This is a genomic window from Streptomyces rectiverticillatus (genome assembly GCF_013394065.1).
Classification (GTDB): Bacteria; Actinomycetota; Actinomycetes; order Streptomycetales; family Streptomycetaceae; genus Streptomyces; species Streptomyces rectiverticillatus.
The window spans coordinates 4,511,887-4,625,441 of the sequence record NZ_CP040752.1 but is presented as its reverse complement, the minus strand read 5'-3'; the positions used below and the strand labels follow the sequence as shown (position 1 = coordinate 4,625,441).

Sequence of the window (113,555 nt, the reverse complement as noted above, 5' to 3'; positions counted from 1 at the left end):
GTGGCCGTCGCCCGCGTGCTGCTGGAGGAGCTGCGCAAGGCGCCCTCGAACCAGGAGGCCGAGGCGGGGATGTCCACGGCCGTGCCGCAGCGGCTGACCGTCGCCGGGCAGCGCCCGGGCGACCCGGCCGGGACGCTGCGGCTGAGCCGGGAGCCGGCCGAGCTGCCGCAGGTCGGACTCGCCCAGCTCGTGTGCACGTACGCCGGGACGGCCGCGGCCGACGGCAAGCGGTCGGTGATCCTGGGTGGGCCCGCCAAGGAGCCCCCCAAGGGTTACGCCTGCACCGACGAGCTCAGGGTGCACCCGGACAGCGCGGACATCACGGGCACGCCCGTCTCGTAGGACCTGTCGCTGCGGCGGTGGTCATGGCACCGCCGGGCCGCCGCACCACCACGCCGGGACCGCCACGCGCCCCGGAAACCGCCGGAGGCTGCCGTCGGCCGGAACCGTGCGACGGCGCACCGCGTCATGTGGGGCGTGCAGGGTCATGGTTACGGCGGCACGCCCGCCCTCCGATACCGCTACCGCGTCGCGGGCTGCGTGTTGCTCGTCGCCCATCTGCTGGCGGTCGTCTGGCTCGCCCTGCGCCCGCTGACGGTGCCATGGGTGTCCGCCTCTCACCTGGAACCGCTGGCCACGATCCGCGCCGACCTCGCCCTCGGGCCGTGGGAGGCCACGCGGGCGATAGGGGCGGGGGTGCTGCCGCTGGCCCCGCTGGGCGTGCTGCTGCCCTGGGCCAGGGGCCGGGTGGCGGCGTCGCCGCTGGGCTCGCTGACCCGCACCGTCTTCACCGGCGCGATGGTGTCGCTGGCGCTGCAGGTGGTGCAGAGCGGCGTCGTGGGCCAGGTGCTGGACGTGGACGCGCTCCTGCTGAACGTGACGGGGGTGGCGGCCCTGCACCTGGCCGTCGTCCCTGCGGTCAGGGCCCGTCTCCGTCGCAGGGGTGAGGGACCGCGCCCGGAACCCATACGCCGGGAGGAGACCCCTCAGGGTGTCACCCCTACGATCCCCAGGGTCGGGATCGCCCCTTAGGCCGACGTTCCGGCCGGGCCCGCGGACATACCGTGGAGTCATCGGGAAGCCGACGGGAGAGACGGGAAAAACGTTCCCGCGCCGTATCGGTCCCCCGTGAGACGAGGAGTCGCCGCCATGTCCGCCAAGCTGGTCCGTCCCCGCAACCACAGGATGATCGCCGGGGTGTGCGCCGGTCTGGCCGAGCGCTTCGGAATGTCCCGCACGACGATGCGGGTGATCTTCCTGCTCTCGTGCCTGCTGCCCGGCCCGCAGTTCCTGCTCTACATCGCCCTGTGGATCCTGCTGCCCTCGGAGAACTCGCACCGGAGCCAGGGCGGGGCGGCGCATTCCTGGTAAAGGCTCCCGGCAAGGGTTCCTACTAAAAGGATTCCTGCTAAAAGCCTTCTGTACGCAAAACGGAAAACGGCGGGCCGTCCCCCGGACATCGAATCCGGGGGACGGCCCGCCGTCGTACACGTCGTGACGAACGGGACCGGCTCGCGAGGATCAGCCGCCGATGCCCGACACCGGCAGGCTGCCGAGCGGCAGCCCGGACAGGGGCGCCAGCAGGCCGCCGTTGCCCTTGTTGTCGGCCGGGACGGCCTTGGTCGCGCCCTTCGGGGCGAGCTCCTGCGTCGGGAGCTGCGGCGCCACGGCCTTGTCCACGGCCTGGGCCGGGGCCTGCAGCATGCCGCTCTGAATCGCGCGGTCCGCCGCGGAGACGACCGGGCCGCCCGCGGGGGCGACCTGGGCGACCTGCTGGATGGGCAGTCCCGCCGTCGTGGTGCGGGCGGTGGTCGTGAGCGATTCGACGGCACCGGCGCTGCCGGCCGCCTGCGCGCTCCCCGCCGCGGCGGCGGCGAAGGCGACTCCGAGGGCGGCGGCACCGAGAGTCCTGAAGGTTCCGAGCTTCATCTGAATTCTGTCCTCGCGACGGGGGATTCTTGAGCGGCACTGAAACCTAGCCACGACTTCCCGGCCGCCGCAATCAGTGACACGGCCGGGACTCGAAAGTCCCGGCCGTCGCACGGTATTCCCCGCAAATTCACCGTCCGTTGCGGCCGGTGAAGACTTCGCTGGTCAGAAAGGGCCCGCCCGGGCCTACTGGAAGAGCCATTCCGACTTGAGCTCGGCGTAACCCGGCTTGATCACGTCGTTGATCATCGCCAGACGTTCGTCGAATGGGATGAATGCGGACTTCATCGCGTTGACGGTGAACCACTGGATGTCGTCCAGCGTGTAGCCGAAGGCCTTCACCAGGTGCTCGAATTCACGGCTCATGCTGGTGCCGCTCATCAGGCGATTATCGGTGTTGATGGTCGCCCGGAAATGCAGTTTACGGAGCAGTCCGACCGGGTGCTCTTCGTACGAACTGGCCGCACCGGTCTGCAGATTCGAGGTGGGGCACATCTCCAGCGGAATGCGCTTGTCCCGGACGTACGAGGCGAGGCGGCCCAGCCTGGCCTTCCCGTCCTCGCCGATCTCGATGTCGTCGATGATGCGCACGCCGTGCCCGAGCCGGTCCGCGCCGCACCACTGGAGCGCCTGCCAGATCGACGGCAGGCCGAACGCCTCACCCGCGTGGATGGTGAAGTGGTTGTTCTCGCGCTTGAGGTACTCGAACGCATCCAGGTGACGGGTGGGAGGGAAGCCCGCCTCGGCGCCCGCGATGTCGAAGCCCACGACGCCGGAGTCGCGGTAGCGGTTGGCGAGTTCGGCGATCTCCAGGGCGCGGGCGGCGTGCCGCATGGCGGTCAGCAGCGCCCCCACGCGGATGCGGCGGCCGCCCGCCTTAGCGCGGCGCTCGCCCTCGCGGAAGCCCTCGTTGACGGCCTCCACGACCTCTTCGAGGGTGAGGCCGGCCTCCAGGTGCTGCTCCGGTGCGTAGCGCACCTCGGCGTAGACGACGCCGTCCTCGGCCAGGTCCTCGGCGCACTCCGCGGCGACCCGGACGAGGGCGTCGCGGGTCTGCATCACGGCACAGGTGTGCGCGAAGGTCTCCAGGTAGCGCTCCAGCGAGCCGGAGTCGGCCGCCTCGCGGAACCAGACGCCCAGCTTGTCCGCGTCGGTCTCCGGAAGACCGGTGTAGCCCGTCTCGCGGGCCAGGTCCACGATCGTGCCCGGGCGCAGGCCGCCGTCCAGGTGGTCGTGGAGCAGGACCTTGGGGGCGCGACGGATCTGTTCGGGGTTCGGTTGGGAGATGGTCTCGGTCGTCATTTCGGCACTCTAGCCCCTACGCGCGTAGATCTCGGCGAACGATACGGAACGGTGACCCGGCGGCGGGGTGGACACCACCGGTCGTTCTGCCATCGTTTCTGCCATGGCTCAGCAAGCGTTGCCTCAGCAGGACCCGGAAGGAACGCACGGACAGCCGAACGCACCGCGCCGGAGCGGTGATACGGCACGGCTGGGAAAGCCGCTCGGCGCCGGGCGCACGGTGCACGGCGTGGCGCTGCTGCTGCCCGGCGGCCGCGCCGAGGGCACCGGCAAGCCCTCCGCACTGTCCCTCGCGGCGCAGCGGCCCCTGGCCCGCCGGCTGGCCCGGGCGTGCACCGAGGACGGTCTGGCCACGCACGTCGTCCACTACCGGCGGCGCGGGTGGAACGGTTCGGCGGCCGACCCGGTGCGGGACGCCGGCTGGGCGGCGGACGAGGTGGTGCGGCGCTACGGCGACGTGCCCGTCTGCCTCATCGGCACCGACATGGGCGGCCGGGCCGCACTGCGGGCCGGAGGGCACCCGGCGGTGGCCGCGGTGCTGGCGGTCGCGCCGTGGCTGCCGGAGCCTCAGGAGCTGCTCGAGCCGGATCCGGTGCGGCAGCTCGTGGGGCGGCGGGTCCTGATCGTCCACGGCACCAACGACGAGCACACGGACCCCGACCTGTCGTTCCGCCTCGCCCAGCGGGCGAAGAAGGCCAATCGCGACGTGTGCCGGTTCGAGGTCCACTCGGACGGGCACGGGCTGCGGCAGCACCGGGCGGAAGTCCAGGCGCTCGTGGTCGACTTCGTCCGGGGCGCGCTCTTCGGCCACCACTTCGCCCGCCCGGTGGCGGACGCCCTGGCGGCCCCGCCGCCCCTGGGTCTGCGGATGCCGCTGGCCTCCGGCTTCGGGGCGAGCCTGGGGTACTGAGCCGCTGCGCCGGGTTCGCTCCACGGGGTTCGAGGCGAGGCCTCTCGACGATCCTGCGGGCGCATCGCAACTCTTCGCCGCAGGCAAAAAATCCCGCCGCGACGGCGAGCAAGCCCCACCGGGGTGACCGGTGGTGCCGAACCGGCAGAACCGCGCGTTACCGCGGGAGCAACTGGCCCCTTCTCGACAGCAGGAAGCGTTTGAATGCCGCTACCGGCGGCGTGTCGGGGTGGCCGTCCAGCCAGGCCACGCCGATCTCGCGGAAGGCGCGTGGCGCGGTGACCGTGAGTTCGGTGACGCCGGGCCGCGGGACGGCGGGCGGGGGCAGCAGGGCCACGCCCAGGCCCGCCGCGACGAGGCCGCGCAGCGTCTCCGCCTCCTCGCCCTCGAAGGCGATCTTGGGGGTGAACCCGGCCTCCGCGCACACCGCGTCGGTGATGCGCCGCAGCCCGTACCCCGGTTCGAGGGTGACGAAGAGCTCGGAGGCGGCCTCGGCGAGGCGGATGCGCTTGCGGGCGGCGAGGGGGTGGTCGTCGGGGACGACGAGGCGCAGCTTCTGCTCGTCCAGACGGCGGGAGACGAGGTCCGGCGCGTCGGGCACGGGCGAGGTCAGGCACAGGTCGAGCTCGCCGTCGCGCAGGCGTTCCAGCATGGACTCGCCGTAGTTCTGCACGAGCTGGAACCGGACGCGCGGATGGTCGGCGCGGAAGGCTCGGATGAGCTCGGGTACGGTCTCGGAGCCGAGGGTGTGCAGGAAGCCGAAGGCGACCTTGCCGGCGGCGGGGTCGGCGTCCGCCCGTACGGACTCCGCGGCGCGGTCGACCTCGGACAGGGCGCGCTCGACGGTGGCGAGGAACGTGCGGCCGGCCGCGGTCAGGGAGACCGTGCGCCCGTGGCGGGCGAACAGGGCGACGCCCAGGTCGTCTTCGAGGCGGGCGACCGAGCGGCTGAGCGTGGACTGCGGCATGCCGAGCTGCTGCGCGGCGCGCGTGACGTGCTCGTGGCGGGCGACGGCCACGAACTGCGCGAGCCGCGGCGTGAGGGTGACCGCCCAGGAGTCGGCCTCGACATCGACTGTTACGGGGATGTCTTTTTCGTTGCCGCCCGGTGACAAGGACCGCCGCGACCTGTACTCATGCAACACAGGATCGATTATCGCCATTCTGTGCATTGGACGCATCAGCCCAGGGTGCCTACGGTTTTGGCATGCCTCCTGCCGATACCGGGGCATCCAGCGTCATCGTGCGCTCGGGTGCCTCTGTTCTGTCGTCCCTTCACTCCTCTCACTCCGATGACACCCGGCTGGATCCGGGCGGCCCCGGCTACCGCCGGATGAGCTTCGCCCTCTTCGCCGCGGGTGTCGCCACGTTCGCCCTCCTCTACTCCACGCAGGCGCTGCTGCCGGCCATCTCCGCCGGCCTCGGGGTGACGGCCGATCAGGCCAGCTGGACGGTCTCCGCCGCGACGGGCGGCCTCGCCCTCGCGGTCGTCCCGCTCAGCGCGCTCTCCGAGCGCTTCGGCCGCCGCACGATGATGACCGTCTCGCTGTGCGTGGCCGCGTGCGTGGCCCTGCTGGTGCCGCTCGCGCCGAGCCTGGGCTGGCTGGTCGCGCTGCGTGCGGTGCAGGGCGCGGCGCTGGCCGGGGTGCCGGCGTCGGCGATGGCCTACCTCGCGGAGGAGGTCCGGCCGAAGGCGCTGGTCGGCGCGATCGGCCTGTTCGTGGCGGGAAACAGCATCGGCGGCATGACCGGCCGCATCCTCGCGGGCTGGGTGGCCCAGGCGTGGGGCTGGCGGGCGGGCCTGGCCGCGGTGGGCGCCCTCGCGGTGGTCTGCGCGCTGACCTTCCGGGTGATGATCCCGCGGGCGCGGCACTTCCGGCCGGCGGCGGTGTCGCCGGGCAGCCTGGCCCGGACGGTGGGCGGCCACCTCTCCGACCCGCTGCTGCGCCGCCTGTACGCGATCGGCGCGCTGTTCATGACGGTCTTCGGCGCGGTCTACACGGTGATCGGCTACCGGCTGGCGGAGGCGCCGTTCTCCCTCCCCCAGGGCGTCGTGGGCTCGATCTTCCTGATCTACCTGGTGGGTACGGCGTCGTCGGCCGCGGCCGGGAAGCTGGTCGGCCGGCTGGGCCGCCGCGGGGCGCTCTACCTGGCGGTGGGCACGACCACGCTGGGCCTGCTGCTGTCGCTGACGTCGTCGCTGCTCGCCGTCCTGGCGGGCCTGGTCCTCATCACGGCGGGCTTCTTCGCGGGCCACGCGGTGGCGTCGTCCTCGGTGAGCCGGGCCGCGAAGACGGGCCGCGCCCAGGCGTCGGCGCTCTATCAGACGGCCTATTACCTGGGCTCGTCGGTCGGCGGCACGCTCGGTGCGATGGCCTTCGGCGCGGCGGGCTGGGACGGGACGGTGGTGCTGGGCCTGCTGGCGATGGTGGGCGCGGCGTCGATCACGCTGTACGCGACGCGCAGGGCGCTCGTGGAGCGCCGCCGGACGGCCGTCCGGGCGTAGCCCGGACCCGGACCCGGGCCCGAAGGGGCCGCCCCCCGTCACCTGTCCTGGTGGGGAGCGGCCCCTTCGCCATCACGAGGCAGGAAACACACCGGTGTCGATCGTCAGATCGAACGGCCCAGGAAGATGGATCTCGTCGCCGAACTTTCCTGCCTGCAGAACTCGGTAGACCTCGTCCTTGGGCTCGCCGTAGAGGGTGATCGTCGGCCCTCCCTGCGCCCACCTGTCGACCAGGAGATAGAGCGGCGCTCCGGCATGTGCGTACGCTGCAGGCTTGGCTACCCGGTCATGACGCAGGCTGGACTTCGAAGTGATCTCTACAATCAAGGCCGAGGTCGCCGCAGAAATGTACTGCTCGGACTCGGACAGCTCCATCAGCTCGGACTCCGGCGCCACGATCAGGTCGGGAATGAAGAGGCCGCTGTGGGACGGCACAGAGACCGAAAGCGTCTGGTAGACCCCCCAGTCTTCTGGAATCACTGTGTAAAGGGATCGGTTCAGCTTTCCTGCAATGACGTTGTGCTTGTTGGCGGGCGCTGGCGACACGGTGATGATCCCCTCGATGATCTCCACCTTGCAGCCCTCGGGCGCGTCCGTCTCCTCCCGGATACGGACGAGCTCCTCCCACTCGGGGCTGGAACCCTGCGAGTAGTCGAGAGGGAGTGCACTCATGGCGGTCTCCTTTTGTCGGAACATCACCGACCCCAGCATGCCGAACGGGACCGGCGAAGGTCCACCGATCCCGTTCACCCGTACGAGGCAGGTCAGCTGGCGATCATGCCGCCCTGCGGCGGCGCCGGAGGGCGAAGGCGCCTCCCGCGAGGGCGAGCGCCGCGCCGGACCCGCCGATGATCAGCGAGGCCGGGGACGGGGATCGGTGGGCCGGGGAGGTGGGCCGGAAGCCGCTGGAGAAGCCCTTCGTGTCGTACTCCAATCGCTCTCGCGCACGCCGGCCAGGTGCCAACCGCCGCCCTGGGTGGCGGCCAGCAGGACGGTGGCGCTGCGACCGCTGCCGCTGTCGGGGCTGACCGGGGAGACCACGTAGGCGATCCGGAGCGCGTCGGCGAGGACCGGTCCGGCCGTGCAACCCCAGGCGCCCGCCATGTCGCCGAGCGTGGCCGGCTGGTTGGCACAGCTGACGCCGGTCGCGGCGTGGGCGAGGTTGCAGAACTCGGTCTGGGTGTAGTTGTAGCCCCAGTAGGCGGCGATGGTGTTGCCCGAGGCGTTCCAGCACCACTGGGTCTTTTCCTGCTTTTGCATGTTGATGTCGTCGTAGGCGGCTGCCTGAGCAAAAAGAAAAGCCCCCGCCGAAGCGGGGGCTTTTCTCACGCACTCACGCGATGGCACTCACGCCATGGCACTTACGCGATGCGGTCCAGCACGATCGGGTTCGCCTTGAAGTCCGTGCCCGCGGGGGCGATCTCCACGCCGCCCTCGAGGGCCTTCAGCGCGTAGTCGAACTTCTCCGGCGTGTCCGTGTGCAGGGTCATCAGGGGCTGGCCCTCGGTGACCTGCTCGCCCGGCTTGGAGTGCATCTCGATGCCCGCGCCGAACTGGACCGGGTCCTCCTTGCGGGCCCGGCCCGCGCCCAGGCGCCAGGCGGAGACGCCGACGGCGTAGGCGTCCAGCTTGGTGAGGACGCCCGAGGCGGCCGCCTTCACGACGTGCTGCTCGCGGGCCACCGGAAGCGTCGCGTCCGGGTCGCCGCCCTGGGCCTGGATCATGCGGCGCCAGTGGTCCATGGCGCTGCCGTCGCGCAGGGCCTTCTCCGGGTCCGCGTCGGGCAGGCCGGCCGCCGTGAGCATCTCGCGGGCCAGGGCCAGCGTGAGCTCGACGACGTCCGCCGGGCCGCCGCCGGCGAGGACCTCGACCGACTCGCGGACCTCGAGGGCGTTGCCCGCGGTGAGGCCGAGCGGGGTGGACATGTCGGTGAGCAGCGCGACCGTCTTGACGCCGTGGTCGGTGCCGAGGCCCACCATCGTGGAGGCCAGCTCGCGGGCGTCCTCGATGTTCTTCATGAAGGCGCCGGAGCCGACCTTCACATCCAGGACGAGCGAGCCCGTACCCTCGGCGATCTTCTTGGACATGATGGAGGACGCGATCAGCGGGATCGCCTCGACCGTGCCGGTGACGTCGCGCAGGGCGTAGAGCTTCTTGTCGGCCGGGGCCAGGCCGTCGCCGGCGGCGCAGATGACGGAGCCGACGTTGCGCAGGACGTCCATCATCTCGTCGTTCGAGAGCAGGGCGCGCCAGCCGGGGATGGACTCCAGCTTGTCGAGCGTGCCGCCGGTGTGGCCGAGGCCGCGTCCGGACAGCTGCGGGACGGCCGCGCCGCAGGCCGCGACGAGGGGGGCCAGCGGCAGGGTGATCTTGTCACCGACGCCACCCGTGGAGTGCTTGTCCGAGGTCGGCACGGACAGCGACGAGAAGTCCATGCGCTCGCCGGACTTGATCATCGCGGCAGTCCAGCGGGCGATCTCGGCACGGTCCATGCCGTTGAGCAGGATGGCCATCGCGAGCGCGGACATCTGCTCGTCGGCGACCTCGCCGCGCGTGTACGCGTCGATGATCCAGTCGATCTGCTCGTCGGTCAGTCGACCGCGGTCGCGCTTGGCGCGGATCACGGAAATGGCGTCCATCAGCACATTTTCCTTAAGTTCGTAGTCCTCAGGTCTTTCCGGGGCCGGAAAGTGACCCGGAGGGGCTGCATCAGCAAACCCCTCCGGCGCTTAGGGACATCTTTAACGATTCAGGTCAGCGGGCCCAAACGCATCCGGCAGCAACTCCGCCAGCGGGCGGATGCCGGTCGTCGTGTCCACGGCCAGCTCGGGGCCGCCGTGCTCCCACAGGAGCTGGCGGCAGCGCCCGCAGGGCATGAGGATGTTGCCGTGCCGGTCGCAGCAGGTGAAGGCCAGCAGCCGGGGCCGCGGGCCCTCGGTGTCACGGCCCGCGATCAGCTCCGACACCAGCCCGCACTCGGCGCACAGGGCGACGCCGTAGGCCGCGTTCTCCACGTTGCAGCCGGTCACGGTGCGGCCGTCGTCCACGAGGGCCGCCGCGCCGACGGGAAAGCCGGAGTACGGGGCGTAGGCCCGGGACATCGCGTCCCGGGCCTGCCCGCGCAGCTCCTCCCAGTTGGGGGAAGAGGTCACTTTCCTTGGCCCTTCCGGTAGGGCTTGCCGTTCGCCTTGGGCATGCGCAGGCGTTGCGAGGACACCGACAGGACGAGCAGCGTGACCACGTAGGGAGTCGCGACGACGAGCTCCAGCGGCACGGTGTCGGTCGTGGTGTACCAGACGACCAGCAGGGCGCCGACCACACCGGCGATGATCGCGGCCCGCGCCTTGCCGGCCTTCAGGCGCCACGCGGCGAAGCCGACCAGCAGCACGGCCAGGAGCAGCAGCAGCGCGTGGACGGTCGGGCCGCCGGAGCGCAGCTGGAGGCTGTCCATGAAGCCGAACAGGCCGGCGCTCATGGCCACGCCGCCCGGCCGCCAGTTGCCGGAGATCATGGTCGCGAGACCGATGTAGCCGCGGCCGGCGGTCTGGCCGTCGGAGTACATGTGCGTGCCGATGGCGAGGAACGCGCCGCCGAGGCCCGCGAGGGCGCCGGAGACGACCACGGCCGCGTACTTGTACGTGTAGACGTTGACGCCGAGGGACTCGGCGGCCACCGGGCTCTCACCGCACGAACGCAGGCGCAGGCCGAAGGCGGAGCGCCACAGCACGAAGAAGGTGAGGACGAAGAGCAGCCCGGCGACGATCGTCAGCCACGAGACGTGGGTGACCAGGCCGCGGACGACGCCGGCGAGGTCGGAGACGAAGAACCAGTGGTGCTTCTCGATGTCGCCGAGCCAGCCGGAGAGGCCGGGGATGGAGAAGTCCGGCATGTTCTCCATGACGGGCGACTGCTTGTCGTTGCCGCCCGCCTCCTGGGCCTTGCTGCCCTCCGCGCCGAACCACAGCTTGGCGAGGTACTGCGTGATGCCGAGGGCCAGGATGTTCATGGCCACACCGGAGATGATCTGGTCGACGCCGAAGGTGACGGTGGCGACGGCGTGGATGAGGCCGCCGAGCGCACCGCCGACGATGCCGGCGAGGGCTGCGGCCCACGGGCCGTGCTGCCAGCCGATCCAGCCGGCGCAGAAGGTGCCGAGCATCATCATGCCTTCGAGGCCGATGTTGACGACGCCCGCGCGCTCGGCCCACAGCCCGCCGAGGCCGGCGAGGCCGATCGGCACGGCGGCGGCGAGGGCGGAGCTGTACTGGCCCGAGGAGGTCAGGTCATTGGCGTCCGTGATCATCCGCAGAACGGAGAGCAGGAGCAGGGCACCCGCGATGATCAGCAGGACGACCGGGTAGGAGAGCTTGCGCCGCTCCTTGCTGTCCTTGTTCTTGCCGCTCAGTCGCCCGGCGAGGGCGGCGGTGAAGGTCGTACTCACGCGGAAACCTCCGCCTTGTCGCTCTTACGGGCCTGGGCGGCGAGCTCCTCGCCGACCTTGCGCTGCTGCATCTTGAGGCCGTACCGGCGCACGAGCTCATAGGCGATGACGACGCACAGGACGATGACGCCCTGGATCACTCCGACGATCTCCTGCGCGTAGCCCTCGAACTCCAGCTGGGTGCTGGTGCGGTCCAGGAAGCCCCAGAGCAGGGCGCCGGCCACCATGCCGATGGGGTGGTTGCGGCCCAGGAGGGCGATGGCGATACCGGTGAAGCCGATGCCGGTGGGGAAGTCGGTGCCGTAGTTGTACGAGACGCCGAGCAGCGTCGGCATGCCGACGAGGCCGGCCATGGCGCCGGAGAGCAGCATGGCGGTGATCACCATGCGCTTGACGCTGACGCCGGAGGCCTGGGCGGCGGACTCGGACTGGCCGACGGTGCGCAGGTCGAAGCCGAAGCGGGTGCGGCCGAGCACGAACCAGTAGGCGAGGCCGGCCAGCGCCGCGACGACCACGAAGCCGTAGATCGGCTTGGGCGTGGTCGGGATCTCGAAGAAGTGCGCCGCGTCGGGCAGGTAGGGCGTGTGGACCAGGTTGCCCTCCTTCTCCGCGAGACGGCCGTCCTGCAGGAAGTAGGCGATGACCGAGGCGCCGATGGCGTTCAGCATGATCGTGCTGATCACCTCGCTGACGCCCCGGGTGGTCTTCAGCAGACCGGCGATGCCCGCCCAGAGGGCGCCCACCAGCATCGCGACGATGATGATGACCGGGATCTGGATGATGCCGGGCAGCGTGAGCGCACCACCGACGACGGCGGCGAAGAAGGCCGCGATGCGGTACTGGCCGTCGACGCCGATGTTGAAGAGGTTCATCCGGAAGCCGATGGCGACGGCCAGCGCGGACAGGTAGTACGGGGTGGCCTTGTTGATGATCCAGACCTGGCTGTCGCTCTTCGAGCCGTAGTCGGCCATCACCTGGAAGGCGTGGAAGGGGTCCTTGCCGGTGGCGGCGATGATGATCGAGGTGAGCACCAGCGCGGCCACGATGGCCAGGACCGGGGCGGCGAAGCCCAGAATTACCTTGTTCTTGTCGAACTTCTTCACTTCTCGTCACCCTCCCCCGCGGCCTCGTCGGTAGCGTTCTCTTCGTCGCCGGCGGCGTCGGCGCCGCCTTCGGCAGCGGTCTCCTCGCCGCCGGTGGCGGTCTCCTCGCCGTCCTCGGTGTGCTCGAGGTGGCCGGTTGCGGCGCCGGTCATGGCCGAGCCCAACTCCTCCGGGGTGATCGTGGCGGGGTCGGCGTCGGCGACCAGGCGGCCGCGGAACATCACCCGCAGGGTGTCGGAGAGCCCGATCAGCTCGTCCAGGTCGGCGGAGATCAGCAGCACCGCCAGGCCCTCGTGGCGCGCCTCGCGGATCTGGTCCCAGATCTGCGCCTGCGCACCGACGTCCACGCCCCGGGTGGGGTGCGCGGCGATGAGCAGCTTGGGCGCGTGGCTCATCTCGCGGCCGACGATCAGCTTCTGCTGGTTGCCGCCGGACAGGGAGGCCGCGGTGACCTCGATGCCGGGCGTGCGCACGTCGTACTCGCGCACGATGCGCTCGGTGTCGGTGCGGGCGGCCTTGTTGTCGAGCACGCCGCGCTTGCTGTTGGGCTTCTCGGTGACGTGGCCGAGGATGCGGTTCTCCCAGAGGGGAGCCTCCAGCAGCAGGCCATGGCGGTGCCGGTCCTCGGGGACGTAGCCGATGCCGCCCTCGCGCCGCTTGCGCGTCGGCACGTGGCTGATGTCGGCGCCGTCGAGGGTGATGGTGCCCCCGTCCGGGTCCCGCATGCCCATGATGGCCTCGACGAGCTCGGCCTGGCCGTTGCCCTCCACACCGGCGATGCCCAGGACCTCGCCCTTGTGGATGGTCAGGGAGATACCGTCGAGGACCGCGCGGACCACGCCGTCGGGGTCGGTCGCCGACAGGTGCAGGCCGTCCACCTTCAGCATCTCGACGTCGGTGACCGTCGACTCGCGGGTCTCCGGCGAGGGCAGCTCGCTGCCGACCATCAGCTCGGCGAGCTGCTTGGGGGTGGTCTCGCTGGGGATCGCGGTGCCGACGGTGGTGCCACGGCGGATGACGGTGATGTCGTCCGCGACGGAGAGCACCTCGCCGAGCTTGTGCGAGATGAAGATGACCGTGAGGCCCTCGGACTTGAGCTCGCGCAGGTTGTCGAAGAGCGCGTCGACCTCCTGCGGGACCAGCACCGCGGTCGGCTCGTCGAGGATCAGCGTGCGGGCGCCGCGGTAGAGGACCTTGAGGATCTCCACGCGCTGGCGGTCGGCGACGCCGAGGTCCTCCACGAGGACGTCGGGGCGCACGCCCAGGCCGTACGCGTCGGAGATCTCCTTGATCTTCGCGCGGGCCTTGCCGCCGATGCCGTGCAGCTTCTCGGCGCCCAGGACGACGTTCTCCAGGACGGTGAGGTTGTCGGCGAGCATGAAGTGCTGGTGCACCATGCCGATGCCGCGCGCGATGGCGTCGCTCGGGCTGTGCAGGGTGACCTGCTCGCCGCCCAGCTTGATGGTGCCCTCGTCCGGCTTCTGCATGCCGTAGAGGATCTTCATCAGGGTCGACTTGCCGGCGCCGTTCTCGCCGCAGAGGGCGTGGACGGTGCCGCGGCGGACCGTGAGGTGGATGTCGTGGTTGGCCACGACACCGGGGAACCGCTTGGTGATGCCCTCGAGTTCTACTGCGGGGGCCTGCGTACCTTCGGCTTCGGTACTGGTGGACGCTTTGATGGCGCACTCTCCTCGGGGAAGGGAGCGGGAGGAAGAAGAGGAACCGCCCGGGCGGGGACCGGGTCGAGCTCCGTGGGGCGGGGGCGACGCTACACGCGTCAACGGGACGCTACGCGCGTAGCGTTGGCCGCAGTGCCCCCAGCCGGGGGCCGGGGGCGTGTGTACGGGCCCGGTGGAGAGGTCCTCTCTCCGCCGGGCCCGAGGCCTTGCGGTCCGGCCGGTCGCGAGGACCGGCCGGGCTGGTGCCGGTCAGGGACCGGCACCGGGTCACGGGGTGGACTTGACCTTGACCTTGCCGTCCACGATGTTCTTCTTCGCTTCCTCGATCTTGGCCTTGATGTCGTCGATGAAGCCGCCCGAGGTGGACAGCGAGACGCCGCCGTCCTTGAGCAGGTACTGGTGCTGGCCGGTGAGCGGCTTGCCGTCCTTGACGCTCTTGATCATGTCGAAGACCGCGACGTCCACGTTCTTCACGACCGAGGTGAGGATGTGGTCCTTGTACTTCGCGAGACCCGGCTGCTGGTACTGGTCGGAGTCGACACCGATGGCCCAGGCGTCCTTCTTGCCGGCGACGGCCTCGGCGGAACCGTTGCCGGAGAGGCCGGCCGCCGTGTAGATCACGTCGATGTCGCGGTCGAGCATGCCCTTGGCCTTGTCCTTGGCGGCCGCCGGGTCGTTGAAGCCCTTGTCCGTGTTGGACAGGTACTCGGGGCTGACCTCGATCTTCGGGTTGGTGTCCTTCGCGCCCTGCACGAAGCCCGCCTCGAACTTCTTGATCAGCTCGTTGTTCACACCACCGATGAAGCCGACCTTGCCGGTCTTGGACTTCAGGGCGGCGGCGACGCCCGCGAGGTAGGAGCCCTCGTGCTCACCGAAGGTGATGCTGTCGACGTTGGAACCCGGGACGACCGAGTCGACGATCGCGAAGCTGGTCTTCGGGAACTCCTTGGCGACCTTCTCAATCGACTTCGCGTAGTTGAAGCCGACGCCGATGACCGGGTTGTAGCCCGCGTCCGCCAGGGAACTGAGGCGCTGCTCGCGCTCGGCCTCGGTCTCGCCGTTCTTGGCGGTCATCATCTTGCCCTTGATGCCCAGCTCCTTCTCGGCCTTGTCCAGGCCACGAGCAGCGGACTCGTTGAAGGAGTGGTCGTCACGGCCGCCGACGTCGAAGGCAAGACCGACACCCTTGCCGCTGCCACCACCCGATTCGGTGGAGGACTCACCACAGGCGGTGAGGGTGAACGCGAGAGCTGCGGTGGTGATACCCGCGGCAGTGATTGTGGATACCCGGCGCACGAGGGGCCCCTTCACTCGAAGCGCCTCCATTGGCGCTGGACGCCGGAATCGTAACGCGCGTAGATGGACTGAAAAGGGGTACATCAAAGCCGTTATCGGATCGTCGCGAACCACTATTGACCCGATTACGTCAGGGATACATGCATCCAGCCCAGTCAGGCCTGGGATCGGCCGTCGACGGCCCCGAGGGGTTTTACGTACAACGTGATCTGACACCGAACCACCCAGGTTTTACGTACAACGTGACCTGGAACTCTTGATCCGATCCCGGGCCCGGCATCAACGCCCCCAATGTGCACGCCTATGTGCAATCAATACGCGCCCAAAATCCGGTGCCCTTTACAGCTAAACCCGCTGTCCATCCAGCAATGCCGCGGCCGTGAAGAGTTCCACGCCGGCGGTGATAGAACCCTCATCCACGTCGAAATCGCCGCAATGCAGGTCACGTCGGGTCGTGTCGCCCACCGGGCGGACACCCAGACGGGCCATCGCGCCGGGCACGTGCTCCAGATACCAGGAGAAGTCCTCGCCGCCGAGGCTCTGCTCGGTGTCCTCGACGGAGGCGGGCCCGCGGCGGGCGGCCATGGCGCGCCGCAGCAGGCCCGCGACCTCGGCGTCGTTGACGACCGGGGGCACCCCGCGGACGTAATTGATCTCCGACTTGGCCCGGTGGAGCGTCGCGACCTCGTCGATCGCCGCGTGCACCAGGTCCGGGGCGTCCCGCCAGGCGTGCAGGTCCAGGCAGCGGACGGTGCCGGAGAGCTCGGCGTGCTGCGGGATCACATTGGGGGCGTGACCCGTCTCCATCCGGCCCCAGGTGAGGGAGAGGCCCGAGCGGGCGTCCACCCGGCGGGCCAGCACTGCGGGCACGTCGATCGCGATCCGGGCGGCGGCGGTCACCAGGTCGGTGGTGAAGTGCGGGCGGGCGGTGTGGCCGCCGGGGCCGCCCAGCGTGACCTCCAGGCGGTCGCACGCGGAGGTGATGGGGCCGACCCGCAGGCCGATGCGGCCGACCTCGACCTTGGGGTCGCAGTGCACCGCGATGATCTTGCCGACGCCGTCCAGGGCCCCGCACTCGATGGCGTCGAGGGCGCCGCCGGGCAGCACCTCCTCGGCGGGCTGGAAGATCAGCCGGACGGGACCCGGCAGCCGGCCCTGCTCGGCGAGGTCGGCGAGGACCAGGCCGGCGCCGAGGACCGCGGTGGTGTGCACGTCATGGCCGCAGGCGTGCGCCATCCTGGGGACCGTCGAGCGGTACGGCACCGTCTTGGTGTCCGGGATGGGCAGTGCGTCCAGATCGGCGCGGAGCGCCAGCATGGGCCGGGCGGGCACGCCCGGCTCCCGCCCGATGTCGCAGAACAGCCCCGTGCCCGTGGACAGCGTCCGCGGGGAGAGGCCCGCCCGCTGCAGTCTCGCCTTGACGGCCGCGGTGGTCCGGAACTCGCGGTTGCCCAGCTCGGGGTGCATGTGCAAATCCCGCCGGAACGCGATCAGTTCGTCGCGCAGCCCCGGGGGGAGCGTACCGGCGAGCACCCCCTCGCCCGTCCCCTGAGAAGTGGCAGTCCCGGCGTCGCAAGGCATCAGATGGTTCACGCAGGGAAGAGTAGAGCCCCTACCCGGGCAACTGCCCCCCGATCAAGAAAAGTTCAGCCGCATGGATGGCTCACCTGAGGGGTATGACCAGTCTTTACGGCTCAGGGAGCGGTCAGCGGGCTGGCCGGAAGTCGCCGCACATCCCGGGCCGTGTCCGTCACCTCGGCCAGGAATCCCTCCGCCCGCGGGGAAGCGTGCTCGGTGAGCCAAACGGGGTCGATGTCGCAGACCGCGACCGTGATCCCGGTGCCCGCGAGCGCCAGCGGCAGCGTGTGCACGACGGTCGAGGGGAAGCTCAGGACCGTGCGGCCGACCGGGCCGCGGCGGGCGACGATCTCCAGTGGGAGCTCGGGGCGCACGACTTCCAGCCCCACCGCGTCCGCTATCCGGCGCAGCTTCTCCGTGCTCTCGCGGCGGTGGGCGAAGTAGCGGGTGGCGCCGTGGGCGCGGGCGAGGGCGGCGACGGCTCCGAGGTAGCGTTCCGGGTCCACGACCCCGGTCTCCACCAGGGAAGTGCCCACGAGGTCCGTGCCGCCGGTGAGCCGGGGCGGGCCGAAGGCGGCGCGCGTCCAGGCGAAGTCGTTGGCCCGGACGTCTACGCCGGGTGGCGGTTCGACCGGCATCGAGGTGAACACCTCTACGCTCCGGCGATCGTTGGGCGTCAGCATCCGGCGTGCTGAAGCAGAGACCGGCGCGAAGATGAGATCGCGCGCCCCTCTACTGCCGCGCCGGTGCCACCGTACAAGGCTTTCGCCCCGGCCGAGTTGAGCGACGAACTCCATGGTGGCCGTGCCGTCGTCGACCACCACCAGCTCCCGGGCGCGGGTGATCGTCAGCAGCAGCTGGACGTAGCGCGAGAACGGGTCGCCGATCACGATCCGGTGGGCCCGGCGCAGCGCGCCCGCGAGGCCGCCGACCGTGGCCACCGGCGCCGTCGGCCCGCCCCGCGCCTCCTCCCAGCGCACCTCGTGCCCCTGATCACGGGCCAGCTCGGCCATCCGGCGCAGCTGGCCGCGCGACATCGGGTCGTGGGGCGCGAGGACGACGACCTGGAGCCCGCTGGGTTCGGGCCGGACGGGTGACGACCCCGGCCCGGCGGCGTCGGCGTCCTGGTCGCGCGGCCCGGGCTGGCGGGGGACGCCACAGGCCAGGGGCGTGGGGACGCCGCAGGCCAGGGGCGGGCGGGGCGGGCCGGTCGGCCGGGGCTGTTCGCCCACCCCTGTCGCGTACGCCCATTCGAGGACGTTGAGGAGCTGGACGGGACTCTCGACGAAGGCGAGGGTGCGGGCCGGGGCGGGGGTTGGGCCGGGGGCCGGGTCACGGGCGGGCTCGCGGGCCGGTTCGTGGACCGGCTTGTGCACCGGTTGGTGGACCGGCCGGGGCGGGTGGCCGGTCTGAGGGGCCGGGGGCGGGCCCGAGGGCGCCGGGGGCGGGGGCGGTGTGACGGCCGGTCCGGTCGGTTCGGTCGGCCCGGTCGGTTCGGTCGGCTGCGAGGGCCGTGGGCCCGGTGCGGAGTCACCCTCGGCGGCGTTCGGGGGCGTCTGCGAGCCCGGCGGGCGGGGCCGTGGGCCCGGTGCGAGGCCGCCCTCGGGGGCGGGGCTCGAGGTCACCTGGGGCCCGTCAGACCGCGGCCGGCTCGCGGTCGCCGCCCTCGGCGACGACGCCCGCGACCCGGCGCAGCTTGCGCATCGGGCCGAGCTCGCTGTCGTAGACGCGCTTCACGCCGTCGCCGAGGGACTCCTCGACGACGCGGATGTCGCGCACGAGCCGCGCCAGGCCGCCGGGCTCGACGGAGGCGGCCTGGTCCGAGCCCCACATGGCGCGGTCGAGGGTGATGTGGCGCTCGACGAAGGCGGCGCCGAGGGCGACGGCGGCGAGGGTGGTCTGCAGGCCCGTCTCGTGGCCGGAGTAGCCGATCGGCACGTTGGGGTACTCGGCGCGGAGGGTGTGGATCACCCGGAGGTTGAGCTCGGCGGCCTTGGCGGGGTAGGTGGAGGTGGCGTGGCAGAGCAGGATGTTCTCGCTGCCGAGCACCTCGACGGCGTGCCGGATCTGCTTCGGGGTGGACATGCCGGTGGAGAGGATCACCGTGCGGCCGGTGGCGCGCAGGGCACGCAGGAGCTCGTCGTCGGTGAGGGAGGCGGAGGCCACCTTGTGGGCGGGGACGTCGAACTTCTCCAGGAAGGCGACGGCCTCGGTGTCCCAGGGCGAGGCGAACCAGTCGATGCCGCGCTCGCGGCAGTGGGCGTCGATGGCGCGGTACTCGTCCTCGCCGAACTCCACCCGGTGGCGGTAGTCGATGTAGCGCATCCGGCCCCAGGGCGTGTCGCGCTCGATGTCCCACTGGTCGCGCGGGGTGCAGATCTCGGGGGTGCGCTTCTGGAACTTGACGGCGTCGCAGCCCGCGTCGGCGGCGGCGTCGATGAGGGCGAAGGCGTTGGCCAGGTCGCCGTTGTGGTTGATGCCGATCTCGCCGGTGACGTAGACGGGGTGGCCGGGTCCGGCCGTCTTGGCGCCGAGGGTCCGGACGGGGGCGTACGGGGCGGTGAGCACGGAGTTCATGCGGGCGGTTCCTTCGCGGTACGGGGGGGACGGAGGGAAGGTCGTGGGCCCTGACGGGCCGAGGGGTGAGCGGCTGAGCGGGTGTCGGGTGAGCGGGTGGGCTCTGCCGGGCTCAGGGCATGGCGAGGCCGGGGCCCAGCAGCCAGGTGGCGATCTCGCGCAGGGCGCCGCTGCCGCCGCGCGCGGCGGTGACGGCCCGGGCCGCGCCGCGCACGGTGTCGTGGGCGTCCGCGACAGCGACCGGCCAGCCGACGAGGCCGAGGCAGGAGAGGTCGTTGACGTCGTTGCCGACGTAGAGCACGCGGTCGGGGGCGATGCCCTGCTCCTCGCACCACTGCTTGAGTGCGCGGTCCTTGCGGTCGACGCCGTGCAGTACGGGCACGCGCAGCTTGCGGCCGCGGGCGGCGACGACGGCGTTGGCCTCGGTGGAGAGGATGAGCAGGGCGAGCCCGGCGCGGCGCAGGGCGGCGACGCCGAGGCCGTCGCCGCGGTGGACGGCGACGAGTTCGCGGCCGTCGGCGTCGATGAGGACGCGGTCGTCGGTCTGGGTGCCGTCGAAGTCCATGACGACGGCGTCGACGTCGGCGCGCGTGGGGCGGGCGGCGGGGTCGGGGCCGTCGAGGAGGGGCGCGAGGGCGCGGGCACGGGCGAGGTCGTGCGGATCGTCGACTTCCAGGACGCGGGCGGCCTCGGAGCGGACGAGCTCGGTGCGCCCGAAGAACCGGTGCCGGGCGACCCGGAAGCCGTCGGCGCGCATGGCGTAGGCGGCACCGGTCTCCAGGAGGTCCTGGGGACGGTCCTGGCGGCGGGGGCGGTGAGCCTTGTCGTGGTTGACACCACGGCCGCCGGAGGGGGTGGGGGTTAGGGCGGAGGCGGAGGCACCGGAGGAGGCCCCGTCGTCGCCCGCGAGCAGGCCGGGCATGCTGGGCATGCCGTCCGCCGCCCCGGCACCGGCGCCGCCGCCGTCCTCGCGCCACACGAAGCCGTGGAACGGTGCCACCGTCAGAGCGCTGTCCGCGCCCCCTTCGATGACCGCCGCGGCCACGCCGTCGACGTCCCCGCTGGTCAGGAAGGGGCTCGTGCACTGCACGAGCAGGACCGTGCCGACCCCGGTGCCGTGCATCGCCTCGTACGCGTCCATCGCGTGCAGCACGGCCGCCTCGCTGGTGGCGGTGTCCCCGGCGAGGGCGGCGGGGCGCTGGACGACGACGGCTCCGGCGCCGCGCGCGGTGGCCGCGATGCCGGGGTCGTCGGTGGAGACGACGACGTCGGTGACGAGGCGGGCGGCGAGGCACGCGCGGACCGCGCGGGCCACGAGGGGCACGCCGCCGATCGCGGCGAGGTTCTTCGCGGGCACGCCCTTCGACCCGCCGCGGGCGGGGATGACGGCCAGGACGGCCGTGGCGGCCGGGTCAGCCGAGGCAGAGGCAGCCGGGGCGGCTTGCATGACGGGCTCCTTGCGTATCCGGGGGTTCGGGGTGTTCGCGGCGGCGGCGGGATGGTGCCGATCCGGCGGCGCCGGGTGGTGCTTCTCCTCGCCGCAACGGCGAGCGGCCGGCCCGGCGGTGCCCGCCGGAGGGCGGTCCCGCGAGGACCCGCCAGGCGCGCCGCCACCGCGGTGGACTCCGGCGGTCACAGCTCCCCCGCCCGGCGGATCAGCGGAGCCACCCGCTGGACGCCGTGGCGGTAGGCGCCGCGGGCCGCGTCGCGCAGGGCGGCGCGGCCCGCGCGCCGCAGGGCGCTCTCCTCGCGGGGTGCTCCCGCCCGGCCGGGAAGGGGCCGGCCCCGGTGGTCGAGGCCGTGGCGGGCGAGGACGGCGGGGAGGTACCCGGGTGCGGTGGCTGCGGTGTAGTAGGGGGCGAGGGGCGGCAGGCCCGGCCGGGCGGCGAGGTCCGCGACGCGCCTCCGGGCGGCGGCGAAGACGGCCTCCCCGGAGCCGTCGGAAGGCACGCCCTGGCGGGCGGCCCACTCCGGGTCGGCCTCGGGCAGGTGGCCTGCGTCGAGCCGGTCCCAGGAGGCGAGGCAGCCCGACCCGAGGAAGTGGTGGTTGCCGAGGGACTCGCGGATGCCGAGGTCGGTGAGGACGGCGGTGGGGATCCCGCGGTGGAGGGACTCCAGGGCCGCGGTGGAACTCACGGTGACCAGGAGGTCGGTGCGGTCGAGGACCCCGCCCATGTGCCCGTAGACGAGGCGGCAGTTGGGCGGGAGCCCGCCGGGCAGACGCAGGGCGAGCTTCTGGTACGGGAGTTCCTCGATGTGTGTGGTGTGCTCTCCGGGCTTGCTGCGAAGTTTGATGAACACCTCGCGCTCCGGGTGCGCCCGGGCGTGCGCGACGGCGCGCCGGAGCAGATAGGCGCGGTCGGCGCGGCTCTCCGGTACGGAGGGCTGGGCGGCGAACACGACGGTGAACGGGCGCACTTGATCGCGGGCAGGGCCGTTCCGGTCGCCGAGGAACGGCAGCGCCCATTCGGTCACGCACGACGCGTCCGCACCCACCCCCTCGTAGACCTCGCGGAAACGGGCGGCGTCGTGCGGGGAGTTGGCGAGCACGAGGTCGGCGCCGTGGCGCAGCAGCAGGCCGTCGGCGAGCTTCTCGTAGACGACTCCCACGTAGCCGGTCACCACGACGGGCCTGCGGGGCTCGCCCTCCCAGGCCGCGGCGAGGCCGTGCACCATGGCCTGGACGGCGCCGCCGACGCAGGCGAGCACCACGACGTCGTAGCGGTCGCGGCCGGCCGAGCGGACGAACTCCGTCCCGGTGACCTCGGCGATCTCCGCCGCGGCCACGCCCACCTCGGTGAGCTGGCGGGCCGTGGGGGTCGCGCGGCCCCTCAGGAGGCGCCCGTCGAGCCGTGCGCCCGGGGCGAGGCGGTGCGCGGTGAGCGCCCCCCATTTCCACCGGGTGTCGGAGTCGGCGAGCACGGCGATCCGCAGCGGAGGTTCGGTACGTGATGGCACGTCGCCGACGATAGAAATCCATTCCGTTTCGTTGCCCAACGCGAGGGCAACAGCCGGTAAACAGCACACCGACGATAGGCGAATCAGCCCGGGGACGGGGCGGGTTCATCATTCCGCCGCGCTTCGTTCACCTCCGCGCCCGCCCGTGGACAGGACGAATGCCGGGGGGCCGCCTAATGTCGCCGGGGTGGTCAAGCTCTCCGTCATCGTCCCGTTCTTCAATGTTCAGACCTTTGCGCCCGATGTGCTGAGAAGTCTGCGTGCGAATGCCCGTAAGGATTTCGAATTCATTCTCGTGGACGACCGTTCGACCGACGGCACGCCGGCGCTCCTGGAGCGCGCCGGGCGCGAGCTGCCGGGCGCCGTGGTCGTGCGCCACGAGCGCAACGGCGGCCTCGCCACCGCCCGCAACACCGGGCTGGACGCGGCCCGCGGCGAGTACCTGACCTTCCTGGACGGCGACGACTGGCTGGCCCCCGGCTACTACGCGCAGCTCGTCCCGTTCATCGAGGAGCTGGACGTCGACTTCGTCCGCACCGACCACGTGCAGTGCACGGGCCGCACCCGCACCGTGCAGCGCGTGCCGCACGGGCGCCGCGGGGTGGTGCTCGACCCCCGCAGCGCGATCCTGCCGGCGGACCGCTCGACGTCCGTCGACTATCCGTACGCCTGGGCCGGCATCTACCACCGGCGGCTGCTGGACGCCGGGCTGCTGCACTTCACCGACGGCCTGCGGACCGCCGAGGACCGTCCCTGGATCTGGCGCCTGCACCGCGAGGCGCGCACGTTCGCCGTGGCCGGACTGCTGGGCGTCTTCTACCGGCGCGGGGTCGCGACTTCGCTCACCCAGATCGGCGACGTACGCCAGCTCGATTTCCTGCGCGCATTCGATCAGGTCATCGAGGAGACGGCCCGGGACCGGGATGCGGAGGAATTCCTCCCGAAGGCCGTTCGAACATATTGCGCAATCATTGCCCATCATTTGACGAATATCGAACGTTTTGAGCCGCAGGTAGCCCGCGCATTGCGTACGAAGAGCGCAGCCGCACTGCGCCGACTGCCCCCGGAACTCGTCAAGGACGCCGTGAATTCCATGGACTACGACCGCGCGATCCGCTTGCGGAGACTGAGGCGAAGGCCGGGCGGGGGTGGGGGCGGCGCCGGGGCCGGTGGCAGAACCGGGGCTGGGACCGGGACCGGGACCGGAACCCCGGGTTCTGCCGGAGCGGCCGCCTGATGCCGGCCCTCCCGCCCCCCGCGCGCCACCGCACACAGATCTTCCTCGCGTCCACGCTCTACGGAGCCGCGACGCTCGCCGCCGCCCTGGACGCCGGGTGCTTCACCCCCGCCGACCGCCGGCTGCTGCTCGTCGCCAACACCGCGGCCGTCCCGGAGACCACCCCGGCCCTCGACGAAGCCCCCGGCTTCGAGCGGCTGCGCAGCCGCTTCGACGCCGTCCTGTCCTGGAACGACGCGATCCGCCCCTTCCACCCGTCCGGCTGGTCGCCCCGCCCGGACGACGCGCCCCTGTGGGAACGGCACTTGCGGCTGCTGTGGGGCCTGGGCGACGACGACGTCTCCCTCGCCGTCGAGTCCCTCCAGGTCAGCCCCGCGCTCGCGATCGTGCAGTGCTTCCCCGACGCCCCCCTCGACGTCTACGCCGACGGGCTCATGAGCTACGGCCCCACCCGCAACAAGCTCGACCCGCTGATCGGCACCCGCGTCGGGCGGCTGCTCCACCTCGACCTCGTGCCCGGGCTGCGGCCGCTGCTGCTCTCGGAGTTCGGCGTCGCGCCGGAGATCGTCCCCACGGAGGTCTTCACCAAGGTGCTGGCCGAACTCGCCGACGCCGCACCCGCCCTCGACGCCCCCGAAGGCGCTGCGCTGCTCCTCGGGCAGTACCTGTCGGCGCTCGACATCCTCACCCCCGAGGAAGAGGAACAGCTGCACGTGCGGATGCTGCGCGGCGCAGCCGGGCGCGGCCACCGCGAGCTCGTCTTCAAGCCCCACCCGGCGGCACCGGCCCGCTGGTCGCAGATGCTGGAGGAGGAGGCCGGCCGGCTCGGCGTCACCCTGACGGTCCTCGACACGCCCGTCCCCGTCCTGGCCGAGGTCGCCTACCAGCGTCTGCGCCCGGCCCTGGTTGCCGGCTGCTTCTCGACGGCCCTGCTGACGGCGACGGCCTTCTACGGCCTCCCGGCGGCACACACGGGCACGGACCTGCTCCTGGAACGCCTGAGCCCGTACCAGAACAGCAACAGGGTGCCGGTGACCTTGGTGGACGCCACGCTGCCTGCGCTTGAGACCGCGTCGCTTGAGACCGCGTCGCGGGCCGAGAGCAGGGCGGAGGGCGGGCACAACACCACCCACCGGGCCGCAGCCGACAACGATCAGCAGGCCGATCTCAACGACCTCCTGGCCGCGGTCGGCTTCGCCATGCAGCCCCGGATCTACCCCGGCCTCCGCCCCGCCGCGGAGCGCTACCTCACCGCGCACCTCACTCCCCGCACCCGCCGCTACTTCAAGCGCCGCCGCCTCACCTCCCTGGCCCTCCCCGGCGCGATCCCGTCGCAACTGTCGTTCCTGCCGCGCAACCCGACCGTACGAAGGGTGGCCCGCAGGGCGCGGGCTCTGCAGCGGCGCCTGACCAAGGCGAAGACACCGGCCAAAACGAGGGTGACGACATGACGGCCCCGGCACTCCCCCGGCAGCGCCGACAGACCCCCGAGGGGCAGTCTGCGCCCTTAAAGGCCGCCCCCGCCGGCAGCCGCCTCCGCGCTCTGGACGCCCTGCGCCTCATCGCCGCCCTGATGGTGGCCCTGTATCACTACGGCGGACGCGACGGCGACGTCAGCCGCGCGTGGGGCGCCTCGCCGCGGCACGAATTCCCCACCCTGTCGGGCGCGTTCGCCTACGGCTGCCTCGGCGTCGAGATCTTCTTCATCATCAGCGGCTTCGTGATCTGCATGAGCGGCTGGGGGCGCCCCCTGCGCTCGTTCTTCGCCTCCCGCGCGGCCCGCCTCTACCCCGCCTACTGGGCGGCGATCCTGCTGGTGACCGTCGCGTTCGCGCTGCCGTGGGTCGCGTACAAGACGGTGTCGTTCAGCGACACGCTCGTGAATCTGACGATGCTGCAGCAGCCGGTGGGCGCGCAGCGCGTGCTGGGCGTGTGCTGGACGCTCTGGGCGGAGCTGCGGTTCTACGCGCTGTTCGCGCTGTTCGTGGTACTGCCGGGGGCGACGCGGCACCGGGTGGTGCTGTTCTGCGCGGTGTGGACGCTGGCGACCGTGGTGACGACGGCCTCGCACGTGGAGTTCCTGCGGGTCGTGGTGATGCCGGAGTACTCGTCGTACTTCATCGGCGGCATCGGCCTGTATCTGATCCACCGCTTCGGGCACGACCTCTTGCACTGGGGGATCGTCGCCGTGAGCTTCCTGGTCGGGCAGCACTACGCGGTGGCGGGGCTGTGGCACCCGCCGAACCCGCACTACTTCTCGTACCGCTCCCCGTACGTGATCGTCGCCGTCCTGGCGCTGGGATACGCGGCCGTGGCGGCCATCGCCCTGGGCAGGTTCCGCTGGGCGAGCTGGCGCTGGCTGACGGTCGCGGGCGCGCTGACGTACCCCTTCTACCTCGTGCACGAGCACCTGGGCTGGGTGGTGATCGGCGCGCTGCACCGGAGCCTCGGCATCCCCTCGTACGCGACACTCGGCCTGACCGTCGCCCTGATGCTGGGCCTGGCCTGGCTGCTGCACCGCTGCGTGGAGCAGCGGCTCACGCCCGTACTGCGCAGGTCACTCGACCCTGACGGACGGTCCGGCGGACGGCCCGGCGGACGGCCCGGCGGTCTTCCCGGCTGACGGCGGCAGCAGCGTCGCCTCGATGCCGGCGACGACGGCGTGCAGGCCGTCCTCGAAGCCGGCGTCGAGGTCTTCGAAGAACACCGTTCCGGCTTCTATGGCCAGGGGATATCCCTCCAGCCTCCGGGCGCGCTCCGACAGTTCGTACGCAGGGTCGCGCTCGCCACCGGGGACGGGATAGACGGACTGCTCCTCGATCACGTACCCCATGGTGTAGGTGTTGATGGTGAACCAGGCGCGGGCGGCGGCCCTCGGGGTGAAGCCCGCGTCCACGATCACCCGCATCATCCCCTCGACCGGACTCGCGTAGCCGAGGTCGGTGAAGCGCGTGCCGCTGAAGACCTTGGCGCCGTCGCGGTAGCCGAGCAGGAAGTCGCGGATCACGCGGGCCGAGCCGGTCAGGAACTCCTGCCACGTGCCGGCGTCGACGGCGGTGAGGGATCCGGACATGCGCCGGAACATCTCGGTGGCCACCTCGTCGAGCAGCTCCTGCTTGTTCTTGAAGTGCCAGTAGAGCGCCGGGGCCTGGACGCCCAGCTCCTGGGCGATCCTGCGCAGGGTCAGGCCTTCGAGGCCCACCTCGTTGAGCAAGCGGAGGGCGGTTTCGGCCACTTGGGCGCGGTCGATGCGAGTTGCCACCTTGACAGCTTAACAACGTTCAGTTCACCCTGGGAGGGCAACAAACTTAACGACGTTAAGGGGGCGGATCGCATGGCCATGTCCACGCCTGCATCCACGGACGTATCAACTGGCGCATCGACCGGCGTACCGACCAACGCACCGACCGAGACCGAAGTGCTCATCTCCGGAGCCGGGCCCACCGGCCTCGTCCTCGCCATCGACCTGACGCGGCGCGGCATCCGGCACCGGCTCGTCGAGCGGGACGAGCGCGGATTCCCCGGCTCGCGCGGCACGGGCATACAGCCGCGCAGCCTGGAGGTGATGGACGACCTGGGCACCGTGGGGGCTCTGCTGGCCTCCGGCGGCCCCGTCCCGCCGATGCAGACGTGGGAGGGCACCGAGCGCGTGCGCGAGTGGGATCTCGTCGAGCCCGGCGAGCCCTCGCCCGGCGTGCCCTATCCCGATGTGCTGATGTGCCCCCAGTGGCGCACGGTGGAGGTGCTGTACGCGCGCCTTGAGGAGCTCGGCGGCCGGGTGGACTTCAGCACCGAGCTGACGGGATTCACCCAGGATGCGGACGGCGCCGGTGTCACGGCCGAGCTGCGGCATGCCGACGGCACGGTGGAGACGGTGCGGGCGGCCTATCTCGTCGCGGCGGACGGCGGGCGCAGCACCGTCCGGAAGGCGCTCGGCGTGCCCTTCGAGGTCGAGGCCGTCGACGCCCGCCCGGCGCTGATCGCCGATGTGAGGATGACCGGCTTCGAGCAGGCGGGGATCGACCGCGATCACTGGCACATGTGGCCCACGGCGCCCGGCGGGCTCTTCGGCCTGCGTCCGCTGGAGGCCATGGCGGACACCATCCAGATCATGGCCTTCTATGCCGACACCACCTACGAACCGAAGCCCGAGCGCGATGCAGCCCCCGAGGCGCTGGCCCGGCTCATCACCGAACGCACGGGTCTGACGGGCCTCGTGCCGGAGGAGACCATCTGGGCCTCGTCCTTCCGGCCGAAGGCCGGCATGGCCGCACGCTTCCGCACCGGCCGGGTCTTCCTCGCCGGGGATGCCGCGCACATCCACTCCCCCGCCGGCGGACAGGGGCTCAACACCAGCCTGCAGGACGCCTACAACCTCGGCTGGAAGCTGGGGGCCGTCCTGCGGCTCGGCGCGCCGGACGCCCTGCTCGACACGTACGACGCCGAGCGCATGCAGGTGGCCGCCGATGTGCTGGCCCTGAGCACGCGCGTGCATGCGCAGGACCGCACCCTCGGCGTCGAGCGGGGCCTGTCGCGGCGAGGCAAGGAGACCCACCAGCTCACCCTCCACTACCGGACGGGCCCCTTGGCGCGCGAGCTGCGCCGGGGCCTGCCGGAGGGGTCGGAGGAGGGCGCGGCGAAGAGCGGCTCGGAGGACGTCCTGCGGGCGGGTGACCGGGCGCCCGATGCGCCCTGCACCAACGCCTCGGGGGCGCCCTTCAGCCTCTTCGACGCCTTCCGGGGCCCGCATTTCACCCTGTTGGACCTCACCGGGTCGGATGCGGAGGGCGAGCCGGCGGCGGCCGCGGTGGCGGATGCGGAGTGGGTCCGTACGTACCGGATCGGCGGTGCCGCGCCGGATCTGATCGATGCCGGCGGGCACGCCAAGGCGGCGTACGGCACGGGGTTGTTCCTGGTCCGCCCGGACGGCTATGTCGGGCTGGCCACGGACGACGCGGCGGACGTACGGGCGTATCTGGCGGAGGTGTCGGGGATAGGGGCGATACCGGAGATACGCCCCTGAGCGACGGTACGGGCGGCCCCCGCAGGGGCCGCGGGCTTGCCCGGCCGGGCCTACGGCCTACGGGCTACGGCCTACGGGCTCAGGCGGCGTCGTGGTCCGTGGCCGACCCGGCCGCCGGGACCTTGAGCGTGTAGTCGACCGAGACGGCGAAGCGCCCGGAGGATCCCCGGATCTGCAGGGTGTGGTTGCCGGGGCGCAGCGGCTCCATCTGCACCCACAGCCCGCAGGCGTGGGTGCGGAAGCTGCCGCCGCCGTCGGTGAGGGGGTTGCCCTCCTCGGCGGTGACCCGTACGGGCGTGGCGTCGTAGCGCTCGGCGCGCAGGGGCTTGCCGTCGAGGGTCGCGGTGCCCTTGGCGGGGGCCATGAACTCGGAGCAGCCGGCCTGATCGCTCATCAGGTTCACCAGCGGGAACGCCACCCGCTGCCCGGCCGGGACGGCGCACGTGCGCTTGGCGCGTTCGCCGAAGGTGCCGGCCAGGAACCAGACGCCGTCCTTCTGGCCCCGGTCGCACAGGCTGCCGTCCCGGTCCTCGACCGGGTTGGAGCCGCTGGGACTGGAGGCCGCCCAGGTCCACCAGCGGCCCTGGAGGTCGGAGGCGCCGAGCGGCCCCGCCGCCGCGTCGGGGGACGCGGGGGCGGTGGCACCGCCGTTCGGGGTGCTCTTCGCATCCGCGTGTTTCGGGGAGGGGCTGCTCGTGCAGCCGGCTGCCAGCAGGGAGGCGCCGAGCAGCACGGCGACAGGTCTTCCGATGCGCATGTGCGAAGCCTAAGGTCCGATATGCCGATCGGAGCGGCAGCAACGCAGAGCGGGCGGCGCAACCACGGCCGAGAGGAGCAACGGACCGAAGGACGGATGGGCTGACGGCCCGACGATCAGAGGACCAAGGACAGCAGCAGCACGAACACGAGGGAGACGACGGAGATCACGGTCTCCATCAGCGACCACGTCTTGATCGTCTGACCGACGTCCATGCCGAAGTATTCCTTCACCATCCAGAACCCGGCGTCATTGACGTGGCTGAAGAACAGCGAGCCGCCGCCGACGGCCAGGACGAGCAGCGCGGCGTGCGTCGTGCTCATGTCGGCGGCCAGCGGGGCGACCAGGCCCGCGGCCGAGATGGTGGCGACCGTCGCCGAGCCCGTCGCGAGCCGGATGGCGACGGCGATCAGCCAGGCCAGCAGCAGGGCCGAGACCGACCAGTCCTTGGAGAAGTCCAGGATCATCCGGCCGACGCCCACGTCGATCAGGGTCTGCTTGAAGCCGCCGCCGGCGCCGACGATCAGCAGGATGCCGGCGATGGGGACGAGGGACTTCTCCACGGTCGCGGCGAGCCGGTCGCGGCCGAAGCCGGCGGCCCGGCCGAGCGTGAACAGCCCGACGAGGACGGCGGCGAGCAGGGCGATCAGCGGCGAGCCGATGACGTCGGTGACGCGCTGGACGTGGTCCTCGGGGTCGTCCACGACGATGTCGACGAGGGCCTTGGCGAGCATGAGGACGACCGGCAGCATGACCGTGGCGACGGTGACGGCGAAGCCGGGGCGCCGCTCCAGTTCGGCCGAGGGCCGCTGCGGTATCAGCTTCTCGGGCGGCGTGACGTCCACCCAGCGGGCGGCCAGCCGGGAGAACAGCGGTCCGGCGATCACGGCGGTGGGCACGGCGATGAGCACGCCCAGGGCGAGGGTGACGCCGAGGTTCGCGCCGATGGCGTCGATGGCGGCCAGCGGGCCGGGGTGCGGGGGCACCAGGCCGTGCATGACGGACAGTCCGGCGAGCGCGGGGATGCCGATCCGCATCAGGGAGTGGTTGCCGCGCTTGGCGACGAGCAGCACCACCGGGATCAGCAGGACGATCCCGACCTCGAAGAAGAGCGGCAGGCCGATGACGCCCGCGATCAGCACGATCGCCCAGGGCATCGAGCGCGGTCCCGCCTTCGCCAGGATCGTGTCGACGATCTGGTCGGCGCCGCCGGAGTCGGCCAGGAGCTTGCCCAGGATCGCGCCGAGCGCGATGAGGACGCCGACGCCGGAGACGGTCGCTCCGAGCCCGGTGGTGAAGCTCGCGATGGCCTTGTCCAGGGGCGCGCCCGCCACGGCCCCGAGCACCAGCGAACCGATGGTCAGGGAGAGGAAGGCGTGCAGTTTGAGGCGGGTGATGAGGAGGACGATGACGGCGATGCCGACGAGGACGGCTATCCCCAGCTGTGCGTGACCCGCCGAAGTGATCGGTTCGGCGGGGGCCGCGGCCAGCATCTCGACGCTGAGAGTGCTCACGGGGCTTCCTTGGAGGGGGGAGGGAGGAAGGGGAAAGTTGATCAGAGCCGCACAGGCCGCACGAGCCTCGTAGGCCGCACGAGCCCCACAGGCCGTACGGGCGGACCCCTTACAGGCCGGCCATACGCCCCCTACAGGCGCTACGGGCGCTGCAGGCGTTGCAGAGCCTGAACGGCGCGCTCGGCGATGGCCTCCGGCCCGGGCTCGACGTCCACGTCGACGCCCGCCTCGTCCGCGCCGAGCGGCTCGAGGGTGGCGAACTGGGAGTCCAGCAGCCGGGTGGTCATGAAGTGGCCCTTGCGGGCGGCCATGCGGCCGGCGATCAGGTCGTGATCGCCGGTGAGGTGGAGGAAGACGAGACCGGGGGCGGCCGCACGCAGCTGGTCCCGGTACGCGCGCTTGAGCGCGGAGCAGCTGACGACCCCGCCGCGGCCGGCCCGGCCCGCGGCCCACGCGCCGATGGCGTCGAGCCAGGGGGCCCGGTCGGCATCGTCGAGGGGGGTCCCGGCGGACATCTTGGCGATGTTGGCGGCCGGGTGGAAGTCGTCGCCTTCGGCGTAGGGGACGCCGAGGGCCTCCGCGACGAGCGGGCCGACGGTGGTCTTGCCGGTGCCGGCGACGCCCATCACGACGACGACGCGGGGGTATGCCGGACGGCTGCTCATCGGGGCCTCGCTGTCTTCATCGACGGCTGTCTTCTTTGACGGTGATGCGGCGCCGACGGGATGCGGCTCCGCGAGGGCGTCGCATCACTGAAACCCATTACGTACGACATATTCAAGCCCCTGTGACTCAAACGTCATACTTAATTTGCCGTGACGGAGGACCGTAGGCTTGCCCCATGGAAAACCAGGGGCAGGGGCTGCACGGACGCGTGCTGGAGTCCCTCGGGCCCGCGATCACGGCGGGTGCGTACCCACCGGGCAGCGTGCTGCGCACCGACGAGCTGGAACAGCGCTTCGAGGTCTCGCGCACGGTGATCCGCGAGGCGATACGCGTCCTGGAGTCCATGCACCTGGTCGCCTCCCGGCGCCGGGTCGGCGTGACCGTGCGCCCCACCGAGGAGTGGAACGTCTACGACCCGCAGGTGATCCGCTGGCGGCTGGCCGGCGCCGACCGGCCCCGGCAGCTGCGCTCGCTCACCGTCCTGCGCTCGGCCGTCGAGCCCGTCGCGGCGGGCCTCTCGGCACGCCTGGCCACGGCCGAGCAGTGCGAGGAGCTCACCCGCCACGCCCTCGGCATGGTCGCCACGTCCCGCGGCCAGCAGCTCTCCGCCTATCTGGTCCACGACGTGGCCTTCCACCGGGTGATCCTGCGCGCCTCCGGCAACGAGATGTTCGCCCGCCTGGGCGACGTCGTCGCCGAGGTCCTCACCGGCCGCACGGAACACCAGGTCATGTTCACCGACCCCGACCCGGCCGCCGTCACCCTCCACGTACGCGTCGCCGAAGCCGTACGGGAACGGGACGCGGCCCGCGCGGAGGCCCTGACCCGCGAGATCACGGCGGGCGCGATGGCGGAGCTGGACGTCCTCGCCCCGTAGCCCGGATGTACCAGCCGCGCCACAAAACGACAGGGGTGCGACAAAATGATCGCTACATCGAACGGCCGTCCGTAGCCTGACCCTATGCGCCCCGAGAACGACCACGCCGGCGACCACGACCACGCCCCCACGGGCGACGACCACCCCCTCTTCATGCGCCAGCGCTACGGCACCCGCTGGGTCTACAACCACCGCAACCCGATGGGCCTCGCCCTCATCGTCCTCACCCCGATCATCGCCATCGGAGCACTGCTACTGATGACACGGGGCGGACGGTAGCGCCCTCCCCCCGGCGGGACTGAGGGGCCGGGGCCGGCCAAGGTCTGCCGTCACCTGCGGGACGCATCCGGGCACAGTTTCCCGCCGCCACAGACCCGGGCCCGGCAGAAAAGCGCGCCCTCATGCGCGCCACATCGACCCGTGTAACAGCGGATGTTGATGCGCTGCCATGCAGCTATGCGAACTGGTGCGCAACCACCCAGTAGTCGTACTCCTCCGTCGTTACAGCACACATTCGTCGCCCGTCAATGGACATCGCTATAAATTCGGGATCGCCATCCCTCTGAAGCTTCGACGCCAGCTGGGCCCGCTCCGACCACTTCACAGGAGTCCAGCCGGCCTCTTGGCACCCACGGCCCGCCACGTTGACGAGAATGGTTCCATCGGACGCGAAGAGGGAGATGCTCGAGGAGTGGGCGAGCCACTGGCGATCTAGTTCCGCAAGCGCATCGGAGGTCTTTTGACCAACGGTCGCGACTGGCACCGTCTCCCAGCCCGCCACCACTTTCCACGCCTGCTCTATCGTCGGGATATTCGCCAGCGTGGGCGCGTCCAGCACCGTCAGTCCGCTAGCGGAAATCAAGCGAAGCTGATACTCCCTGTCCGAATCATTCATTTCTCTACCCTATTCCCCGTAGAACAAGTGATGATCTCCGTCAGGCTTGTTGATTTTCGCATATCGCTCCAGCTCGCCATAGTTGCTGTTGTCCCAGCCGAAGTTTACCCAGTGCCGGACATCCGGCCCCTTGGGTTTTCCGGCGTGGAAATGCACGCCCGCCGGGTCGTGGGTATGCTCAACAACCACCCGGGACCCCTGGGGCGTCTCGTACTGGCGGAACCTTCCCAGGTGGGAAGGTTCCGAGGAATATATATACCCCTCCGCATGCTTCAGGCGTATATCATTCGTAACTTCCCATTCAGCCAAAAGCTCAGCGTCCGGGCCAATGCCTGCCAGCTCATGGGCAGCCTTTTCCGCCTCGGCCCGGGTCTTGAAGGGGTTCGTCTTCTCCCCGAGCGGGGGACAGGGCCCGAGACCCAGTGGATCTGCCCACGTATGGGGATTGTGGACGTACGTCGCCGGATTCGGGGCCGGGGTGAGGCCCAAGGGGTCCGGGGACGTGTAGCGGGCTGTTTCCGGGTCGTAGTGGCGGTGGTAGTTGTAGTGGAGGCCGGATTCCGGGTCGAAGTATTGGCCCGGGAAGCGCAGAGGGGTGTACGTCGTGCTGGCGCGGGACCATGCCGTCGTGCCCCAGAGGGTCGCGCGGGTGCGCCACGCCGTTCGGCCGGTCTCGTCCACCAACTCCGTCGGCGTGCCTACCAGGTCGGTGACGATCGCGAAGAAGCGCCGGTCCACCTCCCTTTGGGGCGCGTCCGCCGTCGATATGCGTTCCGTCTGGGCTATCGGGTGGAGGCCGTTGTGGTCCCAGGTCAGGGTTATGGGGTTCGGCAGGGACGATGAGGACGACGTCTGTTCCGTCAGCGTCGCGCCGTCCCACGTGAAGTCCAGGCGTTCCGCCACCTCGCCCGTCGCCGTCAGGCGTTCCTTGGCTATGCGGCGGCCCAGCGGGTCGTACGCGTAGCGCCATTGCGTACCGTCCGGGGTGGTCAGCCCGGTCAGGCGGTCCTCCGCGTCCCACTCGTAGCGCCATGTGTCCGGTTTGCGCGAGAGGCGGGTCTTCCGGCGGAGGATTACGCGGCCTTGCTCGTCGTGTTCGTAGCGGATTCCGCCCGCGCGGGATATTCGCGTGCCCGTGTACGTGCGGACGCCTTGCGCCTCGGCGCCCGGGTGGGCCGCGGGCCACGTCGCCTCCGTCTGGTTTCCGGCCTCGTCGTAGACGTAGCGTTCGGTCCAGCCCGGGGCGTGGACGGCCGTGACCCGCCCCGCCGTGTCCAGGTCGAAGGTGCGGGAGCCGGTGGTGGTGTCCGTGATGCCGGTGAGGTGGCCGTCGCGGCGGTAGGTGTAGGCGCGGTGCTGGAGCAACTCGCCCGCGCCTTCCAGCCCCTGTGACACCAGGCGGCCTACCGCGTCCCACGCCGACGACAGGGTCACCCCCTCCCCGAAGCGCCGGGCCACCTCCCTCCCCGCCGCATCGTGCTCGACGTCGATCACGCGCCCCGACGCCGTCAGCGACGTGCGCCGCCCCGCCGCGTCGTACGTCCACGTGCTCACCGCCCCGCCCGGCGTCACCCGGCGCGTGCGTCGCCCGAGTGCGTCGTACGCGAAGGTCAGCGTCCGGCCGTTCGTCGTCTCGGACTTGACGCGGCCGAGGCGATCCCGGCTGTAGACGAGGGTGGCGTCGGGGCCCACGGCTTCCACCAGGCGGCCCGCCGCGTCGTGGACGTACGTCGTCTCCGTGCCCGCCGCGTCCTTGCGCACCACACGCCCCAGCACGTCGTGCTCGTACGCGATCGTCTCGCCCGTCCCGTTCGTACGGGACACGAGCCGGCCCGCCGGGTCGTGCGCGTACGTCAGCGTGCGGCCGTCGAAGTCCGTCTCGGCGGCCGGGCGGCCCGCAGGGTCGTAGGTGTAGTCCCAGGTCAGGCCCTGCGGGTTGGTGACACGGGTGAGCTGGAGGCGGGTGTTGTGCGTGAACTCGTGCCGTACGCCGTCCGGCCCGGTGCGGGCCGTCATGACGTCAAAGGGGCCGTACTCGTAGCGCGTCACGCCACCCAGCGCGTCCGTGTACGTCGTGCAGTTGCCCTCGCCGTCGTACGTCCAGCGCTCCTCGGCACCGTCCGCGGAGATCCGGCGGGCGAGCCGGCCCTCGACCGTCCAGGTGAGGCGGGTCGTGGAGCCGAGCGGGTCGATGACGGTCGTCACGCGGCCGAAGGAGTCCCGGCGGTAGCTGGTGACGGCCCCCAGGGGATCGGTGATCTCGACGGGCAGGCCCGCCCTGTTGCAGGTGAGACGGGTGGTGTTGCCCAGGGCGTCCGTCACCGAGGTGAGGTGGCCGGCGCCGTCGTAGGCGTACGTCGTCGCCGCGCCCGCCGGGTCCGTCGTCGACGTACGGTTGCCCGCCGCGTCGTAGGTGTGGCGCCAGACCGACCCGTCCGGGCCGGTCGTCGTCTCGGGCAGGCCGAGTGCGGTGTACGTGGCCGAGACCCGCCGCCCGTCCGGGCGGAACACCGACACCGGGCGCCCGCCCTCGTCGTAGCGGAACTCCGTTCTGTGGCCCAGGGGATCCGTGCGAGAAAGGAGACGGTCGTGACGGTCCCACGTGGAGAGGGTCGTGGCGCCCGTGGGATCGGTGACGGCGACGATCTGGGAGCGCCGGTTGATGGTGAAGGTGTTGGTGTGGCCGAGAGCGTCGGTCACCTTGGTGATGCGCACGCCGGTGCCGGGGTCGGGGCTGCCGTAGGCGAGGGTGCCGCGCATGTGCCCCTCGGTCCCCGACTGGAAGACACAGCGGTCCTGGTCGTCGTACTCGTACGCGTAGTGCGTGCCGTTCCGGTCGGTCCACGACGTCATCCGGCCGCGCTCGTCGTACGCGAAACGCAGCGGCTGACCGGACGAGTTGACGATCTCGGTCAGGTTGCCGTCCGCGTATCCGTAGCGGATCAGTTCCGTGTCCGCCAGGTGGAGCGCGGTGATGCGGCCTGCGCCTGCGCCCGCGCCCGCGCCCGCGCCCGGATCCGTGGTGATGCGGATGCGATAGCCCGAGTCATGGACCACCGCGATCGGAGTGCCGTCCTCCTCGTACTCGAAGGCGATCCAGTGGCCGTTGCGGTCGGTCAGCTGGTGCAGGAGCGCCAGGCCGCCCTCCCCCTGGGGGCTGTGGGGCGAGAAGTACCTGGTGTGGCCCGCCTCCGGGATCGTCACGCTGTACGTGCCGTCGGCCTCGATCGCCAGCGGCCACCGCGGGCCCTTCGCCGGATACGTGGCGACGCCCGGAACCGGATGCGGGTACTCCAGCAACCGCGCATGCTCGTCGACGAAGATCACGCCTTCGTCGTCGATCTCCAGCCGCTGGTCCACCGTGCTCGCCCACGACGGGCCGAACCACCGGCCGCAGCCGTAGCCGGATTTCACATGGCGGGAGAAGACCAGGGGCAGCGCACCGGGAAGCGTGACATCCGTCTGCGGGAGGAACATACGACCCGTGGCGATGTCCACGGGGTCCGTGCCGCAGACCTCGACCTCCTTGGGGTCCTTCTTCGGCTCCTGCCGTTCCTCCTTGGCCGCACGCCGCGCCGCGCTCTCCGCCCCGCCTTCCGCCCCCTCCTTCCCGGCGCCCCGAACACCGGCCTTCGCCCCCGCTCGCGCCCCGGCCCCCGCGCCCCGCCCGGCCGCGCCCACGCCCACGCGCGTGCCGCCGGCGGCGACACCGCCGCTGGTGAGGCCGAGGAGGACATTGCCGAAGAGCCGGCCGCCCGCCTCGGAGGGGTCGGAGCCCCAGCCCGGGCCGAGCAGCGTCCCCGGAATGCGCTCGGGGTGGGACGCGAGGGAGACGAGTCCCGCGGCGGTGTTGTTGATGCCGGTGATGTATTCCGCGGGGTGCGTGACGTTGTACGGGTCGAGCGGATCGAGGCTGCGGGTGAACTTCACCAGATCCGTACCGGCCCGGAAGACACCGCCGCCGAAGTGGAGCAACTCGACGTTCGAGGCCGCCGCGAAGTCCTGGATATCGCCCTTCATGCGGTTGTGGAAGGCCGGTTCCTTCGGGGCGAGTTCGACGGCCTTGTCGATCCGGGACTTCGCCTCGCCCGCCGCCGTGTTCCGCTGCTTGCGGGCCTCGGCCAGGATGCGGTGCGCCTCCTTGATGTCGGCGGCGCCGGGGTCCTCGAAGGTACCGGGCCGCTCGCCCGGGTCCCCACCCGCCTTCAGCTTCGCGTTGTACGCGTCGACCTTGTCGTTGTAGGCCTTGGTCGCCTTCTCCGTCGCCTTCGTGCCCTGCTTGTAGAGACGGATGGCCTCCATCGCCTGCTTCTGGGCCCAGCGAATGGTGTGCGCGTACGCGGTGAGCGCGCTCGCGGCGCTCTCGCAGGCGTCGGCGGCCTGCGCCCACTTCTTCGGCTCCGGAGCGAAGTGGGTGTCGAACCCCTGCGCGCCCTCGCCCTTCCACTCCCCGGAGCGGATCCGCTGGAGGCCGGAGTGCGTGGTGTCGAAGGCCTTGTGGAAGGCCTGCAGGTGCTTGGCGGCGGCCTCTATGCCCCAGGGTTCGCCGTGGACCAGCGCCAGCGGGTTCTCGGTCTGGCCGAGCTGCTGTTCCTTGATCTCGGCGCCGAGCTCCGCTGCCGTGCGGTCGCCCAGGTACCTGACGGCGAGCGCCTCGTCGTGGGCGCCGATCTTGTCCAGCCCCTTGGCGGCCTTGTCCGCGCCCCACTCGACGGCCTCACCCGCCTTCTTCTCTATCTTGTCGAGGCCCTTTTCGGCGGCTTCGCCGACCTTGTCGAAGCCCTTGACCAGGGGATCGAAGACACCCATCAGTCGCGGCCCTCCGGCTCTCCGGTCCGGTCTCCGTCGAGCTGGCCGGCGAGCTTGTTCGCCGCGTCCGTGCCCTGACGGCCGAGCGGGCCCTTGCCGTAGCCGTTGGCGGCGCCGGTGGAGGCGTCGCGGACGGTGTCCGCCCAGACCCGGCGGCTGTCCTCCTCGGCCTTGCGGAACGATTCGGCGCTGTAGTCCGGGTGGCTGAAGTCGTTCACGGGGTTGTCGGCGAGGATCTCGGACATGGACTTCTTCTCGACGTCCTCCTCCAGGAGGTGCGGGTTGCCCATCACGGCGTTCACGCCGACCTTGAACGTGTCCCGGATGTACGCGTCCTGCTCGTGGTAGTAGCCCGCGGCGAGCCCCACGCGCTGGGCGAACTGGCTGCCGTCCTGGACCAGGGCACGGACTCCCCAGTCCCACCGGGAACAGAAGGTCTTGAACGCCGCAGCCAGTCCCTCGTGCCCCAGCTCGACGCCGCTGAGGGCGAGTTCGTCGAAGCCGCGGCCGACCGCCGCGTCGCCGGGCGAGCCGATGGCCTTGAGTTCGCCGATGGCCCCGTTGATGCCCTTGGCGATGTTGCCGAGCGCGGCGGAGTCGGCGGCGAGGCCGTCGCCGGTACCGGTGCCGGTGCCGGTCATGCGGTGCCCTCCGAAGCGCTGGTCCCCGCGTCCGCAATGACGGCGTACGCATCCGGCACGATCCCGACCACCGGCGGGAACAGCATGGGATGCTCACTGCCGACGTCGAGCGCGACACCGGCCGGCACGCCGACGGCCGGCACGACCACGTCCAGCAGCCGCGCGCCCAGCACCGTGCGGTACGCCCAGTCGGCCGTCCCGTCCGCCCCCTGGGCGAGGGCGAACCGCGCGAGCGCCGCCTCGTCCGTGAACGCGCAGATCCAGCGGATCCCGCCGTACTCGACGGACCACAAACCGTCCTGACCGTCCGACGGCACCAGCACCGCCGTCCTGCGGAACCGGCCGACCAGAGCAGCCGGCCGCCCCTCCTCCGCATGCAGTGCGCGTATTTCGTCCGTCAACGCCGTCGATGACGTCACTCTCGCCTCCCCAAGCCAGAGGAAGGGTACAAAATGAGGCCAGAGGTGCACTCACGGTATTCGGAGCGAAGAGTTCCGAACCACGGGGGAGGAACCCGATGGCAGACACCACGGGCTTAACGGATCTGACGGGCAGTGGACTGGTCGAGCAGGTACGGGCACTGGCCGCAGGTGACGTCACGTCACGCGAGCTCGTAGAGCGCTCGCTGGCCCGCATCGCGGAGACGCAGCCGCTGCTCAACGCGTTCCGCCGCGTACGGGCCGAGGCCGCGCTCGCCGAGGCGGACGCGGCGGACCTGCGGCTGGCGGCGGGCGAGGCCGGCGAACGGTACCCGCTGCTGGGGGTCCCCCTGGCAGTGAAGGACGACGTCGACGTCGCGGGCGAGCCCACCGCCTTCGGCTGCGCGGGCGATTTCCCGCCGAAATCGGCGGACAGCGAGGCCGTACGGCGGCTGCGGGCCGCGGGCGCGATCGTCGTCGGCAAGACGAACACGCCGGAGCTCGGGCAGTGGCCCGTCACGGAGGGCCCGGCATTCGGGGTGACGCGCAACCCGTGGAGTACGGAGCACACGCCCGGCGGCTCCTCGGGCGGTGCCGCGGCCGCCGTCGCCGCGGGGCTCGTACCGGCCGCGCTCGGGTCGGACGGCGCCGGTTCGATCCGGATCCCGGCCGCCTGGACGCACCTGGTCGGCATCAAACCCCAGCGGGGCCGCGTCTCGACCTGGCCCGAGCCGGAGGCCTTTCGCGGCATCACCTGCCACGGCCCGCTCGCCCGTACGGTCGCCGACGCGGCCCTGCTGCTGCAGGCGGCGAGCGGCAGCCACGAGGGGGATCTGCACCGGCCCCCGCCCGTGGATGTGGTTGCGGCCGCCGGGCGCGAACCGGGCCGGCTGCGGATCGCCCTCTCCCTGCGCCCCGCCTTCGCCGCCGCCCGCCAGCGGCTCGACCCCGAGGCCGCCGCGGCCACCGTCCGCATCGCGGAACGGCTGGCCGCCCTCGGCCACGAGGTGATCGAGGAGGAACCGCGCTACGGGCTGATCGGGCTCACGTTCGTACCGCGCTCGATGTCCGGCGTACGGGAGTGGGCCGGGCGCGTCCCCGACCCCGCCCTGCTGGACGCCCGTACGAAGGTCAACGCCCGCGGCGGCCTGATCCTCGGCGGCGGGGTGCTGCGCGTGGCCCGCGCCGCGGAGGAGCCGCTGCGGCGGCGCGTGGGCGAGATCTTCGACCGTTTCGACGTGGTCCTGACCCCGACGACCGCCGTGCCGCCGCTACGGAACGGAGAGCTGTCGGACCTCTCCAGCAGCCGCACGGACGCGACCATGATCGCAGCCTGCCCGTACTCGTGGCCCTGGAACGTCCTCGGCTGGCCGGGCATGAGCGTCCCCGCCGGCTTCACCGAACGGGACCGCCTGCCTCTGGGCGCCCAACTCCTGGGCCCGGCCCACAGCGAGCCGCTCCTCATCTCCCTCGCGGGCCAGTTGGAGGCGGAGGAGCGGTGGTTCGATCAGTGGCCGGGGCCTACGCGTGTGGGTGCGACGACGGCGTGCGGGTGATCGAACACCAGACGGCCTTCGACGGGCGGCACGTGAAACCGTGCGGCGAGGCGAAGTACCCCCAGTTGTCGGCGAGCGAACGGAGGAGCGTCAGGCCGCGGCCGTTGTCGTCGTACGGGTGAGGGGCCGAGGGCGGGGACGGCGGGAGATCGCCGCTGTCCCACGCGGTCAGCGTGAGGACCTCCCACTGCGACCAGGAGATACGCAGCTCGGCGGCGTCGGTGGTGTGCACGATGGCATTCGTGAGCAGCTCACACGCCAACAGCTCCGCGCGCCCCATCAGCTCACTCAGGCCGTGAGCCGCCAGCGCGGCGCGGACGGCGCCGCGCGCGATGGGGACGGCGCGGGCGTCGTTCGGGACGCGCAGACGGTACTCGAACGGCTCGATCTCTTCAGGTGCGAGGTGAACCGGCTTCGGGGCAGGCAGGAGCAGCATGTCGCCTCCGGCGGGGTGGGATGGGGTGAAGTGACCTTGCGACCCGGTGTCATTGCCGCGGGTGCCACTGCGTGGGGGCAGGGCGGGGCGGTGCGCTTCCGGGACGGGGAGCTCACGGTGTGAGCTGCGCAACACCCAACGTAGGGGTCATGTATGCCCTCTGCAACTCGCTTGAGAAAGTTCGCCCCTTCGGGGCCAGCCGTGACACTCTGGCGCAGCGAGTGCGCGAGAAAGAGGACTTCATGGCGACGCGGACGATCGTCACGGCCCGGCAGGAGCGTCTGGGCGCCGAGTTGCGCAAGCTGCGGGAGCGGGCGGGCGTGACTGCACGCCAAGCGGGCGCGGTTGTCGGCCTGGATCAGGCCAAGATGTCGCACCTCGAAGCAGGCAAGATCACGGTGGGCGAGAAACGGGCACGCGCCCTAGCGGCGCACTACGGCGTGCAGGACGCCAACCTGATCGAGGCCCTTGCGGAAAGGGCTGCTGAGCGCTCTCGGGGGTGGTGGGAGAAGTACCGGGGGCGCATGGGGCAGGGAGCTCTGGATCTGGCAGAGCTGGAATGGCATGCGAGTTCTCTGCAGAGTTTGCAGATCGTCAATGTGCCGGGAATCTTGCAAACCGAGGCCTACATGCGGGCTCTCTTCTCCTACGTGACTGCCGAACTGAGATCATATGACCTCAACACGGTCGTCGCGTTTCGCATGCGGCGGGCTGAAGTGCTTGAACGTGACAACCCGCCGTCGTTCACGGCGATCGTGCATGAGGCTGCCCTGCGTATGCGGGTGGGTGACCGAAAAGTCGCGCGCGACCAGCTCGACTCCCTGCTGGCTGCATCCGACCAGCCGGACGTCGTGATCCGGGTCGTTCCGTTCGAGGCCGAGAGGTTCGGGGGTATGGGGTACTCGATGCTCTACGTGGCGGATCGCCACGGCTTCGACACGGTCCAGGTGGATCACGCACATGACAGCAGCTTCTTCCATGCCGAAGACCAGCTGGCCAAATACCGCAATCGTTGGCGCATGGTGGAGAGTGCCGCGCTCGGCACGCGGAAGACACGCGATTTCATTTATCGGATTACGCGTGAGCTATGAGGAGTTGACGATGCGCGCGATCGCCTGGCAGAAGTCCACATACTCGGGGACGGGCGACAACAACGACTGCGTCGAGGTCGCCGCGACAGGCGACCTGATCGCCCTCCGCGAGAGCGACGCCCCCGCCACGGTGTTGCGAACCGCACCAGCGGCCCTGGGGGCGCTGATACTCGCCCTCAAGGGGGGCGGGCGACATGGGTGATGGCTGGCAGAAGTCCACATTCTCGGGTCCCGAGCAGAGCAACGACTGCGTAGAATTCGCTGCAATCGGCGACCTGATCACCCTCCGCGAGAGCGACACCCCCGCCACCGTGGTGCGGGCCGCCCCGGGCGCACTCCGCGCGCTGATACGCACCCTCAAGGTGGGAGCTGGCCGGGGCTGAGATCCGTGCAATGAGTGCGGGTCAGAACAGGCTGGCAGCAGGGGGAAGGGTGGGGGGCGGGGGTTCGGTTGGTTGGCTGTGCGGCCGGTGGGCGGTTGGCCGCCGTACTCGTGCCGTCACGGATGCAGGCGCGTAAGGAGACCTTGCGCATAGACGGTGGCTGAGGGGGAGCTGGCAGCTGCCGCGATGTGGCTGGGCCCGGTGGGGGCGCTTCGCTCAGCTCGCGTACGTGGTGGTTGCTCGTCCGGCTGCAGATTGGTGGGGGTGGCGGCTGTTTGTGGACGGATATCCACCGGCCCGGCCTGGAGCAGCGGGTGGATAAGTGACCCGGGACGACGGCCGCGCGCCTCAGTGGCCCCAGTAGGGCTCTCTGGCCGCATGGCGGCCTCATATTCCACCGGCCTGGGTTGTGGGGCGGCGGATAAGTGGCCCGAGATGGTGCCCGCGCGCCTCAGTAGACCGCCAGGGGCACGCTTGCCTCATACGCCACCGGCCTGGGCCGTAGCTCGGCGGATAAGTGTCCTGGGATGGCAGCTGGCCGTCTCTGCAGTCCCACGAGCTCCCCCTCTCCTCACCAGCCCCCTACTCGGGACAGCCGCCCGCCCGGCCACAACGGCGGCGCGCTGAGCGAAGCGCCCACGACGGGCTGCACCACATCGCGGCAGCAGCCCGCTCCCCCTCAGCCACAACCGGACAGACCGGTCTCCTCACGCGCCCGCATCCGTGACGGCAGGAGTACGGCGCCCAGCAACCCACCGGCCGCACAGCCAACCCACCGGACCCAAGCCCCCCACCTCTCCCCCTGCTGCCAGCCTGTCTTGACCCCAGCCCCCAACCCAGCGGCAGCCGCCCGCCCAGCCACAACGGCGGCCCGCCGAGCGAAGCGCCCACGACGGCAGGAACCACATCGCGGCAGCAGCCAGCTCCCCCTCAGCCACAACCGGACAGACCGGTCTCCTCACACACCCGCATCCGCGACGGCGCGAGTACGGCGCCCAGCAACCCACCGGCCGCACAGCCAACCCACCAAACCCCCGCCCCCACCCCTCCCCCCGCTGCCAGCCCGTCTTGACCCCAACCCCCACCCAGCGGCAGCCGCCAGCTCCCCCTCAGCCACAACCCACGCACGCGCAAGGTCTCCTCACGCTCCCGCATCCGTGACGGCGCGAGTACGGCGGCCCACCTCCTACCCAAGCCGCCACCAGCCGCCACCAGCCGCCACCAGCCACCAGCCACCAGCCGGAACCCAGCCACCCCGCCGCCCCGTTGCAGTTACCCCCACCCCCGCCCGGGGCGTTGGCCCCATAGTCATCCGACGGGCCGTCAGACACTCTTGGTCGCATGAGAACCCGTAGCCGTACCGGCATACTCCTTACCCTTTCCGCCGCTGCCTGCGCCACCGCTCTCACCGTGCCCACCGCTCTCACCGTCCCCGCCGCCCAGGCGGCCACGGCCGCCGGCCCGCACCCCGGGGGCCTCGACTGGCGCCCCTGTGCCGACGCCAAGGGCAGCGCGCCCGGAGCCGAGTGCGCCACGCTCCCCGTTCCGCTGGACTACCGGAAGCCCTCCGGGCCTACCGTCGACATCGCTGTCTCCCGGCTTCGTTCGGACCGGCCCGAGGCCCGGCGCGGCACGCTGTTACTCATAGCGGGTGGGCCCGGGGGCTCCGGGGTGGAGGCCGTGGCGCGGGAGGGGGAGAAGGTGCGTAAGGCCACCCAGGGGGCCTACGACGTCGTGGCGATCGATCCGCGCGGCGTGGGTGGCAGTACTGCGGCCGACTGCGGGATCGCCGAGGACGACCGGCAGCTGGTGGACTTCCGGGGCTGGCCGCGGCCGGACGGGGACATCTCGGAGAGCGTGGCCCGGGCGCGCCGGATCGCCGAGGCGTGTGCCCGCAACGGCGGCGACGTTCTGCGCAGTCTGACGACGCGCAACGAGGCCCGGGACATCGACAGTTTCCGCAAGGCGCTCGGTGAGAAGAAGCTGTCCGCCGTCGGCGTGTCCTACGGCACGTACGTCGGGGCCGTCTACGCGCAGATGTTCCCCGAGCGCACGGACCGCTGGGTCCTCGACAGCAGCCTCGACCCCGACCCCTCCCGCGTCGGGCGCGGCTGGCTGGCCAACATGGCGCCGGGCACGGAGGAGAGCCTTCCCGACTTCGCCCGGTGGGCCACCGACCCCGCCCGCGGCAAGGACCGGCTCGCCGAGCGCCCCGAGGACGTCCGCCCGATGTTCCTCGCCCTGGCGGCCGCTCTCGATCGCAAGCCCCGGGCGTTCGAGGGCTCCGGCCATTTCCTCACCGGCAACCTGCTGCGGCAAGCCCTGCAGTTGAGCCTCTACGACCGCGCGCGCTTCCCCGGTCTCGCCGCGCTCATCCAGGCCGCCCGCACCGGCGGTGACGGCCCCCTCACCGTCCCCGACCCCCTCCCCGAACCGCTCTCGCAGCGCGAGGCCGCCGTGTTCGCCGGCATCGTCTGCAACGACGCGAGCTGGCCGCGCGACGTCTCCTCGTACGAGCGGGCCGTGGCCGCCGACCGCGCCCGGTACCCGCTCACGGCCGGCATGCCCGCGAGCATCACGCCGTGCGCGTTCTGGAAGGGCGAGCCCGCGGAGAAGCCCACCCGCATCACGTCCCACGGCCCGTCCAACATCCTCATGGTCCAGAACCTGCGCGACCCGGCGACTCCGCACCACGGGGCCCTGAAGATGCGCGCGGCCCTCGGCGACCGCGCCCGCCTCGTCTCGGTCGACGCGGGCGGCCACGGCGTGTGGCTCAGCACCGGCAATGCGTGCAGTGATCGTGCCGTGAGCCGCTTCCTCGTCACCGGTCAGCGACCCGCGCAGGACGCTTTCTGTGCAGGGGACGGCGACCCCTCTCACCGCTCCGAGTAAGCGACACCGCAAGCACCCGCGTCAGAACAGCTGCTGCTGCCCGTCCGTCGGCGGCTCCTCCGGGTCGAACAGGCGCGGCTCCGTCGCCAGCAGCGGGGCCGAGCGGCGCGAGCCCGGGCAGGAGATCAGGTCGTACGAGAAGGCGGGGCGGCGGCCCGGCGGGTCGTGACGGGCGTAGCGGCCGCCGACGACGGCGATCTCGCGGGTGCATACGGGGCAGGCGCGGCGGGGAGCGGACATACCCTCCAGTGTCGCTTACGGAGCACAGTGGTCGGTCGGTCAGAAGACGTCCGCCGGAACGTGCGTCCCCCACACCCCCCGCAGCGCGTTGCACACCTCCCCGACCGTCGCCCGCGCCCGCAGGGCGTCCTTCAGCGGATACAGGACGTTGTCCGTCCCCGCGGCGGCCTTGCGCAGGGCGGCCAGCGCCGTCTCCACCGCCCGGCCGTCGCGCTCCTCCCGCAGCCGCGCGAGGCGCTCCCGCTGCCGGGCCTCGATGGCCGGGTCGACGCGCAGCGGCTCGTACGGCTCCTCCTCGTCGAGCCGGAAGCGGTTGACGCCGACGACGACCCGCTCGCCGCTGTCGGTCTCCTGCGCGATGCGGTACGCGTTGCGCTCGATCTCGGCCTTCTGGAAGCCCTGTTCGATGGCGGCGACCGCCCCGCCGCGGTCCTCCACCCGGCCCATGAGGTCCGCGGCGGCGTCCTCGACCGCGTCGGTGAGGGACTCGACGGCGTACGAGCCGGCGAACGGGTCCACCGTGGCCGTCACGTCCGTCTCGTACGCGAGTACCTGCTGCGTGCGCAGCGCCAGCCGGGCGGCCTTGTCCGTCGGCAGGGCGATGGCCTCGTCGAAGGAGTTGGTGTGCAGGGACTGGGTGCCGCCGAGGACGGCGGCGAGGCCCTGGACGGTGACGCGCACCAGGTTCACCTCCGGCTGCTGCGCCGTGAGCTGGACGCCCGCCGTCTGGGTGTGGAAGCGCAGCATCTGCGACTTGGGGTCGCGGGCGCCGAACGTCTCCTTCATCACGCGCGCCCAGATCCGCCGGGCCGCCCGGAACTTGGCGACCTCCTCCAGCAGCGTCGTGCGCGAGACGAAGAAGAAGCTCAGCCGCGGTGCGAAGCGGTCGACGTCCATGCCCGCGGCCACGGCCGTGCGCACGTACTCGATGCCGTTGGCGAGGGTGAAGGCGATCTCCTGCACGGGCGAGGCGCCGGCCTCGGCCATGTGGTAGCCGGAGATCGAGATCATGTTCCACTTGGGGAGCTCGGCTTCGCAGTACGCGAAGGTGTCGGCGACCAGCCGCAGCGAGGGCTTCGGCGGGAAGATGTACGTGCCGCGCGCGATGTACTCCTTGAGGACGTCGTTCTGGACGGTCCCTGTGAGCCGGTCCGCCGGGACGCCCTGCTCCTCGCCGACGAGCTGGTACATCAGCAGCAGGAGCGCTGCGGGGGCGTTGATGGTCATCGAGGTGGAGACCTCGCCGAGCGGGATGCCGTCGAAGAGCACCCGCATGTCCTCGACGGAGTCCACGGCGACGCCCACCTTGCCGACCTCGCCGCTCGCCATCTCGGCGTCGGAGTCGTGGCCCATCTGCGTGGGCAGGTCGAAGGCGACGGACAGGCCGGTGGTGCCGTGGGTGATGAGCTGCCGGTAGCGGGCGTTGGACTCGGCGGCGGTGCCGAAGCCCGCGTACTGGCGCATCGTCCAGGGCCGACCGGTGTACATCGTGGGGTACACGCCCCGCGTGAAGGGGTACGCGCCGGGCGCGCCGAGCCGCTCCGCGGGATCCCAGCCGTCGAGGGCCTCGGGTCCGTAGACGGGCTCGAGGACCTGCCCGGACTCGCTGAGCCGGGGCGGGCGGCCGCCCGCGCCTTGCCGCCCCGCTTCCCCGCCGCCGGGTCTGCCGGCCTCGGGCCTACCGGCGTCGGCCCTGCCGCCGTGGGGCCTGTCGCTGTCCGGTTCGCGCGCCATGGGCGTCCCGCCTCCCGCTGCTGCTCGGCACATCCTGCAGACAGGATGCGCCGACCGGGGCGCACGGGGCAGACCCGACACGGGTGAGAAAGAGGGGGGCGCGGGCAGAGCCGGGGGAAGAGCCCCGCCCGCGCCGATGCGCATGAGCCGACGGTATGGGGGGAACTCCGGCTCGTGCGCAGCCGATGACCAGTCGGCTCACTACCTACAGCGCCGTGGGGTCGGAAAACGTCACACCCGGGGCCGGAACGGTGAAACGGGGATCGCTGCGGACGGGCGGCACAAGGCGGGAGAGACGCCCCGGACTGTCCCAGCCGCCGCCGTCGTCACCCGTGCCGCCGCCGGTCTTGCCGGAGCCCCGTCCGCCGCCGGAACGGCCGTCGCCGGAGCCGGAGATCGTGCCGGAGCGGGCGGGGTCGCCGCCGTCGGCCGCCTTGACCACGTTCTCGCAGAACGTGCGCAGGTCGGCGTTGTCGCCGAGGCCCGCGGCGCGCTCCAGCGTCCGGACGGAGTCCTCGTCGACGCCGCCGCGGCGCTGCTGGGCCGCGAGGTAGTCGCGGCACAGGCGGGTGGCCAGGGGGCCGGCCTTGGTGCCGTCGCCGCGGGCGTCGTCGCCCTTGTCCTGGCCGTCGCCCCGGCCGGGGCGCTGCGACGGGGACGCGGAGTCGCCTGGTCTGTCCCGGTCGGCGGGTGCGCTGCTCCGGCCGGAGCCGGGCGTGGGCGAAGCGGAGCCGTCCGGCTTGCCACTGGTGCTCGGGCTGCCGTCCGGACCGCGGGACGGCGTGCCGCCGGGCGACCTGCTGCCGTCGGGGGACGCACTCCCGGCGTGCTCGTCGCCGAAGGCGGACACGCTCGGCGCGGCTGCGGGATGCCCGCCCGAGCCGCCGAAGGGCCCGGGCAGCACGCCCGCGCCGGCCGCCACCGCGACGCCGCCGATGGCACAGCCGGCCAGGGCCATGGCCAGCGCGGCCTTGACGGGCCGCCAGCGGGTGAGCAAACCGCGCCCCGTCGCGGGACGGGTCGCGGGCGTGCCGAGGCACACGGCGGGCTCGGTCCCGGCTGCGAAGGCGGGCGCAGCCGCCACGGCCCTCGCCTCACGGAACGCCGCCAGCGCCGCCTCCTCCCCCGGCAGGGTCTGCCCGACGGGAGCGGACGCCGGCACGAGCGACCGCAACACGGCGACAAGCCGCTCGGCTTCGGGCGGCACGGGGTGGCCGTCCGGCCGGGTGCTCGATACGGGGGCGGCCGGACCGCCGGGCGCGGGATGGCCGTCCGGCCGGGTGGCGGGTACGGGGTCGGTCGGACCGCCGGGTGCGGGGCGGCCATCGGGCCGGGTGCCCGAAACGGGGTCAGCCGGACCACCTTGTGCGGGTGCGGCGCCGGGAGCGCCGGCAGCAGCCGAGGCGCCGGACGCACCGGAAGCACCGGAGCCGCGAGAGCCTCCGGAAACCCCGAGGGCGCCGGAAGCCCCGGAAGCGTCGGCAGCAGCCGGAGCACCCGAGGCGCCGGACGCACCGGAAGCCCCGGAAGCGCGAGCGCCTCCCGGAACCGTAGCGGCGGCATTCGGCCCGGTGGTGGTCGGGCGGCCGCCCGCCGTCTGCTCGGCAACGGGGTCGGCCGCCGACGCGTCCCGTACCGCGTCGTTCCCGGCAGTCCGCGGCGCGGGCTCGTTCACGGGGTCGGCGGAGTCGCCGGCCGGGGCGACGGGGGCCGTCCCGCTCAGCAAGCGCTCCACGGCGTCGTCGTCCAGCCAGTCTTCCAGCCAGTCGTACCGGTGGTCGTCCGCCATCACATGTCCTTCTGCGTCCGCGCACGCATTTGCGTCACACCGGCAGAAGCATTCGCTCCGGGGTGTGATCCGGGCTGTGCCCGCCGCTGCTGGGGGACGGTGTCGGTGACCGGCCTCCCCGCCGGCACCGTTCCGTTGTCCCCTGCGGCCCCGGTCGTCCCGTCGATCGTGTCGACGCCGTCGGCTCCCGGCGTCACCATTTCGGCCAGCCGGCGCAGCCCGCGGTGCGCGGCGGTGCGCACCGCTCCGGGGCGCTTGCCGAGCACCCCGGCGGCGCTCTTCGCATCGAGGCCGACGACCACGCGCAGCACGACGGCCTCCGCCTGGTCCTGCGGGAGCCGGGCTATGAGGGCGAGGGTGTTGCCGGTGCCGACGGCCTCCAGGGCCTCGCCGGCGGTGTCGGCGTCGGCGGCGCGGCCCGCGAGTTCGCTCTCGTCGCCGCCGATGGCCGGGCGCCGGCCGCGCATCCGTATGTGGTCGAGGGCGCGGTTGCGGGCGATCCGGGCGGCCCAGCCGCGGAAGCGGTCCGCATCGCCGGCGAACCGTTCGAGGTCGCGGGCGATCTGCAGCCACGCCTCGGAGGCCACGTCCTCGGCGTCGGCCTCGCCGACGAGCGTTCGTACGTACCCGAGCAGGCGGGGGTGGACGGAGCGGTAGACCGTACGGAATGCCGTCTCGTCCCCACCCTGGGCCGCGTTCACCGCGGCCGTCAGCTCGGCGTCGTCCCCCTGCACGCCCTCATCCTGCACCACTCGGAGATTCCGTGGCTCAGTAGCCCGCCGGCCCGCTGCCGTAAGGATTCTGCGGCGGGTTGGGCCAGCCGGCCGCGGGGCCGCCGGGCTGCTGCCCGGGGACATACCCGGGCGCGCCGTACGGCACACCGGCGGGCACGGGCCCGCCGGCGCCCGGCATGGCGCGCTGCTCCTGCAGGCGGGCGAGCTGGCGGACGACGAGGATGGCGAGGACGCCGGCGGCCATCAGCAGCAGCGTGCCGAGGCCGGAGACGTTCGCCGAGTTCTTGAGCGCCTCGACGTCCTCCCGCCAGGTGGAGCCGTCGTAGCCCTTGGTGGCGATCCGCGCGGAGGCGCCGGCGCTCATCGCCGTCGAGAGGACGGTGCAGACGCCGGAGGCGATCCAGACGGACCACCAGGCGTTCAGCAGGCCCTTGGGGGCGCCCTGCGGGGCGCTGGCCTTGTAGATGTCGTTGACGATCTGCTTGGGGAACCAGAGGTTGACCACCGGCGTGAACCACGCGCCCGCGGCCCAGCCGATGCCGAGGCGGTGGCCGCCGGGCGCGAAGTACTCGGCGTTGATCCGGGCCCGCCGGAACCAGATGGCCCAGAACGTGGCGGACGCGGCCAGGGTCAGGCCGTACAGCAGCGAGGAGATCGTGGCCACGGCCTCCGTGTCCTCGATGTCCTCCTGCGTGGTGGAGGTCACGCCGTTGTCGAGCATGTCCTGCAGTGCCATGCGCGTCTGGGTGTCGGACCAGAAGACGAACAGCAGCGCCGCCACGCTCGCCCCGAGCGCGGTCATCAGCGCGATCCGCATGCCGCGGCGCAGGTCGACACCGCCGACGGGCATCGGGGCCTGCGGCATCGCGGGAGCGTAGGGGTACCCGGGGGCGGGTGCGGGCGCCATGGCGGCGGCCTGCTGCTGGTAGGCGCCGCAGGCGGCGCAGCGGCCGTCCGGGCCGACGGCGGCGGCGCGGCAGTGACCGCACGGATACATAGGTGAGAACCCCCTGGAACGTGGCCGACTTTCCCGTTCATCCGGTTTTGCCCGGACCCGGCCACTGGGACGACAAGCGAGAGGCGCACGCTGAGCGGCGCGGACCCGCACGTTACGGGCAGCGACCCGGCTTCGTCCAGAAAGGGGCCCCGGCACCCCGGTGTGACAGTGTGACGGATTGACGGCCTGCGGCGCTGTAGGAGGTGTGGGCCCCACCAGGGTCCGCACCGGACGGCGGTCGGGGCCTCTCCTGTGGGGGGTGGCGGCCCCGGCCGTCCTCCGTACCGGGCCGCCCCGCCTCCACCCCGCCTCCGGGGAAGGCGCCTACGCCGCGTCCTCCTGTGCCACGTCCTTCACCGTGATCGTCAGGTCATTGGTCACCGTGAAGTACGGCCGCAGCCGCACCTCGCCGCGCACGGCTCCCGGGAAGGTGTCGATGCCCTTGCGGTCGGCGAAGTCGCCGGCGATCCGGCCGACGCGCACCAGCGCCGCCCCCGCCTCGGGCCGCACCCACAGGTCCCACAGGTCCTGCTCCTCGTCCGGCTTCCGCCGCTGCTGCATCGGCTCGTAGGGCAGGTTCCCCGAGCCGTTCTCCAGCGGCACCCGCACGTCGGCCGCGGAGCCGTCGCCGTGGCGCAGCCGCGCGATGAGCTCGGCGCCCTCGCCGAGGGAGGTGCCGTGGGCCCGGACGGCCACGCGGATGCCGTCCGCACCGACCTGCACCTCGGTGGCCTCCGCGTGCTGCGGGCGCAGCCAGGTGCGCACCGCGAGGAAGCCGTCGCTCGTCTCGTAGGGCACGGCGGCGGCGACACCGGCGGCGCCCTGCGCGAGCTCCAGCCCGAGCAGGGCCTTCTGCTCGACCAGCGCGGCGGTCAGGCGGCGGCGCGACTTGTCGCCGGAGCGCTCGGCGTAGGTGTCCCAGCGGCCCTCGGGCAGGGTGTGCGCGGTGCGGTCGAGGCGGGCCTCGACCCAGGTGCCGGGTTCACGGCGGGCGGGGAGCGGCACGCGCACGGACTCCTTGCCCTTGGTGCCGCGGTGGCGCAGCAGCAGATGCGTGTCCGCGGCGGTGAGCTGGTCGGCGCGCAGGCGGACGACGAGGGAGCCGTCGGCGGCGACGGCGCAGCGGGCCTCGGGGTGGGCGCTCTCGCCGGGGGCGGGGGCGGCCACGGCCGCCTGCTTCTTGCGGCCGCCGCCGAACAGGCCGCCGAACAGGCCCTTCTTCTTCTCGGGGGTGGTGGTGAAGCCCGGGCGCAGCTCCTCGAAGAGCTCCTCGTAGCGGGCGGCGATGCGCGAGGGCTCGTAGCGGCCGGCGGTCTCGCGGGCGGCCGCGCCGAGGCGGGCGCGCAGCCCGGCGTCCCCGGTGATCTTCAGCAGGGCGTCGGCGTACGCGTCGACGGCGTCCGCGTCATCGAGCGGGACGAGCATGCCGTCGGTGCCGTCGGTGAGGATCTCGCGGGGGCCGTAGGGGCAGTCGGTGGCGACGACCGGCAGGCCCGCGTGCATGGCCTCGACGATCGTCATGCCGAAGGACTCGGCGTCGGAGGCGACGGCGGCGACGGCGCCCTTGGACCACTCGGTCTCGATGGGCGAGCGGGCGCCCATGAGGGTGACGCGCTCGTAGAGGCCGAGCTCCTCGATCTGCTTGCGCAGCTTGGCCTTGGCGGGGCCGCGGCCGTAGATGCGCAGGTGCCACTCGGGGCGCTGGGCGGCGACCTTGGCGAAGGCGGCGACGAGCCGGTCGTAGCGCTTGACGGCGACGAGGCGGCCGGCGGAGACGATCAGCCGGGACGTGCCGTCGGAGGGCTCCGCGTCGGGGGCGGGGACGGCGTTGGGGATGGAGAGGATGCGCGCGCGGGCGCCGGGGAGGGCCTCGCGGTAGTGCCCGGCGTCGGCCTCGGAGACGGTGGCGAAGGCGTCCAGGGCGGCGATCGCCGGGTCCATCACGGCGTGCAGCTCGGGGACGTGGGCCTCGTGCGTGAGGTGCTCCTGGCCCAGGCGAAGGTAGCGCTCGGAGCCGTACTTCGCGAGGTAGCCGATGAGCTTGGGGCGGGTGGCGATGACGACGTCGGCGTCGGTGGCCGCGAGGTGCTCGCGCACGCGCTGGTCGGTGAGGGCCGTCGCGGCCATCCGGCCGTTGTCGATGCGCTCGTCCCGGAAGATCTCGCTGGCCTGCTGGTTGAGCGGGGCCTCGTACTCGTCGCCGTCGGTGCCCTCGCGCAGGTCGACCAGGGGCGTGAGGCGTACGCGCGGGTCGATGTCCAGCTCGGGGACGTCCACGGGCCGGTTGACGCTGATGATCCGGACCTCGTGCCGGTCCGCGAGGGCGGCGGCGAGGTTGACGGTCGAGCGGATGGTGCCGCCGATGCCGTACGCGTTGTGCAGCAGGAATTCGATCTTCATCGGGCCCTCGTTCAGATGCGCGTGCTTCCTCCCGGAGGTTAGGCCCTCGGGGGCCGCCCCCGCACGCATCGGCTCCGCCGTGGGTGCGCGGGTGCCCACGCGCTGCGGGTGGGCTCCGCCCGGGGAGGCCCGCTCACCACCGGTGAGTCCCGATTCCGCCGGACCCTCGCCGTGGGGGTCGAGCGCCATTGCGGCGGACGGTTTTCAGGGGCCCACCGGCGCCGCCTGCCCGTACCGCCTACCGGACCCGCGCTACCGGACCCGCGCGTCCAGCGCCGTGAAGTCCCGCCACGCCATCGTCGGGCGGCGGGCGTCCCACAGGCGCTGGGCGACCGCGGCCAGCGGCAGCCGGATGCCGTCGGCGACCTGCTGGGCGTTCTGCGCCTCGGGCCGGTCGCACCAGACGGCGAGCCGCCCGCCCGGCACCCGGTCGGGGCCGGACTGCCCCGGTACGGGCGCCGTGCCGCGCAGCACGGCCGGCGACCACTGCTCGTAGATCCGCTGCCCGGTGGGGTAGCGGAACTGGTTGGGCTCGCCGAGCACGTAGTAGAGGTACTCGTCGTTGAGGTTGACGAGCGTGCGCCCCTCGTTCAGGTACTCCTGCGGGAGCCGGGCGCCGATCTCCTTGCCGGTCCAGTACTCGACCTCGATGTCCTTGCTCGCGCTCACGACGCCGCCGCGGAAGAAGCCGTCGTTCCAGGCCTTGGCCTTCTTGCCGAGGGTGCGTACGAGGGCGGCACGGTCGTTGAGCCAGCCGGTGGCCAGGTCCTGGACGCGGGCGCGCGGCCCGTACTTCTCGCGGGCGCGGGCGGCCAGGCGCGGGTAGGAGGCCTCGGGGTTCTTGGCCATCAGCGCGCGGTACTCGTCGGCGCCGAGGTGGAAGTACGGGCCGGGGAAGAGGGGGGCGTACTCGCGCAGCAGGTCGTCGACGATGCGGGCGGCGTCGGGGTTGGCGATGTCGACCGCGCCGCGGGCGGCCTTGCCGGCGGCGTCGCGCAGCTGCAGCGTGGGGTGGGCGGCGATGACGGCGCCGAGGTGGCCGGGCGAGTCGATCTCGGGGATGACGGTGATGTGCAGCGACTCGGCGAGGGCCACGATCCGGCGGACCTCGGCCTTGGTCAGCCGCTGCGGGGAGACGATCTCGGGGTGGGAGTCGCTCTCGATGCGGAAGCCCTGGTCGTCGGAGAAGTGCAGGGCGAGCTGGTTGAGCTTGAGGGCGGACAGCTCGCGCAGCCGGGCCTCGATCCACTCGGCGGTGAAGTGCTTGCGGGCGATGTCGAGGTGGAGGCCGCGCTGGGCGCGGTCGGGGGCGTCGCGCACGACGCCTTCGGGGAGCCCGCCGCCGGAGCGCACGGCCTGCAGGAGGGTGCGCGTGCCGTAGAACACTCCGGCTTCGCCCGCCGAGGCGACGAGCACCTTGCCGTCGCGGGTGGTCAGCTCGTAGGCCTCGGCCGCGAGGGGGCCCTGCCCCGTGCCGGGGCGCAGGACGAGTTCGACGTCGCCGGGGCGGGCGGGGCCGGCCGCGTAGCCGAGTCTGAGCTCGCCGGCCAGGCGGCGGCCCTCGTCGGCGAGCGGGCCGGAGGCGATCACACGGGCGCCGTCGGTGGGCCGCCAGCCGGGGCCGGTGGCGGCCTCGGCCGAGCGGACGGCGGGGATGGCGCGGGGGACTCCGGCGGGGACGGGGGCCTGCGCGGGGGACCGGCGGGCGGGCGAGCGGGCCGGGGAGGCGGGGGACGTGGCGGAGGTCCCGGGGGAGCGCGAGTCGTCCCCGCCCGGCCGGGTGCCGGTTTCGCGGGGGCAGCCCATCAGGGTCATGGTGGCGAGGAGGACGCCGGCGCAGACGGTCCCCCGGACGGCCGACGCTCTGGTCATCCTGAGGCGCAGTCCCATGGAGCAAGCCTCCTCTTCCGGAGTCTTCACGGCTCTTTCGGCCTGAATGGGGCGAAGGTAGTCCTCTTTCCCCACGAGGCCTTCCGCCCATGTCCACCGCGCACCGGAATCCGCCCCCGTCCGAATGAAATTCATCCATACGCCGGACGGTGGCCGAGAAGCATCGCTACGGTGGCCGCCCGGTTTGACTCCTCACCCGCCCGGTGCCGCCGGGTCCAGCTGCCGGAGGTGCGCAGATCACGCTGTACGGCCTCGACCGCCACGGCCTCGACCGGCTCAACTCCGCCACGCCCGGCGCAGCCGAGGCCGCCCTCCTCGCCTGCTGCGGCAGCCGCCGCTGGGCCCGCCACCTCGCCGACCTGCGCCCCTACCCCGACCTGCGCACCCTGCTGAACACCGCGGGGCACGCCGCCCGCGGCCTGGCCCCCGCCGATCTGGCCGAGGCGCTCGCCGACGAGACCGTCCCGCAGCACCTCCTCACCGGCCCCGGCGCCACCGAGGTGACCCGTAGTGCGCTGTACCGGGCCTACGCCGCCTACGAGGCCAGATTCGGCCATGTTTTCGTGCTCTGCCTGGACGGCAGCCGTCCGGACGGCGCCCTGGACCGCGCCCTGGCCGCCCTGCGCGCCCGGCTCGCCTCCACCCCTGCCCAGGAGGCCGCCGTCACCGCCGCGGAGCTCGCCCGGCTCGCCCGCGGCCGGCTCACCCGGCTGGCGCCGGACACCCCGCCCATGCGGCCGCGTACCGCCCGGCCCTGTGGGACATAACACCCATTCGGCCGGACGTCGCAGGCCAGACCGGGTGCGGAATTCCCCCTGGAGTCACCCCGTCCGGCCCTTGACGGGCGCGCACATGCCTGTTTGATCACACCTGCGGACCCCGGGACGCCGAACCGACAAGGCGTCGCTACGATGGCCAGGGCCGGTGGACCGTACCCGGCCGGGCCCGACCGACAGAGAAGCCGGCAGGCCCTGATCCCCGCTCCCGGAGGGTTTTCCGTGCCGGCTGGAACGCTGTACCGCGGCCGGGAAGGCATGTGGTCCTGGGTGGCTCATCGAGTCACCGGCGTCCTCATTTTCTTCTTCCTGTTCGTGCACGTCCTGGACACCGCTCTCGTCCGCGTCTCCCCCGAGGCGTACGACGAGGTCGTCGCGACGTACAAGACGCCCCTCGTGAATGTGATGGAGTACGGCCTCGTCGCCGCCATCCTCTTCCACGCGCTCAACGGCCTCCGCATCATCGCCGTGGACTTCTGGTCCAAGGGACCGCGGAAGCAGAAGCAGATGCTGTGGTGGGTCGTCATCATCTGGGCTGTGCTCATGGCAGGCGCCTTCTACCCCGTGCTCCAGCACACGCTGCGCACGCTGTTCGGGAGCTGAGTCGCGAAATGTCTGCTGAAACCACCCCCGCCACCGCCGCCGCGGCCGACGTCTCCCTCTACGACGTCGACAACCCGGCCCCGGTCATCGAAGCGCCCCGCAAGCGCACCAAGAAGACCCCGAAGACGACCCGCACCAACTTCGAGCTGTACGGCTGGCTGTTCATGCGGCTGTCCGGCATCGTCCTGGTCGTCCTGGTCCTCGGCCACCTGCTGATCCAGCTCGTCCTCGACGGCGGCGTCAGCAAGATCGGCTTCGCCTTCGTGGCCGGCCGCTGGGCCTCGCCGTTCTGGCAGGCCTGGGACCTGGTCATGCTCTGGCTCGCGATGCTCCACGGCGCCAACGGCCTCCGCACGGTCATCAACGACTACGCGGAGCGCGCGACGACCCGTTTCTGGCTGAAGAACCTGCTGTACGCGGCCACGGTGTTCACCGTCCTGCTGGGCACGCTGGTGATCTTCACCTTCGACCCGAACATCCGCTAGAGCCCGGGGCTGACGACACCATGAAGATCCACAAGTACGACACCGTCATCGTCGGCGCCGGTGGCGCCGGCATGCGCGCGGCCATCGAGTCGACGAAGCGCAGCCGCACCGCGGTGCTCACCAAGCTCTACCCCACCCGCTCCCACACCGGCGCCGCCCAGGGCGGCATGGCCGCCGCCCTCGCGAACGTCGAGGAGGACAACTGGGAGTGGCACACCTTCGACACGATCAAGGGCGGTGACTACCTGGTCGACCAGGACGCCGCCGAGATCCTGGCGAAGGAGGCCATCGACGCGGTCCTCGACCTCGAGAAGATGGGCCTGCCGTTCAACCGCACCCCGGACGGCACCATCGACCAGCGCCGCTTCGGCGGCCACAGCCGCAACCACGGCGAGGCCCCGGTCCGCCGGTCCTGCTACGCCGCGGACCGCACCGGCCACATGATCCTCCAGACGCTGTACCAGAACTGCGTCAAGGAGGGCGTGGAGTTCTTCAACGAGTTCTACGTCCTGGACCAGCTGATCACCGAGGTCGACGGCGTCAAGAAGTCGGCCGGTGTGGTCGCCTACGAGCTGGCCACCGGCGAGATCCACATCTTCCAGGCGAAGGCGGTCATCTACGCCTCCGGCGGCACCGGCAAGTTCTTCAAGGTGACGTCGAACGCCCACACGCTCACGGGCGACGGCCAGGCGGCCTGCTACCGCCGCGGCCTGCCGCTGGAGGACATGGAGTTCTTCCAGTTCCACCCGACGGGCATCTGGCGCATGGGCATCCTGCTGACGGAGGGCGCCCGCGGTGAGGGCGGCATCCTCCGCAACAAGGACGGCGAGCGCTTCATGGAGAAGTACGCGCCGGTCATGAAGGACCTCGCGTCCCGTGACGTCGTCTCGCGCTCCATCTACACGGAGATCCGCGAGGGCCGCGGCTGCGGTCCCGAGGGCGACCACGTCTACCTCGACCTCACCCACCTGCCGCCGGAGCAGCTGGACGCCAAGCTCCCGGACATCACCGAGTTCGCGCGCACCTACCTCGGCATCGAGCCCTACACGGACCCGATCCCGATCCAGCCCACCGCGCACTACGCCATGGGCGGCATCCCGACCAACGTCGAGGGCGAGGTGCTGGCCGACAACGACACCGTCGTCCCCGGCCTCTACGCCGCCGGCGAGGTCGCCTGCGTGTCCGTGCACGGCGCCAACCGCCTGGGCACCAACTCGCTGCTCGACATCAACGTCTTCGGCCGCCGCGCGGGCATCGCCGCCGCGGAGTACTCGGTGAAGGCCGACTACGTCGAGCTGCCGGAGAACCCGGCGCAGCTCGTGGCCGAGCAGGTCGAGCGGCTGCGCAACTCCACCGGCAAGGAGCGGGTCGCCGAGCTCCGCAAGGAGCTGCAGGAGACCATGGACGCCAACGTCATGGTCTTCCGCACCGAGCAGACCATCAAGACGGCCGTCGAGAAGATCGCCGAGCTGCGCGAGCGCTACAAGAACGTGTCCGTCCAGGACAAGGGCAAGCGCTTCAACACCGACCTGCTGGAGGCCATCGAGCTGGGCAACCTGCTCGACCTGGCCGAGGTGATGGCCGTGTCCGCGCTCGCGCGCAAGGAGTCCCGCGGTGGTCACTACCGCGAGGACTACCCCAACCGCGACGACGTCAACTTCATGCGCCACACCATGGCGTACCGCGAGGTCGACGCGGAGGGCAAGGACTCGATCCGCCTCGACTACAAGCCGGTCGTCCAGACCCGCTACCAGCCGATGGAGCGTAAGTACTGATGAGCACCGCGACTCTCGACAAGGTCGAGGCCGACTCCGCGGCCTCGCCTTACATCAAGGTCACCTTCCGCGTCCGCCGGTTCAACCCGGAGGTCTCGGACGAGGTCACCTGGCAGGACTTCGAGATCGACATCGACCCCAAGGAGCGGGTCCTCGACGGTCTCCACAAGATCAAGTGGGATGTCGACGGTTCGCTGACGTTCCGCCGCTCCTGCGCGCACGGCATCTGCGGCTCCGACGCGATGCGCATCAACGGCAAGAACCGCCTCGCGTGCAAGACGCTGATCAAGGACATCAACCCGTCGAAGCCGATCACGGTCGAGCCCATCAAGGGCCTCACGGTCCTGAAGGACCTCGTGGTCGACATGGAGCCGTTCTTCCAGGCCTACCGCGACGTGATGCCCTTCCTGATCACCAAGGGCAACGAGCCGACGCGCGAGCGCCTGCAGTCCGCCGAGGACCGCGAGCGCTTCGACGACACCACCAAGTGCATCCTGTGCGCCGCGTGCACGTCCTCGTGCCCGGTGTTCTGGAACGACGGCCAGTACTTCGGCCCGGCGGCGATCGTCAACGCCCACCGCTTCATCTTCGACTCGCGCGACGAGGCCGGTGAGCAGCGACTGGAGATCCTGAACGACAAGGACGGCGTGTGGCGCTGCCGCACGACGTTCAACTGTACGGACGCCTGCCCGCGTGGCATCGAGGTCACCAAGGCGATCCAGGAGGTGAAGCGGGCGCTCATCACGCGCCGCTTCTGACCTGCGGTCCCTTCCGGGCAAAGGCCGGGGCCCCGCTTCCCCCTTCGGGGAGGAGCGGGGCCCCGGCCTTTGCCGTGCGGCCGGCTGCGCGTGCCCCGGCTCAGGCCGAGCGCAGGGCCTGCAGGGCGAGCGCCTCGTCCTCGCGCCGCCGGGCGTCCATCGCCTCGGTCACCCCGAGCAGCGCCTCCTTGCGGCGCCGGAGCTCGGCCATCTGCTCCTCCAGCCGGGCGAGCTGGTCGTCGATCACCTGGACGGAGTGGGCGCAGGCGAGCAGGCCGGGGCCGCCCTGGGCACAGGGCAGCAGGGTGCGGATGGTCTCCGTCGTCATGCCGACGCCGAGGAGCTCGCGGATGCGGCCGACGCGCTCGGCGGCGTCCGGCCGGTAGGTGCGGTAGCCGTTGGTGTCCCGCTCGGAGCGGAGCAGGCCCTGCTCCTCGTAGTAGCGCAGCAGCCGGGGGCTCACTCCGGTACGACGGGACAGCTCTCCGATGCGCATGTGCGGTTCTCCCCCACAGGACTTGACCTTGACACTGATGTCATACGGCAACCTCTTGGCCATGACACAGATTCCCGCATTCGCCACCACCGTCACCGGCTCCGGCCCCGGCCTGCTCCTCGCGCACGGCGCGGGCGGCAGCATCGAGGGGAACTACGCACCGATCATCCCGGCCCTCGCCGAGCACCACACCGTGGTGGCCCCCGACTACCCCGGCTCCGGTGCGACGCCCCGCGCGGAGCGGCTGACCCTGGACGGCCTCGTGGACGGGATCGTGGCCGCCGCCGACGCGGCGGGCCTCGATACGTTCACCCTCCTCGGCTACTCGCTGGGTACCCTGGTCTCCGTCCGGACCGCGGCCCGCTACCCGGACCGGGTGCGCGGGCTGGTCCTGACGGCCGGTCTGGCCAGGCCGGACAACCGCACGCTGGCCTCGCTGGAGCTCTGGCAGCACTTCCTCGCGGCCGGCGAAGCCGAGGCCTTCGCCCGGTTCATCGTCCTGTCCGGATTCGGCGAGGACTTCTACAACGCCGTGCCCGCCGAGCACGTGCCGGCCTTCCTGGACCTGATCGCCGCGGGCGTCCCGGCCGGGACCGCCGAGCAGGCCGCCGTGGTGGCGACCGCCGACACCCGGCCCCACCTGGCCGGTATCTCCGTCCCGGCCCTGGTGATAGCCACCCTTCAGGACACCCTCGTCTCCCCCGCCAACTCCCGCCTCCTGGCGGACGGGATCCCCGGTGCGGAGTACGCGGAGATCGAGACGGGGCACATCCCGATGGCCGAGAAGCCGCGCGAGTGGGAGAAGCTGATCCTCGACTTCCTTGCCCGCAAGGAACTCTGACGATCACTTGGCCGATTTCCCGGACGTACGGCCGTTCCTGTGTTTGAGTGAGGCGCATCACTGGGCGGAGGGGGCGCGGGGATGCGTGGGCTTCGGGCGGGGGCGGCCGTGGTGGCTGCGGTGCTGCTGGCGGGCGGGGCGGGAGGGTGTCAGCTGGTCTCGCCGGGGGACGAGGACCAGGAGCCGATCACCGTCGGCACCACGGACACCGTCACCTCCCTCGACCCCGCCGGCGCCTACGACGCGGGCTCCTGGGCGCTGTTCAGCAACCTCTATCAGTCATTGCTGACCTACGCCCCCGGCACGGGCTCCCCCGTGCCGGACGCGGCCGACCGGTGCGGCTTCCAGGGGAAGGACTTACGCACGTACCGGTGCGAGCTCCGCGAGGGCCTGAAGTTCGGCAACGGGCGCGAACTGACCGCCGAGGACGTGAAGTTCTCCTTCGAGCGGATCCTGCGGATCAAGTCGCCCCAGGGGCCGCAGTCGCTGCTGGACACCCTGGAGTCCGTCGGCACCACCGGACGGACCGTCACCTTCCGGCTGCGGGTCCCCGATGCCACCTTCCCGTTCAAGATAGCCACCGGCGCCGGCGCCATCGTCGACAGCTCGCGCTACCCGGCCGACAGGCTGCGCACCGGTACCGAGGCCGACGGCTCCGGCCCGTACGCCCTCAAGAGCTACCGCCCGCGCTCCGTGGCCGAGCTGCGGCCCAACAAGAACTACCAGGGCGCCGTGAAGCACCGGGGCGGCGACGTGTCCGTGCACTACTTCCGGGACTCGGCCGCGATGAGCAAGGCGTGGAAGCAGCGCTCCCTCGACGTCGCCGGGCGGCTGATGCCGCCGTCCGACATCGCCGCGCACTCCCTGTCCGACACCGGGGTGAAGCTGATGGAGAGCGCGGGCAGCGAGACCCGCTCCATGTTCTTCAACCTGCGTGACGGCTCGCCGCTGAAGCCGCTGCCCGTCCGCCGGGCCGTCGCCGCCGTCGTCGACCGCGAGGCCCTCGCGCGCGACGTCCACCGCCGCACCGTCGAACCGCTGTACTCCCTCATCCCCCAGGGCCTCACCGGCCACACCACGTCGTTCTTCGACCTCAACCCCCAGCCGGACCCCGAGTCCGCACGCTCCATCCTGAGCCGCGCCGGCATCACCACCCCCATCCGCTTCACGCTCGCGTACTCGCAGGGCGCCGCCACGGACGAGGAGGCGGCGCTGCTCAAGCGGCAGCTGGAGAGCACCGGGCTGTTCGAGGTGACCACGCGGCACGTGGAGTGGACGGAGTTCCGGCAGGGCTACGCCCGGGGCGTCTACGACGCGTACTGCGTCGGCTGGCTGGCCGACTTCCCCGACCCGGACAACTTCACCACCCCGCTGGTGGGCCGGTCCTCCTCCTTCCGTACGGGCTACGCCAATCCGAAGGTGGAGCAGCTCATCGGCGCCACGCAGGACAGCTCCCTGCGCAGCGGCGTCTCGAAGGACTTCCGGGCCATCCAGGAGATCATCGCCCAGGACGTCCCCGTACTGCCCCTGTGGCAGAAGAAGGACTACGTGCTCAGCAGCGCGTCCGTCTCGGGGACGCAGTACCTCTCCGACGGGACCGGGCAGTGGCGCCTGTGGGAGCTGGGACGGCTCTGACGGCCCGGCGCCCCGGCGGGCCCCTATGACCTGCGCCGCAGCGCCCTGACGCCGCGCAACCCGATCAGGCCCACGGCCGTCCCCAGAAGAAACGAGGTGACCGCGAGCGCGAGATGCACCCAGAAGTACGCGGTCGGGTCACCCGCGTCGTCAAAGGCGAGACCGCTGCCGTCCTTCCACAGATTCTTCGCGAAGGTGATCCAGATGACCCAGCTCCACGCGCCGAAGGCGAGCAGGAACCAGGAGACGGGACGGGAGAGGACGGCAGGGGCGCCGGGGGCGGTGGAGGCCCCGGACGCGGCGGGGGCGGCGTCGGACGTAGTGCTCGGCATGAGCTTCAGTATGCGTTCGGGTCAGCGCACTAGTCCTATCGGGTCCCCGGCCGTCATCCGAGCCAGTGAGGCGGCGACTGGAACCCCCAGGTGGCGGGGTAGTTTCACGGACGTGCCGACGACGACATCACGCCCCACGCGGGCCGCCGCGACGCGACGACGTCACGGGGCCGCGCTCGCGGCCGCCGCCTCTCTGATCGTCCCGTTGACGACCGCCGCCCCCGCCCTTGCCGATCCCACGCCCTCCCCGACCCCGAGCCGCCCGAGCGTGAGCCCCAGCCCCTCGGGCGTCCGGGCCACCGGGGGCGCGACCGCCCTGGAGGACGACGGCAAGGGCATCGGCCGGGGCGCGCCCCGGAGGCCGCCCGCCCGGATGTCCACCGTCGGCGGCGAGATGCTGGGCCGGCCGGGCCCGCAGGTGCGGCTCGGCCCGGGCGCGCCGCAGCTGCCCAAGGACCTCAGCGGGCGCTCCTGGCTCGTGGCGGACGCGGAGTCGGGCGAGATCCTCGCCGCGAACAACGCGCACTGGCAGCTGCCGCCCGCCTCGACGCTGAAGATGCTCTTCGCCGACACGGTGCTGCCGAAGTTCCCCCGGGCGAAGACGCACCGGGTCGCGCCCTCCGACCTGGAGGGCATGGGCGCGGGCAGCAGCGCCGTGGGGGTGAAGGAGGGCTCCTCGTACAGCGTCCACGACCTGTGGCTGGGCGTGTTCCTGCGCTCGGGCAACGACGCGGTGCGCGTCCTCGCGTCCATGAACGGAGGGATCCCGAAGACCGTGAAGGACATGCAGGCGCACGCCGAGGATCTGCAGGCGCTGGACACCCACGTCGTCACCCCCGACGGCTACGACGCGGACGAGCAGGTCTCCAGCGCGTACGACCTGACGCTGTTCGCCCGTTCGGGCCTGCAGAAGGCGGACTTCCGCGAATACTGCTCGACGGTGTCGGCGCAGTTCCCCGGCGAGGAGAAGCCGGGCAAGCCGCGCGAGAGCTTCGGCATCGTCAACACCAACCGGCTGCTGACGGGCGAGGGCATGCCGAACGGCATGCCGTACAAGGGCATGGCCGGGGTGAAGAACGGCTCGACCACCAACGCGGGCAATACCTTCACGGGCGTCGCCCAGCACGACGGGCGCAAGCTGCTGGTGACGGTGATGAACCCGGAGATCCAGGAGCCGTACGAGGTCTACAAGGAGACCGCGCGGCTCCTGGACTGGGGCTTCGAGGCGGCCGGGCACGTCAAGCCGGTCGGCATGCTGGTTCCCCCGAAGGGAGGCGCCGCGGGCGGCAAGGGCGGCGGCAAGGCGGGCGGGAGCAGCACGCAGGCGTCGGTGGCGAGCGCGGGCTCCGGCGGGATGTGGACGGCCGTGGGGATCGCGGGCGGGGCGCTGGTGGCGCTGGCCGCCGGGGCGTTCATGGTGCACCGGCGCTGGCCGCGTCCCAAGGGGTGACCGGCCTCAGTCCGTACGCGCTTCGCCGTTCGGCGGCTCCGCCGCCGAACGGGTGGCCGTCCACGCCGCGCAGAACAGCACCAGCTTCGCCATGAAGTTGATCCACAGCAGTAGCGCGACGGGCGTGCCGAAGGCCCCGTACATGCTCTTCGCGGCCACTCCCCGCAGATAGCCGCCGAGCAGCAGTTTCAGCAGCTCCAGGCCGACGGCCCCGAGGAGCGCGCCGACGACGAGGCGGCGCCGCGGGGGCAGGACGCCGGGCAGCCGGGAAAGCACGTAGAGCATCAGCAGGAAGTCGGCGAGGACGGCGATGCAGAAGCCGGCCGCGGTCAGCAGCGCGCCGATGCCGTCCAGCCCGGCCCTGGCGGCCACCCAGTCCACGGCCGCCGACGCGAAGGCCGAGCAGCCCAGCGAGACGAGCGCGACGCCGCCGAGGCCGAGGAGCAGCGCGCCGTCCTTGAGCCGGAGCAGGACGGGGTTCCCGGGGCTCTCCTCCTTCTCCCAGACCGCGCGCAGGCACTCCCGCAGCGAGCCGATCCAGCCGACGCCGGTGAACAAGAGCAGTGCTCCGGCCACGATCCCGACCGTGCCCGCGTTGTCGACGAGGCTGCTGAGGTCGAGCTGGCCGGAGATGCCGGGCACCTGCTCGGCGAGCCGCCGCTCCAGGTCCCGCATCTGCTCCTCGCTGAGCAGGGCCGCGCCGACGGCGGCCCCCACGGTGAGCAGGGGGAAGAGGGCCACGAAGCTGGTGAAGGTGATCGCGGCGGCGAGCCTGGTCCACTTCACCCGGTCCAGGGTCTCGTACGAGCGCCACGCGTGGGTCCGCATGAGGCGGGTGATCAGGGGCCCGATGCCGGGGAGCCGCGTCAGCCATTCCATGGCGTACGTCTACCACCCCGAGGTGGGGGTAAGCCCGCCGAGCTGCGCTAACGCGAAGGCGCGGGGGGTCGTACGCCGGTCTGCTGGGGGACGGCCGGCGCCGTCCCCTCCCCCTCCCCGAACGGATACTCGCGCTCCAGGCGCCACACGCCGTCCTCGCCCTGCTCGTAGAGGGCGAAGGAGCCGATCGTCCAGGCGGCCCGGAAGCCGGCGAGCTCCTCGTAGGCCCGGTCCATGGCCTCCTCGGCGATGCCGTGGGCGATGGTGACGTGCGGGTGGTACGGGAACTGCAGCTCGCGGGCGACGGGCCCGGAGCCGTCCCGGATGCGCTTTTGCAGCCAGGCGCAGGAGGAGGAGCCCTCGACCACGTTGACGTAGACGACGGGCGAGAGGGGGCGGAAGGTGCCGGTGCCGGACAGGCGCATGGGGAACGGCCGGCCCTCGGCGGCGACCCGGGCGAGGTGCTCCTCGATCGCGGGCAGGGACGAGGTGTCGACCTCGGTGGGCGGCAGCAGGGTGACGTGGGTGGGGATGCCGTGTGCGTGCGGGTCCCCGAAGCCCTCGCGGCGCTTCTGGAGGAAGCTGCCGTACGGCTCCGGGACCGCGATCGAAACGCCGAGCGTTACGGTCCCCATTGCGTTCTCCCTCCTGTGCGCCTGTATGTCCCCGTGGCCAGTGTGACGGCTGTGCCACACCCCGTGCCAGAGCTCCTGGTCCCTTACGGGCCGGGACCAGGGGCCCGGAGCGCTTCCGGTGGCCCGGCCGCCCTCAGTGCTTGGCGGGCAGGAAGCCCACCTTGTCGTACGCCTGGGCGAGCGTCTCCGCCGCGACCGCGCGGGCCTTCTCGGCGCCCTTCGCCAGGATCGAGTCCAGCGTCTCGGGGTCGTCGAGATATTCCTGCGTGCGGGCGCGGAACGGCGTCACCCACTCCACCATGACCTCGGCGAGGTCGGTCTTGAGCGCACCGTAGCCCTTGCCCTCGTACTTCTGCTCCAGATCCGCCATTCCCGTACCGGTGAGCGTGGCGTAGATGGTGAGCAGATTGCTGACGCCGGGCTTGTTCTCCGGGTCGAAGCGGATCACAGTGTCGGTGTCGGTGACCGCGCTCTTGATCTTCTTGGCGGAGACCTTGGGCTCGTCGAGGAGGTTGATCAGGCCCTTGGGGTTCGCCGTCGACTTGCTCATCTTCGCCGACGGGTCCTGCAGGTCGTAGATCTTCGCCGTCTCGCGGACGATGTGCGCGGACGGGAGGGTGAAGGTGTCGCCGAAGCGGCCGTTGAAGCGCTCGGCCAGGTCGCGCGTGAGCTCGATGTGCTGGCGCTGGTCCTCGCCCACCGGGACGGCGTCCGCCTGGTAGAGGAGGATGTCGGCGACCTGGAGGATCGGGTACGTGAACAGGCCGACCGTGGTGGCCCCGGCGCCCTGCTTGGCGGACTTGTCCTTGAACTGGGTCATCCGGGAGGCCTCGCCGAAGCCGGTGAGGCAGTTCATCACCCAGCCGAGCTGCGCGTGCTCGGGGACGTGGCTCTGCACGAAGAGGGTGCAGCGCTCCGGGTCCAGGCCGGCGGCGAGCAGCTGGGCCGCGGCGAGGCGGGTGTTGGCCCGCAGCTCCTGCGGGTCCTGCGGCACGGTGATCGCGTGCAGGTCGACCACCATGTAGAAGGCGTCGTGGGTCTCCTGCAGGGCCACGTACTGGCGGACGGCACCGAGGTAGTTCCCCAGGTGGAACGAGCCTGCGGTGGGCTGGATACCGGAGAGAGCGCGCGGTCGATCGAGGGCCATGCGCACATTCTCTCAGGTGCGGTGCCCGACTCCGTCCGACGGTGGGGCCGCGAGTAGTAGAAAGGTGGAACAGGGGGCACAGCAATGCCCGCACACGCATGCCCGTACACGAACGGAGCACACGGTGACTTCCACGGAACGCAGCATCGCCGCCGCCGAGGCCCACAGCGCGCACAATTACCATCCGTTGCCGGTCGTCGTCGCGTACGCGGAGGGCGCCTGGATGACGGACGTCGAGGGGCGGCGCTATCTCGACATGCTCGCCGGGTACTCCGCGCTCAACTTCGGCCACGGCAACCGGCGTCTGATCAACGCCGCGAAGGCGCAGCTCGATCGGGTGACGCTGACCTCGCGCGCCTTCCACCACGACCGCTTCGCCGAGTTCTGCACCGAGCTCGCCGCGCTGTGCGGCAAGGACATGGTGCTGCCCATGAACACGGGCGCGGAGGCGGTCGAGACGGCCGTGAAGACCGCCCGCAAGTGGGGGTACAAGGTCAAGGGCGTGCCGGACGGCCGGGCGAAGATCGTCGTGGCGGGCAACAACTTCCACGGCCGCACCACCACGATCATCAGCTTCTCGACGGACGAGGAGGCCCGGGCGGACTACGGCCCGTACACGCCGGGCTTCGAGATCGTCCCCTACGGCGACCTGGCCGCGCTGGAGGAGGCCGTGGACGACTACACGGTCGCCGTGCTGCTGGAGCCGATCCAGGGCGAGGCGGGGGTGCTCGTGCCGCCGGCCGGCTACCTGCCGGGCGTGCGGCGGCTGACCGCCGAGCGCGGGGTGCTGTTCATCGCGGACGAGATCCAGTCCGGGCTGGGCCGCACCGGCAGAACGTTCGCGTGCGACCACGAGGGCGTCGTCCCCGACATGTACGTGCTGGGCAAGGCGCTGGGCGGCGGCGTGGTGCCGGTGTCCGCCGTGGTGGCCTCCCGGGAGGTCCTCGGCGTGTACCGGCCGGGCGAGCACGGCTCGACCTTCGGCGGGAACCCGCTGGCCTGCGCGGTGGCGCTGGAGGTCATCACGATGCTGAAGTCCGGCGAGTTCCAGCAGCGGGCCACGGAGCTGGGCGAGCACCTCCACCAGGAGCTGGGCCTGCTGGTGGGCGGCGGCGCCGTGGAGGCGGTGCGCGGGCGCGGCCTGTGGGCGGGCATCGACATCGCCCCCTCGCATGGTACGGGCCGGCAGATCTCGGAGCGGCTGATGGAGCGGCGCGTGCTGGTGAAGGACACCCACGGGTCCACGATCCGGATCGCCCCGCCGCTGGTGATCAGCAAGGAGGACCTGGACTGGGGCCTGGACCAGCTGCGGGCGGTGCTGGGTTCCTGACGGAGCGGGCGCGAAGGGAGGGGCCGGGGGGCGCCCGGCCCCTTTGCCGTGTTTCCCGTGCCCGGCCACCAGGTGTTGATCTTCTGTACCTACTGGTATGTACACTCCTCGTATGAGCACCTCGGACACCTCGGCCACCTCTGAACGTCTCATCGAGAGCACCCGCGAGCTGCTGTGGGAGCGCGGCTACGTCGGCACCAGCCCCAAGGCCATCCAGCAGCGCGCCGGAGCCGGGCAGGGCAGCATGTACCACCACTTCAGCGGCAAGCCCGGCCTCGCGCTGGCCGCGATCCGGCGGACGGCGCAGGAGATGCGCGGCAAGGCCGAGCAGCAGCTCGGCGGGCCGGGCACCGCCGTGGAGCGGATCACCGCCTATCTGCGGCGCGAGCGCGACGTCCTCAAGGGGTGCCCCGTCGGGCGGCTGACGCAGGATCCGGACGTGATGGCCGACGCCGCGCTGCGGGCGCCGGTGGACGAGACGTTCGTGTGGCTGCGGGGACGGCTCGCCGAGGTGCTCGCGGAAGGCGTCGCGCGCGGCGAGCTGTCCGCCGGCCTCGACCCGGCGGTCACCGCCGCGACCGTCGTCGCCGTCCTCCAGGGCGGCTACGTCCTGGCCCGCGCCGCCGGTTCGACGGCGCCGTTCGAGCAGGCCGTCGACGGGGTGCTCGGGCTCCTCTCCGCCCAGTCCGCCTCCTGATACCGAAAGGCGCAACGTCCCTTGTACGCCAAGCAGTACGAGATCACCCTCCCCGCCGACTACGACATGGGGATCATCCGCGACCGCGTCGCCACGCGCGGCCACGCCCTCGACGACCGCGCCGGCATGGCCCTGAAGGCCTACGTCATCCGCGAGCGCGGCGTGGACGGGTCGCCCGTCAACCAGTACGCGCCGTTCTACCTGTGGAACGACACCGCGGAGATGAGCCGCTTCCTCGTCGGCGGGGGCGGGTTCGAGGGCATCGTCCGGGACTTCGGGCGGCCCGTCGTGCGGCACTGGGCCGGGGTCGCCCGTGAAGCCGGGCCCGCGCGGGGTGCGGTGCCGCGGGCGGCGTCCCGGCGGCTGACGCAGCTGCCCGCCGAGGGGCTGACCGAAGCGGTGGCGGCGGAGACCGCGGCGCTGCGCGAACTGGCGGCCGGGCACGACGGCGTGCACACGGCCGCGCTCGCCGTCGACCCGTACCACTGGCAGCTGCTGCGCTTCGTGCTGTGGCAGGAGGCCGTCCCGGACGGCGAGGACGTCACCGAGCGGTACGAGGTGCTGCACCTGTCCGCGCCGGAGCTCTGACCGCCCGGGCCGCCGGGCGGCTCAGCCGTCGATCACGTGCGGGACGAACCGCGCGTACTCGTCGGTGATGAGCCCCGCCGACTCCCTGATGCCCAGCCCGGCCGGCTCGCCGTCGACCACCCACGCGCCGAGGACCGTGCGGTTGCCGTCGAAGTCCGGGAGCGGGCACAGCTGCTGGTAGCAGCACGGCTCCTCCCGCAGCACCGGATCCGTGCCCGCCTCGTGGACGGTGATGCCGGCGCCCTCCCGGCCCAGCAGCGGCTTGGCGACCCAGCCGCCGCTGCGGGCGAGCTCCCGCGGGCCGTCGAGGTAGGCGGGGAGCAGGTTGGGGTGGCCCGGGTGGAGCTCCCACAGGATCGCCAGGAGCGCCTTGTTGGACAGCAGCATCTTCCACGCCGGCTCGATCCACAGCGTGGATCCCGTACCGCCGCCGTTGTCGAGGGTGTCCAGGGCGTTGGGGCCGAAGCGGTCGGTCGTCAGCCACTCCCACGGGTAGAGCTTGAAGCAGGAGCGGATGAAGGCGTACCGCTCGTCGACGAAGCGGCCGGAGAGGGGGTCCCAGCCGATGTTCTCCATGGAGATCGCCCGGGTGTCCAGGCCGGCCTGCTCGGCGGTCTCGCGCAGGTAGGCGACCGTCATCAGGTCCTCGCCGAGCTCGTCGCCGGCCGAGTGCGCGAAGTACAGCGGCGTGCCGGGCGGCAGCAGCGGCGCCTGCCGCTTCCAGGCGTCGACGAGGCGCTCGTGCAGGGAGTTCCACTGGTCGAGTCCGGGGAAGCGGTCCTCCATCCAGAACCACTGGGCGCTCGCCGCCTCCACCAGGGAGGTGGGCGTGTCGGCGTTGTACTCCAGCAGCTTGGCCGGGCCGTCGCCGTCGTGGCGCAGGTCGAAGCGGCCGTAGACGGAGGGGAGTTCGTCGCGGCGGCGCCAGGACTCGGCGATCAGGGCGGTCAGCGCCGGGTCGGTGAGGCCGAGGTCGGCGAAGCGGTCGTGCTCGACGATGTGCGCGGCCGCGGCCGTGCACATCTCGTGCAGCTCCGCGACACTCTCCTCCAGCTCCTCGACCTCGGCGAGCGTGAAGGAGTAGTACGCACTCTCGTCCCAGTACGGGCGCAGGGAGCCGTCGGGGAGGCGGGTCAGGGGGTAGATCACGCCCTGCTCCTCGACGGTGGCCTGCCAGCCGGGACGGGGCTCGGTGCGGTGGCGGCGCATCGGGTCAGCCGCCGCCGGAGCCGGAGTTCGAGCAGCCGAAGCCGCCCCGGTCGGCGGCCTGGCTCTTGCTGAACGTGCCCTTCTCGGCGTACCCGCCGGACTTGTCCGAGCCGTAGTACCAGCGGCCCGCCGAGCTGCTGCCGCCGCCGCTGCCGCCGCCGTTCCCGCTGCCGCCGCCCTTGCTCTTGCAGGCCTTGGAGTCGACGACCCGGTAGCCGCCGCGCGCGACGTCGTAGCTGTTCGGGTCGACGCAGCGCTTGTCCGGCTCGGATCCGCAGGAGGTCAGGGCCGCGGCGAGCGCGCCCATCCCGCCGAGGACGACCGTGGACGAGCGCAGCCTGCGCCGCGTCCTGCCTGTCTTTTCCGTCATGCAGATGACCCCCGTCATGTTCTGCTTCTGGCGTTTCGTCCGGTGTTTCTGCTGTGTCGCCAGCAGTTTTCACTCCCGCACTCACGTGCGATGAGGCCACTCACCCTAAGGGGCCCAGGGCGGCGGTCGTTCACTCCGCCGGCGGCAGGATCCTCAGCAAGGCCTCCAGGGCGCCCGGGAACGCGTGGTCCGGCGGGGTGCCGTAGCCGACGATGAGGCCGCTGGGGGCGGAGTCCGGGGCCGGGGTGCAGCGCAGGCGGGCGAGGCCCTCCAGGGCCAGGCCCTCCCACGCCGCGGCCTGCAGGGTGGGGTGCTCCGTGCCCGGCGGGAGTTCGAGGACGGCGTGCAGGCCCGCCGCGATGCCGGTGACCTTGATGTGCGGGGCACGCTCGGCGAGGACCTCCACGAGCCGGTCGCGCCGCCGCCGGTACCGCAGCCGCATCGCGCGGACGTGACGGTCGTAGGCCCCGGACGTGAGGAACTCCGCGAGCGTCAGCTGCTCCATGACGCCCGAGCTCCACTCCCCCGCCCGCTTGTGGGCCAGCACCTCGCCGGCGAGGTGCTCCGGCAGCACCATCCACGCGAGCCGCAGCCCCGGCGCGAGGGCTTTGCTCGCGGTGCCGAAGTAGACGATGCGCTCCGGGCTGAGGCCCTGCAGACAGCCCACCGGCTGCCTGTCGTAGCGGAACTCGCCGTCGTAGTCGTCCTCCAGGATCGTCCCGCCGGTACGGGCCGCCCAGTCGACGACCGCGGCGCGCCGGTCGGGGTGCAGGGGCACGCCGGTGGGGAACTGGTGCGCCGGAGTGATGAGCACCGACCGGACGGCCGCCTTGCCGCCCTCCAGCACGCCGACGTCGGCGCCCTGCTCGTCCAGCGGCATCGGCAGGCACCGCAGCCCCGCCCGCTCCAGCGCCTCCCGGTGGAACCACAGCCCGTACTCCTCCACCCCCATCTCCCGCGTCCCGCGCTCCCGCAGCACCCGGCTCACCAGCCCCAGGCCCTGCGTGAACCCCGAGCACACCACGATCCGCTCCGGGTCCGCGTGCACGCCGCGGGCTCGCGCCAGGTAGCCCGCGAGGGCGGTCCGCAGCTCGATCCGGCCCCGCTCGTCGACGTGCCCGAGCGCGTCGTGCGGGGCCGCCGCCATGGCCCGGCGGGCCGCGGCGAGCCACGCGGCGCGCGGGAAGGCGGAGACGTCGGCGGTGCCGGGGCGCAGGTTGTAGACGGGCCGCTGCGGCGTCCGCACGGGCGGCGTCCGGCGCTCGGGCGCCCGCGCGGCGGCCCGCCGGGCCACCCGCGTACCCGACCCCTGGCGGGCGGTCAGCCAGCCCTCGGCGACGAGCTCGCCGTACGCGTCGGCCACCGTGTTCCGGGCCAGGCCGAGGTCCGCCGCGAGCGTACGGGAGGAGGGCAGCCGGCTGCCGGGCGCGAGCCGGCCACTGCGGACGGCATCGCGCAGGGCCCGGATGAGGGAGGCGCGCACGCCGCCCGGCCCGCTCAGGTCCAGGTGGAAGTCCACACCCGAAGTGGCCCATGATTTCTCCATGGGAATGGACCATACCCGTGGGCTGCACCCGGCCTAATGTCGTTCCCATGACGACCACGACCGCACAGACCACCCCCCACCACCACGGCCCCCGCATGCTGCTCCAGGAGTTCGCCCCGGAGGTCCAGAAGGCGATGCTGAACCTGGAGCGGGCGGCCCGGAAGGGCCTGGAGACCTCCCTCATCGAACTGGTCAAGATCCGCGCATCGCAGATCAACCGCTGCGCCTTCTGTCTCGACATGCACACCAAGGACGCCCGCCGCCTCGGCGAGTCCGAGGAGCGCATCTACCTCCTCAACGCGTGGGAGGAGGCGGCCGGCCTCTACACGGAGAAGGAGCAGGCGGCGCTCGCCCTGACCGAGGCGGTCACCCTGCTGCCCTCCGGGGTCTCCGACGCGGTCTACGAGCGGGCGGCGAAGCACTTCCCCGAGCAGGAGCTCGCCCAGCTGATCGCCATGATCACCACCATCAACGCGTGGAACCGGATCGGCGTGACGACCGGCCTGGGCCCGGGCGCGTACGCGGTCTGAGCCCCGCCCTCACACGGTCCGGGGCCCCGTCCCGCACGACGAGAGCGGCGCCGTCCACGGGGGTACGGCGCCGCTCGCTCGGCATCTCCCTACGGGAGCCACTTCATCCAGACGTCCGGGTTCTCCTCCACCCAGCGCTTCGCGGCCTCGTCCGCGCTGAGCTTGTCCTCCGCGATCATCTGGGCGACGGCGTTCTGGTCCTCCTTCGACCACTGGAAGTTCTTCAGGAAGCGGGCCGCCTTACCGCCCTTGCGGGTGAAGTCCGCGTTGAGGAACTTCTTCAGCTGCGTCGTGGGGTAGGCGCAGTTCACCGTCGCCGGGTCCGCCGTCCCCTTGTCCGCGCACTCCTGGGTGTACGCGGGCAGCTTCACCTCCACCATCGGCACCTCGTTGAAGAGCCACTGGGGCTCGTACCAGTAGGTGAGGAAGGGCTTCTTCTCCTTGGCGGACTGCTGGATCTGGGTGATCTGCGCCGCCTCCGATCCCGCGAAGACGACCTTGTAGTCCAGGCCGAGGTTCTTCACGAGCGCCTTGTCGTTGGTGACGTACGACGGCGAGCCGTCCAGGAGCTGGCCCTTGCCGCCGCTCTCGGGCGAGCGCAGCTGGGAGGCGTACTTGTTGAGGTTCCGCCAGTCGAGGACGTCGGGATGGGCGTCGGCGAAGTACTTCGGCACCCACCAGCCGATGTGGCCGGTGACGCCGAGGTCGCCGCCGGAGGCGATCGTCTTCTTGTCCTGGACGTACCGCTTCTCCTGCTCCGGGTGACCCCAGTCCTCCATGATCGCGTCGACGCGGCCCTGGCTGAGGGCGTCCCAGGCGGGCACCTCGTCCACCTGCACGGTATCGACGCGGTAACCCAGCTCGCGCTCCAGCAGGTACTTGGCGACGGCCGTGTTGGCCCGCGCGCCCACCCAGGACTGCACGGACAAGGTGACGGTCTTCGTCCCCGCCGCATCGGCGTACGGGGACGCCTGCTTGGTCATGTCGGCCGCGCCGCAGCCGGTGGCCGTGGCGGCGGCCAGGACGGCCAGGGCGGCCGCGGCCACCACCGTCCTGCGCGTGCCACGCGCTCCGCGCGCTCCGCGCGTTCTCTGCGTCCTAGGCGCCATCACGCGCTCCCTTCGTCGGCTGCGTGACCCGGTCGAGCATCAGCCCCAGGCACGCGATGGCCACACCCGCGGTGAGGCCCGTGGCCAGGTCGCCCTGGGCCAGGCCGAAGACGACCTCGTAGCCGAGCGCGCCGCCGCCGACGAGACCGCCGATGATGACGACCGACAGCACCAGCACCACGGCCTGGTTGACCGCGAGCAGCAACTGCGGGCGGGCCAGCGGGAACTGCACCTGGCGCAGCTGCTGACCGCCGGTCGCACCCAGCGAGCGGGCCGACTCCATCGCACCGGGGTTCACCCGGCGCAGGCCCTCGCTCGCGATGCGGACGACGGCGGGCAGCGCGTAGACGACCGCGGCCGCGGCGGCCGGGGCCCGGCCGATGCCGAACAGCGCCACGACGGGGATCAGGTACACGAACTGCGGCATGGTCTGGAAGACGTCCAGGACCGGCCGCAGCAGCCGCTCCACGCGCGGGCTGCGCGCGGCGGGCACCGCGATCGTGAAGCCGAGGACGAGCGTGACGGCCACGGCGGCGATCACCTGGGAGAGCGTGTCCATCGACAGCTCCCAGCGGCCCAGCACGCCGATCGCGGCCAGCGACAGGACCGCCGTCAGCGCGGTCCGCCACGTGCCGATGAGCCAGGCGAGGGCGGCCACGAGGAGGAGGGCGCCCCACCAGGGGAGGGCCAGGAGGCCGTCGCGCAGGGGGTCGAGGACCCAGGCGGTGTAGTGGGCGGCGAGGTCGGCGGTGCCGCCGATGCCGGGGAGGCCGGTGTAGAGGTGGTCGACCATCCAGTCCTTGGCCTGGTTGACCGGGGCGGCGATCGCCACGGTCCAGCCGTCCGGCCAGGGCTTGTCGCCCGTGGCGAGGGCCGCCGTGGCGACCGCGGCCAAGGCCGCGAGCCATGCGGTCGTTCGCCGGGTGCGGCCCGTCGTCCGGTTGTGCCCACCCGTTCCGCCTTGCGGAACGCCTGCCCACAACCTGGGGAGGCGGGAAGGCCGGGGAGACCCGGGAGCGGCCGCGCCCGCCGTCGTGCGGTCCAGGACTATGGCCAGGAGGACGATCGGGATGCCCGCGGCCAGGGCGCTGCCGACGTCCACCGTCGACAGGGCCTGGTAGACGCGGTCTCCCAGGCCGTCCGCGCCGATCACGGACGCGATGACGGCCATCGACAGGGCCATCATGATGGTCTGGTTGACGCCCAGGAGCAGCTCGCGGCGGGCGAGCGGCAGGCGCGCGGTCAGCAGCCGCTGCCGTCCGGTCGCGCCGAGCGACTCCACCGCTTCCAGGACGCCCCGGTCGGTGGAGCGCAGGCCGAGCGCGGTCAGGCGGGCCATGGGCGGCGCCGCGTAGACGACGGTCGCCAGGACGGCGGGCGCCACGCCGATGCCGAAGACGAGGACGACGGGCAGCAGGTACGCGAAGGCGGGCAGCGCCTGCATGGTGTCGAGGACGGGCCGCAGCGCGCGGAACGTACGGTCCGACAGGCCTGCTGCGAGGCCCATCAGCGCGCCCACGGCGACGGACACCGCCACCGCGACGATCATCAGCGCGAGCGTGCGCATCGTGGGCACCCACATGCCGAGCAGGCCGCAGGCGGCGAACGAGGCGAGGGCGGTCACGGCGACCCGTACGCCCGCCACGCGCCAGGCGATCAGCGCCGCCGCTGCCGTCACTCCGGCCCAGCCGAGGGCCAGGAGGACGGTGTAGACGGCGTGCACGGCGCCGATGATCGCGCCGCTGATGTGCCCGAAGAAGTAGAGGAAGGCCCAGTGGCCGTCGCGGTTGTCGATGATCCAGTCGCTGGCCCCGGTCAGGGGCTTGGTCAGGTCGACGGTGAGCGCGGACGGCCAGGTGCCGCTGCCGTGGATCGCTGCCGCCACGGGCCCGAGGACGGCCGCGGCGGCGGCGAGGACGAGCAGCTTGCGGGCCGCGGGCCGGGCCCACAGGGCCTTCAGCGCCGCCGCACCGGCGTCGGCTTCCGGCTCGGACTTCGCCCTGGCGGCAGCTGCGCGGGCGGGAGTGGTGACTGTGCTCACGCGGTCCGCCTCCATCGAAGGCACGGGATCCGGTGCCGGTCCGGTGCCGGTTGGGGACGGCCGGTCAGAGCCGTCGGGGATTGTGCGTTCATGCCGCCGCCCTCCGCGAGGAGTCCAGGCCCGCGACCACGCCCAGCAGGCTCCGGTGGTCGACGACGCCGACGCAGCGGCCGCCGTCGACGACGCGGGCCCAGGTGCCCGTGCGCGCGACCGTCTCGATCGCTTCCGCGACGGTCGTCGTGGGGGCGAGGGACTCGCCCGACTCCGACTCGCCCGCGGCGGCGGGCCGCATGGCGCGCCGGACGGTGAGGACCTGTTCGCGCGGGACGTCCCGCACGAAGTCGCGGACGTAGTCGTCCGCCGGGGAGCCCACGATCTCCTCCGGCGTGCCGCACTGCACGACGCGGCCGTCGCGCATCAGGGCGATCCGGTCGCCGAGGCGCAGCGCCTCGGACAGGTCGTGGGTGATGAAGACCATCGTGCGGCCCTCGTCGCGGTGCAGGCGGACGACCTCTTCCTGCATGTCGCGGCGGATGAGCGGGTCGAGGGCGCTGAACGGCTCGTCGAACAGGAGGACTTCGGGGTCGGCGGCGAGGGCGCGGGCGAGGCCCACGCGCTGCTGCTGGCCGCCGGAGAGCTGGCCGGGGCGGCGGGCCTCCATGCCCGCGAGGCCGACCTTCTCCACCATCTCGGCGGCCTTGGCGCGGCGTTCGGCCTTGCCGACGCCCTGGATCTCCAGGCCGTAGGCGACGTTGTCGAGGACGGAGCGGTGCGGGAGCAGCCCGAAGTGCTGGAAGACCATGGCCGCGCGGTGGCGGCGCAGCTCGCGCAGGGCGCCCTTGTCCATGCCGCACACGTCCTCGCCGTCGATGGCGATGGTGCCGGAGGTCGGCTCGATGAGCCGGGTCAGGCAGCGGACGAGCGTGGACTTGCCGGAGCCGGAGAGGCCCATGACGACGAAGACCTCGCCCTGGCGGACGTCGAAGGAGACGTCGCGGACGGCCACGGTGCAGCCGCTCCGCTCGCGCAGCTCCTCGGCGGAGAGGGCGGCGAGGTCACTGCCGGGGACGCGGTCGGCCTTCGGCCCGAAGACCTTCCACAGGTTGCGGACGCTGAAGACGGCCGGCGCGTCGGCCGCGGCCTGCGGCGCGCCCTCGGGCGTCCGCTCCGTGGGTGCGCCGGTGCCGGCGCCGGTGCCGTTCATCGGGAGTCACCCCCGGTGCCGGGGCCTGCTACAAGCATCTCCGCGCACTTCTCTCCCACCATCAGGACTCCGATCATCGGGTTCACGGCGGGCATCGTCGGGAAGACGGACGCATCCGCGATGCGGATGTTCGTCAGGCCGCGAATCCGCAGCTCGGGGTCGACCACGGCGAGGGCGTCGTCGGCGTCGCCCATCCGGCAGGTGCCGGCGGGGTGGTAGACGGTGTGCGCGGCCTTGCGGACGAGTTCGCTGATCTCGGCGTCGTCGGTGACCTCGGGCCCGGGGAAGACCTCGCGCTTGAGCCACTTCTTGAACGGCTCGGCCCGGGCGACCTCGCGGGCGAGCTTGATGCCGTCGACGAGGGTGCGGCCGTCGTAGTCCTCCTCGTCCTCGAAGTATCGGAAGTCGAGGGCGGGCTTGACCTCGGGGTCCGCGGAGGTGAGGTAGAGGCGGCCGCGGGCGCGGGACTTGGGGATGTTGGGGGTCATGGACACGCCGTGCTCGGGGCGTTCGTAGCCCAGTCGCTCGGGGTTGTCCGTGAAGGGGATTTGGTAGAAGTGGAACATCAGGTCCGGGCCCTGGTGCTCCGGGTCCCGCTTGACGAACAGGCCCGCGTCGGAGTCCATCGCGGAGTTGCCCGGGATGGGGCCTTCGGTCTCCCAGACGATGACCGACTCGGGGTGGTCGATGAGGTTCTCGCCGACGCCCGGCAGGTCGAGCACGCAGGGTATGCCGAGTGCTTCGAGGTCCTTCTTCGGGCCGATGCCGGAGTGCATCAGCAGCCGGGGGGTGTCGACGGCGCCGGCGCACACCAGCACCTCGCGGCCGGCCTCGACGTAGATCTCCTCGCCGTCCTTGGTGCGGACGTGCACGCCCTTGGCGCGGGTGCCCTCCAGCTCCAGCTTGTGGGCCCAGGTCTCCAGCATCAGGCGGAGGTTGGGCCGGTCGCCGGCCTCCATGTGGGGGTGGAGGTAGGCGACGGAGGCGGAGGAACGCTTGTTGTTCTCCGGGTGGTAGGCGAGGTCGAAGAAGCCGACGCCCTCGTCGAAGGGCTTGTCGTTGAAGCCGGTGACCTCGGGGACGCCGAGCGCCGTCTTGACGGCCTCGATCCAATCGGAGGCGATGGCGTTCTGGTCCTTCTTGGCGACCCGCACGATGTTGTTGCGGAGCTTGCCGAAGTAGGGGTCCATGTCCTTCGCGCCCCAGCCTGCGGCGCCCGCGGCCTCCCACTCGTCCCAGTCGGAGGGCAGGGGCTTGAAGGAGATGAGGGTGTTGTGCGAGGAGCAGCCGCCCAGCACCTTGGCGCGGCTGTGCAGGATGTGCGAGTTGCCGCGGGGCTGTTCCGTGGTGGTGTACTCGTAGTCCAGCTCGCCGCCGAGCAGGCCGAGCCACTTGCGCAGCGTCAGCACGTCCTCGCGGTCGATGTCGGACGGGCCGCCTTCGATGACGACGACGGAGGTCCCGGGGTCCTCCGCGAGGCGGGAGGCGATGACCGAACCGGCGGTGCCTCCGCCGACGACGACGTAGTCGGCCGTGATCTTCTGGGCTACGGGGGGCATGGGGGTACTCCTCGGGGCAGGGAAGGTTCTTCGCTTACGGAATGAGGCTGGCTCAGCCGGCGAACCAGCGCACCGGCTCGGGTGCGAGGTTCTGGTAAATGTGCTTGGCCTCGCGGTATTCGGCCAGGCCCGCGGGGCCGAGCTCGCGGCCGATGCCGGACTTGCCGAATCCGCCCCACTCCGCCTGCGGCAGGTAGGGGTGGAAGTCGTTGATCCAGACGGTGCCGTGGCGCAGCCGGCCGGCGACGCGGCGGGCGCGGCCCGCGTCCTTCGTCCACACGGCGCCCGCGAGGCCGTACTCGGTGTCGTTGGCCAGGGCCACGGCCTCGTCCTCGGTGCGGAAGACCTCGACGGTGAGGATCGGGCCGAAGGTCTCCTCGCGGACGACCTTCATCGCGCGGTGGCAGTGGTCGAGGACGGTCGGCGCGAAGAAGTAACCGCCCGCCGGGCGCACCGCGTCCGGCTCGGGCTGGGCGCCGCCGCAGCGCAGCGTCGCACCCTCGGCCAGGGCGGAGGCGACGTACGCCTCGGTCTTGTCGAGCTGCTGCGCGGAGACCAGCGGGCCGCACTCGACGCCGTCCTCGGTGCCGCGGCCGAGACGGATCTTCGTGGCGCGGCGGGCGAGTTCGGCGACGAAGCGGTCGCGGACGGACTCCTCGATGATGAGGCGGGAGCCGGCCGAGCAGACCTGGCCGCTGTGGATGAACGCGGCGTTGAGGGCCTGGTCGACGGCGGTGTCGAAGTCCTCGTCGGTGGCGCAGGCGTCGGCGAAGACCACGTTGGGGTTCTTGCCGCCGAGTTCGAGGGCGACCTTCTTCACGGTGGGCGCCGCGGCCTGCATCACCTTGGTGCCGGAGGCGAGGCCGCCGGTGAAGGAGACGAGGTCGACGTCGGGGTGCTCGGACAGGCGGGCGCCGACGGGGTCGCCCGCGCCGGTGACGAGGTTGCCGACGCCGTCCGGGAGACCCGCCTCGGCCAGCAGCTTCATCAGCAGCACGGTGGACAGCGGGGTGACCTCGCTGGGCTTGATGACGAAGGTGTTGCCCGCCGCCAGCGCGGGGGCGACCTTCCAGCTGGCCTGCAGCAGTGGGTAGTTCCAGGGAGTGATCAGCGCGCAGACGCCGACCGGCTCGTGGACGACGACGCTGTGCACGGTGTCCGAGCCCGCGTCGACGACGCGCCCGCCGCCCTCGTTCACGACGAGGTCGGCGAAGTAGCGGAAGGCGTCGGTCACGCAGTCGACGTCGGTGCGGCCCTCTTCGAGGGTCTTGCCGGTGTCCCGGCTCTCGGTCAGCGCGATCTCCTCGCGGTCGCGCTGGAGGAGGTCCGCGACGCGGCGCAGCAGCGCCGCCCGCTCGGCCACGGGCGTCCGCGGCCAGACGCCCTGCCCGCCGTCGAAGGCGCGGCGGGCCGCGGCGACGGCGGCGTCCGTGTCGTCGGCGCCGCCCTCGGAGACCACGGCGAGGGTCTTGGCGTCCGCGGGGTCGAGCACCTCCCGCTGGGCACCGGACGCGGCGGCGCGCCACACCCCGTCGACGTGGATGGTCTCGGCTGACGACATGTCTTCTCTGCCTTCCGGTTCCTGGTCTATCCCGCTGCCGCCGGGCAGGACGCTCGGGCGGCAACGGGACGCGCCTAACCAAAAGGCGAAAAGCTATGCCTCTTTCTTTACAAAGAGTGACACGGGTCACTGAGTGTCGCTGCCGCCACCGCTGCTCACGCAGTAACCGGAGGGGCAGAACGAACCCAGCAGCACCCGGTAGATCTCCCGGTGCTCGGACCACTCGTCGGCCGGCCCTGCGACCAGCAGCGCGTACTGCCGCCGGTCGGGCCCGGTGAACGCCCGGTCGACGATGCGGCGCACGGTGCCGTCGGGCCTGACATAGGTGTACTCCAGCTCCGCCGCGTCGGACGAGGGGCCGCCCACCGTGGTCAGGCCCAGCTTGCGGTACCCCCTGTTTCCGGACACCGCCCGCTCGGTCTCCTCCAGGGCCGCGTAGGGCGTCGGCTCGGGGCCCGCCAGGGTGAACACCTGGATCAGGCTGTTGCCGTCCGCCCGCTTGAAGAAGACGCTGGCGCCCTCCGTGGTGCGCTCCCACCCCTGCGGGACGTCCGCGCGGAAGCCGGACACGTCCTCCGTGCGGCGGAAGCCGGGCGGGGCGTCCCGGGTGGAGCCCTGACCGGACCCCGGTCCGGATCCGGGTCCGGATCCCGAGCCGGAGAAGGAGCCGGGCGGGGCGCTCGGGCTGTAGCCGCCGCTGCCGTAGCCCGTGGCGCCGGCGGTGAAGCCGCCGGTGAATCCGCCGGTGGTCCCGCTGGTCGCCCCGCCTGTCGTTCCCGTGGTGCCCGTGGTGCCTGTGGTGCCGGAGATGCTGCCGTACGACGGGCCCGGGCTCGGCAGGACGCCCGCGCTCGCGCTGGGCGACGCGCCGCCCGAGCCGCCCGCGCCCGTATCACCGCCGTCGTCCCGCATCAGGGCCCAGGCGCCGACGCCCAGGCCGCCCATGAGGACCACCCCGGCCAGCGCACCGGCCAGGATCGCCGCGTGCGACGGCCCCTCGGGCAGGCCCTCCGGCGGCCCGGGGAGCAGGTGGACCTCGGGCTCGTCGGGGTCGTGGGGGTGGTCGTGGAGGCTGTCGTGGTCGTCCGCGGCGTCCCCTCGTGCGGCGTGCGGTCGCCGTCCGGGCGGGTCGTCCTCCACCCACTGCTGGAGATCCGCGTCCCAGCGGCTCATGTGCCCCGCCCCCTCACGCCAGCAGCCGGCCGGCCGCCTCGGCGACCGTGGCCGCCGAGGCCAGGCCGCCGGCGGCCGTGGTTCCGCTGCTCAGCAGGGCCCGCAGCCGCACCAGACGGCCGCGGTGCGTGCGGCCGGTGCGGCGGGCCTCGTCCTCCAGGCCGGCGAGCTCGTCGCCGACCGCGTCGACGCCGTCACCCTCGGCCCGTACGAGCAGGGGCAGTTGGCGGCGCAGCTCCGCGACGGCCTCCAGCAGCTCGGGCGGCACGGCGAGCGCCTCCCGGGAGGAGTCGACGGCCCGGGCCTGCCGGCCCGCGGCGACGGCGCCTCCCGACAGCTCGCCGACCGCGACGCCACCGTGGCCGGGCGCCTCCGCCGGCACGGGGGCTAAGCCGGTGCCGGGGTGAGCGTCCCGGCCGTCCCGCTCGGCGTGATTCCCGGCCCGCTCTGTGCGGCTTTCGGCCTGCGCGCGGTCCCCGGCGGCCACAGCGCCGCCCGTCATCCGGCCGATGGCGATGCCGCCTCCGCTGCCGGCACCGCCGCCGACTCCACTGCCGACTCCACTGCCGCCGTCCTGCTTGCGATCCGTCATGATCCCCCGTCCTTCGTGGTGTTCTTCGCCTGGGCACCGCTGCCCACGGCCACGGCGCCGCCGCTCATCGAGCCGATGAAGACGCCGCCCTCGCTGACCTGCACGATCTGCTGCTCGAACTGGTCGGTTTCATAGCCCTGGGAGCGCAGTGCGTCCCGTACGCCGCTCGCGATCCGGTCCTGGACCGTCTTCACGTAGCGGCTGATGTCCATCTCCTGGAACAGCGAGACGGAGTGCACCCCGGCGATCTCCCGCACCGAGCCCGCGGGACCGTCCGGGACCGCGCGGCGCGGGTCGGCCAGCCACGTGCGGAAACCGGCGACGGCCGTGCGGACCGCCGAGACGGCGGAAGCGAACCCGGCCGCGGGCGCGGTCAGCAGGGCGCGGACGCCGTCGCGCAGGATGTCGTCCTCGCCGCGGGCGGCGATCACGTCGACCGCGCGGAACTCCGGCTTGACCGGCTTGAGCACGTGCGGCACGACCTCCAGCACCAGCATGCCGCCCTGGGTGTGCACCCTGACCAGCACGGAGACGACGACCTGCTCGTCCCAGGCGCCGACGCGGACCCGCAGGAAGTAGCGGCGGGCCTCGCCGCCCTCGTCCACGGCGTCCCGCAGGTGCTGCCGGACGACGGGCGCGTCGTAGCGGACCTCGGGCCGGGGCGGGCCCACGGGCAGGTAGACGAACTCCTCGATCTCCAGGTCCTTCAGCCGGTCGCGGCTGGTCGCGGCGGCGGAGTCGCGCAGCGCCTCCAGGCGGGGCCGGATCAGGTCCACGACGGCGCGGGCGGTGAACGGCGGCCGCGCACCGCCGTTGCCGCCGTCCCGGGGCTTGAGCTCCAGGACGAGCGACCACGGCTCGTGCGGGCGGCCCATGCCGAGGAACGGGCGGGAGGGGTCGTAGATGGTCAGCCCCGCGTACTGCTCGCGGTCGATCGTCGCCGCGATACGGCGGTGGTGGCGCGAGCGCGGCACCGCGCGGGGGTGGTGGGCGAAGGCCTCCCGGCCGAGCTCCAGGCGCATGACGGAGGCGACGCGCGAGCGGTGCATCCACACGGGCAGCACGAGGAGCAGCGGGAAGAGCAGGGACGCCCAGTTGTCCGCGCCCTCGAACAGGGCGACCAGGGCCATGCCCCAGTAGGAGAGTTGCAGCACGGGCGGTCCGACGGCCCGCAGGGCGCGCAGCGAGGTCCGCCCCTTGACGGCTTCGCGCAGGGTCTTGTTGTCGACCGCATAGACGGCGCTCCCGCGCCCGGCGGCCGCCTGCCCGATCCACTGCACTACGCAGACCGCGGCGTAGAGGACGGCCCAGGGGATCTCCGTCTCGGGGTCGATGCCCGCGTCGGTCGCGAACCCGACGGCGAAGAACGCGGCCCACAAGCAGGCCAGCAGCACCGCCGTGAGCACGTCCTGCGCACGCGCCCGCAGCGCGTGGGTGAGCACCGGCACGACGTCGACGCCGAGCGACGGCGCGATCGGCCGCTCCTCGTGCTCCACCAGCTCTTCGACGACGCGCCGGCGGAAGTCGAGATCGAGATACGCCCCCGCACAGAGCAGGCGGGTGGCTTCGCTCCGCGAGTCGGGCCGCACGTCGGGCCTACCGGTACCGGCCGTTCTCGCGGACCCGGTCGATGTGGCCTGATCGGTTCTTGCGGATCCGGCGGATAAGGTCATTGACTCTCCGATCGTCGAACTCACCTGCGAATATGCAGGAGTTGACGGATTTTCGGAGAACTCACAATAAGCCAATCCGCTGCCCGTAGACCCCACTTGCACTCGGATAGCGGACCGAAAACCGACCCCGTACGGGTTCACGACCGCACGTCAGTACGGAAAAACGGGAGTGCCCCGGCGGCAACAGCCGCCGGGGCACTCCCGTCGAAGGATGCGGGTTCCGGGGATCCGGAGATCCGTGGATCAGATGAGGCCGAGGGCGCGGACCGCGTCGCGCTCCTCCGACAGCTCCTGGACCGAGGCGTCGATGCGGCCGCGGGAGAAGTCGTTGATCTCCAGGCCCTGGACGATCTCGTACTTGCCGTCCTTGCAGGTGACCGGGAAGGAGGAGATGAGGCCCTCGGGGACGCCGTAGGAGCCGTCCGACGGGATGCCCATGGAGGTCCAGTCGCCCTCGGCGGTGCCGTTGACCCAGGTGTGGACGTGGTCGACGGCGGCGTTGGCGGCCGAGGCGGCCGAGGACGCGCCGCGGGCCTCGATGATCGCCGCGCCGCGCTTGGCGACGGTCGGGATGAAGGTGTCCGCGAGCCAGGCCTCGTCGCTCACGATCTCGGCGGCGTTCTTGCCGGCGATCTCCGCGTGGAAGATGTCCGGGTACTGGGTGGCCGAGTGGTTGCCCCAGATCGTCAGGCGCTTGATGTCGGCGACGGACGAGCCGGTCTTCTGGGCCAGCTGCGTGAGGGCGCGGTTGTGGTCCAGGCGGGTCATCGCGGTGAAGCGCTCGGCCGGGACGTCCGGCGCGGCGGCCTGGGCGATGAGGGCGTTGGTGTTGGCCGGGTTGCCCACGACGAGGACCTTGATGTCGTCCGCGGCGTGGTCGTTGATGGCCTTGCCCTGCGGCTTGAAGATGCCGCCGTTGGCCTCCAGCAGGTCACCGCGCTCCATGCCCTTGGTGCGCGGGCGGGCGCCGACCAGCAGCGCGACGTTCGCACCCGCGAAGCCGACGTTCGGGTCGTCGGTGATGTCGATGCCGCGGAGCAGCGGGAAGGCGCAGTCGTCGAGCTCCATGGCGGTGCCCTCGGCGGCCTTCAGGCCCTGCGGGATCTCCAGCAGGCGCAGCTTGACCGGCACGTCGGCGCCGAGGAGCTGACCGGAGGCGATGCGGAAGAGCAGCGCGTAGCCGATCTGGCCGGCTGCACCGGTGACGGTGACATTGACGGGAGTGCGGGTCATGGCGATCTCCTGCTGCGAACTGGGGTTGGGTGTCCCTGCCCATGAGTGAGGATCTCTCTCGGTATCAAGAGATCCGGCGTCAGGCTATCCGACCCGGCCCGCTCCGAACCCCCGCCCCCGTGTGGGACGCCTCACCGTGCCGCGCCCGGCGCCGCGGCCGGCGCCGCGGCCGCCCGGCGCTCACCCGGCCGGGGCGGAGGCGGCGCGGGCCACCGTGCACCCCTTGGGCCCCGCGGTCAGCGCCGCGCAGGCCTTGGCCTTGCCCGGCTCGGACACCGCGACCATCGGGGTGTAGCCGTCGGCGTCGCGCACCACCCGGCCGGACTCCGAACGGGCGGGCACGCCGCCGTCCGCGGCCGCGTCTATCCGGACGGCGTCGCCCGGGGCCGCCTGCGTTATCCGCGCCCACGCCGCGCCGCACACCTGGCTGTAGCGGACCTCGACGTAGGACGTGCCGACGGTCGCGGACCCGGCCGTCGTCGCCCGGCCGCCGCCGCAGCCCATGGCCTCGGGGTCCTTGCCGCTGCACTCGGCGCCCGCGCACTTGACGCCGGCGGGCAGGACGACGGAGGGCGAGGCGAGCGGCGGGGCACTGCCGGAGCCCCCGCCCGTGCCCTCGCCGACGCCCAGCAGCAGTACGACCGCCGCGACGACGAGGAGGGCGCCCACCACGCCCGTGACGAAGAGGGCCGCGCGGCGGCGGGGCGCCGGGCCGTCGGCCGGGATGGCGTTGGCCCGGTAGTCGGGCGGCCGGGGCGAGCCCGGGACGGGTGGGCGCGGGGCCGGCCCTGAGGGGCCCGCGGCTCCGGTGGGACCGGGAGCTCCGGCAGGACCGGGGGCTCGGCCAGTGCCCGGGGCTCGGGCAGGGGCCGGGGACCCGGCGGGGCTTGCGGCCCGGCTCTCCTCCGTGACCGCCGCCCGGCGCGCCGCCTCGTGGCAGAGCGGCTCCGAGACCACCGCCCCCGGCCGGCCACCGGCCATGACGGACTGCGGGGCCGCCTCGGCGGAGACCTCCGCGGAGACCGCCGCGGAGGCCTGCGGCGGGCCGAACTCTCCCAGCGCGGCCCGCGCCCGGGCGATCCGGGCCGACTCCACGGTGGAGTCGTGCCGCAGCTCGCTGCGGCTCCACGCCCGCTCGGCGAGCTCCCACATCGTGCTCAGGTGGACCACGTCGGTCCCGGTCGCCTCGGCCAGCGCCTCGGCGGCCCCCAGCGGCGGCAGCAGCCGCCCGCCGAGATAGCGCTCCCACGACGTCTTGCTGTAACCCGTGCGGTCCGCGACGGCGCCGATGCTCAGCCCGCTGCGCTCCACGAGTCTGCGCAGCTGTTCGGTGAATTCGCGCACTTCCGGGTCGAGTTCCTCCGGTAGCGCCCTCCAACGAGGCATTGCACTCCCCTGTCCCCCGATGTCTGCGGTGCTCTTCCCGTGCCGTGACCCATTTCCGTGACGTACGTGCCGCGGCGCCCCTTCCGCAGCCTCGGTGCTGGCTACCCAGGGGGATGCCGCAATCCAGCATGGCAGTTCCCACAGGCGGGGCGCATCGTGGCATTTGGGTTAATCAGGATCCCGCCACGCGCCCTTGTCGCATCTGCTGCACAACTGATACGCGACGGCGAACTCGTCGCAGAACCGTCACCCCCCGGCCACAGCAGGCTTGAAGATCTTGAAGCCTTAACTCGCGATCATGAAACTCGTCTGCGGGGCGGTGGCCGGTCCCCCCACGGGGGTGGAGGACCGGCCACCGCGGCCGCTCACACGACCGCGGGCGCCAGCTTCGCGCGCAGGTTCGCCTCGACGGCCGTGAGGAACTCCTCGGTGGTCAGCCAAGGGGTCTCGGCACCGACCAGCAGCGCCAGGTCCTTGGTCATCCGCCCGGCCTCGACGGTCTCGACGCATACCCGCTCCAGCGTCTGCGCGAACGCGACGACCTCGGGCGTGCCGTCCAGCCCGCCGCGGTGAGCCAGGGCCCGGGCCCAGGCGAAGACCGAGGCGATCGGGTTGGTCGAGGTCGCCTTGCCCTGCTGGTGGCGGCGGTAGTGGCGGGTGACGGTGCCGTGCGCGGCCTCGGCCTCCAGCGTGCGGCCGTCGGGCGACATGAGGACCGAGGTCATCAGGCCGAGCGAGCCGAAGCCCTGGGCGACGGCGTCGGACTGGACGTCGCCGTCGTAGTTCTTGCAGGCCCAGACGTAGCCGCCGGAGGACTTCAGCGCGGTCGCCACCATGTCGTCGATGAGGCGGTGCTCGTACGTCAGCCCGGCCCGGTCGAAGTCCGGCTTGAACTCGGCGTCGAAGACCTCCTGGAAGAGGTCCTTGAACCGGCCGTCGTACTTCTTCAGGATCGTGTTCTTGGTGGACAGGTAGACCGGGTAGCCGCGGTCCAGGCCGTAGCGGAACGAGGCGCGCGCGAAGTCGCGGACCGACGCGTCCAGGTTGTACATGGCCAGGGCGACGCCGGGGCCCGGGAACTCGCAGACCTCCAGCTCCAGCGGCTCGGAGCCGTCCTTCGGGGTGAAGGTCAGGGTCAGGGTGCCCGCGCCGGGGATCTTCAGGTCGGTCGCGCGGTACTGGTCGCCGAAGGCGTGACGGCCGACGACGATGGGCTTCGTCCAGCCGGGGACGAGCCTCGGCACGTTCGCCATGATGATCGGCTCGCGGAAGATCACCCCGCCGAGGATGTTGCGGATGGTGCCGTTGGGCGAGGGGTACATCGCCTTGAGGCCGAACTCCTCGACCCGCGCCTCGTCCGGCGTGATCGTCGCGCACTTCACGCCGGCGCCGTACTGCGAAATGGCGTGCGCGGCGTCGACGGTCACCTGGTCGCCGGTGGCGTCGCGGTTCTCGATGCCCAGGTCGAAGTACTTCAGCTCGAGGTCGAGGTGGGGCAGGATCAGCCGGTCCTTGATGAACCGCCAGATGATCCGGGTCATCTCGTCGCCGTCGAGCTCGACGACCGGGCCGACTACCTTGATCTTGGCCATGACGGGGAACGTCCCTCTCGCGGGCAGCACCGGCCCCTTCCCGCCCTGCGGGGCAGGAAAGGGATCACCTCGTCATCAAGCTACTCGAAATCGGGCAAAGCTGGTCGAGTCCGGGCCGTGGAGTCGGATCCGGAACGGCGGAGCCGGATCCGGACCGTGAAAGCCGGATCTAGACCGTGAAGTGGAGGATGTCCTCCAGGAACGGCACCTTCAGCCACGGGTGCGGCTGCGCCATCAGGGACAGCAGCAGGATCGCCCCGCCCAGCCCGCCGTACGTGATCATGTCCGTGAACCGCGAGCGCACGGCCAGCATGCCCACGGACGGCAGGGCCCAGCGCAGCACCGCGCCGCCGACCATCGCCAGCCCGATCAGCAGCGTCCCGACCCGGAACGCGTCGAAGGCGACGATCAGCAGCCCGAGCCCCGTCACGCCCATGACCGCCAGCAGCGGCCACTGGCGCGCCGGCGCCGGGGCGTCCCCCGGGGCGGCGCGCCCGCCGCCCTCGGGGCGGGCGGTGTCGCGCGTGAGCTGGAAGCGGCGGCCCTTGCCCGCGCCCGGCTCCTTGCCCGGCTCCTTGCCCGGTCCCCTGCCCGGCTCCTCCTCAGCCCGCATTGCCGCTTCCGGCGGCACGCTCGGCGGCCTCCACCACGTTCACCAGCAGCAGGGCCCGGGTCATCGGGCCGACGCCGCCGGGGTTCGGCGAGACCCAGCCAGCGACCTTGGCGACCGCCGGGTCGACATCGCCCATGATCTTGCCCTCGCCGTCGCGGCTGACGCCGACGTCCAGCACGGCCGCGCCGGGCTTGACGTCCTCCGGCTTGATCAGGTGGCCCACGCCCGCCGCGGCGACGATGATGTCGGCCTCGCGCAGGTGCGCCGACAGGTCACGGGTGCCGGTGTGGCAGAGGGTGACCGTGGAGTTCTCGGTCCTGCGGGTCAGCAGCAGGCCGATCGAGCGGCCGACGGTGATGCCGCGGCCCACGACCACGACGTGCTTGCCGTTGAGCTCGACGTCGTGGCGGCGCAGCAGCTCGATGATGCCGTTGGGGGTGCAGGGCAGCGGGCCGGTCTCGTTCAGCACCAGGCGGCCGAGGCTCATCGGGTGCAGGCCGTCGGCGTCCTTGGCCGGGTCCATCAGCTCCAGGACGCGGTTGGTGTCGATGCCCTTGGGGAGGGGGAGTTGGACGATGTAACCGGTGCAGTCGGGGTTGTCGTTGAGCTCCTGGACGACCGCCTCGATCTCCTCCTGGGTGGCCGTGGCCGGGAGTTCGCGCTGGATCGAGGCGATGCCGACCTCGGCGCAGTCGCGGTGCTTGCCGGCGACGTACCACTTGCTGCCGGGGTCGTCGCCGACGAGGACGGTGCCGAGACCGGGCTGCACGCCCTTGGCCTTCAGCGCCTCCACGCGCACGGTGAGTTCGGACTTGATCGCTGCTGCGGTGGCCTTGCCATCGAGAATCTGGGCGGTCATGACCCCATCCTCGCGGATGGGGCGGCCATGGTTCCAATCAGGGCGGCCCGCCGCAGGTGACGAATTCGCTTCGGTTATTCCCTGCAGCCCCCGCGGCCCCTCGGATACGGGTATCAGCTGGACAAATGTCAAAGGCCCGATAACGATGATCCGCGTGCCGCGGGTGCAAATCGGGGGCGAGCCGCTGACACAACTCTCCTCCGAATGCCTGCGCCGTCCCCGCACGACACCGACGGAGGAAATCCCCAGCATGAGCTTCGGCGATCAGAACAACCCGTACGGCGCGCCCCAGCAGGCGCCCGGTTACGGATATCCGCAGCAGCCCCAGGGCGGTCAGCCCGGCCAGCCGTACGCTGCATACCCGCAGGCGCAGGGCGGCTACGCCGGTGCGCCTGCGGGCCCGCAGGTGATGCCGGGCGTCACCAAGGCCGCGCGCATCATGCTGTACGCGATCGCCGCCGTGCACGTGATCGTCGCGGGCCTGTGCGCCGCCGCCATCGGCGCGATCAGCGACGCGAAGGAGACCCACGGGGGCGGCACCGTCACCACCGCGCAGGGCGACACCGTGGACGCCGATACGGTCTTCGACGCCGGAAAGGGCGTGTTCGCGTTCCTCGCCGCGCTGGCCGTGATCTTTGCGATCCTCGGCATCATTCTCGCGGTGCGTTACGCCAAGGGCGGCAATGGCGTCCGCGTCGGTTCGATCGTCTATGCGGCGTTCGGCATCATCAGCGGCCTGGTGTGCATCGTCTTCTACGGCGTCGGCCTCATCGGTCTGATCCTGTCGATCCTGGTGATCGTCTTCGCGGCCAAGCAGGCTTCGCAAGACTGGTTCCGCCGCCCGCGCTTCTGAGCGCCCGCACCCGCGGACCCGGAGGCCCGTACCACCGATGTGATCGGTGGTACGGGCCTCCGGCCGTTCCGGGTGGAACCGGCGGGAACTACCGGCGGGACTAGTGGAAGAAGTGGCGCGTACCCGTGAAGTACATCGCCACGCCCGCCGCCTTCGCAGCCTCCACGACCTGCTCGTCGCGGACCGAACCGCCCGGCTGCACCACGGCCTTGATGCCGGCGGCGGTCAGCACCTCCAGCCCGTCCGGGAAGGGGAAGAAGGCGTCGGAGGCGGCGTACGAGCCGCGCGCCCGCTCCTCGCCCGCCCGCTGCACCGCCAGCTTCGCGGAGTCCACGCGGTTGACCTGGCCCATGCCGACGCCGACGGTCGCGCCGTCCTTCGCCAGCAGGATCGCGTTGGACTTGACCGCACGGCAGGCGCGCCAGGCGAAGGCCAGCTCGGCCAGCTCGGCGGCGGAGAGCGCCTCGCCCGTGGCGAGCGTCCAGTTGGCCGGGTCGTCGCCCTCGGCCTGCAGCCGGTCCTTGACCTGGACCAGGACGCCGCCCTCGACGGGACGGGTCTCGCCGTGCGCCGCGGGGGCGTCGGCGCAGCGCAGCACGCGGATGTTCTTCTTGCGGGCGAGCACCTCGACGGCGCCGTCCTCGTAGGCCGGGGCGACGATGACCTCGGTGAAGATCTCGGCGACCTGCTCGGCCATGGCGACCGACACGGGGCCGTTGACGGCGATCACGCCGCCGAACGCGGACAGCGGGTCGCACTCGTGGGCCTTGCGGTGGGCCTCGGCGACGTCCGAACCGACGGCGATGCCGCACGGGTTGGCGTGCTTGATGATCGCGACGCAGGGGTCGGTGTGGTCGTACGCCGCCCGGCGGGCCGCCTCGGTGTCGACGTAGTTGTTGTAGGACATCTCCTTGCCGTGCAGCTGCTCGGCGTAGGCGAGGCCCTTGCCCGTGCCGTCCGTGTAGAGGGCGGCGGGCTGGTGCGGGTTCTCGCCGTAGCGCAGCACGTTCGCACGGGTGAAGGTGGCGCCGAAGAAGCCGGGGAAGCCGCTCTCGTCCTGCGCCGCGTAGTCGTCGGCGAACCAGCCCGCGACGGCCACGTCGTACGCGGCCGTGTGCTGGAACGCCTCCGCGGCGAGGCGCTTGCGGGCGACGAGGTCGAAGCCGCCGTCGGCGACGGCCTTGAGGACGTCCTGGTAGCGGCCGGGGTTGACCACGACGGCCACCGAGGGGTGGTTCTTGGCGGCGGCGCGGACCATCGAGGGGCCGCCGATGTCGATCTGCTCCACGCACTCGTCGGGCGAGGCGCCGGAGGCGACGGTCTCCCGGAACGGGTAGAGGTTGACGATCACCAGATCGAACGGCTCCACGCCCAGCTCGGCCAGCTGCTCGCGGTGGGAGTCCAGGCGCTGGTCGGCCAGGATGCCGGCGTGGACGCGCGGGTGGAGCGTCTTGACGCGGCCGTCCAGGCACTCGGGGAAACCGGTGAGCTCCTCGACCCGGGTGACCGGGACGCCGGCGGCGGCGATCCGGCCGGCCGTCGAGCCGGTCGAGACGAGCTCGACGCCCGCCTCGTGCAGACCGCGCGCGAGCTCCTCCAGCCCGGCCTTGTCGTAGACGCTGACCAGCGCGCGGCGGATGGGCCGCTTCATACCTTCGGCGGTCACAGGAATTTCACCTTTCGTCCCTCTATGCGGTAGCCGTTGCGGGCCAGGCGCCCCACGACCTCGACGAGCAGCTCGCGCTCGACTTCCTTGATCCGCTCGTGCAGCGCGGATTCGTCGTCCTCGTCCCGGACCTCGACCACGCCCTGGGCGATGATCGGACCGGTGTCGACGCCGTCGTCGACGAAGTGCACGGTGCACCCGGTCACCTTGACGCCGTACGCGAGCGCGTCGCGCGCGCCGTGGGCGCCGGGGAAGCTGGGCAGCAGGGCGGGGTGCGTATTGATCACGCGGCCCCCGAAGCGGGCCAGGAACTCCTTGCCCACGATCTTCATAAAACCGGCCGAGACCACGAGGTCCGGCTCGTGGGCCGCGGTGGCCTCCGTCAGCGCACGGTCCCAGGCCTCGCGCGTCGGGTGGTCCTTGACGCGGCAGACGAACGTGGGGATCCCGGCGCGCTCGGCCCGCTCCAGGCCTGCGATGCCGTCCCGGTCGGCGCCCACGGCCACGATCCGGGCGCCGTAGCCCTCCGGGTCGGCCGCGATCGCATCGAGCAGGGCCTGCAGATTGGTGCCGGAGCCGGAGACGAGGACGACGAGGCGGGCGGGGGGCGCGGGAGGCGGGGAGGCCACTGTGGGGCCCTTTCTCGCGGGCGAGCGGTGTGATGGCCGTACGGTTTGTATGGTCGTACGAGACGAGGGCGTCGCCGAATACGGGGGACTCTACGAACCCGCCGACCGCCAGCAACGATACCGGCACACCGAACGGCCCCCGCGGGACGGGGGCGCGCGCGGAAGGTAGCGTCTGGAAGCAGCGCACGGAAAAGCGCGGGCCACGTGCACAGAATCCGGGCGCGACGCCGTACGTTCGGAGTGCGGTAGGCACGGACGCCGGGGATGTGCCGTACGTCCCGGGCGTTCGGGCACACATCCTGGACGGCGCACATCCTGGGCGTGCCGGACGACGACACAAGGGGAAGACACACTCCACATGCCGGACCGACGCCGTCACGCGGCTCACCGCCTCGCGCTGCCCACCGACACCCCCGGCGGCGGTGCGATGAGGAACGCCCGCATGTCGCACGACCGCCCCACGCCGCCCTCCCCCGACGAACAGCGGGACAACCCCTTCGCGCCGCCGCCGGAGGGAGCGCCCGACCGGCCCTGGCAGCCGCGGCAGCCCCCGCAGGGACCGCACGGCCACGGGGACGGCCGGGACGGCGGCCAGGGCGACGGCTCACAGGACGGGAACGACTCCGGCGACGGGCGGCAGCAGCCCCCCGCCTGGGGCAGCCAGTGGAGCAACCGGCAGCCCGGCCGCCACGACGGCGGCTTCGGCGGCGGCCCGGGCGGCCCCTCAGGCGGCCCGGGCGGGAACGGCGGCGGCCTGCGCTGGGACCCCACGGACCCCGCCCAGCGGCGCGCCCGCTACGCCCTGCTCGCGGGCATGTGGGGCTTCTTCTTCGCCCTGTTCAGCATCCCCTACGTCGCCCTGCTGCTCGGCGCCCTCTCCCTCTACTGGGGCATCAGCGCCCTGCGCGCCAAGTCCCGGCCGCAGCGGCAGGACCCGGACACCCCGGCGGCCCCCGCCCCGGCGCCCGGCGCCTTCCGGCCGCAGACGACGGCCGCGGTCAGCGGCCTGGTGACGGGCGGGCTGGCGCTGGCCATCGTGGCGGCGACGTTCGTCTTCCAGATCGTCTACAGCGACTACTACACGTGCGTGGACGACGCCCTGACCCAGAGCTCGCAGCAGGCGTGCGAGAAGCACCTCCCGAAGCAGCTGCGGCCGCTACTGGGGACCCGGGACTGACCGGCTGACCCGGCCCGCGTCCGCGGCCGGTCGGCCCTCTCCTTCGGGGCGGGCCCGGCGGAAACTCAGCCCGTCCGGCGATTGGGGACCGGGGTCCGGGGCGGCGCCCCGCGGCGTCAGCCCCGGTCCCGGGGCGCCGCATCGTGCGGCTCGAACGCCGGCATCAGCCCGCCCCCGGAATCCCGCAGCGCAGCCCATCGCACCTGCCGCGCCCCCGTATCGTGCCAAGCCGCCGCATCCTGCCAAGCCGCCGTATCGAACGCGGGCACCCGCGGCGCCCCTCTCCCCCGCCGCCTGCTCCCCTTCGCCTTCCGGCGCCCGAACCACCCGCGCCGCGCGCCCCGCTCCTCGGCTCCGGATGACACGGACGGCCCGGACGGCCCGGACGACACTGCCGACACTGACGGCGCAGCGAGCCCGACCGGAGCGGAGCCCGCCGGGGCGCCCCGTACGGGAAGCGCCTCCACGGGGGTGGCCCCCGGCTCGGCCGACCACGCGGGCCCCGTCGCCCCGGGCCGGGCGAAGGAGAGCGTCGCCGTGTCGGCGCGCACCCCGCTCCCCGCCGCGCGGCCCGTACCCGATCCGAAGCCCAGCCAGGAGCCCACCGCGCGGGCGGCCCGGCCGCCGGTCCACCAGCGGGCGTGCGCCCGGCGCGCCTTGCGGGGCCGGTCCGCCCGCGCCGGCGGGACCCGGCGGTGGGTGCCTGCGGACAGCCGCAGGGACGGGGCCCCGGCCAGGGCGACGGCCCCCGCGCCGCGGGCCGGGGCGACGGCAGCCGCCAAGACCTCCGCCGACAGCCCACCGGCACCAGCGCCGACACCGGCACCGGCACCGGCCCCCAGGGCGATGCGCCGCCGCAGCCAGCGCAGCACGATCGCCCCGGGAACGCTCACGGCGGTCGTCCAGGCGAGCGCGGCAGCGCCCACCAGCCGCCACGAGGGCCCGAAGGTGGCGAGGACGGACGCGCCCAGGGTGCCGCCCGCCGCGTAGGTCAGCAGGGTGACGACGAGCGCGCAGAACACGGAGCCGAGCGTGGCGACGGCGACGGTCTCGCCGAGCCCCGAACGGGCCAGGTCCGCGCTGCGGCGCGGCACGGCGGCGTAGGCGACGGTGGCCCCGGCCGCGAGGCTCACCGCCGCCGAGGCCGCCAGGGGCAGCGGCTCGGCGGGGCCCGGCGTGGGGAGGATCGCGAAGAGCGGGAAGGGCGGCAGCTGCGGGTACGCGGTGATGCCGAGGGGCGCGACGACGCCGGCCGTGCCCACGGCGAAGCCCGGCCCGAGCCCGTAGGCGGAGGCCCAGACGACGGCGTTGGGCAGCAGGGCCAGGCACAGCAGCAGGACCGCGGCGCGGCCCGACCAGGCCGCGGTGATCTGCAGGAGGGACTCGCGGACGGCGCCCGCGTGGACGGCGAGGGAGGCCGCGAGGAGGACGGCGGCCCCGCCGAGCAGGACGACGGTGCCGGCGGCCCCGGCGCGCAGGGCCGCGGCCGTCCGGGCCCGGGTGAACCGGCGCCGCAGCCGAGCGGGGACGGACGCGAGGACCCGGCGCAGGACCGGCGGCGGCGCGCCGTGCGGGCGCCCCGCGGCGGCCCACATCCCGGCCGCGACGGACGCCCCCGCGACGACCGGCACGTGGAGCAGGGCGCTCAGCGGCTCGGCCCGTACCGGGCCCGAGGCGGCGTAGAGGACGGCGCCGACGGCGACGAGCAGATAGCCGCCGAGGAGGGCCGCGGCGGCCTTGCCCGGAGCGGGGCGGGGCGGGGCCTCCGCCGGGACCGGGGGCGGAGGCGGGGCCGCTGCGAGGATCTCCTCGGGCGTGAGCTCCTCGAAGGGGACGGCTTCCGGGTACGGGAAGTCGTCGTGGCCGCCGGGCGGCTCGACCGCCGGTTCCAGGGCGTGCCGCGCGGCCCGGTAGAGCAGCCAGCAGGGCAGCACGGTCAGCAGCATCGGCGTGAGGCCGATCGGGGCGGGGGCCCCGGTGAGGGTGTCCGTGCGGACGAGGTCCGCGCCGTGGGCGAGCAGCCACAGGCCGGCGGCGGAGCGCAGGGCCTCGCCCGCGCCGCCGTCCGGGTACGGCGAGGTGATCCACAGCAGCAGGACGACCACGGCCAGCGCTCCGAGCCCCAGTCCCGCGGCGATCGCCCCGCCGACGAACACCGTGCCCGCGGGGGGCGGCGCGCTCGCGGCGGGCCGGCCGGGCGCGGGCGGCGGCGGGCTGTGCTCGGCATCGTGGGTCACATGGTCATGCTGCCAAGAACACGCCTTTCGTTCGGGTAGCGGGTAAATGACCGTCGTGTCGCTTTTGATACCCGGATAAACCTATTTGACGCATAATTACCCTTAAGTGGGCTTACGTAGGCCCCGGAACGGGCGCGGGCCCGCACCCCCTCAAGGGGTGCGGGCCCGCACGCGGGAACCGTCAGGCTCAGGCGCCCAGCGCGGCGCGCGCGAGGCGGGCCGTCTCGGACGGGGTCTTGCCGACCTTCACACCGGCGGCCTCGAGGGCCTCCTTCTTCGCCTGGGCGGTGCCGGACGAACCGGAGACGATGGCACCGGCGTGGCCCATGGTCTTGCCCTCGGGCGCGGTGAAGCCCGCCACGTAGCCGACGACCGGCTTGGTGACGTTGGCCTTGATGAAGTCCGCGGCACGCTCCTCGGCGTCGCCGCCGATCTCGCCGATCATCACGATCAGCTCGGTCTCCGGGTCGGCCTCGAACGCGGCGAGCGCGTCGATGTGCGTGGTGCCGATGACCGGGTCGCCACCGATGCCGACGGCGGAGGAGAAGCCGATGTCACGGAGCTCGTACATCATCTGGTAGGTCAGCGTGCCGGACTTGGACACGAGACCGATGCGGCCGGGCTTGGTGATGTCGCCCGGGATGATGCCGGCGTTGGACTGGCCCGGGGTGATGAGACCGGGGCAGTTCGGGCCGATGATGCGGGTCTTGTTGCCCTTCGAGCCCGCGTACGCCCAGAAGGCGGCGGAGTCGTGGACGGCGATGCCCTCGGTGATCACGACGGCCAGCGGGATCTCGGCGTCGATCGCCTCGACGACGGCGGCCTTGGCGAAGGCCGGCGGCACGAAGACGACGGTGACGTCGGCGCCGGTCTTCTCCATCGCCTCGGCGACGGAGCCGAAGACGGGGACGGCCGTGCCGTCGAAGTCGACCTCGGTACCGGCCTTGCGCGGGTTCACGCCACCCACGATGTTGGTGCCGTCGGCCAGCATGAGCTTGGTGTGCTTCATGCCCGTGGCGCCGGTCATCCCCTGGACGATGACCTTGCTGTCCTTGGTGAGGAAGATAGCCATGGTTGTGGAGTCCTCGTCCCTTACTTAGCCGCAGCCAGCTCGGCGGCCTTGTCGGCCGCGCCGTCCATGGTGTCCACGCGCTGCACCAGCGGGTGGTTGGCGTCGGACAGGATCTTGCGACCCAGCTCCGCGTTGTTGCCGTCGAGGCGCACGACCAGCGGCTTGGTGACGTCCTCGCCCTTGCTCTTGAGGAGTTCCAGGGCCTGGACGATGCCCTTGGCGACCTCGTCGCACGCGGTGATGCCACCGAAGACGTTGACGAAGACGGACTTGACGTCCGGGTCGCCGAGGATGATCTCGAGACCGTTGGCCATGACCTCGGCCGAGGCGCCGCCGCCGATGTCGAGGAAGTTGGCGGGCTTGACGCCGCCGTGGTTCTCACCGGCGTAGGCGACGACGTCGAGGGTGCTCATGACGAGACCCGCGCCGTTGCCGATGATGCCGACCTGGCCGTCGAGCTTGACGTAGTTCAGGCCCTTGGCCTTGGCGGCCGCCTCGAGGGGGTTGGCCGCGGCCTTGTCCTCGAGCGCCTCGTGCTCCGGCTGGCGGAACTCGGCGTTGGCGTCCAGGGACACCTTGCCGTCGAGGGCGATGACACGGCCGTCGGCGACCTTGGCCAGCGGGTTGACCTCGACGAGGAGGGCGTCCTCGGCGACGAAGGTCTTCCACAGGGTCACCATGACCTCGGCGACCTGCTCGGCGACCTCGGCCGGGAACTTCGCCTGGGCGACGATCTCGCGGGCCTTCTCGATGCTGACGCCCTCGTTGGCGTCGACCGGCACCTTGGCGAGCTTCTCGGGGGTCGTCGCGGCGACCTCCTCGATGTCCATGCCGCCGGCCACGGAGGCCATGGCCAGGAAGGTGCGGTTGGTGCGGTCGAGGAGGTACGAGACGTAGTACTCCTCGGCGATCTCCGGAGCGGTCTCGGCGATCATGACCTTGTGGACCGTGTGGCCCTTGATGTCCATGCCGAGGATGTCCGTCGCGCGGGCGACGGCCTCGTCCGGGGTGCCGGCGAGCTTCACGCCGCCGGCCTTGCCGCGGCCGCCGACCTTCACCTGGGCCTTGACGACCGACTTGCCGCCCAGCCGCTCGGTCGCCTCGCGGGCCGCCTCAGGCGTGTCAATGACTTCACCGGCCAGCACCGGTACACCGTGCTTGGCGAAGAGGTCCCTCGCCTGGTACTCGAACAGGTCCACGCGCGTCCGTCCCTTTTCCATGGATATCGCGGTTCGTTGTCTGCGCGGGCGTGCCGCTGGGCGGCGTGAGAGCGCGATCTCCGCGGGGGTCCGGGGTTGCGCCCCGGGATAGCACGGGCGAGGGCGGCACACGTTCACCGTTGACGCGGCATGTCCGTCTCGCAGGTTATCCCCGCTGGCGGGGAGGCCCTAAATCCGAGGTCACACTCCGGCCGTGATTACGCTCACAGATCGCAACGGAATCCGTACGCGTCCGTCCCCGTCCGGCCTACGGGAAAGGCGTGGCGGCCCGTCAGGCGGCCGTGTCGGGCACGGGCAGCGGGCGCTTCTCCAGGGCGGCGGCCATCACCTCCGGAAAGAGGTCCGGGGTGCAGGCGAAGGCCGGTGCGCCGAGGGCGGCCAGGGCCGCGGCGTGCTCGCGGTCGTAGGCCGGGGCGCCCTCGTCGGAGAGCGCGAGCAGCGTCACGAACTGCACGCCGGAGGCCTTCATGGCCGCCACCCGTTTGAGCATGCCCTCGCGGATCCCGCCCTCGTAGAGATCACTGATGAGGACCACGACGGTTTCCGCCGGGCGGGTGATCCGTGACTGGCAGTAGGCGAGCGCCCGGTTGATGTCGGTGCCGCCGCCGAGCTGGGTGCCGAAGAGCACGTCGACCGGGTCGGTCAGCTGGTCGGTGAGGTCGACGACGGAGGTGTCGAAGACGACGAGGCGGGTGTCGAGGGTGCGCATCGAGGCCAGGACGGCGCCGAAGACGGAGGCGTAGACGACGGACGCCGCCATGGAGCCGGACTGGTCGATGCAGAGGATGACGTCCTTCTTCACCGCCCGTGCGGCCCGGCCGTAGCCGACCAGCCGCTCGGGGACGACCGTGCGGTACTCGGGCAGGTAGTTCTTGAGGTTCGCCCGGATGGTGCGGTCCCAGTCGATGTCGCGGTGGCGGGGGCGGTTGATGCGGGCGGAGCGGTCGAGGGCGCCGGTGAGGGTGGCGCGGGTGCGGCCGGCCAGGCGCCGCTCCAGGTCCTCGACGACCTTGCGGACCACGGCGCGGGCGGTCTCCTTCGTGGTCTCGGGCATCGCCTTGTGGAGGGAGAGCAGCGTGCCGACGAGGTGGACGTCGGCCTCGACCGCCTCCAGCATCTCCGGCTCCAGGAGCAGGGAGGAGAGGCCGAGCCGGTCGACGGCGTCGCGCTGCATCACCTGAACGACGGATGCCGGGAAGTACGTACGGATGTCCCCCAGCCAGCGGGCGACGCGCGGCGCGGAGCCGCCGAGGCCGGCCTCGCGGGAGCCGCTCCGTCCGCCGTCGGCGCCCGGGCCGGGGCCGGGGCCGTACGGGCCGTAGAGCGCCTCCAGGGTGCGGTCCATGGCGGCGTCGGTGCCGGAGAGGGCGCGGCCGGTGCCGTCCGCCGAGCCCTCGCCGCCGAGCACGAGCCGCCAGCGGCGCAGGCGTTCGTCGGCGGCGGAGGCGGTACGGGGTGAGGTCATCGTGCGGCTCCTGGGGTGGTGGGGGCGACGGGGCCGGAGGGAGCGGAGGGAGTAAAGGGGGTGGAGGGGTCAGGGAGGCCGAGGAGGAGGTGAAGGGTGGGCAGGACGGCGGCCGCCCGGGCCTGGTCCAGGGGTGCGGCGGCGGGCGGGGCTCCCGGGCGGGTGCCGCCGACGCCGGCCGGTCCGCCGTGGCGGACGCGCTCGCCGAGGGTCCGGCGCACGCCGGGGTCGTAGGCGGCGAAGGTCCGCCGGAGGAGGGGCAGGACGTCGGTGAAGGCGCCCGGGGGCACGCCGGTGAGCCAGTCGTCCACGAGGGAGAGCAGGCGCTCGTCGTGGACGAGGAGTATGCCGCCGGAGCCGCCGCTGCCGAGGAACCCCTCGATCCAGGCGGCGGCCTGAGCCGGTTCGGTGCCTGCGGACAGGGCGAGCCCCATGAGCCGGGCGGCCCGCCCGCCGGGCAGCAGCCCGTCGTCGAGCAGCAGCCGCGCGGCCCGCCCCCGGATGCCCCCGGGCAGCCCGTCCCGCCCGGCGAGCACGCCGAGCACGGCAGCCCAGCGGTGCCGGAGCGCGGACTCCTCGGGGGCGGGCCCGCCCTGCGGGCCGCTGCGTCCCTCCGGGGCGGGTCCCGACTCCGGGGCGGACCCGGACTCCGCGGCAGACCCGCTCTGCGGGCCACTGCGCCCCTCCGGAGCGGACCCCGCCTCCGGAGCGGACCCGGACTCAGGGGCGGCCCCGCTCTGCGGGCCACCGCGTCCTTCCGGAGCGGACCCCCGCTCCGAGGCGGACTCCGGCTCCGAGCTTGCGCCGGACTCGCGGGCAAACCCGCCCTGCGGGTCGCTGCGACCCTCCGGAGCGGACCCCGACTCCGGAGCGGACCTCGGCTCCGAGCCTGCCCCGGACTCGGGAGCAACCCCGCCCTGCAGGCCGCAGCGACCCTCCGAAGCTGGTCCCGGCTCCGAGGCTGCCCCGGACTCGGGGGCCGCTCCGGACTCGGGGGCCGCTCCTGCCGCCTCCGCGCCGGGGCCCGGCTCCGGGGCCAGCAGGCGCACCGCCTGGTGAACCTCGTCCACCAGGCCCCGCATGGTCGCCGCCGCGTCCGCGTCCAGGCCCGCGCACGCGGCGGGAAGGCCTACGAAGACGCGTTCGGCGAGGCCCCTGGCCACTTCGCCGAGCGCAGCGGTGCCGGTGCGGCGGACGTCGCCGTAACGCACGGAGCGGACGAGGGCCGGCAGGGCCTCGGCCAGGTGGGCGACGTCCGCGTCGAGGGCGGCTCGGTCGGCCAGGACGCGCATCACGGCCGGCAAGGCGTCGGGGAGCTCCGCCAGCAGGCAGTGCTCGGCGAGGGCCGTGACGTCGGCGAGGGCGGCGGAGCCTGCGGCCCGGGCCTCGGCCTTCGCGGTGGCCGCCGCGAGCACGGTGGTCCCCCAGGCCGAGGCCTCGGCGACCCGTACGGCCAGCTCGGGCTCCCAGCTCAGCCGCCAGGTCTCGCGGAAGGTGCCGGTCCCTGCGCGGGAACGGACCGGCTCGCCCCAGTCGACGCCGAGGAGCCGCAGGCGGTGCAGCAGCCGGCTGCGCACGGCGTCGGTGTCCTTGCGCAGGTCGAACTCCACCTCGCGGGCGTCCGCTTCGGGCTTGAGGCGCAGGCTGCGCTGGAGGCGGGAGAGGTCGCGCTGCAGGGGCGTCGCGGGCGCCGTGGCGGGCACCTCGCCGAGGACGTCGCCGATGACGAGCCGGTCCCGCACGAGGGCGAGGGGCACGTCGGAGCCGTCGCACATCACGGCCCTGACGGCGTCGGTGGTCTCGGTGAGACCGGCCAGCGGGCGGCCGCGCAGGGCGGCGAGGGAGCCGGCCAAGCGGACGGCCTCGATGACGTGGGCGGAGGAGACGGGGAAGTCCTCGTCCCGCAGCAGCCGGGCGGCCTTCGTCATCCAGCGTTCGAGCGGGCGGTCCGCGGCGTGGAAGAGGTGGCCGTACCAGCCGGGCGAGTCGATGCCGGCGCCGTAGCCGCTGCGGCGGGAGAGGCGCCGGTGGGTCCAAGGGACCCAGCCGATCGCGGTCTTGACCTTCGGCAGTCCCTTGAGGGCCTGCCGGTCGGCGGTGACGGTCCGCCGCTCGGCGAGGGCCGGCACGTGCCAGGCGCCGCAGACGACGGCGATCCCGTCGCCGAACTCCCTCCGGGCGTCGCGGATCCTGAGCCGCATGTGCGCTTCGCGGACGAGGTCGCGCGCACCACCGGGCCCGTCGCCGTCGTCATCGCCGTCGTTGCCGTCGTTGCCGTCGTTGCCGTCGCCGAACGCGGACCGCAGTTCGGCCATGGCGTCGGCGAGCGCGGCGAAGGGAGCAAGGGCATCGGCCCCGCTCTCGCTGCGGCGATGCTCGACGGCGTCCTCCCACCAGAGCTCGGGGTCGTCGTAACCGGCGACGGCGGCGAGCACGGCGAGGGGGTCGAGGCGCGGATCCGCGTGCGGGCGGGCTGTCGGCCTCGCAGCCTCGGCGAGGCCGGCGCGCATGGCCCCGCGGGAAGCACGGGTACCGGCGTGCGGACCGTCGGACCCGCTGTCGGCGGTCTCGGCAAGCACGACCGAGGCCACATGCGGGCGCGCTACCGGTTCCACAGCATCGGCAAGGCCGGCGTGCGCGCTCCCACGGAAGGTGCGAGTGCCCGCGTGCGGGACGGCCGCCGTTTTCACGGCATCTGCGCGGCCGCTCAGTGCAGCCCCGTGGGAAGCGGAGGCTCCTGCCCCCGGGGCCGGGGCGGTCGGCTCCGGTGCCCGCCGGTCGCCGACCTCTCCGCCCAGCGCGAGCGAATGCGCCGCCGGCAGGTCGATGAACCGTACGGGCACCCCGTGCTCCAGGGCCCAGCGCATCGCCACCCACTCCGGGGAGAACTCGGCGAGCGGCCAGAACGCGGCGCGGCCCGGGTCGTCCACGGCGTGGGCCAGCAGGGCGACGGGCGGCCGCATGCCCTCGTCGGCCGCGAGGGAGACGATCGCATCGGCCTCGGGCGGCCCCTCGATGAGGACGGCCGCGGGCCGGCACTGCTCAAGGGCCGCCCGCACCGCCCGCGCGGAGCCGGGACCGTGGTGGCGGATGCCCAGCAGGACGGGGCCGGTGCCGCTCACGCCGAGACCTCCCGGCAGGCACGGTAGAAGTCCTTCCAGCCGTCGCGCTCACGGACGACCGTCTCCAGGTACTCCTGCCAGACGAGGCGGTCGGCGGCCGGGTCGCGGACGACCGCGCCGAGGATGCCCGCGGCCACGTCGCCCGCGCGCAGTACGCCGTCGCCGAAGTGGGCGGCCAGCGCGAGGCCGCCGGTGACGACGGAGATCGCCTCGGCCGTGGAGAGCGTGCCCGAGGGCGACTTGACCTTGGTGCGGCCGTCGATGGTGACGCCGTCGCGCAGCTCGCGGAAGACCGTGACGACGCGCCGGATCTCGTCGGTGCCGTCGGGCACGGACGGCAGGTCGAGGGAGCGGCCGATCTGGTCGACGCGCCGGGAGACGATGTCGACCTCGTCCTCGGGCGTGGCGGGCAGGGGCAGGACGACGGTGTTGAAGCGGCGGCGCAGGGCGCTGGAGAGGTCGTTGACGCCGCGGTCGCGGTCGTTGGCGGTGGCGATCAGGTTGAAGCCGCGGACGGCCTGCACCTCCTCCCCCAACTCGGGGATGGGGAGGGTCTTTTCGGAGAGGATGGTGATCAGGGTGTCCTGGACGTCGGCGGGGATGCGGGTGAGCTCCTCGACGCGGGCGGTCATCCCCTGGGCCATGGCCCGCATGACGGGGCCGGGCACGAGCGCCTCGCGGCTGGGGCCGTGGGCGAGGAGCCGGGCGTAGTCCCACCCGTAGCGGATGGCCTCTTCCGGGGTGCCCGCCGTGCCCTGGACGAGCAGCGTGGAGTCGCCGCTGACGGCGGCGGCCAGGTGCTCGGAGACCCAGGTCTTGGCGGTGCCGGGGACGCCGAGCAGGAGCAGGGCGCGGTCGGTGGCGAGCGTGGTGACGGCCACCTCGACGACGCGGCGCGGGCCCACGTACTTGGGCGTGATCACGGTGCCGTCGGGCAGGGTGCCGCCGAGCAGGTAGGTGGCGACGGCCCAGGGCGAGAGCTTCCAGCGCTCGGGGCGGGGCCGGTCGTCGGCGGCGGCGAGGGCCTTGAGCTCCTCGGCGAAGGCGTGCTCCGCGTGCGGGCGCAGGGCCTGGGCTTCCACTTCGGTTTCGGCTTCGGCTTCGGTTCCGGGCACGGTCACAAGTCCCCCTAGGAGTGCGGATCCGGGATGTGCGAACCACCCTGCACCACCCCACTGACAACGGGCCGGGACGTGTCGAATCCGCAGGTCAGGGCCATTGTCAGTGGGTGGCCCTAGCGTTTGGGGCATGAATCCGCAGGGGGATCGATGGACGGCGGAAACGGTGCTCTCGCTGGCGCCTGACGCCGCATCACGTAAGGCAGGAAGCAAGCTCGCGGCGCCCGGTCCGTGGTCGGGCGCGGGGGCGCGCCCGGAGGAGGGCGGGGGCGCGGTCTGGGGAGAGTGCTCCGGCAGCGGCAGCAAGCCGTACCGCACGGTGGTGGACCTGTCCGGGGAGGGCGGGCCGGGCTTCAACTGCTCGTGCCCGAGCCGCAAGTTCCCGTGCAAGCACGCGCTGGGCCTGCTGCTGTTGTGGGCTTCCGGCGAGACCGCGGTTCCGGTCGCGCAGGAGGCTCCGCCCGGCTGGGCGGAGCAGTGGCTGGAGCGGCGCCGGAAGCGGGCCGAAAAGGCCGCCGCGGGCCCGGCCTCGGCAGGGCCCGCGGCGCCCGCGGACGAGGAGGCCGCCCGGCGGCGCGGGGAGCGCCGGGCGGAGCGGATCGCCGCGGGCGTCACGGAGTTGGAGCAGCGGCTCGCCGACCTGCTGCGCGGAGGGCTGGCGGCCGCGGAGGGCTCGGGGTACGGGCAGTGGGACGAGACGGCGGCCCGCATGGTCGACGCCCAGGCGCCCGGTCTCGCCTCGCGTGTACGGGAGTTGGCGTCCCTGCCGGGCTCGGGTGCCGACTGGGCGGGCCGGTTTCTGGAGGAGTGCGCCCTGCTGCACACCCTCAACCAGGGTTGGCTGCGCCTGGAGCAGCTGCCGGAGCCGCTGGCCGCGACGGTCCGGTCGCGGGTCGGTCTGACCACGGACGCCGCGTCGCTGCTCGCGTCCGGGACGCCGGTGCGGGACCACTGGCTGGTCCTGGCGCAGCGGGACGGCGATGACGGGCGCCTGGTCACCCGCCGGATCTGGCTCTACGGCCGGGAGTCGGGCCGGATGGCCCTGCTCCTCTCCTACGGAGTGGCCGGCCGGGCGCCGGAGCTGTCCCTGCCCGTGGGCCTGTCCCTGGACGCGGACCTCGTCTACTACCCGGCGGCGCGCCCGCTCCGCGCCGTGCTCGGCACGCGACACGCCCCGCCCGCGGAGAGTGCGGGCCCGCCGCCGGGAGGGAGCGTGGAGGCGGCCCTCTCCGCGTACGGGGAGGCCCTGCGCGACGACCCCTGGCTGGAGACGTGGCCGGTCGTCCTCGACGGCGTGATCCCGGCCCCGGGCCCGGACGGCCACTGGCAACTGACCGACGGCGAGGGCGGTTCGGCCGCCCTGCCCGTGGATCCCCGGCACCGCGACAGCACGGCCCTGTGGCAGCTGGCATCGATATCGGGCGGCGCCCCGATCACGGTCTTCGCCGAGTACGGCCACAGAGGCGCAGCCCCCCTGACCACATGGACCCCGGAACCGGTCCCCCTCTAACGACCCCACGGCCCCGACCGCGAGCACGGGACACCCAATGGCGCCGCCCGTTGGCGCCGAACCCCGGGCCGCCCGGCACCGCCGGACGCCGCCACGGTGGCTGATCACCATCGCGGCAGCGACAGGAAGCCCGGCCTCCACAACCCGAGGCCACCCGGCCACGCCTCGCCCGGTATCCAACCCCCGCCGCAACGGCGAGCAACCATCAACAACCCACCGGCGGTGCCGGACCCGCCTCAGGCGGCCTGGCACCGCCGGACGCCGCCACGGTGGCTGATCACCATCGCGGCGGAGACAAGAGGCCCGGCCTCCGCACCCGAGACCACCGGCCACCGGCCACCGGCCACCGGCCAAGCCTCGCCCGGTATCCAACCCCCGCCGCAACGGCGACCAACCACCCCCCAACCCCACCGGCGGTGCACAGCCCGCCCCGGGCAGGCCGGCTTCGGTGGAAAGTGTCGCCGTCGCAGACGGACACAACGCGAAAGGCAGCGCATGAACCGTACTTGGGACGAGCTCGTCACCTCCGCTCTGCTCGGCACGGGGCGGCGCCTGCCGCCTGTGCAGGTGCGGGGCGGGCAGGACGCGGCCGTGGCGCTGCTGGATGCCGCTGCGGTGGAGACCGTGCGGCGGCGTGCCGGGGCGGTGCCCGCCGCGGCGCTCGACCGGCCCGCGCCGGCGCCGGCGGACGCCCGGCCTCCGTTGCCTCCGGCGGCCCGGCGGCGCCTCGCTCTGTTGCTCGCGGACCGCAGCGGCAGCGGGAGCGGGCGCCGGGGCGCCGCCCCGGATCTTACGGAGCTGCTGCCCCAGTGGCTGGCCGCCGCCAACGGGCACGGATACCAGGCGCCTCCCGCACTTCTGCCCGCCCTCCTGGAGGCGGCCAGGTCCCGTAGCGATCTGCGGCAGGAGGCGCTCGCGTTCGGCGGGCCGCGGGCCCGGTGGCTGGCGGCGCTCAACCCGCAGTGGAAGTACGCGTTGCGGCCCGGCCCCGCCGCGGCCACGGGCACAGGCATGGCCGCGGACACGTCAGTCTGGGACGAGGGGCTGTTCGCCGAGCGGGCCGCGCTCCTCGCCTCCGTACGGCAGCGCGACCCCGCCGCCGCCCGCGAGCTGCTCGCCGGCTCGTGGGCGACGGAGCGGGCCGAGGACCGCCTGCTGTTCCTCGACGCGCTGCGCGAGGGGCTGTCCGCGCAGGACGAGCCGTTCCTGGAGCGGGCCCTGTCCGACCGGAGCCGCAACGTCCGGGCCACCGCGGCGGAGCTGCTGTCGGCGTTGCCCGGCTCGGCGCTCGCGGCCCGGATGGCCGAGCGGGCCCGCAGCTGTGTCGCCCTGGACCGCACGGGAGAGGGGGAGGGCCCGCGGATCGCGGTGGAGGCGCCGCACGAGTGCGACAAGGGCATGCAGCGCGACGGCGTCGTGGTGAAGCCGCCGTCCGGGCGCGGCGAGCGCTCGTGGTGGCTGGCCCAGATCGTGGAGGCGACTCCGCTGGCGGCCTGGTCCGAGCGGCTCGGCGGCCGCAGCCCGGCGGGGATCGTGGCGCTGCCGGTCGCGGACGGCTGGCAGCCCGAGCTGCACGCCGCCTGGTGCCGGGCCGCGGTCCGGCAGCGGGACGCGGAGTGGGCGCGGGCGCTGCTCGGCCCCGCCCCGGCCCCGCCCGCGGCCGAGGGCACCTCGTGGAGGGATCCGGCGAAGCTGCTGTCGGCGCTGCCGCGGGACGAGCGGGCGGCGTGGGTGGCGGAGTTCGTCTCGGCGCACGGGCTGTCGGACGCGTTCCGGCTGCTCGGGGTGTGCGCGGTGCCGTGGGCGGAGCCGCTGGGCCGGTCGATCGTGGACGCCCTGGACGCCGCCCGCGACGCAGGCGGCTATCCGTGGAGCTTCAGCGGGGTGATGGGCCTGGCCGAGCGCTGCCTGGACCCGGCGCAGGCCGACCGGCTGGAGGCGCTCACCGTGCTGCCGGAGGAGCCGGCCGCGGACGCCCCCGGGCGCGCCGGGGCCGACGCGTACTGGGCGGAGGCGTTCCAGCGCCTCGTGGGCACGCTGCGGCTGCGGGCCACGATGCGGGCGGAGCTTGCGGGGCGGCCCGCCGGCGCGGTCAGGCCTCCGTCGGCTGGCGGACGTTCGCGTTGACCCACTCCACGATGGAGGCCGTCGTGGCCCCCGGGGTGAAGATCGCGGCGACGCCCTGCTCCTTCAGCGGTGCGATGTCCGCCTCGGGGATGATCCCGCCGCCGAAGACCTTGATGTCCTCCGCGTCGCGCTCGCGCAGCAGCTCAAGGACCTTGGCGAACAGGGTGTTGTGGGCGCCGGAGAGGATGGACAGGCCGATCGCGTCGGCGTCCTCCTGGATGGCGGTGTCCACGATCTGCTCGGGCGTCTGGTGGAGGCCCGTGTAGATGACCTCCATGCCGGCGTCGCGCAGTGCCCGTGCGATGACCTTCGCGCCACGGTCATGGCCGTCGAGCCCGGGCTTGGCCACCACCACGCGGATCGGACCGGTCACTCCCATCACTGCCTCCATGTACGACTGCCGGTAACCGGCGCCCAGGGATGTGAACGAACGTTATCTCCAGCATCCCGCACCCGGCCGTTTCGCGGTGCGGAGCGAGGGGGAAATCACACGTGGGACAACACGTCGCTACGCACCGTCCGCGCGCTTCCGCGTCTTACGGGTCGCCCAGCCACCCGCGTCGCCGGGGCGGCGAGTCTTCGGGCGGTCGCTAGGGGAGCCGCGGCGAGGCCGCCGCACCACTGTGCCGACAGCCGCACGGCACAGCGGTGCGGCCGGTCGCGCGCAGCTGCCCGTGGGCGCACACGGGGGACGACAGCCGCGCTTCCCGGGTGCCGTTCGGGAGGTCGGCCATGAGGACCCTGCCCTTCATCACCATCCTTGCCGCCTTGCTGCGCCCGTCGACCGCGCTCATCCGGTCCACGGTGCTGGAGCTGGCGATTCTCACCGGCCATCTGCTGCTGTACCCGACCGGTGTCGTCCAGGAGCGCCCGCCGCCCCGGCGGGCGCTGCCCGCGCTTCCGGCCGCCGGCGACACGCCCGACACGCCCGGACTGCATGAATCAGCCGAAACAGGACAAGAAGGTCATCTGCCTGTTCTGCTCCTCCACGGCTTCATCGACAACCGTTCGGTCTTCGTCCTGCTGCGCAGGTCCCTGCGCAGACACGGCTGGCAGCAGGTCGAAACACTCAACTACTCGCCCCTGACCTGCGACATCCGCACCGCCGCCCGCCTGCTGGGCCGCCATATCGAGGACATCTGCGCCCGCACAGGACGGCAACGGGTCGACGTGGTGGGGCACAGCCTCGGCGGCCTGATCGCGCGCTACTACGTCCAGCGAATGGGCGGCGACGTCCGCGTCAGGACCCTGGTCACGCTCGGCACGCCGCACGCAGGCACCCGCGCGGCATCACTGCTGCCCGCGCATCCCCTGGTGCGCCAGATGCGCCCGGGATCGGACGTCGTCGCCGAACTCGCGGGCCCCGCACCGGATTGCGCAACGCAATTCATCGGTTTCTGGAGTGACCTGGACCAATTGATGGTGCCCGTGGAATGCGCCCGCATCGACCACCCGGATCTGAGCGCGCGCAATGTCCGGGTGACGGGCGTGGGGCATCTCGCCCTGCCGGTGCACTGGGAGGTGGCCGCCGGCATACGACAGGCCCTGACCACGGAAGAGGCGCAGGACGATGCGTCGGGGGCGGCATCCGTCGCCTGATTCACCGGTGTTCCGCGGGCGGTCCCGGAGACCCCCGAAACCGAACGCGGGTCGAACGTCAAATCGGTTTTCCGGGGTTCAGTCCACCAAAAGGCGGCTAAATGCCCGGGCCCCGCCCGCCCGAAACGTGACGAAGATTGTCGCCGTCCCATACCGCCGGGTACAGTCGCCGCTAATTCTCCTCCCTCGGCGAAAGAGAAGTGGTGGTGAACGACCGTCACCCGGCGGCGGGCCCCGGCCCGTCCGACCCCGCTCAGGATGGCTCCTACGGGCAGTACGCGTCGTACGGTCAGCAGAGCGCACCGCACAACTACACCGGGTACGACGGCTACGACAGCGGCCAGTGGGAGACCACGGGCCAGTGGGCCAACACCAGTCAGTGGGGCGGAGTCACCGGCCAGACCCAGGTCTGGGACTTCAGCGCCTACGCCACCGGACAGGCCGACGCCACCGGGCAGACCGGGCAGTGGGACACCTCCGCCGGCATCACGACCCCCGCCACCGGGCAGTGGGACACGAGCGCCATGACGCCGAGCGCCTGGGGGGCGAACGGCACCTACGACACCTCCGGCCACTGGGAGCTGACCGGCCGGACCGGCTTCACCGGCCAGGTCCAGGCGCCCGCCCCCGACCAGTCCGCGGCACAGGGCTGGGACACCACGGGAACCGGGCAGTTCACCTCTTGGGACGGCTCCGGCCAGGCGGCGGATATCTCGGGCCAGTGGGAGACCGGGGCCGGTCAGTGGGACACCTCGGGCCAGTGGGAGACCGGGGGGGCCGGCCAGTGGGAGGCGGGCGCCGGCCAGACCCAGATCTGGGATGCCGGTGCTTTCGCCGCCGTGGCCGGCACACAGGGCGAGCCGGAGCACGCCCCGACCCTCATGACCGACCTCTCCGCCATGGCGTCCATGGACTCCGTACCCGCGATGGACGAAGCGGACGGGCATGCGGCCGACGAGAACGCCGCCTCCCCCGCCGGTGCCGTCGCGAACGCCGAGACGCAGGCCATGCTGTTCGTCCCCCCGGCCCGCGACGAAGCCGGCCCGGACGACGCTCTCCGTGACACCCCCACCCCCACCCGCAGCAGCCGCCGCAAGGCTGCGCCCGCCCGCACCGGATACCGGCCGCGCCGCAAGGCCCTGCTGACCGTCGCCGTGCCGTCGGCCGCCGTCATAGGGGTCGCCGGGATCGCCGCCGCGACCGTCTCCGGCGGCCAGAGCGACGGCAAGCAGCCCCAGGCGGCGGCAGCCCCCGACAGCGCGGCGCCCGCGCCCTCCGTCGCCAACAGCAAGCTGGACACCCAGCTCGCGAGCCTCAGCCACGGCGCCGACGACTTCGCGACCCGCGCCAACCGCACCCAGGAGCGCATCGACCTCAAGGCGCGCCAGGAAGCGGAGAAGAAACGTAAAGCGGAGGAAGCGGCCCGCAAGGAGGCCGAGCGCCCGAAGTTCTCCCTCCCCGTCGCGCAGCACGGCCTCAGCGCGATGTACGGCCAGGCCGGCGTCAACTGGATGTCCGTGCACACGGGCATCGACTTCCCGGTCAGCTACGGCACGCCGGTCATGGCCGCCACGGACGGCACGGTCCGCACGCAGTACAACGTGGCCTACGGGAACATGGCCATAGTGACGTCGCCCGACGGCGTCGAGACCTGGTACTGCCACCTCAGCAGCACCAAGCTCCGCTCCGGCCAGGTCAAGGCCGGCGACGTCATCGCCTACTCAGGCAACTCCGGCAACTCCACCGGACCGCACCTGCACTTCGAGGTCCGGCCGGGCGGCTCCGCCGTCGACCCGCTGCCGTGGCTGCGCGCGCACGGCTACGACCCGACCTAGCGGCCGAGACGTCGCACACCGGCGGTGCCGAACCGGGGCTCATCCCCCGTGCGGATCCGCCGGGACGGCTAGAGCTTCTCGACCGGTGCGTACCGCAGGAGCAGGCGCTTCGGCTTCTCCTCGCCGAAGTCGACCGTGGCCTCGGCGTTGTCGCCACTGCCCTTGACCGCGACGACGGTGCCCAGCCCGAACGAGTCGTGCGTGACCCGGTCGCCGACGGCGAGGGCCACCACGGGCCGGTCCTTGGCACGGCGCGTGGCGAACCCGCTCGGCCCCGCCTTGGCGCGCGAGGACGTGAACCCCGACGTGATGCCGGAACCCGCACCGCCGCCCGAGCCGATCGAGCTCATCGACGCCGACGGCTTCGCGGGCCCGGTGCGCCGCCACTGCACGTACTGGTCGGGGATCTCCTCGAGGAACCGCGACGGCGGGTTGTACGCGGGCTGGCCCCACGCGCTGCGCATGCTCGCGCGCGTCAGGAACAGCCGCTCCCGGGCGCGGGTGATGCCCACGTAGGCGAGGCGGCGCTCCTCCTCCAGCTCCTTGGCCTGGCCGAGGGCGCGCATGTGCGGGAAGACGCCGTCCTCCATGCCGGTCAGGAAGACGACGGGGAACTCCAGGCCCTTCGCGGTGTGCAGGGTCATCAGCGTGATGACGCCGGTGCCTTCCGCGTCCTCGTCGGGGATCTGGTCGGAGTCGGCGACGAGGGCCACCTTCTCGAGGAACTCGGCCAGCGTGCCGGGCTCCCCCTCCTCGCGCTCCTGCTCGAACTCCAGGGCCACGGCCGCGAGCTCCTGCAGGTTCTCCACGCGGGTCTCGTCCTGGGGGTCGGTCGAGGCCTGGAGCTCGGCGAGATAGCCCGTGCGCTCCAGCACCGCTTCCAGGACGGTGGCGGGGCCGGCGCCCGACTCGGCGATCGTGCGCAGCTCCTCCATCAGGACGTTGAAGCGCTTGACCGCGTTCGCCGAGCGGGCGGCCATGCCGTAGGCCTCGTCGACGCGGCGCAGCGCCTGCGAGAAGCTGACCTTCTCGCGCAGCGACAGGGCGTCGATCATGGCCTCGGCGCGCTCGCCGATGCCGCGCTTGGGCACGTTGAGGATGCGCCGCAGCGGGACGGTGTCCTCGGGGTTGGCGAGGACGCGCAGGTAGGCCAGGACGTCGCGGACCTCCTTGCGCTCGTAGAAGCGCACGCCGCCGACGACCTTGTAGGGCAGGCCGACGCGGATGAAGATCTCTTCGAAGACACGGGACTGGGCGTTGGTCCGGTAGAAGACGGCCACGTCCCCGGCCTTGGCGTCGCCCGCGTCCGTGAGGCGGTCGATCTCGTCGGCGACGAACTGGGCCTCGTCGTGCTCGGTGTCGGCGACGTAGCCGGTGATGGCCGGGCCGGCGCCGGCCTCGGTCCACAGGTTCTTCGGGCGGCGGCTCTCGTTGCGCTCGATGACCGCGTTGGCGGCGTTGAGGATCGTCTGCGTGGAGCGGTAGTTCTGCTCCAGCAGGATCGTCGTGGCCTCGGGGTAGTCCTCCTCGAACTGGAGGATGTTGCGGATCGTGGCGCCGCGGAAGGCGTAGATCGACTGGTCGGCGTCACCGACGACGCACAGCTCGGCCGGGCCCTCCTCCGGCGTGGTCTCCGCGCCCGCGGTGCCGACGAGCTCGCGCACGAGGGTGTACTGCGCGTGGTTGGTGTCCTGGTACTCGTCGACCAGGACGTGCCGGAAGCGGCGGCGGTAGTGCTCGGCCACGTCCGGGAAGGCCTGGAGCAGGTGGACGGTGGTCATGATGATGTCGTCGAAGTCGAGGGCGTTGGCCTCGCGCAGCCGCGACTGGTACATCGCGTACGCCTCGGCGAGCGTCTTCTCAAAACCGTCCGCTGCCTGCGCCGCGAAGGCCTCCTCGTCGATGAGCTCGTTCTTCAGGTTGGAGATCTTCGTGCTGAAGGACTTCGGCGGGAACTTCTTCGGGTCGAGGTCGAGGTCCCGGCAGACGA

Annotated in this window: 97 protein-coding genes (2 of these 97 only partly in view); 34 read left to right on the top strand and 63 right to left on the bottom strand. The window is 72.4% G+C overall.

From position 1 onward, the window contains the following. The 3 genes from FGW37_RS20245 to FGW37_RS20235 form a co-directional block, all read left to right on the top strand. On the top strand, positions 1 to 342 hold the 3' portion of the coding sequence (locus tag FGW37_RS20245; RefSeq protein ID WP_179082345.1) for a hypothetical protein. It extends 240 nt beyond the left edge of the window; only the last 342 of its 582 coding nucleotides appear in the window; its start codon lies off the left edge, out of view; its stop codon occupies positions 340 to 342. Between the two features lie 135 nt (positions 343 to 477). Further along, complete coding sequence (locus FGW37_RS20240) at positions 478 to 1,032, top strand: VanZ family protein (protein ID WP_425506560.1); 555 nt, start codon at positions 478 to 480, stop codon at positions 1,030 to 1,032. A 117-nt stretch (positions 1,033 to 1,149) separates the two neighbouring features. Then, complete coding sequence (locus tag FGW37_RS20235) at positions 1,150 to 1,371, top strand: PspC domain-containing protein (RefSeq protein ID WP_179082343.1); 222 nt, start codon at positions 1,150 to 1,152, stop codon at positions 1,369 to 1,371. Between the two features lie 150 nt (positions 1,372 to 1,521). Here FGW37_RS20235 and FGW37_RS20230 read toward each other — a convergent pair whose 3' ends face one another. Together FGW37_RS20230 and FGW37_RS20225 are read right to left on the bottom strand one after the other, a co-directional pair. After that, positions 1,522 to 1,929: an ATP-binding protein gene (locus FGW37_RS20230; RefSeq protein WP_179082342.1), complete on the bottom strand. Its 408-nt coding sequence runs from the start codon at positions 1,927 to 1,929 to the stop codon at positions 1,522 to 1,524. A 186-nt stretch (positions 1,930 to 2,115) separates the two neighbouring features. Continuing rightward, positions 2,116 to 3,231, bottom strand: a complete 1,116-nt coding sequence (locus FGW37_RS20225; protein ID WP_179082341.1) for an adenosine deaminase — start codon at positions 3,229 to 3,231, stop codon at positions 2,116 to 2,118. Between the two features lie 103 nt (positions 3,232 to 3,334). On the opposite strand from FGW37_RS20225, the gene FGW37_RS20220 reads away from it, so the two are divergent. Continuing rightward, positions 3,335 to 4,141, top strand: a complete 807-nt coding sequence (locus FGW37_RS20220; RefSeq protein ID WP_425506559.1) for an alpha/beta hydrolase family protein — start codon at positions 3,335 to 3,337, stop codon at positions 4,139 to 4,141. Positions 4,142 to 4,298: 157 nt separating this feature from the next. Here FGW37_RS20220 and FGW37_RS20215 read toward each other — a convergent pair whose 3' ends face one another. Beyond that, complete coding sequence (locus FGW37_RS20215) at positions 4,299 to 5,303, bottom strand: LysR family transcriptional regulator (protein ID WP_425506558.1); 1,005 nt, start codon at positions 5,301 to 5,303, stop codon at positions 4,299 to 4,301. Positions 5,304 to 5,347: 44 nt separating this feature from the next. On the opposite strand from FGW37_RS20215, the gene FGW37_RS20210 reads away from it, so the two are divergent. Next, positions 5,348 to 6,646: an MFS transporter gene (locus FGW37_RS20210; RefSeq protein WP_179082339.1), complete on the top strand. Its 1,299-nt coding sequence runs from the start codon at positions 5,348 to 5,350 to the stop codon at positions 6,644 to 6,646. A gap of 72 nt (positions 6,647 to 6,718) precedes the next feature. Here the strand turns inward: FGW37_RS20210 and FGW37_RS20205 are convergent, their stop codons facing one another. From FGW37_RS20205 to FGW37_RS20145, 13 genes are all read right to left on the bottom strand, one after another. After that, a complete protein-coding gene (locus FGW37_RS20205; protein ID WP_179082338.1) occupies positions 6,719 to 7,318 on the bottom strand; it encodes a Uma2 family endonuclease in 600 nt (199 codons plus the stop codon). A gap of 180 nt (positions 7,319 to 7,498) precedes the next feature. After that, the gene (locus FGW37_RS20200) at positions 7,499 to 7,906 is read right to left on the bottom strand and encodes a papain-like cysteine protease family protein (protein ID WP_179082337.1); all 408 of its coding nucleotides are present in this window, start codon (positions 7,904 to 7,906) and stop codon (positions 7,499 to 7,501) included. 101 nt (positions 7,907 to 8,007) lie between these two features. Continuing rightward, positions 8,008 to 9,291, bottom strand: coding sequence for a thymidine phosphorylase (locus FGW37_RS20195; protein ID WP_179082336.1), 1,284 nt, complete (start codon positions 9,289 to 9,291; stop codon positions 8,008 to 8,010). Positions 9,292 to 9,387: 96 nt separating this feature from the next. After that, on the bottom strand, positions 9,388 to 9,798 hold the full coding sequence (locus FGW37_RS20190; RefSeq protein ID WP_179082335.1) for a cytidine deaminase: 411 nt from the start codon (positions 9,796 to 9,798) through the stop codon (positions 9,388 to 9,390). Beyond that, entirely contained in the window at positions 9,795 to 11,087 is a 1,293-nt protein-coding gene (locus FGW37_RS20185) for an ABC transporter permease (protein WP_179082334.1), read from the bottom strand. The genes FGW37_RS20190 and FGW37_RS20185 overlap by 4 nt, the downstream gene beginning before the upstream one ends. Then, the gene (locus tag FGW37_RS20180) at positions 11,084 to 12,190 is read right to left on the bottom strand and encodes an ABC transporter permease (RefSeq protein ID WP_179082333.1); all 1,107 of its coding nucleotides are present in this window, start codon (positions 12,188 to 12,190) and stop codon (positions 11,084 to 11,086) included. Before FGW37_RS20180 ends, FGW37_RS20185 begins: the two co-directional genes overlap by 4 nt. Beyond that, the gene (locus tag FGW37_RS20175; protein ID WP_179084803.1) at positions 12,187 to 13,869 is read right to left on the bottom strand and encodes an ABC transporter ATP-binding protein; all 1,683 of its coding nucleotides are present in this window, start codon (positions 13,867 to 13,869) and stop codon (positions 12,187 to 12,189) included. Before FGW37_RS20175 ends, FGW37_RS20180 begins: the two co-directional genes overlap by 4 nt. A gap of 267 nt (positions 13,870 to 14,136) precedes the next feature. Next, positions 14,137 to 15,165: a BMP family lipoprotein gene (locus FGW37_RS20170; RefSeq protein WP_179082332.1), complete on the bottom strand. Its 1,029-nt coding sequence runs from the start codon at positions 15,163 to 15,165 to the stop codon at positions 14,137 to 14,139. A gap of 345 nt (positions 15,166 to 15,510) precedes the next feature. Continuing rightward, a complete protein-coding gene (locus FGW37_RS20165) occupies positions 15,511 to 16,746 on the bottom strand; it encodes an amidohydrolase (protein ID WP_179084802.1) in 1,236 nt (411 codons plus the stop codon). Positions 16,747 to 16,859: 113 nt separating this feature from the next. After that, the gene (locus tag FGW37_RS20160; RefSeq protein WP_246430466.1) at positions 16,860 to 18,119 is read right to left on the bottom strand and encodes a hypothetical protein; all 1,260 of its coding nucleotides are present in this window, start codon (positions 18,117 to 18,119) and stop codon (positions 16,860 to 16,862) included. 259 nt (positions 18,120 to 18,378) lie between these two features. Further along, the gene (locus FGW37_RS20155) at positions 18,379 to 19,320 is read right to left on the bottom strand and encodes an N-acetylneuraminate synthase family protein (protein WP_179082331.1); all 942 of its coding nucleotides are present in this window, start codon (positions 19,318 to 19,320) and stop codon (positions 18,379 to 18,381) included. Between the two features lie 112 nt (positions 19,321 to 19,432). Continuing rightward, entirely contained in the window at positions 19,433 to 20,767 is a 1,335-nt protein-coding gene (locus FGW37_RS20150; protein ID WP_179082330.1) for an acylneuraminate cytidylyltransferase, read from the bottom strand. Between the two features lie 185 nt (positions 20,768 to 20,952). Then, positions 20,953 to 22,278 (bottom strand): DUF6716 putative glycosyltransferase, encoded by a 1,326-nt coding sequence (locus FGW37_RS20145; protein ID WP_343067136.1) that lies wholly within the window; start codon positions 22,276 to 22,278, stop codon positions 20,953 to 20,955. Between the two features lie 187 nt (positions 22,279 to 22,465). Between FGW37_RS20145 and FGW37_RS20140 the strand changes: the two genes are divergently transcribed. Genes FGW37_RS20140 through FGW37_RS20130 form a run of 3 tightly spaced genes read left to right on the top strand, consistent with a single transcriptional unit; the run spans position 22,466 to position 26,138 of the window. Continuing rightward, positions 22,466 to 23,515, top strand: coding sequence for a glycosyltransferase family 2 protein (locus FGW37_RS20140; protein WP_179082329.1), 1,050 nt, complete (start codon positions 22,466 to 22,468; stop codon positions 23,513 to 23,515). Then, positions 23,515 to 24,966 (top strand): polysialyltransferase family glycosyltransferase, encoded by a 1,452-nt coding sequence (locus tag FGW37_RS20135; protein ID WP_179082328.1) that lies wholly within the window; start codon positions 23,515 to 23,517, stop codon positions 24,964 to 24,966. The genes FGW37_RS20140 and FGW37_RS20135 overlap by 1 nt, the downstream gene beginning before the upstream one ends. Then, on the top strand, positions 24,963 to 26,138 hold the full coding sequence (locus tag FGW37_RS20130; RefSeq protein ID WP_179082327.1) for an acyltransferase family protein: 1,176 nt from the start codon (positions 24,963 to 24,965) through the stop codon (positions 26,136 to 26,138). Before FGW37_RS20135 ends, FGW37_RS20130 begins: the two co-directional genes overlap by 4 nt. On the opposite strand, the gene FGW37_RS20125 is transcribed toward FGW37_RS20130, so the two are convergent. Next, on the bottom strand, positions 26,073 to 26,777 hold the full coding sequence (locus FGW37_RS20125; RefSeq protein WP_179082326.1) for a TetR/AcrR family transcriptional regulator C-terminal domain-containing protein: 705 nt from the start codon (positions 26,775 to 26,777) through the stop codon (positions 26,073 to 26,075). The genes FGW37_RS20130 and FGW37_RS20125 overlap by 66 nt on opposite strands. 78 nt (positions 26,778 to 26,855) lie before the next feature. On the opposite strand from FGW37_RS20125, the gene FGW37_RS20120 reads away from it, so the two are divergent. Then, positions 26,856 to 28,538 (top strand): FAD-dependent monooxygenase, encoded by a 1,683-nt coding sequence (locus FGW37_RS20120; RefSeq protein ID WP_179082325.1) that lies wholly within the window; start codon positions 26,856 to 26,858, stop codon positions 28,536 to 28,538. Positions 28,539 to 28,617: 79 nt separating this feature from the next. Here FGW37_RS20120 and FGW37_RS20115 read toward each other — a convergent pair whose 3' ends face one another. From FGW37_RS20115 to FGW37_RS20105, 3 genes are all read right to left on the bottom strand, one after another. Beyond that, a complete protein-coding gene (locus FGW37_RS20115) occupies positions 28,618 to 29,295 on the bottom strand; it encodes a signal protein (RefSeq protein ID WP_179082324.1) in 678 nt (225 codons plus the stop codon). A 116-nt stretch (positions 29,296 to 29,411) separates the two neighbouring features. Then, positions 29,412 to 30,809: a GntP family permease gene (locus tag FGW37_RS20110; RefSeq protein WP_179082323.1), complete on the bottom strand. Its 1,398-nt coding sequence runs from the start codon at positions 30,807 to 30,809 to the stop codon at positions 29,412 to 29,414. A 140-nt stretch (positions 30,810 to 30,949) separates the two neighbouring features. Next, on the bottom strand, positions 30,950 to 31,474 hold the full coding sequence (locus tag FGW37_RS20105; protein ID WP_179082322.1) for a gluconokinase: 525 nt from the start codon (positions 31,472 to 31,474) through the stop codon (positions 30,950 to 30,952). Between the two features lie 176 nt (positions 31,475 to 31,650). Here FGW37_RS20105 and FGW37_RS20100 point away from each other — a divergent pair, with 176 nt between their 5' ends. After that, positions 31,651 to 32,352, top strand: a complete 702-nt coding sequence (locus FGW37_RS20100) for a FadR/GntR family transcriptional regulator (RefSeq protein WP_179082321.1) — start codon at positions 31,651 to 31,653, stop codon at positions 32,350 to 32,352. A gap of 84 nt (positions 32,353 to 32,436) precedes the next feature. Then, positions 32,437 to 32,631: a hypothetical protein gene (locus FGW37_RS20095; RefSeq protein WP_179082320.1), complete on the top strand. Its 195-nt coding sequence runs from the start codon at positions 32,437 to 32,439 to the stop codon at positions 32,629 to 32,631. Between the two features lie 175 nt (positions 32,632 to 32,806). Here FGW37_RS20095 and FGW37_RS20090 read toward each other — a convergent pair whose 3' ends face one another. The 4 genes from FGW37_RS20090 to FGW37_RS20075 are packed head-to-tail and all read right to left on the bottom strand — an operon-like array spanning position 32,807 to position 39,116. Beyond that, on the bottom strand, positions 32,807 to 33,247 hold the full coding sequence (locus FGW37_RS20090) for a hypothetical protein (protein WP_179082319.1): 441 nt from the start codon (positions 33,245 to 33,247) through the stop codon (positions 32,807 to 32,809). A 9-nt stretch (positions 33,248 to 33,256) separates the two neighbouring features. Next, positions 33,257 to 38,056: a putative T7SS-secreted protein gene (locus tag FGW37_RS20085; RefSeq protein WP_179082318.1), complete on the bottom strand. Its 4,800-nt coding sequence runs from the start codon at positions 38,054 to 38,056 to the stop codon at positions 33,257 to 33,259. Beyond that, positions 38,056 to 38,697, bottom strand: a complete 642-nt coding sequence (locus FGW37_RS20080) for a hypothetical protein (RefSeq protein WP_179082317.1) — start codon at positions 38,695 to 38,697, stop codon at positions 38,056 to 38,058. The genes FGW37_RS20085 and FGW37_RS20080 overlap by 1 nt, the downstream gene beginning before the upstream one ends. Further along, the gene (locus tag FGW37_RS20075) at positions 38,694 to 39,116 is read right to left on the bottom strand and encodes an SseB family protein (protein WP_179082316.1); all 423 of its coding nucleotides are present in this window, start codon (positions 39,114 to 39,116) and stop codon (positions 38,694 to 38,696) included. The genes FGW37_RS20080 and FGW37_RS20075 overlap by 4 nt, the downstream gene beginning before the upstream one ends. A gap of 98 nt (positions 39,117 to 39,214) precedes the next feature. On the opposite strand from FGW37_RS20075, the gene FGW37_RS20070 reads away from it, so the two are divergent. Then, complete coding sequence (locus FGW37_RS20070; protein WP_179082315.1) at positions 39,215 to 40,672, top strand: amidase; 1,458 nt, start codon at positions 39,215 to 39,217, stop codon at positions 40,670 to 40,672. Here the strand turns inward: FGW37_RS20070 and FGW37_RS20065 are convergent. Continuing rightward, positions 40,638 to 41,108: an ATP-binding protein gene (locus tag FGW37_RS20065; protein WP_179082314.1), complete on the bottom strand. Its 471-nt coding sequence runs from the start codon at positions 41,106 to 41,108 to the stop codon at positions 40,638 to 40,640. The genes FGW37_RS20070 and FGW37_RS20065 overlap by 35 nt on opposite strands. Before the next feature lie 149 nt (positions 41,109 to 41,257). On the opposite strand from FGW37_RS20065, the gene FGW37_RS20060 reads away from it, so the two are divergent. The 4 genes from FGW37_RS20060 (at position 41,258) to FGW37_RS20045 (ending at position 45,474) form a co-directional block, all read left to right on the top strand. Then, a complete protein-coding gene (locus tag FGW37_RS20060) occupies positions 41,258 to 42,199 on the top strand; it encodes a helix-turn-helix domain-containing protein (protein WP_246430465.1) in 942 nt (313 codons plus the stop codon). Positions 42,200 to 42,209: 10 nt separating this feature from the next. Continuing rightward, the gene (locus FGW37_RS20055; RefSeq protein WP_179082313.1) at positions 42,210 to 42,401 is read left to right on the top strand and encodes a DUF397 domain-containing protein; all 192 of its coding nucleotides are present in this window, start codon (positions 42,210 to 42,212) and stop codon (positions 42,399 to 42,401) included. Continuing rightward, positions 42,394 to 42,582, top strand: coding sequence for a DUF397 domain-containing protein (locus FGW37_RS20050; RefSeq protein ID WP_179082312.1), 189 nt, complete (start codon positions 42,394 to 42,396; stop codon positions 42,580 to 42,582). The genes FGW37_RS20055 and FGW37_RS20050 overlap by 8 nt, the downstream gene beginning before the upstream one ends. Positions 42,583 to 43,923: 1,341 nt before the next feature. Further along, positions 43,924 to 45,474: an alpha/beta hydrolase gene (locus FGW37_RS20045; protein ID WP_179082311.1), complete on the top strand. Its 1,551-nt coding sequence runs from the start codon at positions 43,924 to 43,926 to the stop codon at positions 45,472 to 45,474. Positions 45,475 to 45,495: 21 nt separating this feature from the next. Here the strand turns inward: FGW37_RS20045 and FGW37_RS20040 are convergent, their stop codons facing one another. From FGW37_RS20040 to FGW37_RS20010, 7 genes are all read right to left on the bottom strand, one after another. Then, the gene (locus FGW37_RS20040) at positions 45,496 to 45,714 is read right to left on the bottom strand and encodes a hypothetical protein (protein WP_179082310.1); all 219 of its coding nucleotides are present in this window, start codon (positions 45,712 to 45,714) and stop codon (positions 45,496 to 45,498) included. Positions 45,715 to 45,753: 39 nt separating this feature from the next. Then, complete coding sequence (locus FGW37_RS20035) at positions 45,754 to 47,448, bottom strand: acyl-CoA mutase large subunit family protein (RefSeq protein ID WP_179082309.1); 1,695 nt, start codon at positions 47,446 to 47,448, stop codon at positions 45,754 to 45,756. A 205-nt stretch (positions 47,449 to 47,653) separates the two neighbouring features. Next, positions 47,654 to 49,237, bottom strand: coding sequence for a hypothetical protein (locus FGW37_RS20030; protein ID WP_179082308.1), 1,584 nt, complete (start codon positions 49,235 to 49,237; stop codon positions 47,654 to 47,656). Next, positions 49,237 to 49,971 (bottom strand): RNA polymerase sigma factor, encoded by a 735-nt coding sequence (locus FGW37_RS20025; protein ID WP_179084799.1) that lies wholly within the window; start codon positions 49,969 to 49,971, stop codon positions 49,237 to 49,239. The genes FGW37_RS20030 and FGW37_RS20025 overlap by 1 nt, the downstream gene beginning before the upstream one ends. Positions 49,972 to 50,005: 34 nt before the next feature. Further along, a complete protein-coding gene (locus tag FGW37_RS20020; protein WP_179082307.1) occupies positions 50,006 to 50,968 on the bottom strand; it encodes a DUF4328 domain-containing protein in 963 nt (320 codons plus the stop codon). 324 nt (positions 50,969 to 51,292) lie between these two features. Continuing rightward, entirely contained in the window at positions 51,293 to 53,368 is a 2,076-nt protein-coding gene (locus FGW37_RS20015; RefSeq protein ID WP_179082306.1) for a glycosyltransferase, read from the bottom strand. A gap of 252 nt (positions 53,369 to 53,620) precedes the next feature. Continuing rightward, a complete protein-coding gene (locus tag FGW37_RS20010; RefSeq protein WP_179082305.1) occupies positions 53,621 to 55,258 on the bottom strand; it encodes a beta-N-acetylhexosaminidase in 1,638 nt (545 codons plus the stop codon). A 203-nt stretch (positions 55,259 to 55,461) separates the two neighbouring features. Between FGW37_RS20010 and FGW37_RS20005 the strand changes: the two genes are divergently transcribed. From FGW37_RS20005 to FGW37_RS19985, 5 genes are all read left to right on the top strand, one after another. Next, positions 55,462 to 56,025, top strand: coding sequence for a 2-oxo-4-hydroxy-4-carboxy-5-ureidoimidazoline decarboxylase (locus tag FGW37_RS20005; RefSeq protein ID WP_246430464.1), 564 nt, complete (start codon positions 55,462 to 55,464; stop codon positions 56,023 to 56,025). Positions 56,026 to 56,256: 231 nt separating this feature from the next. Further along, a complete protein-coding gene (gene sdhC, locus FGW37_RS20000) occupies positions 56,257 to 56,637 on the top strand; it encodes a succinate dehydrogenase, cytochrome b556 subunit (protein ID WP_079110670.1) in 381 nt (126 codons plus the stop codon). 8 nt (positions 56,638 to 56,645) lie between these two features. Further along, positions 56,646 to 57,122 carry a succinate dehydrogenase hydrophobic membrane anchor subunit gene (locus tag FGW37_RS19995; RefSeq protein WP_058045913.1) on the top strand — a complete coding sequence of 159 codons (477 nt, stop codon included), beginning with the start codon at positions 56,646 to 56,648 and terminating at the stop codon, positions 57,120 to 57,122. Positions 57,123 to 57,142: 20 nt separating this feature from the next. Then, entirely contained in the window at positions 57,143 to 58,897 is a 1,755-nt protein-coding gene (gene sdhA / locus FGW37_RS19990) for a succinate dehydrogenase flavoprotein subunit (protein ID WP_179082304.1), read from the top strand. After that, entirely contained in the window at positions 58,897 to 59,655 is a 759-nt protein-coding gene (locus FGW37_RS19985) for a succinate dehydrogenase iron-sulfur subunit (RefSeq protein ID WP_179082303.1), read from the top strand. The genes sdhA and FGW37_RS19985 overlap by 1 nt, the downstream gene beginning before the upstream one ends. Before the next feature lie 100 nt (positions 59,656 to 59,755). Here the strand turns inward: FGW37_RS19985 and FGW37_RS19980 are convergent, their stop codons facing one another. Continuing rightward, positions 59,756 to 60,151: a MerR family transcriptional regulator gene (locus tag FGW37_RS19980; protein WP_179082302.1), complete on the bottom strand. Its 396-nt coding sequence runs from the start codon at positions 60,149 to 60,151 to the stop codon at positions 59,756 to 59,758. 61 nt (positions 60,152 to 60,212) lie between these two features. On the opposite strand from FGW37_RS19980, the gene FGW37_RS19975 reads away from it, so the two are divergent. Together FGW37_RS19975 and FGW37_RS19970 are read left to right on the top strand one after the other, a co-directional pair. After that, the gene (locus tag FGW37_RS19975; RefSeq protein ID WP_179082301.1) at positions 60,213 to 60,992 is read left to right on the top strand and encodes an alpha/beta fold hydrolase; all 780 of its coding nucleotides are present in this window, start codon (positions 60,213 to 60,215) and stop codon (positions 60,990 to 60,992) included. 81 nt (positions 60,993 to 61,073) lie between these two features. Further along, complete coding sequence (locus FGW37_RS19970) at positions 61,074 to 62,627, top strand: ABC transporter substrate-binding protein (protein WP_179082300.1); 1,554 nt, start codon at positions 61,074 to 61,076, stop codon at positions 62,625 to 62,627. 23 nt (positions 62,628 to 62,650) lie between these two features. On the opposite strand, the gene FGW37_RS19965 is transcribed toward FGW37_RS19970, so the two are convergent. Next, positions 62,651 to 62,863, bottom strand: a complete 213-nt coding sequence (locus tag FGW37_RS19965; RefSeq protein ID WP_058047096.1) for an SCO4848 family membrane protein — start codon at positions 62,861 to 62,863, stop codon at positions 62,651 to 62,653. A 364-nt stretch (positions 62,864 to 63,227) separates the two neighbouring features. On the opposite strand from FGW37_RS19965, the gene FGW37_RS19960 reads away from it, so the two are divergent. After that, positions 63,228 to 64,409, top strand: coding sequence for a D-alanyl-D-alanine carboxypeptidase family protein (locus FGW37_RS19960; protein ID WP_343067134.1), 1,182 nt, complete (start codon positions 63,228 to 63,230; stop codon positions 64,407 to 64,409). Positions 64,410 to 64,415: 6 nt separating this feature from the next. Here the strand turns inward: FGW37_RS19960 and FGW37_RS19955 are convergent, their stop codons facing one another. The 3 genes from FGW37_RS19955 to trpS form a co-directional block, all read right to left on the bottom strand. Next, positions 64,416 to 65,288 (bottom strand): YihY/virulence factor BrkB family protein, encoded by an 873-nt coding sequence (locus FGW37_RS19955; RefSeq protein ID WP_179082298.1) that lies wholly within the window; start codon positions 65,286 to 65,288, stop codon positions 64,416 to 64,418. Positions 65,289 to 65,335: 47 nt separating this feature from the next. Next, positions 65,336 to 65,923, bottom strand: a complete 588-nt coding sequence (locus tag FGW37_RS19950; protein ID WP_179082297.1) for a 2'-5' RNA ligase family protein — start codon at positions 65,921 to 65,923, stop codon at positions 65,336 to 65,338. Between the two features lie 133 nt (positions 65,924 to 66,056). Next, the gene (gene trpS / locus FGW37_RS19945) at positions 66,057 to 67,070 is read right to left on the bottom strand and encodes a tryptophan--tRNA ligase (protein ID WP_179082296.1); all 1,014 of its coding nucleotides are present in this window, start codon (positions 67,068 to 67,070) and stop codon (positions 66,057 to 66,059) included. Positions 67,071 to 67,194: 124 nt separating this feature from the next. Here trpS and rocD point away from each other — a divergent pair, with 124 nt between their 5' ends. From rocD to FGW37_RS19930, 3 genes are all read left to right on the top strand, one after another. Continuing rightward, positions 67,195 to 68,400 carry an ornithine--oxo-acid transaminase gene (gene rocD / locus FGW37_RS19940; protein ID WP_246430462.1) on the top strand — a complete coding sequence of 402 codons (1,206 nt, stop codon included), beginning with the start codon at positions 67,195 to 67,197 and terminating at the stop codon, positions 68,398 to 68,400. A gap of 112 nt (positions 68,401 to 68,512) precedes the next feature. Then, positions 68,513 to 69,097, top strand: coding sequence for a TetR/AcrR family transcriptional regulator (locus tag FGW37_RS19935; protein ID WP_425506556.1), 585 nt, complete (start codon positions 68,513 to 68,515; stop codon positions 69,095 to 69,097). Positions 69,098 to 69,118: 21 nt separating this feature from the next. Next, a complete protein-coding gene (locus tag FGW37_RS19930) occupies positions 69,119 to 69,685 on the top strand; it encodes a DUF4865 family protein (RefSeq protein ID WP_179082293.1) in 567 nt (188 codons plus the stop codon). Between the two features lie 21 nt (positions 69,686 to 69,706). Here the strand turns inward: FGW37_RS19930 and FGW37_RS19925 are convergent, their stop codons facing one another. The 3 genes from FGW37_RS19925 to pdxR form a co-directional block, all read right to left on the bottom strand. Next, complete coding sequence (locus tag FGW37_RS19925) at positions 69,707 to 70,894, bottom strand: glutathionylspermidine synthase family protein (RefSeq protein WP_179082292.1); 1,188 nt, start codon at positions 70,892 to 70,894, stop codon at positions 69,707 to 69,709. 4 nt (positions 70,895 to 70,898) lie between these two features. Next, positions 70,899 to 71,264: a hypothetical protein gene (locus FGW37_RS19920; protein ID WP_179082291.1), complete on the bottom strand. Its 366-nt coding sequence runs from the start codon at positions 71,262 to 71,264 to the stop codon at positions 70,899 to 70,901. A 130-nt stretch (positions 71,265 to 71,394) separates the two neighbouring features. Continuing rightward, on the bottom strand, positions 71,395 to 72,810 hold the full coding sequence (pdxR, locus tag FGW37_RS19915) for a MocR-like pyridoxine biosynthesis transcription factor PdxR (protein ID WP_179082290.1): 1,416 nt from the start codon (positions 72,808 to 72,810) through the stop codon (positions 71,395 to 71,397). Between the two features lie 47 nt (positions 72,811 to 72,857). On the opposite strand from pdxR, the gene FGW37_RS19910 reads away from it, so the two are divergent. Further along, on the top strand, positions 72,858 to 73,340 hold the full coding sequence (locus FGW37_RS19910) for a carboxymuconolactone decarboxylase family protein (RefSeq protein ID WP_179082289.1): 483 nt from the start codon (positions 72,858 to 72,860) through the stop codon (positions 73,338 to 73,340). Between the two features lie 89 nt (positions 73,341 to 73,429). On the opposite strand, the gene FGW37_RS19905 is transcribed toward FGW37_RS19910, so the two are convergent. The 13 genes from FGW37_RS19905 to FGW37_RS19845 all read right to left on the bottom strand — a co-directional run bounded on the left by FGW37_RS19905 (position 73,430) and on the right by FGW37_RS19845 (position 89,935). Beyond that, positions 73,430 to 74,449 carry an ABC transporter substrate-binding protein gene (locus tag FGW37_RS19905; RefSeq protein ID WP_179082288.1) on the bottom strand — a complete coding sequence of 340 codons (1,020 nt, stop codon included), beginning with the start codon at positions 74,447 to 74,449 and terminating at the stop codon, positions 73,430 to 73,432. Then, on the bottom strand, positions 74,439 to 76,505 hold the full coding sequence (locus FGW37_RS19900) for an ABC transporter permease (RefSeq protein WP_179082287.1): 2,067 nt from the start codon (positions 76,503 to 76,505) through the stop codon (positions 74,439 to 74,441). Before FGW37_RS19900 ends, FGW37_RS19905 begins: the two co-directional genes overlap by 11 nt. Before the next feature lie 73 nt (positions 76,506 to 76,578). Next, on the bottom strand, positions 76,579 to 77,694 hold the full coding sequence (locus tag FGW37_RS19895; protein ID WP_179082286.1) for a quaternary amine ABC transporter ATP-binding protein: 1,116 nt from the start codon (positions 77,692 to 77,694) through the stop codon (positions 76,579 to 76,581). Further along, positions 77,691 to 79,253 carry a GMC family oxidoreductase gene (locus FGW37_RS19890; protein ID WP_179082285.1) on the bottom strand — a complete coding sequence of 521 codons (1,563 nt, stop codon included), beginning with the start codon at positions 79,251 to 79,253 and terminating at the stop codon, positions 77,691 to 77,693. The genes FGW37_RS19895 and FGW37_RS19890 overlap by 4 nt, the downstream gene beginning before the upstream one ends. A gap of 52 nt (positions 79,254 to 79,305) precedes the next feature. Continuing rightward, positions 79,306 to 80,814: an aldehyde dehydrogenase family protein gene (locus FGW37_RS19885; protein ID WP_179082284.1), complete on the bottom strand. Its 1,509-nt coding sequence runs from the start codon at positions 80,812 to 80,814 to the stop codon at positions 79,306 to 79,308. Between the two features lie 126 nt (positions 80,815 to 80,940). After that, a complete protein-coding gene (locus tag FGW37_RS19880; protein WP_179082283.1) occupies positions 80,941 to 81,987 on the bottom strand; it encodes a hypothetical protein in 1,047 nt (348 codons plus the stop codon). Between the two features lie 13 nt (positions 81,988 to 82,000). After that, positions 82,001 to 82,579 carry a hypothetical protein gene (locus FGW37_RS19875; protein ID WP_179082282.1) on the bottom strand — a complete coding sequence of 193 codons (579 nt, stop codon included), beginning with the start codon at positions 82,577 to 82,579 and terminating at the stop codon, positions 82,001 to 82,003. Then, positions 82,576 to 84,168: a hypothetical protein gene (locus FGW37_RS19870; RefSeq protein ID WP_179082281.1), complete on the bottom strand. Its 1,593-nt coding sequence runs from the start codon at positions 84,166 to 84,168 to the stop codon at positions 82,576 to 82,578. Before FGW37_RS19870 ends, FGW37_RS19875 begins: the two co-directional genes overlap by 4 nt. A 327-nt stretch (positions 84,169 to 84,495) precedes the next feature. After that, positions 84,496 to 85,485 carry a malate dehydrogenase gene (locus FGW37_RS19865; RefSeq protein ID WP_179082280.1) on the bottom strand — a complete coding sequence of 330 codons (990 nt, stop codon included), beginning with the start codon at positions 85,483 to 85,485 and terminating at the stop codon, positions 84,496 to 84,498. Positions 85,486 to 85,665: 180 nt separating this feature from the next. Then, positions 85,666 to 86,871 carry an XRE family transcriptional regulator gene (locus tag FGW37_RS19860; protein ID WP_179082279.1) on the bottom strand — a complete coding sequence of 402 codons (1,206 nt, stop codon included), beginning with the start codon at positions 86,869 to 86,871 and terminating at the stop codon, positions 85,666 to 85,668. Between the two features lie 365 nt (positions 86,872 to 87,236). After that, a complete protein-coding gene (locus tag FGW37_RS19855) occupies positions 87,237 to 88,463 on the bottom strand; it encodes an NADP-dependent isocitrate dehydrogenase (protein WP_179082278.1) in 1,227 nt (408 codons plus the stop codon). A 169-nt stretch (positions 88,464 to 88,632) separates the two neighbouring features. Further along, positions 88,633 to 89,076 carry a DUF3017 domain-containing protein gene (locus tag FGW37_RS19850; RefSeq protein WP_179082277.1) on the bottom strand — a complete coding sequence of 148 codons (444 nt, stop codon included), beginning with the start codon at positions 89,074 to 89,076 and terminating at the stop codon, positions 88,633 to 88,635. Then, positions 89,066 to 89,935 (bottom strand): bifunctional methylenetetrahydrofolate dehydrogenase/methenyltetrahydrofolate cyclohydrolase, encoded by an 870-nt coding sequence (locus tag FGW37_RS19845; RefSeq protein WP_179082276.1) that lies wholly within the window; start codon positions 89,933 to 89,935, stop codon positions 89,066 to 89,068. The genes FGW37_RS19850 and FGW37_RS19845 overlap by 11 nt, the downstream gene beginning before the upstream one ends. Positions 89,936 to 90,185: 250 nt before the next feature. Here FGW37_RS19845 and FGW37_RS19840 point away from each other — a divergent pair, with 250 nt between their 5' ends. Then, positions 90,186 to 90,788 carry a hypothetical protein gene (locus tag FGW37_RS19840; RefSeq protein ID WP_179082275.1) on the top strand — a complete coding sequence of 201 codons (603 nt, stop codon included), beginning with the start codon at positions 90,186 to 90,188 and terminating at the stop codon, positions 90,786 to 90,788. A 100-nt stretch (positions 90,789 to 90,888) separates the two neighbouring features. On the opposite strand, the gene purH is transcribed toward FGW37_RS19840, so the two are convergent. Further along, positions 90,889 to 92,439, bottom strand: a complete 1,551-nt coding sequence (gene purH / locus FGW37_RS19835; RefSeq protein ID WP_179084797.1) for a bifunctional phosphoribosylaminoimidazolecarboxamide formyltransferase/IMP cyclohydrolase — start codon at positions 92,437 to 92,439, stop codon at positions 90,889 to 90,891. A gap of 11 nt (positions 92,440 to 92,450) precedes the next feature. Beyond that, complete coding sequence (purN, locus tag FGW37_RS19830) at positions 92,451 to 93,083, bottom strand: phosphoribosylglycinamide formyltransferase (RefSeq protein WP_179082274.1); 633 nt, start codon at positions 93,081 to 93,083, stop codon at positions 92,451 to 92,453. 358 nt (positions 93,084 to 93,441) lie between these two features. On the opposite strand from purN, the gene FGW37_RS19825 reads away from it, so the two are divergent. Next, positions 93,442 to 94,260 (top strand): hypothetical protein, encoded by an 819-nt coding sequence (locus FGW37_RS19825; RefSeq protein ID WP_179082273.1) that lies wholly within the window; start codon positions 93,442 to 93,444, stop codon positions 94,258 to 94,260. 116 nt (positions 94,261 to 94,376) lie between these two features. Here the strand turns inward: FGW37_RS19825 and FGW37_RS19820 are convergent, their stop codons facing one another. The 6 genes from FGW37_RS19820 to FGW37_RS19790 form a co-directional block, all read right to left on the bottom strand. Continuing rightward, positions 94,377 to 96,497: a cell division protein PerM gene (locus tag FGW37_RS19820; RefSeq protein WP_179082272.1), complete on the bottom strand. Its 2,121-nt coding sequence runs from the start codon at positions 96,495 to 96,497 to the stop codon at positions 94,377 to 94,379. 187 nt (positions 96,498 to 96,684) lie between these two features. Further along, entirely contained in the window at positions 96,685 to 97,569 is an 885-nt protein-coding gene (sucD, locus tag FGW37_RS19815) for a succinate--CoA ligase subunit alpha (RefSeq protein WP_179082271.1), read from the bottom strand. A gap of 20 nt (positions 97,570 to 97,589) precedes the next feature. Continuing rightward, positions 97,590 to 98,768, bottom strand: coding sequence for an ADP-forming succinate--CoA ligase subunit beta (gene sucC / locus FGW37_RS19810; protein WP_179084796.1), 1,179 nt, complete (start codon positions 98,766 to 98,768; stop codon positions 97,590 to 97,592). Between the two features lie 292 nt (positions 98,769 to 99,060). Then, entirely contained in the window at positions 99,061 to 100,254 is a 1,194-nt protein-coding gene (locus FGW37_RS19805) for a VWA domain-containing protein (protein ID WP_179082270.1), read from the bottom strand. Beyond that, on the bottom strand, positions 100,251 to 103,376 hold the full coding sequence (locus FGW37_RS19795) for a DUF5682 family protein (protein WP_246430461.1): 3,126 nt from the start codon (positions 103,374 to 103,376) through the stop codon (positions 100,251 to 100,253). The genes FGW37_RS19805 and FGW37_RS19795 overlap by 4 nt, the downstream gene beginning before the upstream one ends. Further along, positions 103,373 to 104,497: an ATP-binding protein gene (locus FGW37_RS19790; RefSeq protein WP_179082269.1), complete on the bottom strand. Its 1,125-nt coding sequence runs from the start codon at positions 104,495 to 104,497 to the stop codon at positions 103,373 to 103,375. Before FGW37_RS19790 ends, FGW37_RS19795 begins: the two co-directional genes overlap by 4 nt. 127 nt (positions 104,498 to 104,624) lie before the next feature. On the opposite strand from FGW37_RS19790, the gene FGW37_RS19785 reads away from it, so the two are divergent. Beyond that, on the top strand, positions 104,625 to 106,004 hold the full coding sequence (locus FGW37_RS19785) for an SWIM zinc finger family protein (protein ID WP_179082268.1): 1,380 nt from the start codon (positions 104,625 to 104,627) through the stop codon (positions 106,002 to 106,004). 495 nt (positions 106,005 to 106,499) lie between these two features. Further along, positions 106,500 to 108,131 carry a DUF5691 domain-containing protein gene (locus FGW37_RS19780; RefSeq protein WP_179082267.1) on the top strand — a complete coding sequence of 544 codons (1,632 nt, stop codon included), beginning with the start codon at positions 106,500 to 106,502 and terminating at the stop codon, positions 108,129 to 108,131. On the opposite strand, the gene icmB is transcribed toward FGW37_RS19780, so the two are convergent. Beyond that, positions 108,097 to 108,510: a coenzyme B12-dependent isobutyryl CoA mutase small subunit gene (icmB, locus tag FGW37_RS19775; RefSeq protein WP_058045874.1), complete on the bottom strand. Its 414-nt coding sequence runs from the start codon at positions 108,508 to 108,510 to the stop codon at positions 108,097 to 108,099. The genes FGW37_RS19780 and icmB overlap by 35 nt on opposite strands. Before the next feature lie 353 nt (positions 108,511 to 108,863). Here icmB and FGW37_RS19770 point away from each other — a divergent pair, with 353 nt between their 5' ends. Both FGW37_RS19770 and FGW37_RS19765 read left to right on the top strand, forming a co-directional pair. Beyond that, positions 108,864 to 109,730: an esterase/lipase family protein gene (locus FGW37_RS19770; protein WP_179082266.1), complete on the top strand. Its 867-nt coding sequence runs from the start codon at positions 108,864 to 108,866 to the stop codon at positions 109,728 to 109,730. A 206-nt stretch (positions 109,731 to 109,936) separates the two neighbouring features. Further along, complete coding sequence (locus tag FGW37_RS19765) at positions 109,937 to 111,565, top strand: M23 family metallopeptidase (RefSeq protein WP_179082265.1); 1,629 nt, start codon at positions 109,937 to 109,939, stop codon at positions 111,563 to 111,565. A 68-nt stretch (positions 111,566 to 111,633) separates the two neighbouring features. On the opposite strand, the gene pcrA is transcribed toward FGW37_RS19765, so the two are convergent. Further along, on the bottom strand, positions 111,634 to 113,555 hold the 3' portion of the coding sequence (gene pcrA / locus FGW37_RS19760) for a DNA helicase PcrA (RefSeq protein WP_179082264.1). Its footprint extends 550 nt past the window's final position; only the last 1,922 of its 2,472 coding nucleotides appear in the window; the start codon falls outside the window, past its right edge — the gene reads right to left on this strand; its stop codon occupies positions 111,634 to 111,636.

What these genes read in the sequence shown, in the direction of transcription:
- FGW37_RS20235 (WP_179082343.1), top strand. Translation starts at nt 1,150, where the DNA reads ATGTCCGCCAAGCTGGTCCGTCCCCGCAACCACAGGATGATCGCCGGG.
- FGW37_RS20230 (WP_179082342.1), bottom strand. Translation starts at nt 1,929, where the DNA reads ATGAAGCTCGGAACCTTCAGGACTCTCGGTGCCGCCGCCCTCGGAGTC.
- FGW37_RS20225 (WP_179082341.1), bottom strand. Translation starts at nt 3,231, where the DNA reads ATGACGACCGAGACCATCTCCCAACCGAACCCCGAACAGATCCGTCGC.
- FGW37_RS20220 (WP_425506559.1), top strand. Translation starts at nt 3,335, where the DNA reads ATGGCTCAGCAAGCGTTGCCTCAGCAGGACCCGGAAGGAACGCACGGA.
- FGW37_RS20215 (WP_425506558.1), bottom strand. Translation starts at nt 5,303, where the DNA reads ATGGCGATAATCGATCCTGTGTTGCATGAGTACAGGTCGCGGCGGTCC.
- FGW37_RS20210 (WP_179082339.1), top strand. Translation starts at nt 5,348, where the DNA reads ATGCCTCCTGCCGATACCGGGGCATCCAGCGTCATCGTGCGCTCGGGT.
- FGW37_RS20205 (WP_179082338.1), bottom strand. Translation starts at nt 7,318, where the DNA reads ATGAGTGCACTCCCTCTCGACTACTCGCAGGGTTCCAGCCCCGAGTGG.
- FGW37_RS20200 (WP_179082337.1), bottom strand. Translation starts at nt 7,906, where the DNA reads ATGCAAAAGCAGGAAAAGACCCAGTGGTGCTGGAACGCCTCGGGCAAC.
- FGW37_RS20165 (WP_179084802.1), bottom strand. Translation starts at nt 16,746, where the DNA reads ATGCCTTGCGACGCCGGGACTGCCACTTCTCAGGGGACGGGCGAGGGG.
- FGW37_RS20155 (WP_179082331.1), bottom strand. Translation starts at nt 19,320, where the DNA reads ATGAACTCCGTGCTCACCGCCCCGTACGCCCCCGTCCGGACCCTCGGC.
- FGW37_RS20150 (WP_179082330.1), bottom strand. Translation starts at nt 20,767, where the DNA reads ATGCAAGCCGCCCCGGCTGCCTCTGCCTCGGCTGACCCGGCCGCCACG.
- FGW37_RS20135 (WP_179082328.1), top strand. Translation starts at nt 23,515, where the DNA reads ATGCCGGCCCTCCCGCCCCCCGCGCGCCACCGCACACAGATCTTCCTC.
- FGW37_RS20130 (WP_179082327.1), top strand. Translation starts at nt 24,963, where the DNA reads ATGACGGCCCCGGCACTCCCCCGGCAGCGCCGACAGACCCCCGAGGGG.
- FGW37_RS20120 (WP_179082325.1), top strand. Translation starts at nt 26,856, where the DNA reads ATGTCCACGCCTGCATCCACGGACGTATCAACTGGCGCATCGACCGGC.
- FGW37_RS20115 (WP_179082324.1), bottom strand. Translation starts at nt 29,295, where the DNA reads ATGCGCATCGGAAGACCTGTCGCCGTGCTGCTCGGCGCCTCCCTGCTG.
- FGW37_RS20105 (WP_179082322.1), bottom strand. Translation starts at nt 31,474, where the DNA reads ATGAGCAGCCGTCCGGCATACCCCCGCGTCGTCGTCGTGATGGGCGTC.
- FGW37_RS20100 (WP_179082321.1), top strand. Translation starts at nt 31,651, where the DNA reads ATGGAAAACCAGGGGCAGGGGCTGCACGGACGCGTGCTGGAGTCCCTC.
- FGW37_RS20095 (WP_179082320.1), top strand. Translation starts at nt 32,437, where the DNA reads ATGCGCCCCGAGAACGACCACGCCGGCGACCACGACCACGCCCCCACG.
- FGW37_RS20090 (WP_179082319.1), bottom strand. Translation starts at nt 33,247, where the DNA reads ATGAATGATTCGGACAGGGAGTATCAGCTTCGCTTGATTTCCGCTAGC.
- FGW37_RS20085 (WP_179082318.1), bottom strand. Translation starts at nt 38,056, where the DNA reads ATGGGTGTCTTCGATCCCCTGGTCAAGGGCTTCGACAAGGTCGGCGAA.
- FGW37_RS20080 (WP_179082317.1), bottom strand. Translation starts at nt 38,697, where the DNA reads ATGACCGGCACCGGCACCGGTACCGGCGACGGCCTCGCCGCCGACTCC.
- FGW37_RS20070 (WP_179082315.1), top strand. Translation starts at nt 39,215, where the DNA reads ATGGCAGACACCACGGGCTTAACGGATCTGACGGGCAGTGGACTGGTC.
- FGW37_RS20065 (WP_179082314.1), bottom strand. Translation starts at nt 41,108, where the DNA reads ATGCTGCTCCTGCCTGCCCCGAAGCCGGTTCACCTCGCACCTGAAGAG.
- FGW37_RS20060 (WP_246430465.1), top strand. Translation starts at nt 41,258, where the DNA reads ATGTATGCCCTCTGCAACTCGCTTGAGAAAGTTCGCCCCTTCGGGGCC.
- FGW37_RS20055 (WP_179082313.1), top strand. Translation starts at nt 42,210, where the DNA reads ATGCGCGCGATCGCCTGGCAGAAGTCCACATACTCGGGGACGGGCGAC.
- FGW37_RS20050 (WP_179082312.1), top strand. Translation starts at nt 42,394, where the DNA reads ATGGGTGATGGCTGGCAGAAGTCCACATTCTCGGGTCCCGAGCAGAGC.
- FGW37_RS20045 (WP_179082311.1), top strand. Translation starts at nt 43,924, where the DNA reads ATGAGAACCCGTAGCCGTACCGGCATACTCCTTACCCTTTCCGCCGCT.
- FGW37_RS20040 (WP_179082310.1), bottom strand. Translation starts at nt 45,714, where the DNA reads ATGTCCGCTCCCCGCCGCGCCTGCCCCGTATGCACCCGCGAGATCGCC.
- FGW37_RS20035 (WP_179082309.1), bottom strand. Translation starts at nt 47,448, where the DNA reads ATGGCGCGCGAACCGGACAGCGACAGGCCCCACGGCGGCAGGGCCGAC.
- FGW37_RS20030 (WP_179082308.1), bottom strand. Translation starts at nt 49,237, where the DNA reads ATGGCGGACGACCACCGGTACGACTGGCTGGAAGACTGGCTGGACGAC.
- FGW37_RS20020 (WP_179082307.1), bottom strand. Translation starts at nt 50,968, where the DNA reads ATGTATCCGTGCGGTCACTGCCGCGCCGCCGCCGTCGGCCCGGACGGC.
- FGW37_RS20015 (WP_179082306.1), bottom strand. Translation starts at nt 53,368, where the DNA reads ATGAAGATCGAATTCCTGCTGCACAACGCGTACGGCATCGGCGGCACC.
- FGW37_RS20010 (WP_179082305.1), bottom strand. Translation starts at nt 55,258, where the DNA reads ATGGGACTGCGCCTCAGGATGACCAGAGCGTCGGCCGTCCGGGGGACC.
- FGW37_RS19995 (WP_058045913.1), top strand. Translation starts at nt 56,646, where the DNA reads ATGTCTGCTGAAACCACCCCCGCCACCGCCGCCGCGGCCGACGTCTCC.
- sdhA (WP_179082304.1), top strand. Translation starts at nt 57,143, where the DNA reads ATGAAGATCCACAAGTACGACACCGTCATCGTCGGCGCCGGTGGCGCC.
- FGW37_RS19985 (WP_179082303.1), top strand. Translation starts at nt 58,897, where the DNA reads ATGAGCACCGCGACTCTCGACAAGGTCGAGGCCGACTCCGCGGCCTCG.
- FGW37_RS19980 (WP_179082302.1), bottom strand. Translation starts at nt 60,151, where the DNA reads ATGCGCATCGGAGAGCTGTCCCGTCGTACCGGAGTGAGCCCCCGGCTG.
- FGW37_RS19975 (WP_179082301.1), top strand. Translation starts at nt 60,213, where the DNA reads ATGACACAGATTCCCGCATTCGCCACCACCGTCACCGGCTCCGGCCCC.
- FGW37_RS19970 (WP_179082300.1), top strand. Translation starts at nt 61,074, where the DNA reads ATGCGTGGGCTTCGGGCGGGGGCGGCCGTGGTGGCTGCGGTGCTGCTG.
- FGW37_RS19955 (WP_179082298.1), bottom strand. Translation starts at nt 65,288, where the DNA reads ATGGAATGGCTGACGCGGCTCCCCGGCATCGGGCCCCTGATCACCCGC.
- FGW37_RS19950 (WP_179082297.1), bottom strand. Translation starts at nt 65,923, where the DNA reads ATGGGGACCGTAACGCTCGGCGTTTCGATCGCGGTCCCGGAGCCGTAC.
- trpS (WP_179082296.1), bottom strand. Translation starts at nt 67,070, where the DNA reads ATGGCCCTCGATCGACCGCGCGCTCTCTCCGGTATCCAGCCCACCGCA.
- FGW37_RS19935 (WP_425506556.1), top strand. Translation starts at nt 68,513, where the DNA reads ATGAGCACCTCGGACACCTCGGCCACCTCTGAACGTCTCATCGAGAGC.
- FGW37_RS19925 (WP_179082292.1), bottom strand. Translation starts at nt 70,894, where the DNA reads ATGCGCCGCCACCGCACCGAGCCCCGTCCCGGCTGGCAGGCCACCGTC.
- FGW37_RS19920 (WP_179082291.1), bottom strand. Translation starts at nt 71,264, where the DNA reads ATGACGGAAAAGACAGGCAGGACGCGGCGCAGGCTGCGCTCGTCCACG.
- pdxR (WP_179082290.1), bottom strand. Translation starts at nt 72,810, where the DNA reads ATGGAGAAATCATGGGCCACTTCGGGTGTGGACTTCCACCTGGACCTG.
- FGW37_RS19910 (WP_179082289.1), top strand. Translation starts at nt 72,858, where the DNA reads ATGACGACCACGACCGCACAGACCACCCCCCACCACCACGGCCCCCGC.
- FGW37_RS19905 (WP_179082288.1), bottom strand. Translation starts at nt 74,449, where the DNA reads ATGGCGCCTAGGACGCAGAGAACGCGCGGAGCGCGCGGAGCGCGTGGC.
- FGW37_RS19900 (WP_179082287.1), bottom strand. Translation starts at nt 76,505, where the DNA reads ATGGAGGCGGACCGCGTGAGCACAGTCACCACTCCCGCCCGCGCAGCT.
- FGW37_RS19895 (WP_179082286.1), bottom strand. Translation starts at nt 77,694, where the DNA reads ATGAACGGCACCGGCGCCGGCACCGGCGCACCCACGGAGCGGACGCCC.
- FGW37_RS19890 (WP_179082285.1), bottom strand. Translation starts at nt 79,253, where the DNA reads ATGCCCCCCGTAGCCCAGAAGATCACGGCCGACTACGTCGTCGTCGGC.
- FGW37_RS19885 (WP_179082284.1), bottom strand. Translation starts at nt 80,814, where the DNA reads ATGTCGTCAGCCGAGACCATCCACGTCGACGGGGTGTGGCGCGCCGCC.
- FGW37_RS19880 (WP_179082283.1), bottom strand. Translation starts at nt 81,987, where the DNA reads ATGAGCCGCTGGGACGCGGATCTCCAGCAGTGGGTGGAGGACGACCCG.
- FGW37_RS19875 (WP_179082282.1), bottom strand. Translation starts at nt 82,579, where the DNA reads ATGACGGATCGCAAGCAGGACGGCGGCAGTGGAGTCGGCAGTGGAGTC.
- FGW37_RS19865 (WP_179082280.1), bottom strand. Translation starts at nt 85,485, where the DNA reads ATGACCCGCACTCCCGTCAATGTCACCGTCACCGGTGCAGCCGGCCAG.
- FGW37_RS19860 (WP_179082279.1), bottom strand. Translation starts at nt 86,871, where the DNA reads ATGCCTCGTTGGAGGGCGCTACCGGAGGAACTCGACCCGGAAGTGCGC.
- FGW37_RS19855 (WP_179082278.1), bottom strand. Translation starts at nt 88,463, where the DNA reads ATGGCCAAGATCAAGGTAGTCGGCCCGGTCGTCGAGCTCGACGGCGAC.
- FGW37_RS19850 (WP_179082277.1), bottom strand. Translation starts at nt 89,076, where the DNA reads ATGCGGGCTGAGGAGGAGCCGGGCAGGGGACCGGGCAAGGAGCCGGGC.
- FGW37_RS19845 (WP_179082276.1), bottom strand. Translation starts at nt 89,935, where the DNA reads ATGACCGCCCAGATTCTCGATGGCAAGGCCACCGCAGCAGCGATCAAG.
- FGW37_RS19840 (WP_179082275.1), top strand. Translation starts at nt 90,186, where the DNA reads ATGAGCTTCGGCGATCAGAACAACCCGTACGGCGCGCCCCAGCAGGCG.
- purH (WP_179084797.1), bottom strand. Translation starts at nt 92,439, where the DNA reads ATGAAGCGGCCCATCCGCCGCGCGCTGGTCAGCGTCTACGACAAGGCC.
- FGW37_RS19825 (WP_179082273.1), top strand. Translation starts at nt 93,442, where the DNA reads ATGCCGGACCGACGCCGTCACGCGGCTCACCGCCTCGCGCTGCCCACC.
- sucD (WP_179082271.1), bottom strand. Translation starts at nt 97,569, where the DNA reads ATGGCTATCTTCCTCACCAAGGACAGCAAGGTCATCGTCCAGGGGATG.
- FGW37_RS19805 (WP_179082270.1), bottom strand. Translation starts at nt 100,254, where the DNA reads ATGACCTCACCCCGTACCGCCTCCGCCGCCGACGAACGCCTGCGCCGC.
- FGW37_RS19785 (WP_179082268.1), top strand. Translation starts at nt 104,625, where the DNA reads ATGAATCCGCAGGGGGATCGATGGACGGCGGAAACGGTGCTCTCGCTG.
- FGW37_RS19780 (WP_179082267.1), top strand. Translation starts at nt 106,500, where the DNA reads ATGAACCGTACTTGGGACGAGCTCGTCACCTCCGCTCTGCTCGGCACG.
- icmB (WP_058045874.1), bottom strand. Translation starts at nt 108,510, where the DNA reads ATGGGAGTGACCGGTCCGATCCGCGTGGTGGTGGCCAAGCCCGGGCTC.
- FGW37_RS19770 (WP_179082266.1), top strand. Translation starts at nt 108,864, where the DNA reads ATGAGGACCCTGCCCTTCATCACCATCCTTGCCGCCTTGCTGCGCCCG.